Below are 115343 nucleotides of genomic sequence, written 5' to 3' on the forward strand. Positions count from 1 at the left end.
GCGTCTGTTATCAGGTAGCGATCTTCTCTGTTTACTTTCATGATTTCCCCGTCTAAAGTGTCGGGGCGTTTATCTTATGCTGATGTATGTCCACATAGTAACGTTGAGAAACAGTTTATAAATCATTCGGTTGCGAAGGTCGTAGGTGAAGACCCGAACACAAGATTTATCGCTGTGTTTCACTCCTATTATCGGCACCATCCCCCTTTCAACCAATCCGCTTAGCAAAACAGATCGCATCATCGCGCCCCACATACACCCCGTAATTGGGAATCTTTTGATATCCCTGTTTTAAGTAAAAATCTACCGCCCGGGTATTCACGACACGGGTTTCTAAGCAGAGCTCCTGATACCCGAGCTCGCGCGCGGCCTGCTCCAGCCAGGTCAGAATGGCTGTGCCAATACCGGGTTGTGTTCTGCTCGAAAACATTCTTTTTAGTTCGGCAGTGGTAGCCGACACCGGACGAAACGCGCCGCAGCCGACTGGCGTTTGGCTGGCATCTCTGGCGATAACCCACCGTGCCCCCGGCGCCATGACATCGTCCAGCTTGAAATTGCTTACCCCGCTGGAGCCCGTAATGCGGGATAACTCAGCCGATAGATATTCAGTAAGTCGCTGCGAGTCAGCACTGCGTGGGTCGGATTCTTCAATCGTGATCATGTCGAGCCTTGTGTTGCATGGGCATTATAAGGTTGTCTATGCACAATATGATAACGATGTTATTTATACAAATATGAAATATTAATCATTTCTGAAAAGGAAATCTCTCTGTTGAATTAAGTTTAAGCTGCCTATAGCCTGGTCCATTATGACTTTAGCTTAAGATGAGTATATGGCGCTGCAAGGAAGTTTGATTCTTAATGGCGCTGATTATGCGCCTTTCAATTTATTTGGTGTCGGTGTTTTTATGGCTTTTTCAGGTCAAGGGTTTTGTCGAAATAATCTCTCATGTATGGCAAATGCAGGAGATGGCCCTATTCCTTCAGGAAAGTACTGGATCGTTGACAGGCAAGAAGGCAACTGGTTATCTCAAAAACGCGTTGAACTCAAAGACTCGGCTAATAAAATACTTGGGCGACGTGAATTCGGCAAATCCGATTGGTTTGCGCTCTATAGAGATGACTGGGGGATTGATGATGGAACCTGGGTCGAAGATGTTTATCGGGGATTGTTTCGTTTGCATCCTGGGCGAGTTTCAAAAGGTTGTATCACCATCGCCCATGATTCAGACTTTGCAATAATCAGACAAGCACTATTAAATACTCAGCTTGTTCAGGTTCCCTGTATGCGCTCACTTAAGGCTCGTGGGTGGGTCGAGGTTCAGGCTAGTGGTTAATAAACATTTCCTATACTATGCTTGCCACATACCATTGTTTTTAATAGTTATGATGGCTGTGGGTCGAGTCTTGCCAGGCCCCGAAAGTTATATCGACGGTAGTCTGGCAACAATGTTTTGTCGATTTCTTTATAGCGATGTCAATTGCGAAACTCTATACGATACGCTGTTTTATATAGATATGTTTGTCATCCTCTCATTAGCAGTGCTTATTTATTTAGCATTTTTAAACTTAATCAATAGATACAGGTAGAGATAACATGCCAATTCCACCCTATATGTGGCTTAAAGATGATGGTGGTGCAGATATTAAAGGATCTGTTGATATTAGATATCGCGAAGGCAGTATAGAGATCATTGGCCTCGGCCATGGTATAAATTTACCGGTAGACAATTTAACAGGTAAGATTACAGGTAGTCGACAACATTCATCAATGATGATTGAAAAAGAGGTGGACAGTTCTACACCCTATTTATATAAAGCCGCCGCGACTGGACAATCAATGAAAAGTGCGGAAATTAAGTTTTATAAAATAAATGATGCCGGTCAGGAGGTGTGTTACTACACGGTTTTGATGGAAAAAGTAAAGGTTACAGGCGTTAATTGTAGCGTACCTAATATAAAGTTAGCAGGAAACAGTAAAATCAATCACGTTGAAAGCGTCAGCCTTCAATATGAAAAAATAACCTGGAGAATCGAAGACGGTAATATCCAGTTTACCGACGCCTGGAATGAGCGAAATACGGCATAAAATTGTCTGAGGAAGAGGTAAATTGTGATCATGTAATCACGTCCATTGAATACGGCTATGCAAACTTAGTTTCGCGGCTGTAGGAATAGTGAAAAAGGGCTGTATGAATCATTATGCTTAAATATTGATTAATCATGCTATTTGTTCGTGGATAACTTCTTATCAACAATGTTAAGGTATGGAACCCACCCTCTGGAGGTCACCATGCTGGATATTACGCATTTTGGACTGTTTGCTCTGTCTGTTCTTCTTCTTTCCATCACGCCGGGGCCAGATATCGCCTACGTTGTCGGGCAGAGCGTGGCCAATGGGCGCCGGGCCGGGGTGATCTCTGCGGCGGGGGTGGCGTTAGGAAGTTGTACCCATGCGGTTGCCAGCGCGGTAGGTCTCACCGCGTTAATCGCCGCCTCTCCGCTGATGTTCACCGTGATTAAATATTTAGGTGCAGCCTATCTGATGTATCTGGGCAGCAAGATGATCCTCGGCACGCTAAGCAAGAAGAAGGCCGAGGATACAGCGCGGCCGACCATTAAGCCGCTACTGCATCCTTACAGTTTGCTGTCGAAAGGCTTTATTACTACCCTCACCAATCCGAAGGTACTGCTGTTTTTCATCTCCTTCTTCCCGCAATTTGTCTCCCCGGGCGGCGAGCATCAGGCGGTCTCATTCCTGCTGCTGGGGCTGGTTTATGCGCTCATTGCGTTTCTCACCGATGTGACTTTTGCCGTTCTGGCGGGAAGCGCCGCAGGAGCGGTATCGCAAAATAAAACGCTGCAAACGCTGTTGGATCGCGTTGTTGGCGCGACCTTTATCACCCTGGGTATTCGCCTGGCGCTGACCCGTCGATAATCAAACGATTCAGAAAGGGCATCCCCTCAATATTCAGGATTGCCCCTTTGATGGCTTAACGTTAACCTCTGCGTTTTCGGAGCTCCTGAATGACTGTTACCGATGCCCTGCTGGCCTTTACTCTCGCTGCCACGCTACTGACACTGACTCCCGGCCTTGATACCGCCCTGATCCTACGCACCGCCACTGCGGAAGGTGGCAAAAAAGCCTTTCATGCAGCACTGGGGATAGATGTGGGCTGTTTTATCTGGGGAGCAATGGTGGCTTTTGGGCTGGGGGCGCTGCTGGCAGTGTCTGAATTCGCCTATACGCTACTGAAATGGTGTGGGGCAGCCTACCTTTGCTGGTTAGGCATTCAACTCTTACTGCGCCCGCGTCAGCAATTTACCCTTAATCAGGCTGCAACCCATGCATCGGGTAACTGGTTTGTTCGCGGGATGCTGGGCAACGTGCTTAACCCAAAAATGGGCGTGTTTTACGTCTCGTTTTTACCGCAATTTATCCCGAACGGTCACTCGCCGCTGCTCTGGACGTTTTTGTTGGTGGGTATCCACGTGCTGATTGGCACCCTCTGGTCGCTGACCTTGATTGTGGCGACGCGCTACGCCGCCGGAGTGCTAAAAAAGCCCGCCGTGGTGAAATGGATGGATCGCACAACGGGCTGCGTCTTTTTGCTGTTTGCCGCCAAACTGGCCATCAGTAAGCGCTAGCATTACGCTGGCCGCTTCGCATGCACCCGGGTAAGAGAAGCGGGGAATTTCTCAAGTTTGTTGGCCGGGCGAATCGGCCGTCTCACCAGTTCGCCTCCGCAATTTGGGCAGCGATTGTCCAGCGCGTGTTCAGCGCACTCTGCGCAATAGGTGCATTCAAAAGAGCAGATTCTTGCCGCCGTTGATTCAGGCGGCAAATCTACATCGCACCATTCACAGTTGGGACGTAATTCCAGCATTGCGTGCTCCTGTAAGCGAAAAAACAGACAGCGTTATCGGCCCTGACTTTTTTAGCGCGGGTCGTTAACCCGCCTCCAGCATGCCAAAACTGACAATCCGCGAACGGCCCAGCTCCTTCGCACGGTATAGCGCTACGTCGGCCGCGCGCAGCAGGGTATCGCTCTGAGCATGTTCCGGGTAGCTGGCGATGCCGATAGAGACGTCAACCGGGCCGAGTTCAGCCAGGCCATAGCGCAGCGACAATCCCCGTACCCCGTCATAAATTTCCGTTGCGCAGGCGTGGGCGGCAGCTTCATCTGCCCCGGCGAGCAGCACCAGAAACTCCTCGCCGCCATAGCGGAAAGCCAGGCCGGATTCATGCACGGCGCGCTGCACAATCGTCGCCACGCTTTTAATGACCAGATCGCCCGCCTCGTGACCAAAACGGTCATTAATGCTCTTGAAGTGATCAATGTCGATCATCAGACAGCTCACCGGCTCCTTATTACGTACGGCCTGCGCCATTTGGGTTCGCAGAGTATCTTCCAGATGATGGCGGTTGCGCAGGCCGGTCAGCGGATCGAACAGGGCTTTTTCCAGCAAGGCATCGCGCAATCTCTGGTTAGCCAGCGCCAGGCCCAGCGCCTCTGCCATTAACTCCAGATAAGCACGCGACGGAGCGTTTTCAGGGGTAAGGTTCTGGAAAGAGAGCAGCCCAATGGCTTCTCCCTGGGCGATAAGGGGCACGCATAAGGATTGATGTGCGCAGGATGCTGGCAAGTGATAGCAGGTGATATCCGGCTCACCGCTCCTCGGAGGGTGGCTCTGCCCGCGCCGTACCGCCCAGCACGCATCCGGATGGAACGCCGTTTTGTCCCCCTCTGGTGCCAGCCATTCCGCGGCGCAGCGCATCTCCCAGAGTTCGCGATCGAGAATATATAAGCGCCCGGAAACGCCAGGCGCGATATTGGGGGCAAACAGCTTCGCCACGTTAATGACATCCGCAAAGTTCTCGCATCCCTGCAGGCGCTGCGTCATCCGTGCCAGCAGTTCGCGGATGGCCCAGTCGGCATCGCGCTCTTTTTCCAGCCGCTGTCGGGCCAGGCCGTTTTCACGGAAGATACGGATGGCCTGCGCCATATCGCCAATTTCATCGATCTGATTGAAGTTCGGCGTTTCAACGGCGTAATCCTGTGAAGCCAGCCGGTGCACCACGTCGCTCAGGCGCACCACCGGGTGCAGGACGCGGCGTTTAAGAATAAAGCCCAGCACGAACAAGAAGAGCAGGGCAGTGAGGCCCACCATCACTTCCGAAGCGGTGCGCAACGTTTTTGATTTGTTGGTGGCGGCGTGAACGTCGGCGATGATTCGTTTGTCCAGCATCTGGCGAAAATGGTCAATTTGTCGCTGGGCGCGTTCAAGCTCTTGTTCATAAGGTGAGCCATAAAGCAGGTCCAAGGCCTGTTGCTCTTCCCCCCTGGCCATATCCGCCAGTGCCGCCTGCTGTTCGTCCTGCAACTCATCGATAATTTGTAATCCGTCACGCAGCAGGGAGAGCTCTTCAATAGAGGCGCCATTATCCTTCAGCTGCGTCAGCCGGACTTCCACGTTCTTCAGTTCGCGGGCCTCCTGCCGGTACGCTTCCAGTGCGGAGGGATCTTTTTTGATGACAAACAGGCGGGCTAAGTCAGACAGCCTCCAGGCATCTGTTTCGATCTCTTCGCTGAATTGATCAAACATCTGCCGCTGTTTCACGGCCTGACGCTCAACGTTGTCAGCATGAGAAGCCATTAGCATCACAATGCCTGAGGCGATAGTCAGACAGACGGTGGCGCCGTAGGCCCAGTTGGTAATCGTAGCGATTCGCACCTGTTGGATCCTTTTACGACGAAAGTGGGGTGGCGTTCTTTCAAATTATAGAAAATGTTTGATTTCAGCTAATAAAAAAGGCGGCACAGTGCCGCCTGGTTTATCGTTTACCGATGCCCCTTCACAAATCGGGCGGGGTTTTCCCCTCTTCAAGGAAATCGGCATCCAGCTCTTCGGTGTTGCCAGCATGGTCACGTCCGGAGAAGAGATTCCAGCAGGCGATAAACAGCGCCGCAATCAGCGGGCCAATCACAAAGCCGTTGATCCCGTACAACTCCATGCCGCCGAGGGTGGAGATAAGGATCAGATAGTCTGGCATTTTGGTGTCCTTGCCCACCAGCAATGGACGCAGAATGTTATCCACCAGCCCAACGATAATCACAAAGAAGCCGACAATAAACAGCCCTTGCCACAGCTGGTGCGTGGCGAAAAGGAAGATGGCGGCAGGCACCCAGACGATAGCCGAGCCGACGGCCGGGACGAGCGAGAGGAACGCCATCAGCGCGCCCCACAATATGCTGCCGTCGATGCCGACAATCGCGAATGCAATCCCGCCAAGCGTGCCCTGAACGACCGCCACTACCGCCGTACCTTTCACCGTTGCCCGTGAGACGCCGACGAATTTGGCAAACAGGTGCTCTTTCGCAAAGTTGCTCAACGGCAGCGAATCCAGGATCTGGCGTACCAGGTAAGGCCCATCCTTCAGCAGGAAGAAGAGCAGATAGAGCATAATGCCAAAGCTGATGGCGAAGCCAAATGTGCCTTTGCCGATCAGGAATGCGCTGCCAGCCAGGTACTGCCCACCCCGCAGCGCGGCTTCAGAGAGTTTTTTCTGGATCTCCGCCGCGTTCGCCAGGTTGTGATCGGCAAGAAAGCCGCTCGCCCAGCCGGGCAGGCGGTTAAGGATACCGGCCACCACTTCCGGGAACTGAGTGTTGTTTTGCTGAAGCTTGGTGTACACCACGTTCAGCTCAATGGCGAGCGACGAGAGGATCACCATCAACGGAATAAAGACGATCAGGCAGATAATGCACAGGGTCAAAAACGACGCCAGACCGTTGCGCTCGCCCAGCAGGGTGCGCAGCTTGTTTTTCACCGGGTTGAAAATGATGGTCAGGATGGCCGCCCACAAAATGGCAGAGAAGTAGGGGGAGAGCACATCAAAAAAAGCCCAGGTGACAAGGGCAAGAATAAAGATGAAGAAACCTTTGGTCAGTCCGTTAAATCGCATAGTGAGTCCTGATAACTAAGTAACTGTGACGACTATAGAACCCTTTAACGGATTTACCAATAATTGCGCGCGTGCTTCATCAGATAAGCGGGCGGGCGGGGCCCTGGTCCAATGATGGCCTCTAAAGACTGCGTAAGGCATACAAAGGTTTAGCAAACAGAAAACAGATACCACTTTCGCCTGACCGAGAAAGTTTGCCCCCCGCGCCATGCTGTAAGTATCTTCTTGCGGAGGACATTATGGCCTGGCGACCAATACTCTACGTGATCCTCACAGCTCACCCCAGACTCAGCGCACGACGTGCCCGGCTGCGGCTGGTTGGCTAGCTTTTTGTTAACAATCGCGGTATAACACACCTTCTTTGGATGTTTAGATGTCCATACGTTTAGAAGGTAATATGCAAACAGAACACGAAAATGGGCAGCTAAAGCGCACCATGAAAACACGCCACCTGATTATGCTCTCGCTGGGTGGGGTCATTGGCACAGGGTTATTCTTCAATACCGGATACATTATTTCGACGACCGGCGCGGCGGGCACGCTGCTGGCGTACCTGATTGGCGCACTGGTTGTGTGGCTGGTGATGCAGTGTCTGGGCGAACTTTCCGTCGCGATGCCGGAGACCGGCGCATTCCACGTCTATGCCGCCCGCTATCTGGGCCCGGCGACCGGGTACACCGTCGCCTGGCTTTACTGGCTCACCTGGACGGTCGCGCTCGGGTCGAGTTTTACCGCCGCCGGATTCTGCATGCAGTACTGGTTCCCGCAGGTGCCCGTCTGGGTGTGGTGCGTGGTGTTCTGCGTCGTGATTTTTGCCCTTAACGTCATCTCTACCCGGTTTTTTGCCGAAGGGGAGTTCTGGTTCTCGCTGGTGAAAGTTATCACCATCATTGCCTTTATCATTCTCGGCGGCGCGGCGATCTTTGGGTTTATCCCGATGCAGGACGGCTCTCCCGCGCCGGGCCTGAGCAATATCACCGCTGAAGGCTGGTTCCCGCACGGTGGCCTGCCGATCCTGATGACCATGGTGGCGGTGAACTTCGCCTTCTCGGGAACGGAGCTGATCGGCATTGCGGCGGGGGAGACCGAAAACCCGCACAAAGTGATTCCGGTAGCGATCCGTACCACCATTGCCCGGCTGATCATTTTCTTTATCGGCACCGTCTTTGTGCTGGCGGCCCTGATCCCTATGCAGCAGGCCGGGGTAGAGAAAAGCCCGTTCGTGCTGGTCTTTGAGAAAGTGGGTATTCCTTACGCGGCGGATATCTTTAACTTTGTGATTCTGACGGCAATCCTTTCGGCGGCGAACTCGGGGTTATATGCCTCTGGCCGGATGCTGTGGTCGCTCTCGAACGAGAAAACGTTGCCGCGCTGCTTTGCCCGGGTTAACAAAAATGGCGTGCCGCTGACGGCGCTGTCGGTATCGATGCTGGGCGGCGTACTGGCGCTGTTCTCAAGCGTGGTGGCCCCGGATACGGTATTCGTCGCGCTCTCTGCCATTTCCGGTTTCGCGGTGGTGGCGGTGTGGATCAGCATTTGCGCTTCGCACTTTGTCTTCCGCCGCCGTCATGTGCAGGCTGGCCTGCCGCTCTCTGACCTGCACTATCGGGCGCCGTGGTATCCGTTAGTGCCGGTGCTCGGTTTTATCCTCTGCGTAGTGGCCTGCGTCGGCCTGTGGTTTGACCCCAGCCAGCGCATTGCCCTTTATTGCGGACTCCCCTTCGTCGCCCTGTGTTATGGTGCGTACTACCTGACCCGAAATCTGACAACGCAGGAGCATCAACATGTCGCAGAATAATCCGCTTACCGCCATCCTCGAAAAACAACCCTTTGTGGTGCTGGATGGCGCGATGGCAACGGAGCTGGAAGCGCGCGGCTGTAATCTTGCAGACGGCCTCTGGTCTGCCAAAGTGCTGGTGGAAAACCCGGATCTTATCCGTGAAGTGCATCTTGATTACTATCGTGCTGGCGCGCAGGTGGCGATCACCGCCAGCTATCAGGCCACGCCTGCAGGCTTTGCGGCACGCGGGCTGGACGAAGCGCAATCCCGGGCGCTGATTGGTAAAAGCGTGGAGCTGGCGCGCAAAGCGCGCGAGGCATATCTGGCCGAGAACGCCCAGGCGGGCACGCTGCTGGTGGCGGGCTCCGTCGGGCCCTATGGTGCTTACCTGGCGGATGGCTCCGAATACCGCGGCGACTACGTGCGCAGCGCGGAAGAATTTACCGCGTTCCACCGCCCACGGGTAGAGGCGCTGCTGGACGCGGGGGCCGATCTGCTGGCCTGCGAAACCCTGCCGTCATTCCCTGAAATTAAAGCGCTGGCCGCGTTGCTGACAGAATACCCCCGCGCCCGGGCATGGTTCTCGTTTACCCTGCGCGACAGCGAGCACCTGAGCGACGGCACGCCGCTGCGTGAAGTCATTGCTGTGCTGGATAACTTCCCACAGATTGTGGCGTTGGGTATCAACTGTATCTCCCTGGAGAACACCACGGCGGCGCTGCAACATCTGCAAGGCCTGACGGCATTGCCGCTGGTGGTCTACCCGAACTCGGGCGAGCACTATGATGCGGTGAGCAAGACCTGGCATCATCACGGTGAAGCGTGCGAGACGCTGGCGGGGTATTTGCCGCAATGGCAGTCGGCCGGAGCGAAGTTAATTGGCGGGTGTTGTCGGACGACGCCGAAGGATATTGCTGAGTTATATGCGCTGCGCTGAGTTTTGTGCAGCCTGATGCCCTCACCCCGGCCCTCTCCCACAGGGAGAGGGAGAAAATCGGGAAAAGACGAAAACCGAATGCTCCCCTCTCCCACAGGGAGAGGGAGAAAATCGCGAAAAGACGAAAACTGAACGGTCCCCTCTCCCACAGGAAGAGGGAGAAAACCGCGAAAAGACGAAAACCGAACGGTCCCCTCTCCCTTGAGGGAGAGGGTTAGGGTGAGGGGGAGACGCGCGCGCAACCTCACGCCACGTCTGCCAGCACAAACATCCCGTACGGATGAATCTCCAGGTAATACGACTCCCCCAGGTCCGGCTGTAGCCGCGTGGCATTCACCTGCAACAAAATTTCCTGCCCGTGCCACTCCACAATCACTTCATACTGCGGTCCCATATAGGCCACGTGGCGAATCACGCAGCGCTGGCTTGCCTCGCCGTGCTGACTCAAGGTGATGGCCTCCGGGCGTACCCCAACGGTGCCTGTTCCCTGCGCGGCGAAATGCAGCGGACGGGGCAGCCGGTAGCCGTGGATTTCCACCGCCTCTTCACTGAAGTTCGCCGGAAAGAGGTTGGCATCCCCCATAAAGCTCGCCATAAAGCGCGACGCGGGCTGACGGTAGAGATCCTGCGGGGAGCCAATCTGCATAATATTGCCCTTGTTCATCACCAGTACGGTGTCAGAGACCGCAAACGCCTCGCTCTGATCGTGGGTCACATACAGCGAGGTGATGTTGAACTGCTTCTGCAGCTCGCGAATTTTATCGCGCATGCTGCGTCTGAGGTTGGCGTCGAGGTTACTCAGCGGCTCATCAAAGAGCAGAACTTTGGGTTTGAGGATCAGCGCACGGGCCAGCGCCACGCGCTGCTGCTGCCCGCCGGAGATCTGATCCACATAGCGATCTTCAAATCCCTCCAGGTCCACCATCGCCAGCGCCTCCTGGACGCGGGTTTTAATCTCCGCGCGCGAGACGCCCAGCATCTTCAGGCCGTAGCCGACGTTTTCCCCCAGCGACATATGCGGGAAGAGGGCGTAGGACTGGAACACCATACAGATATCACGCTGCTGAATGGAGCGGTGTGTCACATCTTCACCGTCGATATAAATCTGCCCTTCGGTCGGCTTCTCCAGTCCGGCCACCAGACGCAGGACGGTCGTTTTGCCGCAGCCAGATGGGCCGAGCAGCGTCACCATTTGTCCTTGCGGAATCGCCAGGTTGATATTCTCAATCACCGTGTTAGCGCCAAAGCGCTTGGTCACGTTACGCAGTTCAACAAAATGTTTCTGAGTCATAGTGTTACGCCTGGTTTTTGGCTTTTGAACGGGAGATACGTGCCTCACCGATCAGCCAGTCAAAGAGGAAAATGATCGCCAGCATGACCACAATCAGGATCGAGCCGTAGGCAATCGCCACGCCATATTCGCCGTCTTCCACGCGGTTCAGAATGTAGGCCGTTGCCACGCGGGTATCCGGCGTGACGAGGAACACAATGGCGCTGACGGTGGTAATAGCGCGCACAAAGCTGTAGATCAGCGCCGACAAAATGGCGGGGCGCAGCAGTGGCAGCAGGATGTGGGTAATGGTTCGCAAGCTCCCGGCACGCAGACTGAGCGAGGCTTCATCCAGCGACTTGTCGATCTGACCCAGCCCGGCGATCCCGGCGCGAATGCCCACCGGCACGTTACGCATTACCATGGAAATAATGACGATGGCGGCGGTGCCGGTCAGGTACACCGGCGCGCTGTTAAAGGCCAGAATATAGGAGACGCCAGCCACGGTGCCCGGTACGGCGAAGCAGAGCATGGTGGTGAACTCGATAGTCTTTTTCCCTTTAAACTGCTGGCGCACAACCACCCAGGCAATCAGCAGACCGAAGGCGGCGGTGATCGGCGCGGCAATCCCGGCGTAGAGCAGTGTGTCGAGCAGCGAAGGCCATGCGCCGTCGCTCATGCCCTGGCCGAACAATTTGATAAAGTTATCCAGCGTCAGGGTGTAATCCACCCCCCAGTTGACGGTGAAGCTGCCGTAGAAGATGCTGCCGTAAAGCAGGGCGTTGAAGGCGATCCACACCGCCAGCAGCGCGATGACGCTCCACACCAGCGTCACCGGTAGCGGCTGCACATCACCGCGGTAGGATTTACCGGAGACGGTCACGTAGGAGCGTTTGCCAATCCACATGTACTGGACACAGAACACCAGCAGCGAGAAGAGCAGCAGGAAGGCACCCAGCGTACTGGCCGCCTGATAGTCCAGCTGCGAACCGGTGATATAGAAGTAGATTTGCGTCGCAAGCACGTCGAAGTTGCCGCCCAGCACCAGCGGGTTACTGAAGTCCGCCAGCGACTGGACAATGACAATTAAAAAGGCGTTGGCCAGCGCCGGTTTCAGCAGCGGCACGAAGACGCCGTTAAAGGTCTGCCAGCGGCTGGCGCGCAGCGTATAGGAGGCCTCTTCCAGCGACGGATGAATGGTTTTGATGGCCCCGTCGAGGATCATAAAGGCCATCGGCGTAAAGGCCAGCACCTGCGCCAGCCAGATGCCGGTAAAGCCGTACAGCCAGTTGGTATTGGTTAAACCGAACCACTCCACCATAAATTCGGTCACATAGCCGGAGCGCCCCATCATCAGCGTTACGCCTAAGCCCACCACAAACGGCGGGGTCACAATGGGCAGAATGGAGAAGATGCGGCCGATGATCGCGCTGCGTTTGGCGATACGGGTGGTGTAAATGGCCAGCACCAGCCCGAAGAAGGTGCAGCCGATACCGACGGCAATCGACAACAGAATGGAGTTAATGATCACCTGAATGATGTGCGCCTGCGAGAGCACATTCATAAATGCCAGCGGAGCAAACTCGCCGGCATCGTTGGTAAACATCGGAATAAAGATGGCGATGCTGGGCCAGACGATAAAAATGCCGATCAGGGCAACAATGGTGATAAGGGATCCAATGACAAAGCGGTCACCGCCCAGCCACTCCAGGCGGGTAAGGGCCAGGGTCATGATGGCACCCAGCGCCACGAACAGCACGATGGTGGCATAGCCTAAACCGCGCCCTTCCAGGGTAGCGCTTATGACCACAAACGCCATGCACAGTAGCGCCCAGCCGGCGTCCAGATAATGGCGGCTGCGCTGTTCGCGTTTCGCTTCGTTAAACGGACGCACCAGCAGCAGGCTTGGCAGCACGTACCACAGCCAGCTGATATTAACCTGCGACCAGCTGTAGGCGTCGAGGATCTCGTCGCGGGTGGACTCCAGCAGGCCGTAGTCAAGGCTCCAGCTCGGCAGCAGCGCAAAGGCCAGCCAGCCGAGTAAAACCCAAAGGAATACCGCATCCCGTTTTTTGACGGGATGGAGAGCGAGTGTGTGTGACATAAGTTTTCCAGGTGTTGGAGACCCGGCGGCAAAATGGCGCCGGGTGATAACCACTGTTTGCGGGCTTATTTACCCATCTTCACGTCGCTGACCCATTTGTTGATCAACGCTTTTCGCACATCCGTGGAGCCATACTTATCCATGTCGTAACTGATCAACTTCAGATCGTCGAGCTTGAGGGAGTTCGGCGAAGTTTCCGCCGTGGTGTTGGTCAGGATCTGATAGGATTTGCCTTTCTTCCATGCCAGCTCCTGAGCCTCTTTCGACAATACCCAGTCGACGAACAGCTTCGCATTCTCTTCGTTACGCGCCCCTTTCAGAATGCTCACGCCGCCAATTTCATACCCGGTGCCTTCGCACGGGGAGATCAGCTCCAGCGGCGCCCCTTGCTCTTTTTCCAGGGAGTAGTCGTGCAGGAACCCGATGCCGATGGCCGTTTCGCCGCGGGCGGCGTTACGCGCCGGGGCGATACCGGATTTGGTGTACTGAGAGACGTTACCGTTAAGCTGCTTCAGGTAGTCGAAGGCCTGATCTTCACCCCACAGCTGGACAAAAGTTGCCAGCGCGGTGTAGGCGGTGCCGGAACTTTGCGGATCGGCAATCTGGATCTCACCTTTGTATTCCGGTTTGGTCAGATCTTTCCAGCACTGAGGCACCGGCAGGTTCTTCTCTTTCAGACGCTGGGTATTCACACCAAAGCCGAGGATCCCGACGTAGACCGCCGAAGAGAGGTTGCCCTTCACTTTGGCCGGATCGCGGAATTTCTCCATGATCTGCTCAAGGTTCTTCGATTTGTACGGCTGCAGCAGCCCCATTTCGCCCGCCTGAGACTGCGGATCCAGGGTGCCGCCATACCAGACGTCGGCCTGCGGGTTTTTCTTCTCGGCATCCACCTTCGCCAGCGTGCTGCCGGAACCGTTGCGGATAAACGAGGTTTTGACGTCGTACTTATCGCCGAACGCTTTGGTCTCGGCTTCGCACATTTCGTTGGTTGCGCTGCAGTAAACCACCAGGCGGCCTTTAGCCTGTGCGGCACCCGTTAAGGTAGCCAGCGCGATCCCGGAAGCAATGAGGGTAGAGAGAAGTGTCGTTTTCATTATTCAGCCTTTTATGACGTTATGTGACTGCGAGAAGCGGTGATGCCCGCCATCAGCAATGGCATCAGTAACAAACCCATCAGCACGGCGGCGATCGAGAGCAAACTGAACATTCCCGACCAGCCGTAGCGTTCGATAACCTGCGACAGCGGCCACCCGGCTAGCGCGGCCCCCAGATAAGCGAACACGCCAAGAAAACCGGTAATCGACCCTGCAGCCTGTTTATGTCCGCACTCTACGGCGGCAAGGCCAATGAGCATCTGCGGACCAAAGACAAAAAATCCCACCGTAAAAAAACACATCGCCAGCAGGGCGTAATGGTGGACCGGCGCCAGCCACAGGGCGGCCACCGACACCATCAACCCCAGCGTGAACAGCAAAATCATCGGCGCACGCTGACCACTGAACAGCAGATCCGATCCCCACCCGGCAAAGAGCGCCCCCAGCAGTCCGCCCACTTCAAAGAGCATCACCGTAGCGTTAGCGCTCAACAGGTTTACCCCGTGGCTCTCTGCCAGCCAGATATTCCCCCAGTCGTTCAGGGCGATGCGGATGAGATACACCAGCACATACGACGCCCCGAGCAGCCAGATCATCGGGTTTTGCAGCATGGTGCTGCGTAACATCTGCCACAAACCCATCGGCGGGCTCTGCTGTTGCTGGCGTAACTCGAGCGGATCGTTACGCCATTCGCCGACCGTCGGCAGACCCTCTTCCTGCGGTGTGCCCCGCAGTTGTGTGGTCAGCCACAGGCCAAGCACGATGCTGATTATCCCCGGTGTCAGCATCGCCGCCTGCCAGCCCCACCAGTGGGCGGCAGCGGCACAAATCAGTGGAATAATTGCACCACCAATATTGATGGAGGTATTCCAGCATCCCCACCAGAAGCCGCGCTCATTGCGCGAGTACCAGTGGGTCAACAATCTGGCGCAGGGCGGCCATCCCCATCCCTGGAAGAAGCCGTTCAACGTCCAGATAAACAGCAGCAGCGGGAAGGCATCGCTAAAGGTGAACAACACGTTCAACACCCCTGTCGCCAGCAGCCCGATGCCCATAAATGCCCGCTGGCCGTGGCTGTCGTGCCAGAGTCCGGCGGCAAATTTCGACAGCCCGTAGCTCAGGTAGAAGAGCGAGCCAATCAGCCCGATATCACTCTTACTCAGCCCCAAATCCATCTGCAGCGCGGGTAACACATAGTTAAGGCTTTTACGCGTCAGGTAGAACGCGGCGTAACCAATCACCATACACAGCAGCAGCCTGGGGCGAAGCGCCCGATAACGTTGTGAAACCTGTTCGGCAGACAGTACGTGCATGATCTTCTCCGTTTGAGCTGACTCTAGTTAAGCGCGACTGAAATGGGATGAGAGAAAGTCTGGAGTGACTAAGACTTTTTCCTGGTTAATGCGGTGTTTGTTGCAAATTTGTGGGCAGGTTAACAATTACGCGCGTCCCCGCGTGGGATTCCAGCGTCAAATCGCCACCCAGGGCAGAGACGCGTTCACGCATCCCCTGAATACCAAACCCTGCTGGCTGCTGTGAACCCATCCCGCTGCCGTTATCACGCACCTCAAGATGCAGCTGATCATGGCGCTGACAGAGCAGGATCGTCACCTCGCTGGCATCGGCGTGCTTGCTTACGTTATTCAGCAACTCTTGCAGCAGGCGGTAGAGGGTGAAAATGACGGTTTCACTCTGCGGCGGGGCGGGGAGCTGGTAGTCAAACCGGCAGGTGATGCCGCGCTCGGTAAAGGCAAACTCATTCACCAGATGATGTAGCGCCTCCTTCAGGGAGAGTTCATCCAGCACCGGTGGGCGAAGCTGGCGCAGTAGCTGGCGGGTGGAGTGATGAATACGACGTGCCAGTTCGTTAATCTGACCGGCGGCTTCCACGGCCAGCGGCGTATCGCCCGCCCGTTTCACCAGCTGAGACTGGATCTGGATAGCGGTGATGTTCTGGCCAATCTCATCATGCAGTTCGCGCGCAAGGTGCTTGCGGGTGTCTTCCTCGGTATGGATCAGCTTTTCTGTCAGCTCTCGCCGGGCCTGTAACTCCGCTTCCAGCCGGCGGCGGTAGCGGTCAAGGTTCATCGCCAGATGCTGCTGGCGGCTGATGGCGATCCCCAGACCCATCCCCAGCAGAGACTGGGTGGCGAGGAAAATCTCCAGCTCCAGCAGATCGCTAAATCCGATCCCGACCTGGCGGGCTATGGTGATCATCATGCTGCCGAGTAACCCAGAGAGTACGCCGCCCTGCCAGCCAAATTTCCACGCCATCACCACGTTGGGCAGGAATACCACAATTAGCAGTAACCGCTCCAGCGATGGTGAGAGCACCATCTGGGTGCCGATGCCGATAATGAAAAAGAGGCTGCACCAGATAATAAGGGACGTCCGCAGCGGCGGGTTGCTGGTATCCAGCCCCAGCAGATGATAGCGATGCTGCTGGCGCAAAAATTCAAACACCAGATAGACAAACGGAGTAAGCAACACCCCACCGGTAAACGAGGCCAGTAATAGCAGGGTAGCGGGGCTTTCCAGAAACGGTGACAACAGCAGGGTTTGCAGCAGGGCATTAACCGTTACGGCCGCAATCAGCATCGAGAGACGTTGCCAGTAGAGGGGAAACGAGTGCCAGTAGCGCTGGGCTAACCAGGCGCTGAGCAGGCCGGTTAGCGGCACCGCGAGCATGACGTGGTGGGTAAGTAATTGCTCCTCGTGCAGCCACAACAGCGCCGCCAGCACGGGCAGGATCAGCGCCGGCCAGTAGCGGCGTGCGAGCAGAATCAGCAGGGCCAGATAAACGCCCTGTGGCAGAAAAAGCGCCGCCTGCTGGCCATTGTGGGTGAGGTAAAAACTGAGCGTCCATAGCATCAGCCAGCCGGTGCCCCAGGCCAGCATAATAAACAACGAAAGAATAAGATGTCGCAGGGGGCGCCGCATCAGTGGCCCGTGAGTAACTGGTTGTCGAGGGCAAAATGCACCAGCTCAATGGTGCTATTGCACTGTAATTTGCCAAGCACGTTGGCGCGATGGACGTGTACGGTTTTGTGGCTCAGGGCCAGTTTAAAGGCAATCTCTTTGACGCTCTCGCCTTTGACCAGCAGCTCAAACACCTCCCGTTCGCGTGGGGTGAGCACGTTGAGCACGCTGGACGTCGGCTCGCCGCCGCGCAGCGCTTTTACCGCATCGGCACATAAATAGTGGCCACCCATGCCGACGGAACGTACCGCCTGTACCAGCTCTTCCGGGCCGCAGCGTTTGGTCAAATAGCCGCTGGCGCCCGCATCAAGCGCGCTTTGAACAAACGCCGGCGTGTCATAGATGCTCAGAATAATGGCGCGAAACTGAGGGCGTAGCTGACGCAGTCGCTTAAGCAGGCTCAGTCCGTTCTCATCGGGCATGGCGACATCCATCACGGCGACGTCAATCGCGTCCCGTGAGAGGGCTGGCCAGGCCTCAGCGGCGCTGCTGTACTGGCCTTCGACCACCAGATCATCTTCCAGATTTAATAGCTGGGCGAACCCGGAACGGACCACCACGTGATCGTCTACCAGCACGACTTTGATCATTTCAGCACCCATTGCACAAGAGTAACTCTATGATGCCCGTTGCCGCCGGGCTGGCAATGCTGTGGCTGCGGTTATGTAACGGATGTAACAGAATTGCAATAAAGCGTTCTGTCAGTTTTTAACTATCTTTTGCCGCTTTTTTTCTAAAAACGAATCGGAATGAGCGATGCGATTTTGTTCCTTTATGAAAATGATCTCGCCGGAAATACTGCTCCCATAACAACAAGGGGGACAGAGACTATGGCGATTTCATCGAGAATGACGTTACTCGGCGCGTTGGCGCTGTGGGCATTTCAGGCGCAGGCGGTGGATGTCACCGTCGCGTACCAAACCTCTGCCGAGCCGGCGAAATTGGCCCAGGCGGATAACACCTTTGCCAGGGCGAGCGGCGCCAACGTGGACTGGCGCAAATTCGACAGCGGGGCTGCTATCGTGCGGGCGCTGGCTTCCGGCGATGTACAGATTGGTAACCTCGGCTCCAGCCCGCTGGCGGTGGCGGCCAGTCAGCAGGTGCCAATTGAAGTTTTCCTGCTGGCGTCCCAGCTTGGCCAGTCTGAAGCGCTGGTCGTAAAGAAAAGCATCACGAAGCCCGCCGATCTTATCGGCAAGCGCATCGCCGTTCCCTTTATCTCCACCACCCATTACAGCCTGCTGGCAGCGCTCAAACACTGGGGCATCAAGCCGGGGCAGGTCCAAATTCTTAACCTGCAACCCCCGGCAATTATTGCCGCCTGGCAGCGCGGCGATATCGATGGCGCCTACGTCTGGGCACCTGCCGTGAATGAGCTGGAAAAAGAGGGTACCGTGCTCACCGACTCCGAAAAAGTAGGGCAGTGGGGGGCGCCAACGCTCGACGTATGGGTTGTGCGCAAAGACTTTGCTGAAAAACATCCCGGGGTCGTCAAAGCCTTTGCCAAAAGCGCCATCGACGCCCAGCAGCCCTACATTGCCAATCCGGATGAATGGCTGAAACAACCCGATAATCTGGAAAAACTCTCTCGTCTGAGCGGCGTACCGAAGGCGGACGTGCCGGGGCTGGTGAAGGGCAACACCTACCTGACCCCTGCCCAGCAGGCTCAGCAGCTGGCCGGGCCGGTGAATAAAGCGATTGTGGATACCGCAGGCTTCCTGAAAGAACAAGGCAAAGTGCCGGCGGTAGCGGCAGATTACAGCCAGTACGTTACCGACCGCTTTGTCAAATAAGGTTGCCCGCGATGCTGAATATTACCCATCTGTCTGCGGATTACGCTGGAAAGCCCGCACTGGAAGAGATCAATCTGACGCTCGACCGCGGTGAGCTGCTGGTCGTGTTGGGGCCGTCTGGCTGCGGTAAAACCACGCTGTTGAATCTGATTGCCGGGTTTCTTCCTTATCAGCATGGCAGCATCCAGCTGGAGGGAAAAAAGGTCGAAGGGCCAGGCGCGGAACGTGGCGTGGTGTTTCAGAACGAGGGGCTGTTGCCCTGGCGTAACGTGCAGGAGAACGTGGCCTTTGGCCTGCAGCTGGCGGGCCTTGGGCGTGAGCAGCGCCTGACCGTTGCCCGGGAGATGCTAAAAAAAGTGGGGCTCGAAGGGGCGGAAAAACGCTATATCTGGCAGCTTTCTGGAGGCCAGCGCCAGCGGGTGGGGATTGCCCGCGCGCTGGCGGCGAATCCGCAGCTTCTGCTGCTGGATGAGCCCTTTGGGGCGCTCGACGCCTTCACCCGTGAACAGATGCAAACCCTGCTGCTGCGTCTGTGGCATGAGACCGGAAAACAGGTGCTGTTGATTACGCACGATATTGAAGAAGCGATATTTATGGCCACGGAACTGGTGTTGTTATTGCCCGGGCCTGGACGCGTGCAGGAGCGCTTGTCGCTCAACTTTGCCCGTCGCTACGTGGCGGGTGAGCCGGTGCGCAGTATCAAATCCGATCCGCAGTTTATCGAGCAGCGCGAATATGTGCTGAGTCGCGTGTTTGAACAACGGGAGGCATTCTCGTGAGCATTGTCTTCGGTGAAAAAACGCGGCGCTCGCGCCTCGCATTACGCTGGCCCTTCTCCCGTCAAATAACGTTGAGCGTGAGTACGCTGGTGGCGCTGCTGGCCGTGTGGTGGGCTGTTGCGGCCCAGCAGTGGATCAGCCCGCTCTTTCTCCCCCCGCCGGGTCAGGTGCTGGAGAAACTGATCAGCATCGCTGGCCCACAGGGCTTTATGGACGCCACGCTCTGGCAGCACTTAGGGGCCAGCCTGGCGCGTATTCTGGTGGCGCTGCTGGCGGCAGTGGTCGTCGGCATCCCGGTGGGGATCGCGATGGGGTTAAGCCCAACGCTGCGCGGCATTCTGGATCCGCTGATAGAGCTTTACCGGCCGGTGCCGCCGCTGGCCTATCTACCGCTGATGGTTATCTGGTTTGGGATCGGTGAAACCTCAAAAATCTTGCTGATCTATCTGGCAATTTTTGCTCCTGTGGCGATGTCGGCCCTGGCGGGGGTGAAAAGTGCTCAGCAGGTGCGGATTCGTGCCGCGCAGTCGCTTGGCGCCAGCCGCGTGCAGGTGCTGCTTTTTGTGATTTTGCCCGGTGCTTTGCCGGAAATTTTAACCGGGCTGCGTATTGGTCTTGGCGTGGGCTGGTCGACGCTGGTGGCGGCCGAGCTTATCGCCGCCACGCGTGGGTTGGGGTTTATGGTGCAGTCGGCTGGAGAGTTTCTGGCGACTGACGTGGTGCTGGCAGGTATTGCGGTGATTGCCGTGATTGCCTTCGGATTAGAACTGGGGTTGCGCGCGTTACAGCGTCGTCTGACGCCCTGGCATGGAGAGATTCAATGAGTGAACGTCTGACCATTACCCCGCTGGGGCCGTACATTGGCGCTCAGGTCTCGGGCCTGGATGTCAGCCGCCCGCTGAGCGATAACCAGTTTGAGCAGCTGTATCATGCGGTGCTGCGCCATCAGGTGGTCTTCCTGCGCGAGCAGGCCATCACGCCACAGCAGCAGCGCGCGCTAGCACTGCGTTTTGGCGATCTGCATATCCACCCCGTCTATCCCCATGCGGAAGGGGTGGAGGAGATAATTGTGCTGGATACCCATAACAATAACCCGCCGGATAATGACAACTGGCACACCGATGTGACCTTTATTGATACGCCACCTGCCGGGGCGATTCTGGCGGCGAAACTGTTACCCGAAACGGGTGGAGACACGCTGTGGGCCAGCGGTATTGCAGCCTTTGAGGCGTTATCGGCACCCTTCCAGACGCTACTGAGCGGACTGCGAGCGGAGCACGATTTTAAGAAATCGTTCCAGGAGTATAAGTACCGTAAGACCGAAGAGGAGCACCAGCGCTGGCAAGAGGCGGTGGCGAAGCATCCTCCGCTGCTGCATCCGGTGGTGCGTACCCATCCGGTGACGGGCAAACAGGCGCTGTTTGTGAACGAAGGGTTTACCACCCGTATTGTGGACGTCACCGAAAAAGAGAGCGAGGCGCTGTTACACTTCCTCTTCGCGCATATCACCAAACCGGAGTTTCAGGTGCGCTGGCGCTGGCAGGAGAACGATCTGGCGATCTGGGATAACCGCGTGACGCAGCACTATGCCAACGCGGATTACCTGCCGCAGCGCCGGATTATGCAGCGAGCGACAATTTTGGGGGATAAGCCGTTTTATCGTGCGAGCTGATTCCCTTTACCATCTCCTCGCCCCTTTGGGGCGAGGAGATGGGGTAGTACGGTGTTCAGCTTTTCCCTTTTAGGGTGAGGGAGGTAAATGCGCCTCAATATACCGCTGATAGCGGTTCGCCTTCAGATAACACAAATCCACCAGCACCAGCCCATCGACGCAGTTGTTGAAGGCCGGATCGCTGCCAAAATCGATAAATTGCACGCCGCCGGGTTCGCACAGTTCAGAGTACTGTTTATAGAGCGGCGGAATGCCGCAGCCCATATTACCCAGCAGTGATTTCAGCCGGGTCAGGTCATCAACGTAGTCTACCCCACCAAACTGCGCCAGCACGTCAGGCAGTGATGCCGGATAAGGCTGGCGAGAGGCCGCCAACGGGTGGCTCGCCGGGAACCAGAGGCGGTAAAAGGCCACCAGTAAATCCCGGGCGTCGGGCGGTAGTCCCCCTGAAATTGAGACCGGGCCAAACAGATAACGATACTGCGGATAGCGAGCCAGCCAGGCGCCAATGCCAGACCAGAGATAATCCAGCCCGCGACGCCCCCAGTAGCGTGGCTGAATGAAGCTGCGTCCCAGCTCAATGCCATGCGCCAGCACCTCTTCCATTTTGTCGTCGTACTGGAACAAGCTGTAGCTATACAGCCCCTCCACGCCACGTTTTTCGACCTGAGCGGCCGTGGGCATAAAGCGGTAGGCACCAACGATCTCCAGCTCCTCTTCATCCCACAGGATCAGGTGCAGGTAGTCATCGTCATAGCTGTCGGTATCGCGTCGTCTGCCGCTGCCTTCGCCCACGGCCCGGAACGAAATTTCCCGTAAACGCCCCAGTTCGCGCAGAAGCGGGGCCTCTTCCTGCCCGTTGCGTTGCCATAAATAGATGATTTTCCCGTCGCCGGTTTTCCCGAGACACTCCGCCAGCGCCAGCTCTCGTTTGAGCAGCGCCCGATCTTCGGGGCGGGCAATCGCAGAGACAGTTTTAAAGATACCGGGCAGTCCTCTCCCCAGACGTACTACGTGCCGGCGGCACTGCTCTGCCATCTCACGGGGCGATAAGGTGGGGCTAAACCAGCTGTGCCAGGTAATCTGCTCGCCGATCTTAATCGGCAGCGTACTGTGGCGACGGCGGAACATTTGCTGCATCAATAACAGCAGGGGAAGGGTAGGGGAGATCAGCGTGGTGGCATAAAACAGCAGGCTGTTACGTGCCTGAATGTGTACCGGCAGCAAAGGGGCCCGAAGTTTACCGGCGAGTTTGATAAAGCCGGAATGCCACTTTTTATCGCGGATCCCTTTGCGGGTAGGGCGCGAGACCTCGCCCGCCGGGAAGAAAATAAGTACACCGGCGTTTTGCAGATGCTGTTCCATCTGTATCAACGACGTTTTCGCCGTTTTACCACCCAGGTTATCCACCGGGATAAACAGCGAACTTAACGGCTCAAGGTGCGTCAGCATACGATTGGTTACCACTTTGACATCGCGGCGAACGCGCGAGACGGCGTACATGAGCGCCAGCCCGTCGAGAGTACCTGTGGGGTGATTTGCCATGATGACCAGCGGGCCGTGTTCGGGGATTTGTTGGAGATCGCGGGCGGAGACGGTGCAATGAATATCCAGGTGCTCCAGAACCTGCTCCACCATATCGAGTCCTTTCAGGTGGCGGTGAGTAGCGGCGAACTGCTGAAACTCTTCTTCATAAAATAGCTTTTTTAACAGGCTTTTTTGCCAGGGCGCAGGCCTCGCCTGAGGCCAAAGGTCATCGAGAACGCTGTCGAGACTAAACATGGTGGCTTCTCCTCCTGTCCTGCCGAGACAGTAGTAGGGCCAGATGTCGTTTCTATTGCAGATTAGTGAAGATTCGTGCGGGGAGGTTCAGGCCGGGCAGGGCAAAGCCGCTACCCGGTCGAGTGGGGGATTAGCGCAGAATTTTCTTCTCAGCCAGATCCAGCGCGAAGTAGCTGAAGATCAGATCCGCGCCCGCGCGTTTGATCGCGCCCAGGCTCTCCAGGATCACTTTCTCTTCGTCGATGGCGCCCGCCTGTGCCGCGAATTTGATCATCGCGTATTCACCGCTCACCTGATAAGCACCCAATGGCAGCTCGGTACGCTCGCGGATGTCGCGCAGAATATCCAGATAGGCCCCCGCCGGCTTCACCATCAGGCAGTCGGCACCCTGAGCTTCGTCGAGAAGGGATTCACGGATCGCTTCGCGGCGGTTCAGCGGGTTCATTTGATACGTTTTGCGGTCGCCTTTCAGCGCAGTTCCTGCGGCTTCACGGAACGGGCCGTAGAAAGAGGAGGCAAACTTAGTGGAGTAGGACATGATGGCGGTGTCGGTAAAACCCGCTGCATCCAGCGCCTGGCGAATCGCCTGCACCTGGCCATCCATTGCCGCCGATGGCGCGATGAAATCAGCCCCTGCGGCAGCGGCGACAACCGCCTGTTTGCCGAGATTAAGCAGAGTGGCGTCATTGTCTACGCCGTGATCGCACAACACGCCGCAGTGGCCGTGAGAGGTGTATTCGCAGAAGCAGGTATCGGACATGACGATCATCTCCGGCACGGCCTCTTTGCAGATACGGGACATACGGGCGACGAGGCCATCCTCTTTCCACGCATCGCTGCCGGTGGCATCAGTGTGATGAGAGATACCAAAGGTCATCACCGAGCGGATCCCGGCGTTGGCGATACGCTCGATCTCACGTGCCAGATGCTTTTCCGGAATGCGCATCACGCCCGGCATGGCATCAATGGCTTTGTAGTCATCGATCTCTTCTTCAACAAAAATCGGCAACACCAGATCGTTTAAGCTCAGTGTTGTCTCTTCAAACATAGCGCGCAGTGCGGGTGACTTGCGCAGGCGACGGGGACGTGCAATTAAATCGGTCATGGTATGCCTGACGTTTGCGAAAATAAGGAGCACCAGTTTACCTGAACTGCTGCCGGACTGTTTTACTAAAGTTGTCGTTTAGCCTTAAGCCCCGGATCGGTACGGTACCCGCGGGTTTATGAACCTGATTAATGCCAGGAAATAAGTAGGGCAATAATATTGTCATCCTCAAAAAGTGTTTTCTTGATGTTATTTCTTATCTAACGCCTTGTGATTAACGGGCAATTTATCTTTCATGTTTCATTTTAATATTCATGATAATTGTTTGTTTCGCTTTGTTGATTTATTTTTCTGATCTTTCGTTTTTTGCGCTGTATCTTTTGTTTTAATATAAGCTATTGTTTTTAAGTTATTTTTTAATTTATTTTTGTCGATTAAAAAGTGTTTATTAATTCTGTCTGTTTTCGGACATAATTCATCGATTCATTGAACCATTTTGTTTTGAGGCGGCATAATTCATTGCGCAATTTATTTGCTGTGTATTTATGGACAAACTTGCTTACGTCCCTGAGGAGGGATGACCCAATGCAAAAATGGAAAAAGAAACTTGTTGTATCTCAAATTGCATTAGCCTGCACGATGGCTATCGCTTCTCAGGCAAATGCAAAAGATATTTCTGGTACAACCTATAATACCTTTGGCTACGATGGTACCGCCGCCTCTACGCTGTATAACGGTTACACTGACTGGCGCAATGCCAGTGCCACGGTTGATGGCGATATCTATCCGGTTATCAACAAATCCGTCGTAAACGGGGTGATCTCTGGTTACTACCTTGATGATGCAGTCGGCGGTAAAAGCAACTCGCTCTCCATCAGCAACAGTACCATTAATGGTATGGTCACCTCTGAATGTATCACCACGGAGTGTGCGGGCGGCGTGAATCGCGACGGTTCTACCCACTACCAGTATGACCGCTTCGCATTGACGGTGAATAACACCACCATTAACGACACCTATGAGCATTACGCTTACGACGTGGTAACAGGCGGCACCACCACCACCAACTACTGGGATACCTACGCGCTCGGCAATGCGATCAGTCTGGATGTTGAGTCTGATATCGTTATCGAAAACAACTCCCGCATCGCGGGTATAACCCTGACTCAGGGTTATAACTACCCGGACAATACCCCTTACGACAGCACCGTTGGCATCGAAAACAGCGCGCATGTCTTCAATAACACCCTCAAAGTGACCGACTCTGCTGTCACATCCGGTGCCTACAGCGACCTGGGAACCACCGGTTTTTATGGTCAGTCAGCGAAGCCGAGCGACTACGGCAATCCGGGTGCCACCTCACAGGATGATGCTGCGCTCATCGTTGCGGCTGGCGCAGCAGATAACGCCATGCAGACGGTGGCAAGCTTTGACCACTCGACCCTGACAGGCGATGTGTTGTTCTCCAGCACCTTTGATAATAACTTCTTTGTCAATGGTGACCCGGCGACCGATACCACTGCCGACGGCGTTTACAACCCAACCACCAACGGCTGGGACGGTACCGATAAACTGGATCTGACCTTAACCAATGGCAGCAAGTGGGTCGGTGCGGCGACCTCCAGCGTGGAAATGATCGCCCCGTCTCAGATGTATGGTCTGGGGTATAGCAGCGTTGATCTGACTACCCTGTTACCAAACAGCATCTGGCCTGATTCAACCTTCAACAGTAACAACCATCTGGTGGGTACCCAGGTTTATCAGAGTGGTATTTTCAACGTTACACTGGATAACGGTTCAGAGTGGGACACGCGTAAAGAGTCGAACATCGATGCGTTGACCGTGAAGAACCATTCTCAGGTTAATGTCGAAAACTCCGGCCTGCTGGCCGATAGCATTACGCTGACTAACGCCTCTACCCTGAATATCGGTGATGCCGGTAGTGTGGCAACCAACAGCTTGTACCTCGACAGCAGCAGCCAGGTAACCCTGACTCAGGAGCTTGCCGATCTGTACGCGAACACCATCACCGTTGATAACCGTTCTGAGCTGGCGCTGGGTCTGGGCCAGGTTGATACCCATAAACTGGTGCTGACCGACGGCGGCGTGCTGAACGTTGCCAGCCGCGATTATGTGTTCAATTCCGATCTGAACAACGCGCGTTATATCACTAATGACAGCACGAAGAGTGGGTACGATTACGGTGTGATTGCCATCAACGCTGATGGTCATCTGGCCGTTAATGGTGAAACCTCAGGTAACTACAAAGTGCGTCTTGATAACGCGACCGGTAAAGGCGGCGTTGCAGATTATCGCAACAAAGAGCTTATCCGTGTTTATGATAACAACGCTGATACCCGCGTCTCCTTCACGGCGGCTAACCGCGCCGATCTGGGTGCATATACCTACCAGGCACAGCAGAAGGGCGATACTGTTGTTCTGAATCAGGAACGCTTAACGGATTACGCCAATATGGCGCTGAGCATTCCTTCTGCGAATACCAATATCTGGAATCTGCAGCAGGATACCGTAGGCACCCGCCTGACCAATGGGCGTCATGGCCTGACGGATCAGGGCGGCGCCTGGGTTAGCTTTTTTGGCGGTAACGTCGATGGCGACAACGATGTCATCAAGTACGATCAGGACGTGAGCGGCATCATGGTGGGTGTAGATACCCAGATTGATGGCAACAGCGCGAAATGGACCGTCGGTGCAGCTGCAGCCTTCGCTAAAGGCGACATGAATGACCGTTCAGGTCAGGTGGATCAGGATAGCCAGACGGCGATGATCTACTCCGCTGCTAAATTTGCCAACGATATGTTCCTCGATGGCAGCATGAGCTATACCCGCTTCAACAATGATCTGAGCGCGACCATGAGCAACGGCGAGTACGTTGATGGCAGCACAAATACCGATGCCTGGGGCTTTGGCCTGAAGCTTGGTTACGACTGGATGCCGAACGACGCAGGCTACTTAACGCCATATGCCGCGGTTTCTGGCCTGTTCCAGTCGGGTGATGACTATCGTCTAAGCAATGACCTGCAGGTGGGTTCGCAGTCTTATAACAGCATGCGTTATGAACTCGGTTTAGATGCGGGTTACACCTTCGGTTACGGTGACGATCAGGCGTTAACGCCATACTTCAAACTGGCTTATGTCTATGACGATGCCAGCGAGAATGCTGATGTTAACGGCGATAGCATTGATAACGGCGTGAAAGGCTCTGCGGTACGTGCAGGTCTGGGAACGCAGTTCAGCTTCACCAAAAACTTCAGCGCTTATACTGACGCCACCTACCTGGGCGGCGGCGACGTTGAGCAGAACTGGGGTGCTAACCTGGGTGTGAAATACACCTGGTAGTCGTTGTAAAATGGGGAGGCTTTGCCTCCCCATTGTATTTTCAAGGATGATTTGAGGTCTGCATGAACCGTTACGCAAAGCCGGTTCCTGAATTCTCCCGGCTTGAAAAGTGCCTTTTTGACCATAGCAAAACGTTCAAACTGGCAGGACAACACTCTGTATTTGGGGAAGTCTTCGAAGAGGAGCAGTTTGCGTTATTGCTGCAAACCGGCACGCTGGCAATTCATCGGCAGCAAGATGACTTGTTGATGGAAATAGTGACCGCACCCTATATCTTTGGCATTAATGCCGGAATGATGGGCTGTAGTACCGAATACAAACTTATCACCCATTCACCCTGCACGGGTTTTTACCTTCCTGCGGCCACGGCCCGCACCCTCATACAACAAGCCGGCCTGTGGCGGGAGGCCTTTTGCTGGCTCTCCTGGCATCATCGGGTCATGGAAATACGCGATAAACAGCTAGTAGGGAACAACTCCTATAGCCAGATCCGCTCGACACTGCTGGATATGGCCCAGTGGGATGAGACGCTGCGTATGCGCGTGGGGGTAATGAATTACATCCAGCGACGCACGCGGATTTCGCGCTCTGTGGTAGCCGAGGTGCTGGCCGCGTTGCGTCAGGGGAATTACATCAATATGGTTCGGGGTAAACTGGTCAGTATCAACCGTTTACCCGCAGAGTATTAACGCGATCAGGAAGCAGGAACAACCTGAGCTTTGTTGTCACTGAGTTCCGTGACCAGTTTATTAATACCATCGCTCATGTTGACGAAACGGGTATTGGGGGAGCGAGTGACCACCACAAAGGCGCCAACGTTCGATTGTGGGATCATCGCCATATAGGTAATAAAACCGCCACCGCCGCCTGTTTTCTGAATAATTCCCGGATGCCCGTTCTTTGGCGCCATATACACCCAGCCCAGACCCAGCGCGTCCGCTTTGCCCGGTACATCCATGCCAATGACGCGCTGGAACTGGCTGCGCTGATATATCAGCGTCTGCATCCGGTCAGCCTGAGTGCTGCGCGAATAGAAATCGGAAGAGAGGAACTGCTGCATCCAGCGCATCATATCGCCGGGTGTGGAATAGACACCGCCGCTGCCAATGGCTGCCAGCGTGTTGTTACATGGGCTGGCCCCTTTCTCTGCCACCATCAGGCGTTTGCACTGATCCGGTGAGGGGGTAAAGGTGGTGTCTTTCATGCCCAACGGGCGCGTAATCTGCTCTTCAAACAGCTGGGTATAAGGTTTACCCGAGGCGGTAGCCAGAGCATCGGCCAGTAAATCGAATGCCAGGTTAGAGTAGGCTGCCTGGGAGCCCGGCGTGGTTTTCAGGTTCGCGGTGCTCAGATAGTTCCAGCGCTGTTCGCGGGTTGGCCAGACGAAGACCGGCCGATGCGCCGCACCGCCCGGTTGTTCACGCGGCAGGGCGCTGGTGTGCGTCGCCAGATTAACCAGGGTGATAGGGGTGCCCTGATAGGTTGGCACCCGTGCACCCGGTGGCGCATATTTGCTCAGCGGGTCGTTAAGCTTCACGACCCCCTGATCGAGTAATTTCACCAGCATCTCGCTGGTCATTAATTTGGTTAAGGACGCAATACGAACCACGGAGTCCAGCTGCGGATGAATATTATTGCCTGGACGCGTTTCGCCAAAGCTCCGAAACACGCGCTGATTACCATCAATAACAACCAGTGCCATACCGGTTGCGCCGCTGCCGTAATAGATCAGGTTTGCGTAACGGTCGGCAATATCAGAGGCAAGTGCCGGGGTGGTCAGCGGTTGGGCAGCCTGAACCGTCGAAAGGCTCACCGCACACAGCGCGGCAATAGATAGCAGACAAGATTTCAACGAAAAGCATCCATAAGAGAAATGAAGATAATTAAGCGTATTTATACTACTAACGTGCCCGGTGCAATGGGCTGAATAGCCTAACGATAGCGGGAAAAACGTAACCGCGAGTAAATAAAAACAATTTCATTACGTGCCATCTCCCATTTTGTGACATCGGGCTTATGATAGACCCCTATGTAGCTCAGCGACCCGGAGAAGGTGATGTCAGAAAAGCGTGTGGTGATGGTTGTCGATATGCAGCAAGGTGTTTTTGCGACCCCTCGTATTCAGCGCGAACAATGTGTTTCACGTATCAATCAGTTAACCCAGGCCGCCGATACGGTCATTTTTATCCAGCATACCGAAGCCGGTGGGCTGGAAGAGGGGAGCGAGGGGTTTGCGTTGTTACCTGAACTGCACCAGCCGGAAGGGGCGCACTACGTGACCAAAACGGCGTGCGATGCGTTTTACCGCACCTCGCTCGCCGCGTTATTAAGCGAGCTGGATATTCATCATTTTGTGCTTTGCGGCTGTGCTACCGACTACTGCGTGGATACCACCCTTAAAAATGGCGTTAGCCGGGGATACTATATTACTGTCGCCGGTGATGCGCACACCACCGCCCACCGTCCTGCCGCCCGGGCAGAAACGCTGATAAACCACTATAACGATGTCTGGCGCGATCTGATTGCTCCCGGCAATCCGCCGGGTGTGAAACTCACCGAAACAATTCTCGCCCACTGGAAAGCGAACTAATAATTACCCGTCAGGTCTGATTTTTTTGCACCGGCCGGAGACCGGCTGGTGGATGCAATGTCGTGTGGTGATGTGTTGAACACAGCAACAGCCATAATTACAAGAAGGAAGTTTTATGTTTAAGTCATTTTTCCCAAAGCCGGGGCCCTTTTTCCTCTCGGCATTTATATGGGGCCTTATCGCCGTTATTTTCTGGCAGGCCGGGGGCGGCGCCTGGCTTGAGCGCCTTATTGGTGCCTCCGGCGACGTACCCCTTAGTGCCGCACGTTTCTGGGCGCGTAGCTATCTGTTGTTCTACGCCTATTACGCCCTCTGCGTTGGGCTGTTTGCCCTTTTTTGGTTTACCTTTTCACCCCATCGCTGGCAGTACTGGTCCGTGCTGGGAACGGCATTAATTATTTTTGTCACCTGGTTTTTAGTGGAAGTCGGGGTCGCGGTCAACGCCTGGTATGCCCCCTTTTATGATCTGATCCAGAAGGCTCTCAGTTCCCCGCACAAGGTCTCCATCGACCAGTTTTATCATGAAGTGGGGGTCTTCCTCGGCATCGCGCTGATCGCCGTGATCATTGGCGTGATGAATAACTTCTTTGTCAGCCACTATGTGTTCCGCTGGCGTACCGCCATGAACGAGCACTATATGGCCCATTGGCAGCAGTTACGTCATATCGAAGGTGCCGCCCAGCGTGTGCAAGAAGACACGATGCGTTTCGCCTCTACGCTGGAGGATATGGGGGTGAGCTTTCTCAACGCCATCATGACGCTGATCGCTTTCCTGCCGGTGCTGGTTACCCTGTCGGCTCACGTGCCGGATCTGCCCATTATCGGCCATGTCCCGTACGGTCTGGTTATCGCCGCGATTATCTGGTCGCTGATGGGCACCGGTTTACTGGCGGTGGTGGGGATCAAACTGCCAGGGCTGGAGTTCAAAAACCAGCGCGTTGAAGCCGCCTACCGTAAAGAGCTGGTTTACGGTGAAGATGACGCTAACCGGGCCTCGCCGCCTACTGTGCGTCAGCTGTTCAGCGCGGTACGTCAAAACTATTTCCGTCTCTATTTCCACTACATGTACTTCAACATTGCGCGCATTCTCTATCTGCAGGTCGATAACGTATTCGGCTTATTCCTGCTGTTCCCGTCGATCGTTGCCGGTACCATTACCCTCGGTCTAATGACTCAGATCACCAACGTCTTCGGCCAGGTTAGGGGCTCGTTCCAGTATCTCATCAGCTCCTGGACTACGCTGGTAGAGTTGATGTCTATCTATAAACGTTTACGCAGCTTTGAACGCGAGCTGGATAACCAGCCACTGCAGGAAGTGACCAACACGTTAAGCTAATACAGGGAGTCGTTATGCCTTTTGCCGTATCACGCGCCTTACCGTTATCACTCCTTGCTGCCCTGGTGCTGGCAGGCTGTGCTGAGCAAGGTGCAGCCCCGCTTAAAAAGGGCGAGAAACCCGTCGATGTCGCGAGCGTGGTGCGGCAGAAAATGCCCGCCAGCGTGAAAGATCGCGACCAGTGGGCCAGCGCGCTGGCAAAGACCTTCGATAGCCAGAAGATAGCCCCGACCGAAGAGAATATCTGTTCGGTACTGGCGGTAGCGCAGCAGGAGTCAATGTATCAATCCGACCCTAAGGTGCCCGGGCTGAACAAGATCGCCTGGAAGGAGATCGACCGACGGGCAGAATCGATGCATATACCGGCGTTTCTGGTCCATACCGCCCTCAAAATCACCTCTCCTGATGGCAAGAGTTATAGCGAGCGGCTGGACACGGTGAAAACCGAGAAGCAATTGAGTGAAATCTTCGACGATATGATCAGCATGGTACCGATGGGGCAAAAGCTCTTCGGCTCGCTTAACCCGGTGCATACCGGCGGGCCGATGCAGGTTAGTATCGCCTTTGCCGAGAAACACACCGACGGTTACCCATGGAAGTATGACGGTACCGTGCGTCAGGAGGTCTTTTCCCTGCGCGGAGGCTTGTGGTTTGGGACTTATCATCTGCTCAATTACCCTGCCAGCTACAGCGCGCCGCTGTACCGCTTTGCTGACTTCAATGCAGGCTGGTACGCGAGCCGTAACGCGGCATTTCAGAATGCCGTCAGCCGCGCCAGCGGTGTGAAGCTGGCGCTGGATGGCGATTTAATTGCGTATGGTAGCCGCACGGCGGGCAAAACCGAGATGGCGGTTCGCAAGCTGGCCGGGAAGCTGGATATGAGCGAGAGCGAGATTCGACACCAGCTGGAGAAGAGCGATAGCCAGAGCTTCGAGAAAACGAAACTTTATCAGCAAGTTTATGCGTTAGCGGAGCAGAAGAGTGGAAAGACGTTGCCGCGAGAGATGTTGCCAGGCATTCAGCTTGAGAGCCCGAAGATCACGCGCAACCTGACCACAGCCTGGTTTGCGAAGCGTGTCGACGAGCGTCGGGCTCGCTGTATGGCAATGAATTAGTGGTAGCGACGCCAGCGGTTAACTAGCGCGACAACACCCAGGATGACGCAGCCCACCAGGAAGGGAATCAGTCCAAAGATGGTTCCCACGCCCAGTCCGATTTCAACGCGCGGGCGGCCGCTGTCCTCTACCTGCATCAAATGTTCATAGACGCCAGGTGCATGCACCAACATGTTCAAAAACTGCGAACCCGCCCAGAAGCAGAACAGTACAAACAGGGCATAGGCGATATTACCTGACGTGGAGGTTTTCGGGTGTTTACCATTAAAGATCGGCTTCGACATAGTAAAGTCTGCCATAAAGACCTCCGTATAGTTCGTTCTGGCCATACACCAGTGATATAAGCGAAGTTTGACAGGTCATCGCATTTGTCAATATCGGAATCGTGGTAATTTGCAGCATGGATTTCTCCTGGATCGCCGATTTCTGCACCAACTCACAATTTCGCAACCTTAAGTTAAATTCATTAACATTTAAGAATTTCCGTATTGGACACAGACCTGACGCGGAAACTATGCGAGGATGTTTTTTTTATTCAGGAGCGACCATGAAACTGCCTGCCAAAATTCGCCGTGACTGGCATTACTACGCCTTTGCCATTGGGCTGATCTTTATTCTTAATGGGGTTGTGGGGTTACTGGGATTTGAAGCGAAGGGTTGGCAAACCTATGCGGTAGGTCTGGTGACATGGGTCATTAGCTTCTGGCTGGCAGGATTGATTATTCGCCGTCGCCCGGAAGAGCCGACGGCGAATAATGTCGATTAACCGTTTACCGTAATATTAAGCGCGCTATCGGCGGCATGCTGCTCCAGCGCCAGCTCAATCAGGCGGGTAATCAGCTCTGGATAGCTGATGCCGCTCGCCTGCCACAATTTCGGGTACATGCTGATATTGGTAAAGCCAGGCAAGGTGTTAATTTCATTGATGATGACGTCATTTTCAGTGGTTAAAAAGACATCTACGCGGGCCATCCCGCGACAGCCCAGCGCCTGATAAGCCTCAATCGCGATGGCCCGGATGCGGTCGTTTACCGCCGAGTCCAGGGCTGCCGGCACGACGACCTGTGCGCCTTTGTCATCAATGTATTTGGTGTCATACGAGTAGAAATCGCTGTTCAGTACCACTTCGCCACAGGTACTGGCCTGGGGGAAGTCATTGCCCAGCACCGCACACTCGATTTCACGTCCTTTGATACCCTGTTCAACCACCACTTTATGGTCAAAGGTAAATGCCAGACGTACGGCCTCGTTGAATTGCGCCTCGCTGCTGACTTTACTCACGCCAACGGACGACCCCTGATTTGCCGGCTTCACAAAGAGCGGCAGGCCAAGCTCTGCCTGTAGAGCGCTAAAGCTGTGTTTGTCGCGATTGGCGCGGGTGAGGGTAACGAAAGGCGCTACGTTCAGACCGGCGTCGCGCAACAGACGTTTGGTGACATCTTTATCCATGCAGGCGGCGGAACCCAGTACGTCGGAGCCGACAAACGGCAGGTTTGCCATGCGCAGCATGCCCTGCAGCGACCCATCTTCGCCCAGCGTACCGTGCAAGATCGGGAAGATGACGTCGAGTTGCAGAAGGGCCTGTGCGTTGCTGGCGTTAATCAGTTGATTCTGTGCCACGCCCGGCACAACCGCGACGCTCATGTCAGAAGGATTCAGGGCGATGTGTGCCGGATCGTCAGCATTAAGCAGGTAACTATTGGCGTCATTAACATGCCACTGTCCCTGCTTATCGATACCCAACAGCACAACGTCGAACCGGCTCTTATCAATCGCATTGACGATGTTTTTGGCCGATTGCAGCGACACTTCGTGTTCTGCTGATTTTCCCCCAAATACAATACCCACACGCAGCTTTGCCATTACTCTCACTCATCCAGTCTGACTCAAAACCCATACCTTACCACGATGCCCGGCGGGATTCGCCGCCTTCTGCCATAATGTTTTAGCAAGCAACGGAGGGGGGAAAGTGCGAGGAAAAGGTCTAATTATCTGTCTTGTTATTATCGGCGCGGCAGCGGTGGGATATCGCTGGTTGCCGTCTTACTACAACCCTTTTGCGCCTCTCTCGCTTGACGATCCCCCCGGAAAAATCACCCAGTTTAAACTGCGGCGACTCACGCCCGAGCACTGCGAAACCTTGCTCAGCCAGGCGAACGATTCAAAGCTGATCCGTACCCAGACGGTTGCCGACAGTGGGGGGGAGTGTCCCCTGGTGGATGTGGTGCGGGTGCGTGACTTTGGCCGCGTAGGGCTGAGCAGCAGTTTCCTGGCCAGTTGTCCCCTTGCGCTCAGTGCGGCGCTCTATATTCACCAGCAGGCGCAACCGCTGACACAGCGCATGATGGGGAGCCGCCTGACTCGCGTTGACCATTTTGGCAGCTTTGCTTGCCGAAATATCTATCATCGACAGGATGCGCGACGCAGCGAGCATGCCAGCGCCCAGGCGCTCGATATTAGCGGCTTTCAGCTGGCAGACGGGCAGAAAATTACGGTGCTGCAAGGCTGGAAAAACGCCCGAACGCAGCCCTGGTTAAAGGCGATGCTTAGCGCCAGCTGCGGCTATTTTGGCAATGGGCTTGGGCCAGAGTACAACAGGGCGCATGCTAACCATTTTCATCTGGGTATGCGGGGATATGGTTACTGCCCGTAAGCATAAACCCCCCGCTAAAAGAGGATAGAGTGTGATTTGTTTCACATTTTTGATGACTGGGAAGATAAAACACTAAACTTCATCCCGACAGCATCAGCTGCGCTTTGTGATGAGGCGTAACTTGCTAATCTATGAGCGAATTCGCTCAAAAAAATGAATGTGTCGCGCTATAGAATCCTGGAAGGTTAACCTTATATCGGTCTGGTTCGGTTGTTTCTTCACCGGGCTTGCCATCAGTCAGATCTTACCTTTTCTGCCGCTGTATGTGTCTCAGCTGGGGGTCTCCTCCCACGAGGCGCTTTCGATGTGGTCCGGGCTTACCTTCAGCGTGACGTTTCTGGTCTCTGCCATCGTCTCGCCTATGTGGGGAAGCCTTGCCGATCGCAAAGGGCGGAAGCTTATGCTGCTGCGTGCCTCCCTGGGAATGGCCATTGCTATTCTGTTGCAGGCCTTCGCCTCCAACGTCTGGCAGCTTTTTCTGCTACGAGCGCTGATGGGGCTGACCTCCGGTTATATTCCTAACGCCATGGCGCTGGTGGCGTCGCAGGTACCACGCGAACGCAGCGGCTGGGCGTTGAGTACGCTCTCAACGGCGCAAATTAGCGGCGTAATTGGCGGGCCACTGATGGGCGGTTTCCTGGCCGATCACGTAGGGCTGCGGGCGGTCTTTATTATTACCGCTATCCTGCTGATGGTCAGTTTTCTGGTCACGCTGTTTCTTATTAAAGAGGGGGCGCGTCCCACCGTTAGTAAAGCGCAGCGCCTGAGCGGGAAAGCGGTCTTTGCCTCACTGCCTTATCCGGGGCTGATGATCGCTCTCTTCGTCACCACGATGGTGATCCAGCTCTGTAACGGCTCGGTGGGGCCTATTCTGGCGCTGTTTATCAAATCGATGGAGCCAGACAGCAACAATATCGCTTTTCTGAGCGGCATGATTGCCGCCGTACCGGGTGTTTCTGCCCTTATCGCTGCACCGCGACTGGGCAAGCTGGGAGACCGTATCGGCACCGCACGCATTTTAATGGCGACGCTGGTGGTGGCCGTGGTGCTCTTCTTCGCAATGTCGTTTGTCACCACCCCATTCCAGCTTGGTGTGTTGCGCTTTTTACTGGGCTTTGCCGACGGCGCGATGTTGCCAGCCGTACAGACCCTGCTGGTTAAATACTCCAGCGACCAGGTGACCGGACGCATCTTCGGCTATAACCAGTCGTTCATGTATCTCGGTAACGTTGCCGGGCCGCTGATTGGGGCGTCGGTTTCGGCTATGGCAGGATTTCGTTGGGTCTTTGCCGCCACGGCGGTAGTGGTGTTGCTGAATATTCTGTACCTGGCGGTGGTATTACGCCGTCGCCGTCAGCAGGAGGCTAATAGAAGCGTCGGTAACAGAAGATAACGGTGCTGTATTATATATTCTTATACTTAAACCTGACGGTAATAACTAAAATGGCTTTCTGTTTTTTTAATGACGCAAAGCAATTCAAGCTCTGGCGCTAATATAAAAACGTTTCGCTGAACCTGGATCGCATTTATTTAAAATAATGGATTTTATTTGTCTGAAGATAATACTTTTCCCTCTTTGCAACCCCCATCCTTAGTGCTAAGTTCAGAGCAAATCTGATAAGGAAATAGCACGATGAAAAATCTCATTGCTGAGTTGTTAGTGAAGCTCGCCCAAAAGGAAGAAGAGTCAAAAGAACTGGTAGCCCAGGTTGAAGCGCTGGAAATTGTCGTCACCGCGTTATTACGCCAGATGGCTCAGTCCGATCAGCAGGCGTTGATCCGAAGCGTTGAAGGGGCGCTGGATGCGGTACGGCCAGATTCACTGGTGCCGGAGCAGGATAGCGAAATGCTACAACAATACGTAAAGAAGCTGTTGCGGCACCCGCGGAGCTGATTGGTTTGCGTATCTAAAACGCTGTCATCGATCTGTCACGTCGGTTGCCTATAGTCGCTCTGTTTTATTTTTTATGTATTTTTACATGGAGAAAATAAGTGAAACAGAGCGCTCTTGCTATTGCATTACTTCCCCTGATGTTGACTCCTACAATTTATGCAGAAACGGTAACATCATTCCCCGTTCTTGAAAATCGTGCAGCTCAGGGTGATATCACCCAGCCCGGCGGTGCGCGTCGCTTGTCGGAAGACCAGACCGCCGCATTGCGCGCCTCCTTAAATGATAAGCCAGCAAAGAATATTATCCTGCTGATTGGCGATGGAATGGGTGATTCAGAAATTACTGCTGCACGAAATTATGCTGAAGGCGCGGGCGGATATTTTAAAGGGATTGATTCGCTGCCGCTTACCGGCCAGTACACCCACTATGCGCTGGATAAAAAAACCGGTAAGCCGGATTACGTCACGGATTCCGCCGCGTCTGCCACGGCCTGGTCAACCGGCGTAAAAACCTATAACGGCGCGCTGGGCGTGGATATTCACGAAAAAGATCACCAAACTATTCTCGAAATGGCAAAAGCGGCAGGCCTGATGACAGGTAACGTCTCGACGGCGGAATTGCAGGACGCGACCCCGGCGGCGCTGGTGGCGCATGTGACGTCACGTAAATGCTACGGCCCGAGCGTCACCAGCGAAAAATGCGCCACCAATGCGCTGGAAAAAGGCGGTAAAGGCTCTATTACGGAGCAGCTGTTAAACGCCCGTGCCGACGTCACGCTTGGCGGTGGCGCCAAAACCTTTATGGAGACCGCCACCAGCGGTGAATGGCAGGGCAAAACTCTGCGCGAGCAGGCCCAGGCGCGCGGCTATCAGCTGGTTAACGATGCGGCCTCACTGGCGGCCATTACCGAAGCCAGCCAGGATAAACCGCTGCTGGGCCTCTTCTCCGAGGGCAATATGCCTGTGCGCTGGGAAGGGCCAAAAGCCAGCTATCACGGTAATCTCGATAAGCCTGCCGTCACCTGTGCGCCTAACCCGAAACGCAATGAAAGCGTACCGACACTGGCAGCGATGACCGAAAAAGCGATCGCGCTTCTGGATAAGAGCGAAAAAGGGTTCTTCCTGCAGGTTGAAGGTGCATCCATCGACAAGCAGGATCACGCCGCTAACCCTTGCGGCCAGATTGGCGAAACCGTCGATCTGGATGAAGCCGTGCAGAAAGCGATGGCCTTCGCGAAGAAAGATGGCAATACGCTGGTGATCGTGACGGCTGACCACGCTCACTCCAGCCAGATTGTGGCGCCGGATACCAAAGCTCCGGGTCTGACCCAGGCGCTGAACACCAAAGATGGCGCTGTGATGGCCATTAGCTATGGCAACTCCGAAGAGGAGTCGATGGAACATACCGGTAGCCAGCTGCGCATTGCTGCCTATGGTCCACATGCCGCAAACGTGGTGGGGCTGACAGATCAGACCGATCTCTTCTACACCATGAAAGCGGCTCTGGGTATGAAGTAAAACGAAGGCCCGGCGGGAATCTTCTCTGCCGGGTGGTTTTTTTACCGCAAACGACCAGACTTAATGTGATCATTCACAGAAGGATAGTGCTATGAAAATCACATTACTTGTTACTTTGATCTTCGGCCTGTTTTTCATCGCCACGGTGGGTGCGCAAGAGAAGACCCTCACGCCGCAACAGCAACGTATGACCACCTGCAACCAGCAGGCGACGGCTGATGCGTTGAAAGGCGATGCGCGAAAAACTTACATGAGCGACTGCCTCAAAAATGGAGCCTCGAAACCGGGCGAAAAGAGCCTGACGCCACAGCAGCAAAAGATGCGTGAATGTAACGTTAAGGCGACAGAGCAGTCTCTTAAAGGCGATGACCGTAATAAGTTTATGAGTGCCTGTCTGAAGAAAGCTGTCTAGTGCTAATGGGTGAGCGGGCTTCCCGGCTCACCCAAAATCTCATACTCCCCCGTCGGACCCCCTCTCTATAATTTGGGAAATTGTTTCAGAATGTTCCCAAAAGATAATGAATGACGAAAACTTTTACCAGAAAGGGCTGACGCGCGAAGAGTGGGATTATCCTTTTCCCTCGGATGACCATCATCGTTCCGGCATACGCTTCGCCCGGCGGGTTCGCCTGCCGCGGATGGCTGGCCTTGCGACGATGTTTTTCCCCATTGCTGGCGTTCTGGTGACGCAACCTGTGGCCGGCGGCTGGTGGCTGCTGCTGGTTGGCTGGGCGTTCGTCTGGCCACATCTCGCCTGGCAGTTGGCGTCACGCTCTGCCGATCCCCGCAGCAATGAATTCTATAACCTGAAAGCTGATGCCATTATTGCCGGGATCTGGATTGGCCTGATGGGCGTTAATGCGTTTCCTACCGCTGCGCTATTGATGATGACCAGCATGAACATGATGGGGGCTGGCGGGCTACGGCTGTTTACTGCTGGCACGCTGCTGACGACCCTTGCCGCCCTGGCGACACTGCAGATGGCCAGCATTCCCCCCCTCTTTGTGAGCTCAGCGCTGCAGGGGTGGCTCACGCTGCCGGTGTTCATTTTCTACCCGGTGCTCTTTGCCTGGGTCAGTTACCAGACCGCAATCCGGCTGGCGGAACACAAGCGACGGCTGGAATTAATGAGTACCCGCGACGGCATGACGGGCGTCTTTAACCGGCGGCACTGGGAAGACCTGCTGCGCAATGAGTTTGATAGCTGCCGCCGTCATCACCGTGACGCCACCATGCTCCTTATCGATATCGACCATTTCAAAACCATCAACGACACCTGGGGGCATGATATTGGCGATGAAGCCATTATTGCCATTACGCACCAGCTACAACTCACGCTGCGCGGAAGCGATATCATCGGCCGGTTTGGCGGGGACGAATTTGCGGTGATCATGAGTAACACCGCGGCGGACAGCGCTATCGCCGCGATGTCGCGAGTCCATGAGCGGCTGGCGCAGCTAAGCCTGCCGGGCGCACCGCTGGTGAAGCTCTGTATTAGCGTTGGGGTGGCACCGCTCACGCCGCCGATGGGGCACTATCGTGAGTGGCTAAAGGCGGCAGATGTTGCCTTGTACAAAGCGAAGAACGCCGGACGAAACCGCACCGAAGTGGCGGCCTGACGCCCGGCATGCGATCAGGACTTACTCAGCTGTTCTGATTTTTCCATACACTTATTCATGGCTTCAATAACCGCCGAGCGGAACCCTCGCTCTTCCAGCACCCGTACAGCTTCAATGGTCGTCCCGCCTGGCGAGCAGACCATATCTTTCAGTTCACCCGGATGCTTACCGGTTTCCAGCACCATTTTGGCCGAGCCCATCACCGCCTGAGCTGCAAATTTATATGCCTGCGCCCTTGGCATTCCACCCAGCACGGCGGCATCCGCCATCGCTTCGATGAACATAAAGACATATGCAGGCGCCGAGCCGCTCACGCCCACTACCGGATGGATCATCGCTTCCGCAATCACTTCCGCTTCGCCGAAGCAGCGGAAGATATTCACCACGTCGGCCACATCTTCCGTGGTGACCAGCGCATTAGGGGTGATGGAGGTCATGCCTGCGTTGACCAGCGAAGGGGTGTTTGGCATCGCGCGCACGATTTTGCGATCGTGGCCCATGGCACGAGCCAGCTGATCCAGAGTGACGCCTGCAGCAATCGATACGACAACGGTATCCTTGTTCAGGCTTGAGGTGACGTCGCTCAGCACTTTGACCATGATATTAGGCTTTACGGCACCGAAGAGGATATCCGCTACCTGGGCCACTTCCTGGGCGCTCTGCGCCGCATTGATACCATACTGATCGTGCAGGGCAGCGACTTTATCTGGCGACGGGGTATAGACCCAAATCTGGCCAGGCTGCACCTGGCCGCTGGCAATCAGGCCGCCCAGGATGGCTTTACCCATGTTACCGCAGCCGATAAAACCGATTTTCTTCTCCATCACGTCTCCCTCTTTTATGCCTTGTTATGTGTATGGAAGGCTAGCTTAGCGCGGATTGTTACGCAGCGCTAAAGCTTCCGCCTCATCCGCTGCTTTGCCTGAGAAGAAAAGCAGGCGACAATGGGGCAGTTATCGAAAGGAGAGAATATGGCGATTTGGGTGGATGCCGATGCGTGTCCAAATGTGATTAAAGAGATTCTGTTTCGCGCCGCCGAGCGCGTGCAAATGCCCCTGACGCTGGTGGCTAACCAGAACCTGCGAGTCCCACCGTCACGGTTTATTCGCGCCATGCGCGTACCGGCCGGCTTTGACGTAGCGGATAACGAAATAGTGCGTCTGTGCAGCGCGGAGGATCTGGTTATCACCGCCGATATTCCGCTGGCGGCTGAAGTGCTGGAAAAGGGCGCCGCCGCGCTAAATCCAAGAGGTGAGCGTTACTCTCCGGCCACCATCCGTGAAAAACTGACGATGCGTGATTTTATGGACACCCTGCGCGCCAGCGGCGTACAAACCGGGGGGCCGGATAGTTTATCTCAGCGCGACCGACAGCTCTTTGCTGCTGAGCTGGATAAATGGCTTCTCGAGGTGAAACGTCGTCAGGGATGAGCCCAGCATTGTCGTCGGATTGTGCTCCCGTTATGCCACTGGGGTTGTCAGCCCCTGCCGCAATCAGGTATGGTGTGCGGCATCAGGTATGCAATCATTTCTTTACAGTCGCTATCCCTAACTATCAGGGGATAAATCTACATTTGTAAAAATAAATTTACACTGACTTCTGTACTAGTTAAATGGTATCATTGGCCACTTTTCGACGTTACGCTCCGCATCTTTGCGGCCTTAAGGGGAACACCAGGTTATGACCCAGCCTATATTCTTGATCGGCCCCCGCGGCTGCGGCAAAACAACGGTGGGGCATGAGCTGGCGCGTCTGTGCGGCTGTGAGTGCATCGATACCGATCGCTGGCTGCAAACCCACGCGCAAAAAAGTATTGCTGAAATTGTTGAGCAGGAAGGGTGGGAAAGCTTTCGCGCTCGCGAGACCGCAGCCCTGGAAGCGGTGACGGCGGTCTCAGGCGTCATTGCCACCGGCGGCGGTATTATTCTGGCTCCTTATAACCGGCAGTTTATGCGCGAGAAAGGCACTGTTATTTATCTCTCTGCGCCCGTGCCGGTGCTGGTTGAGCGCCTTGTGGCATTTCCAGAAGAGGGTCAACGCCCTACGCTTACCGGCAAACCGATCAGCGAAGAGGTGAGCGAAGTACTGGCAGAACGCGACGCCCTCTATCGCGAAGCGGCTCACCATGTGGTTGATGCCTCGCTCTCCCCGTCAGAAGTGGTACAAAATATTGCTACTGCGCTGCGTCTGGCTTGTGTTAGCTAACTGATGTCTATACTGATAGTTCACCCCAGATAAAGATAAAAAGGATGAACTATGCCAACAAGACCTCCCTATCCGCGTGAAGCCCGTGTCGTTGCCGTTGAGAAAGGCGCTACGGGCCAGACCGTCACCTGGTATCAGCTGCGTGCCGACCATCCAAAACCCGATTCGCTCATTAGCGAGCATGAAACGGAGCAGGAAGCGCTCGACGCCAAGGTCCGCTACGAAGATCCCGATAAGACTTAAAAAAAATCTGAAAGCGGGAAATACCACGCCTAAATCACATTTATCACTCATTGAATAAGTTAAGCAGAGGTTAATATCTAGTTATTACAGATACCTTCTGCCAGGCGTCCGGATCTTTACATTCCGGCAGGCACATACGCTGCTACGCTATTGTGCTGTTCATATCAGAACAGCGAGCCGCGCAGCGTTGTGAGCCTGTGCCTGTTTTACGTAGTGGTAGTGGAGAAAGGCGAGAAAGATGAAGGCCACCTTGGCGATCCTCACGATTGGGGTAGTCCCAGTAAGCGAAGTGTTACCGCTCTTGACCGAGCATATTTCGGAACAGCAGATCACCCATCATAGCTTGCTGGGTAGTCTAAGCCGTGAGGCGGTCATGGAGACCTACGGCGTTGCGTCGGGAGATGATTCCCTGCCGACACTGTTAAGCGACGGTAAAATGGCGACGGTATCCCGGCAAAAGATCGAACGCGATCTGCAGGCCGTTATTGAAGTGCTTGATAATCAGGGTTATGACGTCATCCTGCTGATGAGTACCGCCCCGGTATCCGGGCTGGTGGCCCGTAATGCGATCCTGCTTGAGCCGATGCGGATCATCCCGCCGCTGGTGGCCTCGATTGTGGATGGTCATCAGGTGGGGGTGATCGTGCCGATCCCCGAATTGATGCAAAACCAGTCCCGAAAATGGCAGGCGTTAGAACGTCCGCCGCTCTACTCGCTGGCGAACCCTATCTGGGATAGCGAGGCCAAATTGATCGAGGCCGGGCGCGATCTGCTGGCGCAGGGAGCTGATGTATTGATGCTGGATTGCCTCGGTTTTCATCAGCGTCATCGCGATCTATTACAAAAAGCGCTCGATGTGCCCGTTTTGTTATCAAACGTACTGGTGGCGCGGCTTGCCTCGGAGCTGCTGGGGTAATGATTTTGCGTGACAGGCAGTGAGTGTGCCCCCTATATTGGATTGACATCCAACAACAAAAAGGGCCAGTTCATGCTTCAAAGTAATGAGTACTTTTCCGGTAAAGTGAAGTCCATCGGTTTTACCAGCAGCATCACTGGCAATGCCAGTGTCGGCGTGATGGCTGAAGGGGAATATACTTTTGGTACCGCTCAGCCTGAAGAGATGACCGTCGTCAGTGGCTCTCTGAAGGTATTGTTACCGGGTGAGACGGAGTGGAAATTGTTTACTGCGGGTCAGATCTTTAACGTTCCGGGCCATAGCGAGTTCCACCTGCAGGTGGCTGAGCCGGCCTCTTATCTCTGCCGTTATCTGTAATTTTTTTTACCCTCTCCCGGTTGGGAGAGGGTGAACAGCATGGCCGATTAGCGCTGTGCTTCTCCGCCGAGACCCTCTACCAGGCTTTGAATCAGTGCGGCTAACTCGCCCGTCATCAGAATAAAGTCGGCATCAAAACGCTGCGCCGGATCGTCACGGTCGATGTCGTCGTTCTGATCGCGCAGTTCGTCAGAGAACTTCAGCCGTTTTACGGAGCCATCGTCGCAGATCATGAACTGGATCCGTTGCTGCCAGTCGAGCGCCAGCTTGGTTACCAGTTTGCCCGCTTCAATGTGTACGGCAATTTCATCGCTCACCAGATCCTGTTTTTTCGCGCGGATCACACCGCCATCTTCCAGGATCGCCTTCAGTTCTGCTTCATCCAGCAGCTGGAAGCCCTGCGGTACGGTACCGCCGCGAACCCATTCGGTGAGCGTCAGCTCAATGGGGTTTTCCATGGTCAGCGGCACGACCGGAAGGGAGCCCAGGCTCTTACGCAGCAGCGCCAGGGTATCTTCCGCTTTTTTAGCGCTGGCACAGTCGACAATAATCAGGCCGTTAACGGTGTCGATCCACATCATCGTCTGGCTGAAGCGGCTAAAGGCGCGCGGCAGCAGCGAGTGCAGTACTTCATCTTTCAGCGAGTCTTTCTCGGTTTTTTTCAGCTTGCGGCCCTGTTCTGCCTCCAGCTTGAAGATCTTCGCTTCCAGCGCCTGTTTCACGACCGGCGCGGGCAGAATTTTCTCTTCTTTGCGGGCGCAAATGATGATTTGACCATTGGTGGTGTGGGTCAGCGCATCGCTCTGAGAGCCCATCGGTGGAACCCAACCGGTTTTGGCCATATCCTGGCTGCCGCAAGGGCTAAACGTATAAAGGGCTAACTGTTTTTCCATCTCGTCAGCGCGCAGCGGGACATCGCGGCTGAGACGGTAAACCATCAAATTTTTGAACCACAGCATGATAATTTCCACGGCCTTGTCGTTAAATGCAGCGGGCATGATAACGAATTGTCGCATCGCTTGCATTGCTAATCGGGATGCCGACTTCTACTCTGTTGATAATCAAAAAAATGAGGAACGTCCTGTGCGAATTGGTATCGATTTAGGCGGCACGAAAACCGAAGTGATTGCGCTGAGTGAGCAGGGGGAGCAGCTGTTTCGCCACCGTCTGCCCACCCCTCGTGATGATTATCAGCAAACCATAGAAACCATTGCCACGCTGGTGGAGATGGCGGAGCAGGCCACAGGCCAGAGTGGTAGCGTGGGTATGGGGATCCCGGGTTCGATTTCGCCCTATACCGGCGTGGTGAAAAACGCTAACTCAACCTGGCTCAATGGCCAGCCGTTTGACAAAGATCTGAGCCAGCGCCTGAATCGTGAAGTGCGGCTGGCAAACGATGCCAACTGCCTGGCGGTATCCGAGGCTATCGATGGGGCGGCGGCGGGGGCACAGACCGTTTTTGCGGTCATAATCGGCACCGGTTGCGGCGCGGGCGTGGCCTTTGGCGGTCGCTCTCATATCGGCGGCAACGGCACGGCGGGCGAGTGGGGGCACAACCCTTTGCCGTGGATGGACGAAGATGAGCTGAAATACCGCGCAGAAGTGCCCTGCTATTGTGGCAAGCAGGGGTGTATTGAAACCTTTATCTCCGGCACGGGCTTTGCCACCGATTACCACCGACTGAGCGGCAAGCCGCTGAAGGGGAATGAGATCATCCGTCTGGTTGATGCGCAGGATCCCCTTGCTGAACTGGCCCTCAGCCGCTACGAAACGCGACTGGCGAAATCTCTGGCGCACGTGATCAATATTCTGGATCCGGATGTGATCGTGCTGGGGGGCGGCATGAGCAATGTGGATCGTCTTTATGCCACCGTGCCTCAGCTGGTGAAGCAGTGGGTGTTCGGCGGCGAATGCGAGACCCCGATTCGCAAAGCGGTGCACGGGGACTCCAGCGGGGTGCGCGGCGCCGCCTGGCTCTGGCCGCAGTGACGATGTCGCCCTCTTGCAGCGCAAGAGGGCGCAGTCTTATTCGACCGCAAACGCGCGGTCTAGCTTGCTGAAGCCCAGCCCGTTGATCTTCTTAACCTTAATCTGCACCGGAATGCGCTCCTTCATCGCCTCGACGTGACTGATCACCCCGATGGTCTTGCCGCTGGCGTTCAGGGCATCCAGCGCATCCAGGGCTGTGTCCAGCGTCTCGCTATCCAGGGTGCCAAAACCTTCATCGAGGAACAGCGAGTCGATACGCGTTTTATGACTCACCAGGTCGGAAAGCGCCAGCGCCAGCGCCAGGCTCACCAGGAAACTCTCACCGCCTGAAAGGGTGCGGGTATCGCGTACGGCATCGGCCTGCCAGGTATCGACCACCTCCAGCTCCAGCGCGTCGCTGACTTTCCGTTGCAGGAGATAGCGGCCGTGCAGGCGGATTAGCTGCTGGTTTGCCAGCCAGACCAGGTTATCCAGGGTCAGCCCCTGCGCAAATTTACGGAAGCGGTCGCCCTCTTTTGAGCCAATCAGCGCATTCAAATATCCCCAGTCCTCCGCCAGACGTGCGGCCTCTTCAATTTGCTGCATCAGCACCTGCTGGTGCTGGCGATTGTCGGCGTCCTGTTTTAGCTGCTGGCGTATTTCGCCCTGACGGGTAGTGTTTTCACGCAGTTTCAGCGCCAGGTGGTGTAACTGCTCCTGCAGGGTCTGCATCGCGACCTCATCAGGAAGATCTGCAGGGCGTTGTGCCGCATGCGCTTTACACTGCTGCTCTGCCTGGTGAGCCAGGGCGCGTGATTGCTGGATCTGCTGCTCCAGCGTCTGTTTCAACTGCTCCAGCTTGCTCACGCTCTCATCGTCCAGCACGGCGGCCAGGAAGGCCTGCTGATCGGTAAAACAGCTGGCGGCCAGGGCTACCGCAAACTGCTCTTGTAATTCCGCCAGCCTGTCGGCGTCCACTTTCTCTTGCGCCTGCAGCGTATTCAGTTGGCTCTGCAGCGAGATGCACTCGGTGTGGATCGCCTGCCAGTTTTCAGGCACCGGCTCTTCTTCTTCCTGCTCTGAAGGCGGTAGGGTATCAAGCAGGGGTTTCAGGGCCTGGATACGCTCCTGGATGGCCGCAAGCTGTGTCTGTTGCGCTTGCCAGCTATTCACCTCGGCTTCACGCTCGGCGAGCCAGGCCGCAGCTTCGCCCTCGGCGGGGGCGGTGAGTGCCAGCGCCTCTAGCGCGCTCTGCAGCGACTGTTGCTGGGCGTCGAGTTGTTGTTTGCTCTGCTGTCGCTGCTGTTCCAGGTCGTTTAACTGTACCTGTAGAGCGTGAAGCTGGCTTAGCTGGTAAAGCTGCTGCTCGTACTGCTCCTGCTCGTTCAACCAGTGTGTAATGTCGTCCTGAATCGAGTGGGTGATGGCTAGCTGGGCGCAACTCTCCTGCCACGCTTTAGTAAGTGCTTGCTCATCTTCTGAGAGCGTCTGGATCAGCTTCGCCTCGCGTTGCAACTGCTCAACACGTGCGTTCAGTTGCCCGCGCAGCAGCAGACCCTCTTCCTCAAGCTGCTTAACCGCACGCTCAAGTTCATCACGACGTCGCTGATTTTCCGTTAACTCCAGCGCCTGGTATTGTGATACCGCAGGATGGTGGGTCGAGCCGCAGAGCGGGCAGGCTTTGCCGGCCTCCAGCGTGGCGCGATAACTTTCCAGCGCTTTAATCTGTTCTTCCTGCGCGCAGAGCGTTTTGACATCCAGGTAGTGTTGATGCTTCTCTTTATACTGCAGGCGGCGCGCCGTCAGGGTCTCTTCCAGACGGGTTTTCTCTGCTTCTCCTTTCTGCTGACCGTCGCGATTTTCAGCCAGTTGTTTTTGCAGCGGCTGGTAGCGAGCCTGCAGGGTGGCGAGGCGCTGGCGCACCGGGCGCAGTTGCACCTGTCGCTCAATGGCGGCGGCGGTCTCCTCTGGCGACAGCGCCAGAGCAGGCTGCGGCAACGCAGCGCGTTTTTGCTTAAACTCCGCAAGCCGTTTGTTGAGGCCATCATACTGCTGTTTATCGCGTTGCTGCTGGCTGAAAAGGGCCCGCCAACCGGCAATGTGCGAACTCCAGAGGCCAAACTGACGATGCGCTTCCATCCAGTGGGTCATCTGCTTTTGTTGCGCCTCAAGCTGCGCCATGCTGCGGGCTGCACCGTTACGGACGCGCCCCCGCTGTGCCATCCGGTCACGTAAGCGAGCATTCACTTCTGAAATTTGCTGGCGGGTACGGGTGAGAGAGGCACTCTGCTCTTGCTCGCGCGTCCATAGCGGGCGCAGCGCCTGTGCGGGAAGGGCTAGCTGCAGCCTCGCCAGTTGCGGCTGGGCATCCGTTTGCGCGTGAAGCGCTTGCTGATGTGCAGCCTGCGCCTGTTGCTGGGCGCGGGCCAGCTCATCACTGCGCACCCACCACTGATGCCAGCGCTGCTGGCGCTGCTGTTCGGCCAGCAGTGAGGTTTCTTCGTCAGTAAGTGCCTGCAAACCTTGAACTAACTGCTGCTGTTGTTCTTCGCTTAACAGCACCACCCCGGCGGCTTGCGCTTCGCGCATTTCAAGCTGTTGGCGAGCGGCTTTGTGTTTTTCAAATACCTTCGCCGAAATCTGGCCGTAGATCTCCGTTCCCGTCAGCTCCTCTAACAGCTCCGCACGCTCTTTCGATTTTGCATTGAGAAAGGCGGCAAACTGACCCTGCGAGAGCAACATTGAGCGGGTAAACCGGTCGTAATCCAGCCCGGTCAGGGAGGCGGTCAGTTCCAGTTTATCTTTCACTTTGTCGGCGAGGATTTTGCCATCTTCACAGCGGGCCAGCTCAACGCGCGGCGCCTGCAGATTGCCGTCAGGCTGGTTGCGGGCGCGGTTCTGGCTCCAGAAGGCGCGATAGGCCACCTCTTTGACCTCAAATTCCACTTCAGCAAGACACTCGGCGGTGTCCCGGGTCATGAGATCGTTTTGTGACTGTGAGAGCGTGTTCAGGCGCGGTGTTTCGTGGTACAGCGCGAGGCAGATGGCGTCCAGCAGGGTGGTTTTCCCCGCACCGGTCGGCCCGGTAATGGCAAACAGACCGTTGCTGAGAAAGGGCTCGGCAGTGAAGTCGATTTTCCACTCACCCTTTAATGAATTGAGGTTCTTCAGGCGCAGACTCAAAATTTTCATGGGTGCGACTCCTCGTCATTCAGGGAATTCAGCGCATCGTTAAACAGCTCATTCAGCCGCGCGCGCCGTGTCTCATCCAGCTCTTCCTGGGCCAGTCGCCGTTCGAAGACCTCTTCCACCTTCAGTTCACTCAATGTTTCGCGCTGGGCGGCGAGCAGACTTTTCTGGCGCTGTTCCCGGCTGCGGCGCACCAGTAACACTTCTACTGGCAGATCCTCGGTGAGCGCCTGAATTTTACGCTGCATATTGTGCAGGTATTCGTCGGTAGTGATCTCAATATCGAGCCACACCGGCGGGGTTTGCGCGACGCCGCGCCACTGTTCAAGCTGCTGGGTAATTGACGCCAGGTCGCCTTTCAGGACGGCCAGTTGCTGGGTTACTGGCACCTCCAGCGTCTCGACGGCGCTCAGCTTGCCGTCGTGGAAGCTGACCAGATGCACGCTTTTGTTTTTCCCCGTCTCGTCAAAGCTAAGGGCGATAGGGGAGCCGCAGTAGCGGATATGCTCACAGCCGCCGATGACCTGCGCCCGATGAATATGGCCCAGCGCGATATAGTCCGCCGCCGGGAAGTTCTGCGCCGGGAACGCGTCCAGCGTGCCGATATAGATATCGCGCACCGCGTCGCTTTTACTGGCGCCCACGGTCGTCAGATGGCCCGTGGCGATCACCGGCAGGGCGCTATCGCTCCGCAGGGCACAGGCGTCGGCATATTGTCTGGCGTAATAATCGGTAATGGCCTGCAGGAGATGCTGCTGCTTCTCTGCACCGGACATCCCCGCCTGGCTCTGCACCACATCGCGAGGGCGTAAAAACGGTACCGGGCAGAGTATGGCACCCGGGGTGCCGTCGCGTTTTTTTAACACCTGCGGTGGGTGTCCGGTGCTGGGGATGACGGTCGTATTCAGAAACGCCAGCAGATCGCGGGATTCGTTCAGGGTCGCCACGGAATCATGATTGCCTGCGACAATCACCAGATGGCAGCCGGTCTGCTGCAGGTTCACCACAAAACGGTTATAAAGCTCACGCGCATAGCTGGGGGGCGATCCGGTATCGAAGATGTCTCCGGCGACGACGATGGCATCTACCTGCTGCGCTTGCGCTACCTCCAGCAGCCAGTTGAGGAAGGCTTCATGTTCATTGGCGCGGCTCTTACTGTAAAAATTCTGACCCAGGTGCCAGTCTGAGGTGTGAAGTATGCGCATAACAGATCCGTGGCAAAAAGAGGGGAAGGGGATTATAAACGTCTAAGGGCAGGAAAATCACGGCTGCCAGAAAACAACAGCTTGCCATCTGAGCCGGAACAGTTTTTCATAAATCTGTCACAAATCTGACGCATAATGACGCCGCATTACAATCATGTAACCTAATTAAGACAGGGCAATGTATGGCGAGACGTATTCTGGTCGTAGAAGATGAAGCACCTATCCGTGAAATGGTCTGTTTCGTGCTTGAGCAAAATGGCTTTCAGCCCGTTGAAGCCGAGGATTATGACAGTGCGGTGAACCAGCTCAACGAACCCTGGCCCGATCTTATTTTGCTGGACTGGATGCTGCCTGGCGGCTCGGGTCTGCAATTTATCAAACACATTAAACGTGAAGCCCTGACCCGGGATATCCCGGTGGTGATGCTGACCGCGCGTGGTGAAGAGGAGGATCGTGTCCGCGGTCTGGAAACCGGCGCGGATGATTACATCACCAAGCCCTTCTCGCCAAAAGAGCTGGTGGCGCGTATCAAAGCCGTGATGCGCCGCATCTCGCCGATGGCGGTGGAAGAGGTGATTGAGATGCAGGGACTTAGCCTGGATCCTACCTCACATCGCGTCATGACCGGCGAAAACCCACTCGATATGGGCCCCACCGAATTCAAATTATTGCACTTCTTTATGACCCACCCGGAGCGTGTCTACAGCCGCGAACAGTTGCTCAACAATGTCTGGGGAACTAACGTCTATGTCGAAGACCGGACGGTGGATGTCCATATCAGGCGCCTTCGCAAAGCGCTGGAACTCAGCGGGCACGATCGCATGGTGCAGACGGTCCGCGGCACGGGTTATCGATTCTCGACCCGTTACTGAACAATGACAGGAGTGTGACGCGTGCTGGAACGTCTGTCATGGAAAAGGCTTTTATTTGAACTGATCTTATGCTGCATTCCGGCCCTGATTCTGGGGGCCGTGTTGGGTTATCTTCCGTGGTTTTTACTTGCGGCAGTGACCGGCCTGCTTATCTGGCACTTCTGGAATTTATTGCGTCTCTCCTGGTGGCTATGGGTAGACAGAAGCATGACCCCGCCGCCGGGTAGCGGCAGTTGGGAGCCGCTCCTGTATGGCCTGCACCAGATGCAGATGCGTAATAAAAAGCGTCGACGCGAGCTGGGTAGCCTGATTAAGCGCTTTCGCAGCGGCGCCGAATCGTTGCCGGACGCGGTGGTGTTGACCACCGAAGAGGGGGCGATCTTCTGGTGTAATGGCCTGGCGCAGCAGCTTCTTGGCCTGCGCTGGCCGGACGATAACGGCCAGAATATCCTTAACTTGCTGCGTTATCCGGAATTCGCCCGTTACCTGAAAGCGCGCGATTTTACCCGCCCGCACAATCTGGTACTGAACAATAGCCGTCATCTTGAGATCCGCGTCATGCCTTACAGCGATCAACAGTGGTTGATGGTGGCGCGTGACGTGACCCAGATGCACCAGCTGGAAGGGGCGCGTAGAAACTTCTTTGCTAACGTCAGCCATGAGTTGCGTACGCCGTTAACGGTGTTGCAGGGCTATCTGGAGATGATGCAGGAGCAGACGCTGGAGGGGGCACCGCGCGAAAAAGCGTTGCACACCATGCGTGAACAGACCCACCGGATGGAGGGGCTGGTTCGCCAGTTATTGACGCTTTCGCGTATCGAAGCCGCACCAACGCTGGCGCTGAACGATACCATTGATGTGCCGATGATGCTGCGCCTGCTCGAACGTGAAGCCCAGACCTTAAGCCACGGTAGACACCAGCTGAGCTTCGACGTGGACAACACGCTAAAAGTGCGCGGCAGTGAAGATGAACTGCGCAGCGCCATCTCGAACCTGGTCTATAACGCGGTGAATCACACCCCTGAGGGCACCTCGATTAAGGTGCGCTGGCAGCGTGTCGCTTCCGGCGCGGAGTTTAGCGTTGATGATGATGGACCCGGGGTGGCACCAGAACACATTCCGCGTTTGACTGAACGCTTCTACCGGGTGGATAAAGCCCGATCCCGGCAGACCGGGGGCAGTGGCCTGGGGCTGGCGATTGTGAAACATGCCATTAATCACCATGAAAGCCGGCTCGATATCTCCAGCCAGCCCGGCGTAAGCACGCGTTTCAGCTTCGTTATTCCGGAACGTTTGCTTGCCAGTTGAAAGGGCTGAGAGGAGTGCTGTAATCGGAAGTTGCCACAGGCCAGCGAAAGCTGGCCTGTTTACTTTGCAGTCAGGCGAAGCGAGCATGATTTTCATACTGCTGTTGCTTTTTTGTTCGCATGATTAGCCATGAGTTTTTCTTATACATGGTTCATTGTTCCAATCACTCTTTTCATTCCGGCATAATGTTCTGGTTTTGAGATCCTATATTGCCTTTAAACGTTATAAGCGTTTAAATTGCGCCCCAGATATCGTCATACCGACTATATTTGCGTGGTAAATCGAAAAACTATTCTTCTCCACGCCAGTACGGGAGTATATCCCACTGAAATTGAGTATTTTTTCCGCTGTTTTGTCCCGGCAGGGATGGCGAAAAATTCATCGTTTTCAACACCACATCCACAGGCAGTAAGGTTTTATGACCCATCATCTGAAATCGCGCGACATCGTTGCGCTGGGCTTTATGACATTTGCGCTGTTCGTTGGCGCAGGCAACATCATCTTTCCTCCCATGGTTGGCTTGCAGGCGGGTGAACACGTCTGGACGGCAGCCATTGGCTTCCTGATCACTGCCGTGGGTCTGCCGGTGCTAACCGTTATCGCGCTGGCGAAAGTGGGCGGCGGCGTGGACAGCCTCAGCACCCCGATTGGTAAAGTGGCTGGCATTCTGCTGGCGACCGTCTGTTATCTGGCCGTGGGCCCGCTGTTTGCCACGCCACGTACCGCGACCGTCTCATTCGAAGTGGGGATCGCGCCCCTGACGGGCGACGGCGCGATGCCGCTGTTTATCTACAGCCTGGTCTACTTCGCGCTTGTGATTCTGGTTTCTCTCTATCCGGGCAAACTGCTGGATACGGTAGGTAACTTCCTGGCTCCGCTGAAAATCGTGGCGCTGATCGTTCTGGCCCTGGCCGCCGTGATGTGGCCTGCTGGCCCCATCAGCGATGCGATGGATGCCTATACAAACGCTGCCTTCTCTAACGGCTTCGTGAATGGCTATCTGACGATGGATACGCTGGGCGCCATGGTATTTGGTATCGTTATTGTCAACGCTGCGCGTTCCCGTGGCGTAACGGAAGCGCGTCTGCTGACCCGTTACACCATCTGGGCGGGTCTGATGGCCGGCGTGGGCCTGACGCTGCTCTATCTGGCATTGTTCCGTCTGGGTTCCGATAGCGCCACGCTGGTGGATCAGAGCGCTAACGGTGCGGCGATCCTGCATGCTTACGTGCAGCATACCTTTGGTGGTGCAGGTAGCTTCCTGCTGGCGGTATTGATCTTCCTGGCCTGTCTGGTGACGGCGGTAGGGCTGACCTGCGCCTGTGCAGAGTTCTTTGCGCAGTATCTGCCGCTCTCTTACCGCACGCTGGTGTTTATCCTCGGCATCTTCTCAATGGCGGTCTCGAATCTGGGACTGAGCCACCTGATTCAGGTGTCCATTCCGGTACTGACGGCCATTTACCCGCCGTGTATTGTACTGGTTGTGCTGAGCTTTACCCGCCCGTGGTGGCATAACTCCTCACGAATTATTGCCCCGGCCATGTTTATCAGCCTGATTTTTGGTATCCTTGACGGGATTAAAGCATCCGCTATTGGCGACGTACTGCCTGCCTGGACACAGCGTCTGCCGCTGTCTGAGCAGGGGCTGGCCTGGCTGATGCCTACCGTTGTTGCACTGGTATTGGCTGTTATCTGGGATCGTGCTGCAGGACGCCAGGTTACATCGAACGCGCATTAATCAACGGCAGAATGTACAACCACGGGGCTTATGGCCCCGTGGTTTTTTGTTTTTTTGTGTTGAATGGCAAGACATAAATGGAAAGCTCTAACAAACTCAAGCGGGGTCTCACCGCCCGTCACATTCGCTTTATGGCACTGGGTTCTGCAATAGGCACGGGCCTTTTTTATGGCTCGGCAGATGCCATAAAAATGGCCGGTCCCAGCGTATTGCTGGCCTATATTATTGGCGGCGCCGCGGCCTATATCATCATGCGTGCCCTTGGGGAGATGTCGGTTCATAACCCCTCAGCCAGCTCGTTCTCACGCTATGCCCAGGAAAACCTCGGGCCACTGGCCGGGTATATCACCGGCTGGACTTACTGCTTTGAAATTCTGATTGTGGCCATCGCCGATGTGACCGCGTTCGGAATTTATATGGGCGTCTGGTTCCCCACGGTGCCGCACTGGATCTGGGTCTTAAGCGTCGTGATGATCATCTGCGCCGTTAACCTGATGAGCGTAAAAGTGTTCGGTGAACTGGAGTTCTGGTTCTCGTTCTTTAAAGTCGCCACCATCATTGTGATGATTGCTGCCGGCTTTGGCATCATTATTTGGGGCATTGGCAACGGCGGCGAAGCGACCGGAATTCATAATCTCTGGAGCAACGGCGGCTTCTTCAGCAACGGCTGGATTGGAATGGTGATGTCGCTGCAGATGGTGATGTTTGCCTACGGCGGGATCGAAATCATCGGTATTACCGCGGGCGAAGCGAAAGATCCTGAAAAATCTATTCCTCGTGCGATTAACTCAGTGCCAATGCGTATCCTGGTCTTCTATGTAGGCACGCTGTTCGTCATTATGTCCATCTACCCGTGGAATCAGGTCGGCACCAACGGCAGCCCATTTGTCCTTACCTTCCAGCATTTGGGGATTGCCTTTGCCGCCAGCATTCTTAACTTTGTGGTGCTGACCGCTTCGCTCTCGGCCATTAACGCCGACGTATTTGGCGTGGGTCGTATGCTGCACGGCATGGCCGAGCAGGGCAGTGCGCCGAAGATCTTCGCCAAAACCTCCCGTCGTGGTACGCCGTGGGTGACGGTGATGGTAATGACAGTCGCGCTGCTGCTGTCGGTCTACCTGAACTACATCATGCCGGAGCGCGTCTTCCTGGTGATTGCTTCGCTGGCTACCTTCGCCACCGTATGGGTGTGGATTATGATCCTGTTGTCGCAGATCGCCTTCCGCCGCCGTCTGGGGCCAGAAGCCTCGAAAGCGCTGAAGTTTAAAGTGCCGGGCGGGGTAGCGACGACGATCGTTGGGCTGATCTTCCTGGTCTTTATTATCGCGCTGATCGGTTACCACCCGGATACCCGCATTTCGTTGTACGTAGGCTTCGCGTGGATCGCTCTGCTGCTGGTGGGCTGGCTCTTCAAACGCCGCCACGAACGTCGGATCGCCCAGGTACAGTAATCAGAATGCCCGGCACCTGCCGGGCATTTTTTCTCCTCCCCCGATCTCCTCCCCTAATAATTGTCTCCGCGATGAGTGAACATCCTCTACCCTATGGCAAGGTGGCCTCAATTCTGGGAAAGGGGATACGAAATGTTGAAGGCATGGCACCTCGCGGTTGCCCCATTTGTTAAGCAAAACAAAGACAAGCTCGTGATTACGCTCTGGCTGGCAGGCGACAACCAGCCTGAGCGGGTGACGCTTCGCGCCGAAGTGGACAATGAAGAGACGACGCTGAAAATGCACAAACAGCGTAGCCAGCCGCAGCCGGGGATCACGGCATGGCGGGCCACGATCGATCTGAACAGCGGCCAGCCGCGTCGACGCTACAGTTTTAAACTGCTCTGGCACGACCGCCAGCTGTGGTTTACCCCCCAGGGCTTCAGCCGTTTTCCACCGGCTCGTCTGGAGCAATTTGCCGTCGATTATCCCGATAATGGCCCTCAGTGGGTGGTGGAGCAGGTCTTCTACCAAATCTTCCCGGATCGCTTCGCCCGCAGCCAGCAGCGTACGGCATTGCAGGATCAACGCTATTATCACCACGCCGCCGGGCAGGAGGTTATCTTCCGCCAGTGGGATGAGCCCGTCACCGCGCAGGCGGGCGGCTCCACTTTCTATGGCGGGGATCTGGACGGTATCAGCGAAAAGTTACCCTATCTGAAAAAACTCGGCGTCACGGCGCTCTACCTGAATCCGGTCTTTGCCGCGCCCAGCGTGCACAAATACGATACCGAGGATTATCGCCGGGTAGATGAGCAGTTCGGTGGCGATGGAGCATTGCTGCGCCTGCGTGAAAATACTCACCGTGAGGGGATGCGCCTGATTCTGGACGGCGTCTTTAACCACAGCGGCGACTCTCATGCCTGGTTTGATCGCCACAACCAGACAATGGGCGGCGCCTGTCATAATCCGCAATCGGCCCAGCGTGACTGGTATAGCTTCAACGACGAGGGCTACGCGCTTGACTGGCTGGGTTACCCCAGCCTGCCGAAGCTGGACTATGCCTCGGATGCGCTGGTGCAGGAGATTTATGGCGGCGAGGAGAGTATTGTCCGCCACTGGCTGAAAGCCCCCTGGAACATGGACGGCTGGCGGCTGGATGTCGTGCATATGCTTGGCGAAGCGGGCGGCGCGCGGAATAATTTGCAGCACGTCGCCGGTATCACCCGTTCGGCGAAAGCCGCCCGGCCAGATGCCTTTGTCTTTGGCGAGCATTTCGGTGATGCCCGTCAGTGGCTGCAGGCCGATGCGGAAGATTCGGCGATGAACTATCGCGGTTTTACTTTCCCGCTCTGGGGCTTTTTGGCGAATACGGATATCTCTTACGATCCGCAGCGTATCGACGCTGAAACCTGCATGGCGTGGATGGATAACTACCGCGCCAGCCTGTCGCATCAGCAGCAGCTCCGGATGTTCAACCAGCTGGATAGCCACGATACCGCACGCTTTAAAACGCTGCTGGGCAAAGATGTGGCGCGGTTGCCGCTGGCGGTCATCTGGCTCTTTAGCTGGCCGGGCGTGCCGTGCATCTATTATGGCGATGAAGTCGGGCTGGATGGCAATAATGACCCCTTCTGCCGCAAAACCTTCCCGTGGGAGCCAGAGAAGCAGGATAAACACCTGCTGGCGCTCTATCAGCGGATGACGAAGCTGCGCAAACAGAGCCAGGCCCTGCGCTACGGCGGTTGTCAGGTGATCTATGCGCACGATAACGTGGTGGTGTTTATACGCGTCTATAACCAGCAGCGGGTGCTGGTAGCGATAAATCGCGGTGAGGCCTGCGAAGTAGTACTGGACGACACGCCGTTATTAAGCGTGAAGACGTGGCTTCTGAAAGAGGGGAAAGGCAGCGTGCAGGATGGCGTGCTCTCTCTGCCGGCGATATCGGCCACCGTCTGGGTAGGCAAACATTAATAACAAAAAGGCCCGCATGCGCGGGCCTTTTGCGTAAACCTTGCCAGTTACAGGCTGGATACGTTCTCGGACAGGTATTTTGCTACGCCGTCTGGAGAGGCGTTCATACCTTCTTTACCTTTTTCCCACTGAGCCGGGCACACTTCACCGTGCTCTTCGTGGAACTGCAGCGCGTCAACCATGCGCAGCATTTCGTCGATGTTACGACCCAGCGGCAGATCGTTCACAACCTGGTGACGAACGATGCCGTTTGCGTCGATCAGGAAAGAACCACGCAGCGCAACGCCCGCGTCCGGATGTTCGATACCGTAAGCCTGCTGAATTTCACGTTTGATGTCCGCAACCATCGCGTATTTCACCGGACCGATGCCGCCGTTGTCGACAGGGGTGTTACGCCATGCGTTGTGTACAAACTCAGAGTCGAAGGAGACGCCAACCACTTCCACGCCACGCTTCTGGAATTCTTCATAACGTTTGTCGAACGCGATCAGCTCAGACGGGCAAACGAAGGTGAAATCCATCGGCCAGAAGAACAGAACGGTCGCTTTACCGTTGGTGTGCTGTTTGAAGTTGAAGTTCTCAACGATTTCACCGTTACCCAGTACAGCTGCTGCTGTAAAATCCGGAGCCGGACGAGTTACCAGAACCATATGATTCTCCTGTATTTACTAAGGTTATTTGGAACGCAACGCCGGCCAGTATAGAGAGTGTGGCGCCTTAACTCAAAGAGGCCCTAACAATCGTTCGATGAGCTTTTGCCTATCAATGACGCACCGGTTACAGCTGTCTGCTTTTTGCCTGCGCCATCATGCGTGGATAGAACTGCCAGAAACGGGTTTCGAGTGCGTCATAATGGTCGTCCAGATCTTGCCAGGAGTCGCGCAGGGCATCCAGACGCGGGCGGCGGCTGGCCATGCCATTAAGCACGTTCTGAATAAAATCCATATCGCGATAACGTTCCATCCAGCGCTCTGACCATAAGTAATGATTCAGATTCACAAAGCGTGGGGGAGAGTCGGGCAGGATGGTTGCTATCTGCGTCTGGGCATAGCGAACAAATTCTGACAGCGGCATCTCGGGTGAGAGCTGTGCCCAGTGCCGAGAGAGAAAGTGATCCCACATGACGTCCAGGGTAATCGGCGCGACGCGGCGGGTGTGAGGACGGAACCAGCCTTTCGCTTCGGTCACTTCGGGCAGGTTATCGGTCAACACGTCGATGCGCCGATGCATAAAAATACCCTCTACAACCTCAGGAGGGTACTCTTCTGCCGGGTTGCCGCGGACGAAATCGGCCAGCAAATTACCAGAAAGCGAGCTATCGGCCAGGTGAGCCAGGTGCAGGTGAGCGAGAAAATTCATGCGATTCGGTATCCGGAGTCGGCTAGTTGTTGCAGCAAAGTGGTGTGAGCACTAGACTAAGCCGCCTGTTTTTAAGTCACGAGTATAAGTCATGCGCGTCGCCGATTTCTCCTTTGAATTACCTGATTCCCTGATCGCCCACTATCCAATGCCTGAGCGCAGTAGCTGTCGCTTACTCTCTCTGGACGGGCCAACGGGCGCGCTGACGCACGGTACTTTCACCGATCTGCTCGATAAGCTCAACGCGGGCGATCTGCTGGTCTTTAACAATACCCGTGTGATCCCGGCCCGCCTGTTTGGTCGTAAAGCCAGCGGCGGAAAGATTGAAGTGCTGGTTGAGCGCATGCTGGATGATAAACGTATTCTGGCACATATTCGCGCATCCAAGGCGCCAAAACCGGGCGCGGAACTGCTGCTGGGCGATGACGAGAGCATCAACGCAACCATGGTTGCGCGCCATGATGCCCTGTTTGAAGTGCAGTTCAACGACGAACGTCCGGTGCTGGATATTCTGAATGCCATTGGCCATATGCCGCTACCGCCCTATATTGAGCGCCCGGACGAAGAGGCCGACCGCGAGCTGTACCAGACCGTCTATAGCCAGAAGCCAGGCGCAGTTGCTGCGCCGACGGCGGGCCTGCACTTTGACGAACCCCTGCTGGCAAAACTGCGCGACAAAGGTGTTGAGATGGCCTTTGTAACGCTGCACGTCGGCGCGGGCACCTTCCAGCCCGTGCGCGTGGACTCTATCGAAGACCACATCATGCACTCGGAATACGCAGAGGTCCCGCAAGAGGTTGTGGATGCGGTAATGGCGACCAAAGCGCGTGGCAACCGCGTTATCGCGGTGGGGACCACCTCTGTACGCTCGCTTGAGAGCGCGGCGCAGGCGGCGAAGAGCGAATTGATTGAACCCTTCTTTGGCGACACGCAAATCTTTATCTACCCGGGCTATCAGTACAAAGTGATTGATGCGCTGGTGACCAATTTCCACCTGCCTGAATCGACGCTGATTATGTTGGTTTCCGCCTTTGCGGGTTATCAGCATACGATGAATGCCTATAAGGCTGCGGTAGAACAAAATTATCGCTTTTTTAGCTACGGGGACGCGATGTTTATCACGTACAATCCGCAGGCTTTGAATGAGCGTGTCGGGGAATAAGTCCGCGGCACCGGAATAATGTGTTGGACTGTTTTTCTGACACAGAGGAAAAAAAATGAAATTTGAACTCGATACCACCGACGGTCGCGCACGCCGCGGTCGCCTGGTGTTTGATCGCGGCGTGGTAGAAACCCCCGCGTTTATGCCTGTGGGCACCTACGGCACCGTAAAAGGGATGACGCCGGAAGAAGTTGAAGCCACTGGCGCACAAATCATCCTCGGTAACACCTTCCACCTCTGGCTGCGTCCTGGCCAGGAGATCATGAAGCTGCACGGCGATCTGCACGACTTCATGCAGTGGAAAGGCCCCATTCTTACCGATTCCGGCGGTTTCCAGGTCTTCAGCCTCGGCGATATCCGCAAAATCACCGAAAAGGGTGTGCACTTCCGTAACCCAATCAACGGCGACCCGATCTTCCTGGATCCTGAAAAATCGATGGAAATCCAGTACGATCTCGGCTCCGATATCGTGATGATCTTCGATGAATGTACGCCATACCCGGCAGACTGGGATTACGCGAAGCGTTCCATGGAGATGTCACTGCGCTGGGCGCAGCGTAGCCGCGACCGTTTTGACTCGCTCGGCAACAAAAATGCGCTGTTCGGCATTATCCAGGGCAGTGTTTACGAAGATTTACGTGATATCTCGGTTAAAGGTCTGGTAGAGATAGGTTTTGATGGCTACGCTGTCGGCGGTTTGGCTGTGGGTGAGCCGAAGGAAGACATGCACCGTATCCTGGAGCACGTCTGCCCGCAAATCCCGGCTGATAAACCGCGATACCTGATGGGTGTGGGTAAACCAGAAGATCTGGTTGAAGGCGTTCGTCGCGGTATTGATATGTTTGACTGCGTGATGCCAACCCGCAATGCCCGTAATGGTCACCTGTTCGTGACCGATGGCGTGGTAAAAATTCGTAATGCGAAGCATAAAAGCGACACCAGCCCACTCGACGCCGAGTGCGATTGCTATACCTGTCGCAATTATTCTCGCGCGTACCTGCATCATCTTGATCGTTGCAACGAGATTCTGGGCGCGCGTCTCAATACCATTCACAATCTTCGTTATTATCAGCGCTTAATGGCTGGTTTACGTAAGGCCATTGAAGAGGGTAAATTAGAGAGCTTCGTGACCGATTTCTACCAACGTCAGGGCCGTGCTGTACCACCTTTGAACGTTGATTAATTTTAATAATGAGGGAATTTAAATGAGCTTTTTTATTTCTGATGCGGTAGCAGCAACTGGCGCTCCGGCGCAGGGCAGCCCAATGTCTCTGATCCTGATGCTGGTTGTGTTCGGTCTGATCTTCTACTTCATGATCCTGCGTCCACAGCAGAAACGCACCAAAGAGCACAAAAACCTGATGAACTCCATTGCGAAAGGCGATGAAGTGCTGACCAACGGTGGCCTGGTGGGTCGCGTGACCAAAGTAGCGGAAAACGGCTACATTGCTATCGCCCTGAACGACACCACTGAAGTGGTTATCAAACGTGACTTCGTAGCTGCCGTTCTGCCGAAAGGCACCATGAAGGCGCTGTAATCCAACCATTTCCCAAAGGGAACTGCCGTGTTAAACCGTTATCCTTTGTGGAAGTACATCATGCTGGTCGTCGTGATTATCGTCGGCCTGCTGTACGCGCTTCCCAACCTGTATGGTGAGGATCCGGCTGTTCAAATCACTGGCGCGCGCGGTGTCGCCGCCAGTGAGCAAACGCTGATCCAGGTCCAGAAAACGTTACAAGAAGAAAAAATTACCGCTAAGTCTGTGGCACTGGAAGAGGGCGCTATTCTTGCTCGCTTCGACTCCACCGATACGCAGCTCCGCGCTCGTGAAGCGCTGATGGGCGTGATGGGTGATAAATATGTCGTGGCGCTGAACCTTGCTCCTGCAACTCCGCGTTGGCTGGCTGCGCTAAACGCAGAGCCAATGAAACTCGGTCTCGACCTGCGTGGCGGTGTGCACTTCCTGATGGAAGTGGATATGGATACCGCGCTGGGCAAGCTGCAGGAACAGAACATCGACAGCCTGCGCAGCGATCTGCGTGATAAAGGCATCCCTTACACCACCGTGCGTAAGGAAGAGAACTACGGCATGAGCATCGCGTTCCGCGACGGCTCTGCACGCGACCAGGCGGTCACTTACCTGACGTCGCGTCACCGCGATCTGGTGATCACCTCGCAGGGCAGCAACCAGCTGCGCGCCGTGATGACGGATGCCCGTCTGAGCGAAGCGCGTGAATACGCCGTTCAGCAGAACATCAACATTCTGCGTAACCGTGTAAACCAGCTGGGGGTAGCCGAGCCGCTGGTACAGCGTCAGGGTGCTGACCGTATCGTGGTTGAACTGCCTGGTATTCAGGATACCGCGCGTGCGAAGGAGATTCTGGGCGCGACCGCGACCCTGGAGTTCCGTCTGGTAAACACCAACGTTGACCAGTCCGCAGCCGCCTCTGGCCGCGTACCGGGCGACTCTGAAGTGAAGCAGACCCGTGAAGGTCAGCCGGTGGTGATGTACAAACGTGTGATCCTGACCGGTGACCACATTACCGACTCCACTTCCAGCCAGGATGAATACAACCAGCCGCAGGTGAACATCTCGCTTGATAGCGCAGGTGGCAACATCATGTCTAACTTCACTAAGGACAACATCGGTAAACCGATGGCAACCCTGTTCGTGGAGTATAAAGACAGCGGTAAGAAAGATGCGAACGGTCGCTCAGTGCTGGTGAAAGAGGAAGAGGTGATTAACATCGCCAATATCCAGTCCCGACTGGGTAACAGCTTCCGTATCACCGGTATCAACAACCCGAACGAAGCACGTCAGCTGTCGCTGCTGCTGCGTGCCGGTGCGCTGATTGCGCCAATCCAGATTGTTGAAGAGCGTACCATTGGTCCAACCCTGGGTATGCAGAACATCAAACAGGGTCTGGAAGCCTGTCTGGCCGGTCTGGTGGTCTCCATCATCTTCATGATCTTCTTCTATAAGAAGTTTGGTCTGATCGCGACAAGCGCGCTGGTGGCGAACCTGGTCCTGATTATCGGCATCATGTCTCTGCTTCCGGGGGCGACGCTGACCATGCCGGGTATTGCGGGTATCGTTCTTACCCTTGCGGTGGCGGTCGACGCCAACGTACTGATAAACGAACGTATCAAAGAAGAGCTAAGCAACGGTCGTTCTGTGCAGCAGGCGATTGAAGAGGGCTACAAAGGGGCGTTCAGCTCCATCTTCGATGCGAACGTAACAACACTGATTAAGGTTCTTATCCTGTATGCAGTGGGTACTGGCGCTATCAAAGGCTTTGCGATTACTACCGGTATCGGTGTAGCAACGTCAATGTTTACCGCTATTGTCGGCACCCGTGCCATCGTGAACCTGCTGTACGGCGGCAAGCGCGTTAAAAAGCTGTCTATCTGAGGAGTGCGTTGTGGCACAGGAATATACTGTTGAACAATTAAACCACGGCCGTAAAGTCTGGGACTTTATGCGCTGGGACTACTGGGCCTTCGGCATATCAGGTTTTCTGCTGATTCTGTCCATCGTCATTATGGGCGTGAAAGGCTTCAACTGGGGTCTGGACTTCACCGGTGGTACGGTGATTGAAATCACCCTGGAAAAACCGGTCGATATGGACCAGATGCGCGAATCGCTGCAGAAAGCGGGCTTTGAAGAGCCGCTGCTGCAGAACTTCGGCAGCAGCCGCGACATCATGGTGCGTATGCCACCGGTACACGATGCCAACGGCAGCCAGGAGCTGGGCAGCAAGGTCGTTCAGGTTATCAATGAATCGACCAGCCAGAATGCAACGGTTAAGCGTATTGAGTTTGTTGGCCCGAGCGTGGGTGCAGACCTGGCCCAGACCGGTGCCATGGCGCTGCTGGTGGCGCTGATCTCCATCCTCGTTTACGTTGGCTTCCGCTTCGAGTGGCGCCTGGCGGCCGGGGTGGTTATTGCTCTGGCGCACGACGTGGTGATCACCATGGGCGTATTGTCGCTGTTCCACATTGAGATTGACCTGACGATTGTGGCATCCCTGATGTCCGTTATCGGTTACTCACTGAACGACAGTATCGTGGTATCTGACCGTATCCGTGAAAACTTCCGTAAGATCCGTCGCGGTACGCCGTACGAAATCTTTAACGTGTCGTTGACCCAGACGCTGCACCGTACCTTGATCACCTCCGGGACCACCTTGATGGTGATCCTGATGCTGTATCTTTTCGGTGGCCCGGTACTGGAAGGCTTCTCGCTGACCATGCTGATTGGTGTCTCTATCGGTACGGCGTCGTCCATTTACGTGGCGTCCGCACTGGCACTGAAACTCGGCATGAAGCGTGAGCACCTGATCCAGCAGAAGGTCGAAAAAGAAGGGGCGGATCAGCCGTCCATTCTGCCGTAAAGGCAACAGCGCGTTAAAACAGAATCCCGGTCGCAAGGCCGGGATTTTTTTTGGTACAGCGCGTACGGATTTGGGTACTCTCCAGTGTGAATGCGAAATGACATGGAGCAATACCGATGGCCGTCATCACCCTCTCATCTGTTCCCCAACCGACCCTCTGGCACGATGTGCCATCTGTAACGCTAAGCGATGAAACGCTGCAGCAGCGCAAGGCGAAAGTCCTTAGCCGCATGGTACAGCAGGGGCTGGATACGCTGGTTATCTATGCCGACAAAGAGCACGGCGGCAATTTTGAATATCTCACCGGGTTTATCCCGCGCTTTGAAGAGGCGCTCCTGATACTGCAACAGACGGGGGAGGCGGCCCTGGTGCTGGGTAATGAAAACCTTAAGCTGGCGGCGCATGCCCGACTGGCGAACCGCGTTATCCATGCGCCGTGGTTTTCACTGCCAAACCAGCCGATGGATAATCAGCACTCCTTCCCGGAGTTGCTTCGTGAGGCGGGGCTCTCAGGCGCGAACACCGTTGGGCTGGCGGGCTGGAAGCTATTTACTGGCGCGCGCGACGACAGTTTGCAGATGTTCGATCTCCCCGCGTTTATTGTCGATGCCCTGCGTCTGGCGGCACCTCAGGCGCGGTTATGCAATGCAACGGGGATCTTTATCTCGCCCGAGAGTGGCGCCCGCATCACCAATAATGCAAACGAACTGGCGCACTACGAATACGGTGCCAATCTCGCCTCCACGGCAATTCTCACGGCGCTGAATGCCATCGCGCCCGGTAAAACCGAGAAGCAGATCGGCGCGCTGCTGGCGGCAGAGGGGCAGGCTAATAACGTGGTGATGATTGCCGCCACTGGCGAGCGCTTTGCTGATGCCAGGCTCTATCCGGGGGACAAAATTATTCAGCGCGGAGATAAATTCTCGCTGACGACCGGTTATAAAGGCGGCTTAAGCAGCCGTGCGGCTTATGTGGTGGCAGATGAAAATGAGCTAACACCGGCGGTAGCAGACTACCTCGAGGTGGTCGCCAAACCCTATTTCAATGCGGTGGTCTGTTGGCTGCAGCATCTGCGTATTGGCCTGCGTGGCGGTGAGATGTATGACCTGGTCGAACGGGTGTTGCCGAAAGCAGACTACCACTGGCATCTTAATCCGGGACATCTGGTGGCGGATGAGGAGTGGCTCTGTTCCCCCATTGGCCCGAATTCAGCCGCGACGTTACAAAGCGGTATGATCCTGCAGATCGATATCATTCCCTCCCGCGCGGGGTACGCCGGCGCCAGCATTGAAGATACCGTGGCGCTGGCGGATGAAGCGCTTCGCCACGAGATTCAGACCGCCTGGCCTGCGCTCTGGCAGCGTATTTGTACGCGCCGGGCCTATATTCAGACGCAGCTGGGCATCAGGCTGCCCGAGCAGGTTTTACCGCTCTCTAATACCGTCGGTTATCTGCGCCCGTGGCTGCTAAATCAATCACTTGCCCTTATTTTTACTGAGTGAGCCACTCTGCTGACAGTATGCTGTCAGGAGGCCAGGCGTACACTCCTTCTGAACTTACTCAACAGGCAGGAGGATGTATGAATAACGTCATTAACTGGTTTGAGATTGCGGTTACGGATATGGAGCGGGCCATTGCCTTTTATGAGCCGGTGATGCAGGTCTCGCTAAAACGTGAGGCGATGGACTGCGCGGAACTGGCCGTGTTCCCGCACGATGATCCGGCCGTCGGCGGTGCGCTGGCTAAATTTGACGGCATTGCGCCGTCGCAGCAAGGGGCGATTATCTATCTTCATACCTCAAACCTTGCGGCAACGCTCGATCGCGTGGCCTCAGCCGGGGGAGAATGTGTTTTCGGCCCGCTGGTCCTGCCGCGCGGCATTGGCACTATTGCGCTGTTTACGGACAGCGAAGGCAACCGGGTAGGGCTCCATCAGCCCGCCTGATAACAAGTGAAGGTGAAAATCGATGACCCGACGCGCTGACCGCCTGTTTCAGATCGTACAGATTCTGCGGGGCAGACGGCTGACCACCGCCGCGCTGCTCGCTGAACGACTGGGCGTGTCGGCGCGCACGGTGTATCGCGATATCCGCGATCTGTCGCTGTCGGGCGTGCCGATAGAGGGCGAAGCCGGAAGTGGTTATCGACTGCTGTCGGGCTTTGATTTGCCGCCGTTGATGTTGACTAACCGCGAGTCCGAAGCGCTGATCGTTGCCATTCGCCTGCTCAAAACCTGGGGAGGTGAGTCGCTCTCAAAAGAACTGGAGTCGGCGCAGGAGAAAGTGCTCGCTATTTTGCCCGAAGAGAGCCGTCGCAAGGCCGAGCAGACCCGCATTTACGCGCCGGATATTGCCCTGCAACCCCATTCGAGAAGCGGCTTTGATGTCATTCATCAGGCGATATCTTCCCAGCAGGTGCTCGCGTTACATTATCGGGATGAGGCCGGGCAGCTCTCCTGGCGGGAGGTGCAGCCGTTAGGGCTGTTTTTCTGGGGAGAGCACTGGCTACTCGCAGCCTGGTGTGAGCGACGCAATGACTACCGCTGTTTTCGCCTCGACCGTTGCCTGACCATCACCCTGACTGGGCGACGCTTCAGCGAAAGTGCAGAACGTTCTCTGGCCGACTTTTTGCGTAAAGTGAAGCAATAAAAAAGCCAGCCCGGAGGCTGGCTTTCATACATTGAAGCGATGCTTAGAAGTTGTAACCGACAACCAGATAACCACCCCAGCCGGTAGTACGTGTGTTGAAGTTGCCATTGCCAAAGTTCAGCTCAGCATCGTCGTTCCACTGACCACCGTTGTGCCAGTAACGCGCAACAACAGAGTAATGCCAGTGATCGTAGTTCAGCGCCAGAATGTGGCTGGAGGCGATAGAGTCGTTGGTACGGGATTTATTGCCGTTCAGATCGGTGGCGCTGTCATCGCCTAAATCGGAACCCCAGTCAAAGTTGGTGAAGCCGATGTAGCTCAGGTTACCGCCCCACAGCTGGGTAATCGGCACGAAGTATTTCACTTTGAAACGGTAGCCATCCCACTCGTTTTCGTTCGCAGCACCGTAGTTCTGCCACTGGTATTTCGCGTACACGTTCAGGGAGAGGCTCATCGGCAGACCGGTATCGATGTCGGTACCCAGACCCATATACCAGGTGCTCTGGCGGCCATCTTTATTGCGACCCATGTCGTAGATGTAGTTGTTCGCGATGTACCACTCTTTGAATGGACCAAAGCTCAGGTCGGTGCCGGTCAGCTTATCGATAGAGAAACGCGGCTCGATCTCCATGAACAGCGGAGAGCCGTGGTTCCAGATACCTTTCGCATCAGTGTTACCACCGAAGAATACCGGCGCATCCAGGTAACCATAGAAATCAAACCAGTCTTTCTTGGCAAACGCTTCGTATTCAAGGTAGGTATCGTTACGGATCTGAGGTCCGAAGCGGGTGTGGTAGCTACCGACCACGTTCACGCTCTGGTGCCACCAGTCGGAGACATATTCAGGTTTATCGTTTTCCGCTGCGTTAACAGAGAAAGTGGTTGAGAGCGCCAGAACTGCGCCAGCTGCCAGTAATGTTTTTTTCATAATGATGCCACTGATTTGAAATCCCTTACGGGAGTGAAAAATGCGCGAATAGCGTTTCTAAATATTTCGTGTTTCTGCGAGCCTATTATAGGAATCCGTGCTCACAAAAATATGTGTTGTTTCACATATCTCTCACATACGTAATCGATTGCGTTCACGTTTGCGTACTTTAAACGGAGCGGATTGTACTGGCAAACATTTATGTTGCCAATCTTTGCGGAATTTAAATGAAAGCGGAACGTGGTTACGTTCCGCTGAAGAGATTACTGCGCGACGGGCTGGATATCGTGGATGCGGACAAAACTGAGCTGTTCTGGGGTAACGCCATTCAACTGCAGTGGGATATCCACATCGCTCGGGGCGAGTACGCTGGCCGGCGCATTAATCAGCTGGCTTTGCACATTCACCTCCTGGAAATTATCTGTGGTGCCCTGGATCTGGCCCCACTCCACGGTGCCGCTAAAAGCGGGTAAGGGATCGTTAGACTCGCCCTGAATGCGCAGCGTGGCACGGGTACCGTCAGCATTGGGCGCCACGTCTACCAACGACATTCGCAGCGTGCCGATCTGGCTTTTCAGCCGCGCCGGAGTGTTAGCGCCCGGTAGCAGATAAACACCGCTGGTCGATTTCACATTCAGCGCGTTCTGCTGAGTGATCTTTACGGTTTCCTGGTTGAGCTCGCTCATGGTCTGGTTTAGCGCGCTCACGCTCTGGTTCATCTGGCGAACTTCGCTTTGCTGTGCACAGGCGCTAAGGCTAAAGAGGCTCCCCACCAGGAGAATTTTCAGGTAACGTCTTGTCATTGCGTTTAATTCCTTGAAATAACGGATGGTGATAATCGTAGCCAACGAAGCAAGGCAGGGTATAGATCCATTATCTCAAAAACGCTCTTCCTTTGTTGTCAGCCCAGTTCAGGGTAAAATGGAACTCAGTTAACCCGAAAGTCAGGACACCGTATGCATTGCCCATTCTGTCTCGCCGTGGATACCAAAGTAATCGACTCCCGTCTGGTGGGGGAAGGCTCCTCCGTACGCCGCCGCCGGCAATGCCTGGTATGCAACGAACGTTTTACTACCTTTGAAGTGGCAGAGCTGGTTATGCCGCGGGTAGTGAAAAGCAACGATATTCGCGAACCCTTCAATGAAGAGAAGCTGCGAAGTGGAATGCTGAAAGCGCTGGAAAAACGCCCCGTCAGCGCAGATGACGTCGAAACGGCACTTAACCACATCAAATCCCATCTGCGCGGTACCGGTGAGCGCGAAGTGCCGAGCAAGATGATCGGCAACCTGGTGATGGAGCAGCTGAAAAAGCTCGATAAAGTGGCCTATATCCGCTTCGCTTCTGTCTACCGCAGCTTCGAAGATATTAAAGAATTTGGCGAAGAGATCGCCCGCCTACAGGATTAAGCCCATGCAGGATGAAATGTACATGGCGCGAGCCTTAAAGCTGGCGCAGCGCGGACGTTTTACTACCCATCCCAATCCCAACGTTGGCTGTGTAATTGTGAAAGAGGGCGAAATCGTCGGAGAAGGTTTTCACTTTCGCGCCGGCGAGCCGCATGCCGAAGTACACGCCCTGCGGATGGCCGGCGAGAAGGCGCGTGGGGCGACGGCTTACGTGACGCTTGAGCCTTGCAGCCATCATGGGCGCACGCCACCCTGCTGTGAAGCGCTGATTAACGCAGGGGTGACGCGTGTGGTGGCAGCGATGCAGGATCCTAATCCGCAGGTAGCCGGCCGTGGATTGTTCCGCCTGCAGCAGGAAGGGATTGAGGTGAGTCATGGCCTGATGATGCAGGACGCCGAAGCCATTAATAAAGGTTTCCTGAAGCGCATGCGGACGGGCTTTCCCTTTATTCAGTTAAAGCTCGGCGCCTCTCTTGATGGCCGTACGGCGATGGCCAACGGCGAGAGCCAGTGGATCACTTCTGCGCAATCAAGGCGAGATGTGCAACGTCTGCGCGCGCAAAGCCATGCTATTCTCACCACCAGTGACACCGTGCTGGCGGATAACCCGTCAATGACCGTGCGCTGGGACGAACTTTCTGCCGATACGCAGTCCTGCTATTCCCAGGATGACCTGCGTCAGCCGCTTCGCATCGTGCTGGACCGCCAAAACCGCGTCACGCCAGAGCATCGTATTGTCCAGCAGCCAGGTGAAACGCTTTTTGTCCGCACCGGGGAAGATAGCCGCGCATGGCCGGAGGGCGTTCGAACGCTGATTGTACCCGAGCATAATGGCCACCTCGATCTGGTAGTACTTATGATGCAGCTCGGCAGGCAGCAGGTGAACAGCATCTGGGTTGAAGCAGGGCCGACCCTTGCCGGGGCGCTACTGCAGGCGGGGCTGGTGGATGAACTCATTGTTTACGTTGCCCCTAAACTGTTAGGCAACGACGCGCGTGGTCTGTTTGTCCTGCCGGGCCTTGAAAAACTGGCCGATGCACCGCAGCTTAAGTTCAGCGAGATACGCCCGATTGGACCCGATATTTGCCTGCATTTAATTCCCGCGTAAGGCTTACTGAAATAGGGAAGCAGTACGCAAATTATTATGATAAAATCCGCCCCCCTGCGGGGCCAAATGAACCCGTTAAGGAAGAGTATGAACATTATTGAAGCCGCTGTTGCTACCCCGGACGCTCGCGTCGCCATCACCATTGCGCGTTTTAACAACTTCATCAACGACAGCCTGCTGGAAGGTGCGGTAGACGCCCTGAAACGTATCGGTCAGGTGAAAGACGAAAATATTACCGTTGTCTGGGTTCCAGGCGCTTATGAACTGCCGCTGGCAGCAGGCGCGCTGGCGAAAACCGGCAAGTATGATGCGGTAATTGCGCTGGGTACGGTTATTCGTGGCGGTACCGCGCACTTTGAATATGTAGCAGGCGGTGCCAGCAATGGTCTGCTGCACGTTGCGCAGGATGCTGAAATTCCTGTCGCGTTTGGCGTGCTCACCACTGAAAGTATTGAACAAGCTATCGAACGCGCTGGCACCAAAGCCGGTAACAAAGGTGCAGAAGCTGCACTGACCGCGCTTGAAATGATTAATGTATTGAAAGCCATCAAGGCCTGATTTTTGTAAGGGGAATTCCGTGAAACCTGCTGCTCGTCGCCGCGCCCGTGAATGTGCCGTCCAGGCACTTTACTCCTGGCAGTTGTCCCAGAACGACATCGCTGATGTTGAATACCAGTTCCTGGCGGAACAAGACGTCAAAGGCGTTGATGTCCTGTACTTCCGTGAACTGCTGTCGGGAGTGGCGACTAATAGCGCGTATCTCGACGGACTGATGAAGCCATACCTGTCCCGTCTGCTCGAAGAGCTGGGCCAGGTTGAGAAAGCCGTACTGCGTATCGCCCTGTTCGAACTGTCCAAACGTGACGATGTGCCGTACAAAGTGGCCATCAACGAAGCGATCGAACTGGCGAAAACCTTCGGTGCTGAAGACAGCCATAAATTCGTCAATGGCGTGCTGGATAAAGCCGCTCCTGCGATCCGTCCCCACAAAAAGTGATCCGCAAACCGGAGTACTGTGCTGCCTTCGTGCGGTGTAGTCTCCGGTTTTTTCTTTTCTTAGCGAGGCATAACGTATGGCATGCGGCGAATTCTCCCTGATTGCCCGTTATTTTGACCGCGTCAGATCTTCTCGTCGTGATGTTGAAACCGGCATCGGTGACGACTGCGCACTGCTCAATATTCCGGAAAAACAGACGCTGGCCATCAGCACCGATACGCTGGTGTGTGGCAACCATTTTCTGGCGGACATCGATCCTGCCGATCTGGCGTACAAAGCGCTGGCGGTGAACGTCAGCGATCTGGCGGCGATGGGGGCCGACCCGGCGTGGTTAACGTTGGCGCTCACCCTGCCGAAGGTAGATGAAGCGTGGCTGGAAGCGTTCAGCGATGCCCTTTTCGAGCAGCTTAACTACTACGATATGCAGCTGATTGGCGGCGATACCACAGCGGGCCCGCTGTCGATGACGCTGGCGATCCACGGCTATGTCCCGGCTGGACGGGCTCTGAAGCGCTCAGGCGCGAAGCCGGGAGACTGGATCTATGTGACCGGAACCCCTGGCGACAGTGCGGCCGGGCTGGCGATTTTACAAGACCGTCTGGTGGTCGAAGAGGCTGCTGATGCCGACTACCTGATAAAACGTCATCTGCGTCCGACGCCACGCATTCTTCATGGGCAGGCGCTACGGGATCGTGCCAGTGCGGCAATCGATCTCTCTGATGGCTTGATTTCCGATCTTGGCCACATACTTAAGGCCAGCGGCGTTGGAGCGCGTGTCGATCTCGATACCTTCCCGCTTTCGGCGCCGCTGCGCCGCCATGCTGAGCCTGAACAGGCTCTACGCTGGGCGCTCTCGGGTGGTGAAGACTACGAGCTGTGTTTCACCGTGCCTGAACTGAATCGCGGTACGCTGGATGTGGCCCTTGGCCATCTGGGCGTTCCCTTTACCTGTATCGGCCAGATCCTGCCGGAAAGCGAAGGGATGCAGTTTGTGCGTGACGGAGAGCCTGTCACGCTGGACTGGAAAGGCTACGATCACTTCGCACAGTGAATAGTGTGTCCCCTCTCCTTGCGGGAGAGGGGATTCGGGGTTATTTAAACCCCACGACCGGATGCTGCTGATAGGGCGTCTCGAGTTCGGCGATCTGCTCCGGCGTAAGTGTTAGCTCAACCGCACGCAGCAACTCATCCAGCTGATCCTCGCGTGAAGCACCAATAATCGGTGCCGCGACCCCACGTTTACTCAGCAACCATGCCAGCGCCACCTGCGCGCGGGTTGCATGGGTCTCTTCTGCAATGGCGGCCAGACGTTCGGCGATCTGCGCATCGTTGGCGTCACTTTCTAAATAGAGGGTTTTGCCAAACTCGTCCGAAACCGAGCGGGCCGTCGTCTCGCCCCAGGGACGGGTTAACCTGCCGCGCGCCAGCGGGCTCCAGGGGATCACCGCAACGCCTTCCTGATAGCAGAGCGGCAGCATCTCGCGCTCCTCTTCCCGATAGATGAGGTTATAGTGATTCTGCATTGTCACGAAGCGCGCCCAGCCATGTTGTGCCTGTAAATCCAGCGCCTGGGCAAACTGCGCAGCGTGCATGGAGGATGCGCCGATAAAACGTGCTTTCCCGACTTTAACCACGTCGTTCAGCGCTTCGAGCGTCTCTTCGATAGGGGTGTTGTAATCCCAGCGATGGATTTGCAGCAGATCCACATAATCCATATTCAGCCGACGCAGGCTATCGTCAATCGATCGCAGAATCTGTGCGCGGGAGAGCCCTTCCGGCAGGTCGCCTACCTGATGGTAAACCTTAGTGGCGACAACCACCTCGTCCCGACGTGCAAAGTCGCGCAGGGCGCGACCGACAATCTCTTCGCTGCTGCCGTCGGAATAGCTGTTTGCGGTATCAAAAAAGGTAATGCCGCCATCAAGGGCGTGCTTGATGAGCAGGCGACTGCTCTCTTCCGGCAGCGTCCAGGCGTGTTTACCCCGATCCGGCTCGCCAAATGTCATACAGCCCAGACAAAGACGGGAAACCTTAAGGTCTGTTTTTCCTAATGTTGTATATTGCACGGTTCCACTCCTGCTGTTTTAAACATGAGGTTTAAGCATAGCAGGAGCGGAAAGGGGAGAGGTGGGGTCAGGCCAGCCAGCTGCGAATTCTGGCTTCGATACCGGCAGCATCAAGACCAATTTCTGCGCGGGCTTCATCCTGGGTGCCCTGGGCAATGAAGTGATCCGGCAGACCAAGGTTCAACACCGGTACTGGCTTGCGGTTCGCCATCAGCACTTCGTTCACGCCGCTGCCCGCGCCGCCCATAATCGCGTTCTCTTCCAGCGTGACCAGCATCTCGTGACTGGCGGCCATTTCAAGGATAAGCGCCTCGTCGAGCGGTTTCACAAAGCGCATATCAACCAGAGTCGCGTTTAGCGCGTCGGCGGCCTGAGCGGCTTCCGGCATCAGCGTGCCGAAGTTCAGGATCGCGACCTTTTCACCGCGACGCCTGATGACGCCTTTGCCAATCGCCATTTTTTGCAGAGGTTCAAGCTCAACGCCCAGCGCGTTACCGCGCGGGTAGCGAACCGCACTTGGACCGTCCTGATAGTGATAGCCGGTAAACAGCATCTGACGACATTCGTTTTCATCAGACGGGGTCATGATCACCATGTCAGGAATACAGCGCAGGAACGACAGATCGAATGCGCCCTGATGGGTCTGGCCGTCGGCACCGACAATGCCTGCGCGGTCGATAGCAAACAGCACCGGAAGCTTCTGGATAGCCACGTCGTGGATCACCTGATCGTAGGCGCGCTGCAGGAAGGTAGAGTAGATCGCCACGATCGGGTTATAGCCGCCAATCGCCAGACCAGCCGCGAAGGTCACCGCGTGTTGCTCGGCGATCGCCACGTCAAAATATTGATCCGGATATTTTTTAGAGAACTCAACCATGCCGGAGCCTTCGCGCATGGCGGGCGTAACGGCCATCAGCTTGTTATCTTTCGCTGCGGTTTCACACAGCCAGTCACCAAAGATTTTGGAGTAGCTCGGCATGCCGCCGCTGCTTTTCGGCAGACAGCCGCTAGTCGGGTCAAACTTCGGTACCGCGTGGAAAGTGATCGGATCTTTTTCCGCCGGTTCGTATCCGCGACCTTTTTTGGTCATGATATGCAGGAACTGCGGGCCTTTGAGGTCTCGCATGTTCTTGAGCGTAGTGACCAGCCCCAGCACATCGTGGCCATCGACCGGACCGATATAGTTAAAGCCCAGCTCTTCAAACAGCGTGCCTGGCACGACCATGCCTTTGATATGTTCTTCCGTACGCTTGAGCAGCTCTTTGATCGGCGGTACACCGGAGAAGACTTTTTTACCGCCTTCACGCAGGGTGGAATAGAGCTTACCGGAGAGCAGTTGCGCCAGATGATTATTGAGCGCGCCGACATTCTCGGAGATCGACATTTCGTTGTCGTTCAGCACCACCAGCATATCCGGTTTGATATCGCCCGCATGGTTCATTGCCTCGAAGGCCATACCCGCGGTGATCGCCCCGTCACCAATTACGCAGACGGTACGGCGCTGCTTGTTCTCTTTCTCTGCCGCGACGGCAATGCCGATACCGGCGGAAATCGAGGTGGAGGAGTGACCGACGCTTAAGACGTCGTATTCGCTCTCACCGCGCCAGGGGAACGGATGCAGCCCCCCTTTCTGGCGAATGGTGCCAATTTTATCGCGACGGCCAGTAAGAATTTTATGCGGATAAGCCTGATGGCCAACATCCCAAATCAGCTGATCGAAGGGGGTATTGTAGACGTAGTGCAGCGCTACGGTGAGCTCCACCGTGCCAAGCCCGGAGGCGAAGTGGCCGCTGGAACGACTTACGCTGTCGAGCAGATAGCGACGTAACTCATCGCACAGCTTCGGCAGGCTCTCTTTCGGCAACAGACGCAACTCCTGGGTGGAGTCAACCAACGCCAGTGTCGGGTATTTGGCAATATCAAAACTCATCAAAGGCTCATCGAGATATATAGTTTATTTATCACGCTGGATTATGTAGTCCGCTAGCGCTTCCAGTGCCGAGGTGTCCAGTGACTGCGCGGCCAGTTCATTTAGCGACTGGCGGGCATCATCAATCAGATCCCGGGCTTTACGTTGGGCTTGCTCAAGACCCAACAGGGCGGGGTAGGTACTTTTGCCAAGCTGCTGATCGGCACCCTGACGTTTACCCAATATTGCAGTATCGCCCACGACATCCAGAATGTCATCCTGAACCTGGAAAGCCAGACCGATACTTTCTGCGTAGCGATCCAGGATCGGCAGGGCGTTACGCCCTTGTTCGCCCGCGCTCAATGCTCCCAGACGAACGGCGGCGCGAATCAGTGCCCCGGTCTTGTGGCGATGAATGCGCTCCAGCTGTTCCAGCGTCACCTGGCGCCCTTCGGCTTCCAGATCCAGTGCCTGACCGCCGCACATACCCGCCACGCCGCTGGCCTGCGCCAGTTCGGAGATCATGGCCAGGCGGTCACGATCGGCCACCTCTGCCATCGGCGCATCACTCAGGATAGCAAACGCCAGGGTTTGTAGCGCATCGCCCGCCAGAATGGCATTCGCTTCGCCAAACTTAATGTGGCAGGTTGGCTGACCGCGGCGCAGATCGTCATCATCCATCGCCGGTAAATCGTCGTGCATTAATGAGTAAGCATGAATACACTCAACGGCGGCCGCGGGGGCGTCCAGCGTTCCGGTGCTGATACCAAACATGTTGCCGGTGGCATAGACCAGGAACGGGCGCAGACGTTTGCCGCCCAACAGTGCGCCATAGTGCATGGCGCCGACCAGCGGAGTGTTCTGAAAAGGCTGTGGCTCAATGAAACGGCGAAGCGCGTCGTTAGCACGCTCGACGCACGTCTGAAGCTGATTCGCAAAATCCATTTACTCAGCGTCCGGTGTAAAAGGGGTGGGGGCAGCATCTTCGCTATTAGAAAGCAGGATCTGCACGCGCTGTTCAGCTTGCTGCAGCTTAACTTGACCCTGACGCGCCAGCTGCACGCCGCGCTCGAACTCATTCAGCGCCTCTTCCAGCGGCAGGTCGCCACTTTCCAGACGGGTAACGATTTGCTCTAGTTCACCCAGCGCAGTTTCGAAACTGGCGGGTGCGTCATTTTTCTTTGGCATAGTGAATTGACTCTACTGTTTTTGCCTGTTCATGGTAACGGACTCAGGCTGATAAGCAAATAACGCGCAATATGCACAGGAGCCGCGCGATGGTGGTATACTTGCGCGCCTGGATGCAGTCTTCGGTATAGGGGCTGCTGTACTTTTCCATCACAAGCCTCTCAGGGCTTGCCAAAGAACCATTGCCGCCATGAAGTTTATCATTAAATTGTTCCCTGAAATCACCATCAAAAGCCAATCTGTGCGTTTGCGCTTTATTAAAATTCTGACCGGGAACATTCGTAACGTATTAAAGCACTATGACGAAACCCTCGCTGTGGTTCGCCACTGGGACCACGTTGAAGTGCGCGCCAAAGATGAAAATAAGCGTATTGATATTCGCGATGCGCTCACCCGTATTCCGGGCATCCACCATATTCTGGAAGTCGAGGACGTGCCGTTCACGTCTCTGCATGACATCTTCGAGAAAGCGCTGGCGCAGTACCGCGACCAGATCGAAGGCAAAACCTTCTGCGTTCGCGTAAAGCGTCGCGGTAAACATGAATTTAGCTCAATTGAAGCTGAACGCTATGTGGGCGGCGGGCTGAATCAGCACGTTGAATCGGCGCGCGTGAAGCTGACCGACCCGGATGTGACCGTTCACCTTGAGATCGAAAACGATCGCCTGTTGCTGGTGAAAGGGCGCTACGAAGGGATTGGCGGTTTCCCCATCGGTACCCAGGAAGATGTGCTGTCGCTTATCTCCGGTGGGTTCGACTCCGGCGTATCCAGCTATATGCTTATGCGTCGCGGTTGTCGTGTGCACTACTGTTTCTTTAATCTGGGTGGCGCCGCGCATGAAATCGGCGTTCGTCAGGTTGCGCACTATCTGTGGAACCGCTTTGGTAGCTCCCACCGCGTGCGTTTTGTGGCGATAAACTTCGAACCCGTGGTCGGCGAGATCCTCGAGAAAGTGGAAGATGGCCAGATGGGGGTGATACTGAAGCGCATGATGGTGCGTGCGGCCTCCCAGGTTGCTGAGCGCTACGGCGTGCAGGCGCTGGTCACTGGCGAAGCGCTGGGACAGGTTTCCAGCCAGACGCTGACCAACCTGCGCCTGATCGACAACGTCTCTGATACTCTGATTCTCCGCCCGCTGATCTCTCACGATAAAGAGCATATCATCGACCTGGCGCGTGAAATCGGTACCGCCGACTTCGCCCGCACCATGCCGGAATATTGCGGCGTGATTTCAAAAAGCCCGACAGTGAAAGCGGTGAAGGGAAAAATCGAAGCGGAAGAAGAGAACTTCGACTTCAGTATCCTGGATAAAGTGGTCGCCGAAGCGTCCAATATCGATATTCGCGAGATTGCTCAGCAGACCGAGCAGGACGTCGTGGAAGTGGAAACCGTGAAAGGTTTTAGCGCTAACGATGCGATTCTGGATATCCGCTCTATTGATGAACAGGATGACAAACCACTGCAGGTTGAGGGTGTGGAGGTAGTTTCACTGCCATTCTACAAACTGAGCACGAAGTTTGGTGACCTCGACCAGAACAAAACGTATTTGCTGTGGTGTGAGCGTGGGGTGATGAGCCGCCTGCAGGCGCTCTATCTCCGCGAGCAGGGCTTTGCCAACGTGAAGGTGTATCGCCCGTAATACGATAACGGCAACCCCAGGGTTGCCGTTTTTTTATTCGTAGTAATTATAAATGCCCGCCGCCATAACCAGTTGAGATGCCACTTCATGGGCTTTCTCGCGTCCAGCCAGTAGCTGAATAATCTTCAGCGCAAAATCAATCGATGTACCCGGCCCCTGGCTGGTTAACAGATTGACGCGCGGATCCCAGACCACGCGTTTATCCACCCATTGCTCTTCGGGGATACGATCTTTAAGCGTCGGGAAACCCGTCATGTTGCCGACAGGAAACAGGTTATGAGGCACAAGCACCGTGCCCGCTGCGGCGCAAATGGCCGCGACGATACGCCCGGAAAGATGGAACTGACGTACGGTCTCTACCAGCAGGGGGCTGTCCCGAAAACACTCTGCCCCCTTCAGGCCACCCGGTAACACGATGATGTCGTAATCACCATCCGCCACCTCTACCAGCGGGGCATCGGCCAGGAGCTTCACGCCGCGTGAACAGACAATTGCCAGGTTACCATCGCTGGCTACGCTGGCGGTGGTAACGTTAATGCCGCCGCGCACCAGTAAATCAATGGTCGTGACTGCTTCGGTCTCTTCGCTACCAGGGGCGAGGCATACCAGTGCCGACGCGCTCATACTCACTCTCCTTACGTTTAACCATGTCATACAGACGGGCGTTTTCCGGCACGCTAATGCCGTGGGCTCGCGCCCGTTTAAGTAAATACCCGGTAATATAATCGATCTCAGTGTGACGCTGGGCACGCACGTCCTGCAGCATTGAAGAGATATTTTCTGCTGTACTTTCAATAACCTGATCGACGTAATAACGGAGATCGTCAGCGGAGGTGTGTAAGCCTTCCCGCTCCACCACCGACGCGACCTCCGCGCAGAGCGTGGCCACCAGTTGCTGATGATTTTTTAATTCGCCGTTTGGACAATTCCAGAGCGCCGTCAGGGGATTGATCACGCAGTTTACCGCCAGCTTACGCCAGAGCTGTGGACGAATATGATTATGCCAGGCCACATCGGGTAAAACGTCCTGCAGCGTATCGGCCAGATAGCTGTAATCCCCATCCTGCGCCCGGGCCGGGCCAATATGGGTGACGCCGCCAGCTACGTGAACAATGATATTGCCATCGCGCCGCGCCGCGTGCGTGGTGGTGGCCATCAAAAGCGGCTGGTGGATACTTTTTAGCTCATCAATGGTGCCCATACCGTTATGCAGCAACAACACAGGGGATGAGGCGGGTAGCGTGGCGGCCAGCGCTTTAACGGCATCGGAAACTTGCCAGGCCTTCAGGGTCACCAGCAGCATATCGCTCTGGGCGAGAAAATCGGGATCGTTGGCGGTAAGCGATTCATTAAAAATCGTCCCGTCCTCTTCAATCAGGTTCACACTGCAATAAGGCTGGGGCACGCGCAACCAACCCTGAACATCGTGACCATGCTTACGCAGCGCAGTAAGCCAAAGCTGGCCCAGGGCTCCGCATCCAAGCACAGTAATTTTCATTGTTCCTCCTCACCTGCAACTGCGCCAGGTGTTACGGCCTAAGTATAGCGCCGTCAGCTAAGCTTCTGTTGAGTTATGCCTCGTAGCGGGTATTATGCAACGCAACAAATATGAAGGGAGAAGAAAAGATGCCATCTTTCGATATTGTTTCTGAAGTGGACATTCAGGAAGTGCGTAACGGCGTGGATAACGCTAGCCGTGAAGTCGAGTCACGTTTCGATTTTCGGGGCGTTGAGGCCACTTTCGAGCTGAATGACGCAAATAAGACCATTAAGGTGCTCAGCGAGTCCGATTTCCAGGTAAACCAGTTGCTGGATATTCTGCGTGCCAAGCTGCTGAAACGCGGCATTGAAGGTACCTCACTGGATGTTCCGGAAGAGTTCGTCCACAGCGGTAAAACCTGGTTTGTTGAAGCCAAGCTGAAGCAGGGCATCGAGAGCGCGGTGCAGAAGAAAATCGTTAAGCTCATCAAAGACAGCAAGCTGAAAGTTCAGGCGCAAATCCAGGGTGAAGAAATTCGCGTAACCGGTAAATCCCGTGACGATCTGCAGTCTGTGATGGCGCTGGTGCGGGGCGGCGATCTGGGACAGCCGTTCCAGTTTAAAAACTTCCGTGATTAAAAAAAAAGCCCGGTCAGACCGGGCTTTTTTTTAGGCTTTCACTGCCTGTTCCACTTCGAAACGGTTAGTCACCTTGCTGTCTATTTTGACGTAGGCACTGCGCTCTTCCGCGGCAATAAGGACTTCACTTACGCCTTCAGTGGATTCAAGACGCTGTTTCAGCGCCTCATTTATCTCAACGCCATCAGGAATTTCGATCCGCAGGCTGCTTACGTAACGGGGCTCTTTCATGGTGGTGGCAACAAACAGCCAGACCATGGCCAGCAGTGCGCCCGCGAGGAAGACCGTCTGTGAATCAAACAGACCATCTACCCAGCCGCCAAGCGAGCCGCCAATGGCCACCCCAAGAAACTGGCTGGTGGAGTAAATGCCCATCGCCGTCCCTTTATAACCGGCCGGAGACTCTTTACTGATCAGCGACGGCAGCAGCGCTTCCATCAGGTTAAAGGCGAGGAAGAAGAGTTGTACGCCAGCTACCAGCTCCCAAAAGTGCGGGCCGGAACCCCAAAGCACGATCTCGGCAATGAGCAATATCGCCACGCAACCGATAAAGACGCGCTTCATCTTACGCTTCACTTCGGCATAGATAATAAATGGCACCACCGAGACGAACGAAATCAGCATCGTCACGAGGTAAATCTTCCAGTGCTCTGCCGCCGGAAAACCTGCCGCTGCAAGCTGTCCTGGCAGGGCGACAAAGGTCGACATCAGCAGAATATGCAGGCACATAATGCCGAAGTTAAGCTTGAGCAGGCGCGGCTCCATGAGCACTTTGCTGAAGCAGCCTTTCACCATCCCCGACTCACGGTTGAGGACATGATTTTTACTGTCCGGCACTACCCACAGCGTTAAGGCAATACCGATAGTCGCCAGTATGGCGATCATCCAGAACAGGGCATGCAGACCCAGCTTGTGCGTAATAACCGGGCCGAGCACCATCGCTATGGCAAAGGTCACCCCGAAACTCACGCCAATAAAGGCCATTGCTTTGGTGCGATTTTGTTCGCGCGTTAAGTCTGACAACAGTGCCATCACGGCGGCGGCTATCGCCCCGGAACCTTGCAGCGCGCGGCCAAGAATAATGCCCCAGATAGAGTGGGAGAGGGCGGCGATAACGCTACCCAGCACGAAGACCAGCAATCCGCCCACAATTAACGGCTTGCGACCTACGCGATCAGAGAGCAGACCGAAGGGGATCTGAAAGATGGCCTGGGCCAGGCCATAGATGCCAATCGCCAGACCAATCAGTGCTTCGCTGGCACCCTGCAGCGCCATACCATACGTAGTCAGAACGGGCAGGACCATAAACATGCCGAGCATACGCAGTGAGAAAACAGTCCCTAAACCCCAGGTGGCGCGCAACTCGCCCGGCGTCATTTTATAATCGTTCATTACCACCTCAACCTAAAAGCAGGCCATAGTTTAGGTGGGGTGATAAGTACGGTAAATAGATGTTTGTTAAAATATATTAAGTAAACGTTAATGTTAGCGTTTTTCAGCCAGATAAATGTGGGCATTGAGGCACGAAATGCAAAATTGTAACGTTAGCAGAGTCAAGAAAGGCTTCTGTCTTGTTAACCTTTATCTCTCTTGATGTGTTTGAATCAAATCTCTTCCAACCGAATGCGGTTTTGTTCAGGCATTATCTTGTTCGCCCAAAAGTTCATAACAATAATAAGTTTGGCTACCTGCGTCGTAAATGAAGGGGTTTAATGATTTCTTTACCCGTTATAAGTTATTTAAAAGTTTATGGCGGCTATCTGCTACCAACGCAAAGTCATGAGCATAGTGATGCTGTCATGCAGGTGATCGCACTGACAATCCGCATTGACTGGAATGCAATATATTTATCCAATTTATAAGTCTGATGCTATCATTTTCATTCCGAATGTATTCTTTTGGCCTGCTTTTATAGAGTGGGTTGAATATAAGCAGGGTATTTAAACTACAAAACTATTGAAATTATTTAATGGTATCTTGCATTGTATTTATCGGTAACTGTTAAAAGGATATTCATTTTGGGTTTGCAAGGGTGGGGCTCCGAAACAGTTTTGACGCTAAAGCAACGATTTTAATGAGTAACTTTTTAAAATAACAAAATGTATTGATGGTTCGAAAAGCAGACTAATCGAATATAAACATGATATGAATCATAGTGGTTTTGTCTCTTCAGTATGTGAAATGGGTATGAATATACGGCGATGAAAGTTTTAGATAAAGCATGATTTACTTCATTAATGGTTCATTGTGGTTGAATGTTACTGAAAAACATAGATTTATTTTGCATTTGCCCATTACTAAAAAGTTGCGAATAAATTCACTCTCATTTTTTTATATAATTCATTAAGAAAAGTGTTGATTCACGTTTTTGTCACAGAATTCAGGGCTTATTCACTATTGTATTAAGCTCGTTACGATTAAAATTCTGCTGTCAAAGAGGTTGGGTGACTTTATTTAGATGTTCGATTTGAACATCTAATAAAGAAGATCTGCAACGAAATTTTGCTCAGTAACTATACGTATCCTGAACAGGGAGGCGTGAGTTCCTAGGCATATTTACTTTGTGGTGAAGCTATTGGGTGGTGTTAACTATTGCGCCATGAAATTAGTTTCATTAAAGGCAGGTTTAAATTCATTATTTTTCCTGATCTTTTGAGTTAATGAGGTCGGCATGGCATGACCTTGTAGCATAGTTTATTAACACATAATTGAATGTACCTGCGGCATTAAATGGCCAAAAGGGAGACGCTTTTGAATTAAAGTTCAGTGTTCGGGTTTCCTTTGGTCTGGGTATTAACAACATAATCTTTACTTGATAGGTTTATATGAAAAATAGCGAAAACAAATGTAAGGCAATCAGATTAAATCCTATTGCTGCTTCACTGTTAATGCTGATGCCGGTAATGGCGCAGGCGGCCGATATTACAATGGTTGATGGCAATGTAACCAGAGCAGCTAACGGTACAACTATTGTCAATATCAAAGCGCCAAACAGCAAAGGCATTTCTCATAACATTTATCAGACTCTGAATGTCAATAAAGAGGGGCTGATCTTAAATAACGCCGGTAACACCACAACGTCGCAACCCTCTCCGGGCTCAATATCTATCTTTGAAAAGTTGGGTCTTTCTCCGGCGACCAGTAATCCTGGAACGACGGTAGCGGGAAAAGTCACAACGACTCTGGGTGGGCAGATCGATAGCAACCCGAACCTGGCGGGAGGAAGTACTGCACGCGTGATTTTGAACGAGGTCACCTCCCGTAAACCGAGTGCACTGAATGGCATGATAGAGGTCGCAGGCGATGCTGCTCATGTGATTATCGCTAACCCTAACGGTATTACGACCAAGGACAGCGGTTTCATCAACGCCTCAAAAGCAACCCTAACCACCGGGACGCCAGAGATTAAAGATGGCGAGCTGAAAGGCTACATCGTGAGTGACGGTCTTATCACGGTTGGAGGTTTGCAGAGCACATCTCCAACGGAGATCCTGGCGCGTCACGCTAAAATAACAGGGACCATCCAGACGGGTGAACTGACGGTTATTGCGGGCACCAACAAAATTAACACGCAAGGTGTCGTGACGGCGACGTCAGTGCCGCGCACAAAAATATCGGGCTTTAGTGTGGATGTCTCCCGCTTAGGCGGCATGTACGCAAACAAAATCAGCCTGATAAGCACAGAAACAGGTACCGGCGTGCGTAACGAAGGCACCATTGGCGGCGGCGCGGGCGGAGTCAAGATTACAAATACCGGCAAGCTGGTTAATAGTCGTGGAACACTCACGTCCAACGGCAATATCGAAATAGCGAATAACGGTAAAATTGACAATACCGCTGGTAGCATCCTGGGTGACAGAATGATTTCGATCGACTCCCATGGACAAGCCTTCACGAACATTCGCGGTGGACGCGTTTATGGCGTCTCAAATGTCAATATCAGCAGCGGTGCACTCGATAACTCCAACGGTAAGTTAGCTTCGGGCGCGACCTTAGCTGTCAATACCAATGATAAGAACCTGACTAACACCGGCAAAGGCCCTACTGCGGGTATTGAGGGTGCAGTTGTTGCGCTTGAGACAGGCTACATGAGCAATATCAATGGTCAAATTAGCGGCGGCTCGGTGAGGGCAAAAAACTCCTCCGTTAACAACTATACAGGGACGATATCGTCGACTAATGATATTACGCTGGAAAGCAAAAATGTTCTTGATAACCAGCGTGGTATGATTCGTTCCACCGCAGGCAATGTGGTTATGAAAGCTACCAACATGAACAGCGTAGGGTCATACATCGAGGGTAAAAATGTCACCATTGAGTCCGCTGTAGATATAGACAGTAAGTATTCTCTGATCGCTGCTACCGAAAGGTTGAATCTGAAAGCAGGTGGAACTATCGATTCAAGTTCTGCAGATAAGTTTAATGATAATGCTGGAAAGCAATTTAACCTCGAAAAACAAAAAGGCGGTTTAGTAGGCGGCCAGGGCGTCACAATCACTTCTCGTAAATTGAATGTCGATGACAGCCGCATCCTTGCCCAGAGAGGGGATGTTAATATTACGACCAGTAATGCGCTGCTTAGCAGTCGTGCACAGATTGCCGCAAATGCTGGCAGCATGCTGATTAATTCAGAACGTGTATATGCCGATTATTCAACACTCTATAGCTCAGGCGACCTGCGCATCAATACGACGGGCCTGTCTTTAAATGGGGCAGGTAGCGTTGAGAGCAATAATAGAACAGGCATGATAAGTTCTGATCGTAATGTTTTATTGAGTGTTAATGGTAATTTCAGTAATTCCGGATGGATTAGCGGTAAAGAGGGCGTTACTTTAACAAGTACAGGTTATATGACCAACCATGGCACTATCAACTCCGAAAAAGATATTGCTATTACGGCTAAGTCATTAACTAATAACAAAGATATTACGGCGGGAAGAACGCTTAATATCAATACTACTTATGATGTGACAAACAATGCCGATAGTAGAATTTCGGGTTTGACCACACGGGTTAGCGCTGAAAATATTTCTAATCGGGGCAAGTTAGAAGCGGGTTCACGCCTGAATGTTACAGCTAATAAAAATGTGTATAACTACGACAGTATGTTTACTGCAGGGAATGCGGTTATTCATGCTCAAACTATCTTTAACTCTGGTTCATCGGCTGTCATGGGGGGCACCAGTGGTCTGGACGTCACCCCTGCTACAATCGGTGGTGAAGGCGGTAGAGTAGTTGGTCTGTAGTTAATTAATAGATGGAAGCAGAGTTCTTTTCTGCTTCCATCCTCTTAAGGATGAGAATGGATACTCGCTCGTTTATTGGTCTTGCCGCAGTGTTTTTTCTGGTTAGTGTTGAGTCCGTAGCTGAAGTGCAGTTGGGGCGGCTTGTCAAAGAACAGCAAAGTCAGGATAACGCGGTTCAGCAAGAAAATAAGGTTGAAAAGAACGACGTCTTTGCCAAAGCGCCACAACAATCTTTCGAAGTGAGTGATTTTCCGTATGAAGCTCAATGTTTTCAGATTGATGAGCTGATACTGGAAAATGATTTTCTTAAGAAGCGTGGTTTAAACCAAATTAAAGAAAAAATAGCAGGGAAATGCTTAGGTATAAAAGGTATCGAGAAAGCGGCTATCCTTGTTCAAGATTATTATATCAATGCAGGTTTTGTTACAACGCGCGTTGAGACACCTTCACAAGATCTTGCCACTAAAAAACTTATTTTAAAAATTACTCCTGGCTTGATTGAAGAGGTCATTGTTATCAATGATGATGTCATTAAGTCACTTCTTCCTTTCGGTAAAGGCGACGTGCTCAATCTGCGCGATATTGAGCAAGGTTTAGAGAATATACAACGCACACCTGGCGTCGATGTTAAAATACAAATTCTACCAGGTGACCAAAATGGGATGAGCAAAGTTCTTATCGATCCCCAGCGGAGTTCACGCTGGAATATTCGAACGTCTTATAGCAATTTTGGCGATGAAAGCACAGGTCGACAGCTTCTGGGGATGACGGGCTATTTGTATAATATAGCCAGAATAAGTGATCTCTTTTATTTGGCTGGGACAAGTAGCCAGACTGGGGGATATAAAAACCTCAGTACTTACTATAGCTTCCCTGTGGGTTACACCGAGCTTAGCGCCTATTATAGTACCAGTAAATCTCGTCAAGGCATTGGTTTGGCAGGCTACGTTTTCGACTATATAGGCAAGACTGAATATCTCAACCTTAAAGGGTATCGGATGTTACGTCGTGATGCAGATTCTAAACTGGCTGCAACGGCTGAAATCATACGGCGTAAATACAACTATACGCTGGCAGATACGGAGCTTGAGCTGCAAAAGCGCAACATGACGAACTTGCGTTTAGGGGTGAACTATAAGCAAAACTTCACCGGTGCAACCCTGGATACCACATTAACATGGCAGCGATTCGTCCCCTGGTTGGGAGGAGAGAAAACCCCCGATATGCGCTATGGTGACGTCAGTTCCCGTAGTCAGATAGTGAATTTCAACGCCAGCTACGTTAAATCAATGACTTTCTTACCTGTGGCCGCGTACTACGAGCTCAATGTGGGCGGACAGTACTCACCTGATAACCTGACCTTGCAGGATAGACTTACTATCGGCGATCGCTGGAGCGTTCGCGGTTTTGAGAACAGTGGCGGAATTGATGGTAACAGAGGCTTCTGGTTACAGAACACGCTAAATATGTTTACGGGCTTTAAAGATAGCGTTGCGTATATAGGCACGGATTATGGACAGATCGTCAGTAGCGACTCAACGCAGGACGCTGGAGGTAAAAAAATGATGGGGGGCGTTGTCGGTATCAAGGGGGATATCAAATCTCTTCAATATGATTTCTCAATGACCAGCCCATTCCTTTATTCTAAGAACCTGGATGTGGATAAATATACCGTTAATATGAATTTAAGTTACCAGCTATAATCCCGGTACCTGAGTATTAAAACGGCATTATTGCATGGCCGCTCTTATCCACGGCGGTCATGTAGTGATATAAAACTCTGCTTATAACAGGTGAGGGGCAGTATGCTACATTCCCCGGCGTCTCGTAGGTGCAGGTTATGATACCGGGCTTGCCAGCAATGCCAGAGTAGTCTGGCTAAGATAACATCTTAGGTTTCACTTATGATGCGTTAGTTCAGAGCGTAGAGTGAATGAAACCGCTAATTTTTTCTGGCAGGCAATTTTACCTGCCAGAAATTTCACTCTGCGTTAGGCAGAGGCAGCATCAATAAATTTATTCCAGTCATTTCCGGCATTGCTGACGAAGTTAGACCAACTGTCTCCAGCGGTACTGGTAAAGTTATTCCAGTTACTCGAGCCAGTCGAAACGACAGATGTCCAGCTGGACTGGCCAATCACATACTTACCGAACTCCAGTGCGCTATCGGCGACAAAATGCGTAAATGCAGTACCAGACGTCCAGACAAACGAGGCAAAACCGATGCCTGAATTAAAGACAAAGCTGGAAAACCCGGTGACGGCGCCAAAGAGGTCGAAGCCCCCTGAGACATATTCCATTTCAATTATAGATAATTCTTTCATGTTTATTCCCTTAATAAATAATCCTGAATACATCAGTTATGTATCCATTTCGGGAGGCTAACACTGTCGATAGCGTTAAGCTATAGCGTCTTCAAAACTAAGAATTAGTAAATATACAGGGGTCACCTTGCATACTCTTAGCCTGGCATATGACCGTGACATCCTTCTCAGAACCTTACGCAAAAAAAAGCCCCGGGCGCAGGCCCGAGGCTTTTTTAACAGCATCCTGAACTTACCAGACGTAAGTGAGCAGGCTGTGTGAATCCGGTACCATAAAATCGACGGACATCATCACGCTCAATGCGGTAATAGCAATGATAGAGAAACCGAACAGCTTACGCGCCCAGACCTTATCATCTTCCACTTTATAACCGCGCAGTGCCATGCCCAGCCACCAAACGCTCACGACGGCAGCGACAACCAGATATTTATATCCAGCGTAACCGCCCAAAGAGAGCATCAGCGTCGCGATAGCGAAGGCAATGATATAAAGCGTGATATGGTTTTTGGCGACCGAAATGCCTTTCACGACCGGCAGAACCGGGATGTTCGCAGCCTGATAATCCTTAAAGCGGAAAATCGCAATGGCATAGGAGTGCGGCATCTGCCACAGGCTAAAGATAGCCAGCAGGATGAGCGCACCGCTGTCGAACTCGTTAGTGACCGCGCAGTAGCCAATCACCGGCGGCGCAGCGCCGGAGAGTGAACCAATCAGCGTACCGTAGACGGAGTGACGTTTCATATACAGGCTGTAAACGCCCACATAAACCACGAAACCCATCACCCCAAGCCAGCAGGCCAGAGGATTAGCACCGAACCACAGCAGCATAAAGCCAGCAATACCCAGCAAGGTGGCGTACACCAGCGAGACGGAAGGGGACATCAGGCCTTTTACCAGCACCCGGTTCTTAGTCCTTTCCATCTTCCTGTCGATATCCATGTCGATGTAGTTATTAAATACACAACCGGACGCAACCACCAGCGACACCCCAACCAGCGTATTGATAAAGAGGGTGTAATCAATGCTGCCCTTAGAGGCCAGCAGGAACCCTCCGATCACGGAGATCAGGTTGCCAAAGATGATGCCTGGTTTCGTAACTTGCAGGTATTGCTTAAACATACTCGCCGCTCTTAGTGAACCATCATGTTGTAGTTGAGGTTCCACATGATCCAGATGGAGCCGACTACCAGGATTGCGATGATAATCACAGTAAAGACGAAGGCCGTCATGTTCCAGCCTTCATCAGACTTGGTGTTCATGTGCAGGAAGCAAACCAGATGCACCAGAATCTGAATCACCGCGGTCACCAGGATTGCGCCCAGAATAACCGGCTTAGAAGCAGAACCGCTCATCACCATCCAGAAGGGGATAACCGTCAGGATGATCGACAGGATGAAACCTGTCATATAGGTTTTTACGCTGCCATGGGAAGCGCCATGATCGTTAGAATGACTCATTACATCGCCCCCATCAGATACACAACAGAGAACACACAGATCCAAACCACATCCAGGAAGTGCCAGAACAGGCTCAGGCACATAATACGGGTGCGGTTGGTGCTCGTCAGGCCACGACGGGATACCTGGAACATCAGTACCGCCATCCAGATCAGGCCTGAGGTTACGTGCAGACCGTGGGTACCCACCAGCGCGAAGAACGCGGACAGGAAGCCGCTACGATCCGGGCCGAAACCTTCAGCAATCAGGTGATGGAATTCATAGATTTCCATCCCGATAAAGCCCGCACCAAACAACCAGGTCAACGCCAGCCAGGAGACAACCTGGCTCTTGTTGTTTTTATACATGGCAATAGCGGCCATGCCGTAGGTGATGGAGCTGAACAGCAGCAGTGCGGTTTCAACCAGAACGAACGGCAGTTCAAAGATGTCCTTACCGGTCGGGCCGCCCGCTGTGCCGTTCACCAGAACGGCATAGGTTGCGAACAGACAGCAGAACAGAATGCAGTCGCTCATCAGGTAGATCCAGAAACCGAAAACTTTCATCGGTCCTGTATCGTGGTGCGCGTGTTCATGCGCATGGGCAGTTGAGTGCGCCAGAGTATCAGTTGCCATTTTTCAGCCCCGCTTTAGCAATCTCGTCGAAATGCTGGTTTTCCAGTTTTTCAACTTCACGGACTGGTACGTAGTAGTCCACGTCCTCGTCAAAGCTCTTCACAATCCAGCTAATTACGATGCCAGCAAAGCCAACAATCGCCAGCCACCAGATGTGCCAGATCATTGCGAAACCAAATACCGTAGCGAAGGCGGCAATCACAATGCCCGCACCGCTGTTTTTCGGCATGTGGATCTCTTCGTAATGTGCTGGTTGCTTGTACGCTTCACCTTTTTCTTTCATTTCCCAGAATGCGTCGCGCTCATGAATCTGCGGCACAATGGCGAAGTTATAGAACGGAGGTGGAGAAGAGGTTGCCCACTCCAGCGTACGGCCACCCCATGGGTCACCGGTCAGGTCACGGTTCTGGTCGCGGTCGCGAATAGAGACGTAGAACTGAATCAGCTGAGAAGCAATACCACAGGCAATCAGTACCGCACCGCCTGCTGCAATCATCAGCATTGGGTGGAACTGTGGATCAATCTGCTGGCTAAGACGACGGGTCATACCCATGAAGCCCAGCACGTACAGCGGCATAAATGCAACGAAGAAGCCGATGATCCAGAACCAGAAGGCGCGTTTACCCCATTTTTCGTTCAGGGTGAAACCGAACGCTTTTGGCCACCAGTAAGTCACACCTGCGAAGCAACCGAAGACCACACCGCCGATGATTACGTTATGGAAGTGGGCAATCAGGAACAGACTGTTGTGCAGTACGAAGTCTGCACCCGGTACCGCCAGCAGTACGCCGGTCATCCCACCAACGGAGAAGGTCACGATGAAGCCGATAGTCCACAGCATCGCTGAGTGGAACTGGATACGGCCCTGGTACATGGTGAACAACCAGTTGAAGATCTTCACCCCGGTCGGGATGGCGATAATCATTGTGGTAATACCGAAGAAGGCGTTTACGTTCGCGCCCGCACCCATGGTGAAGAAGTGGTGCAGCCAAACGATGAACGACAGAACGGTAATACACACGGTTGCCCACACCAGCGAGGTGTAACCAAACAGGCGTTTACGAGAGAAGGTTGCTGCGATTTCGGAGAAGACACCGAACACTGGCAGAACCAGGATGTACACTTCCGGGTGACCCCAGGCCCAAATCAGGTTGATGTACATCATCATGTTGCCACCCATATCGTTCGTGAAGAAATGGGTGCCCAGATAACGATCCAGGGTCAGCAGCGCGACGGTGACAGTCAGAATTGGGAAGGAGGCAATAATCAGGATGTTGGCGCACAGAGATGCCCAGGTAAATACCGGCATCTTGAACATGGTCATGCCAGGGGCACGCATCTTGATAATCGTCACAAAGAAGTTAATACCGGTCAGGGTCGTACCGACACCGGAGAGCTGAAGCGCCCAAATCCAGTAATCAACACCGACACCAGGACTGTACTCAATTCCCGAAAGCGGCGGGTAGGCCAGCCAGCCGGTCTGCGCGAATTCGCCCACACCCAGTGACAGGTTTACCAGGATTACGCCAACAACGGTGAACCAGAAGCTCAGGTTGTTCAGGAACGGGTAAGCAACGTCGCGCGCACCGATTTGCAGCGGTACTACAACGTTCATCAGACCGATTACCAGCGGCATCGCCACGAAGAAGATCATGATAACGCCGTGAGCGGTAAAGATCTGATCGTAGTGGTGCGGTGGCAGGAAGCCAGCTTCACCAGCAGAGGCGAGCGCCTGCTGGCTACGCATCATGATCGCATCCGCAAAGCCACGAATTAACATGACGATACCGACGATGCAGTACATGATACCGAGTTTTTTGTGGTCAACCGAAGTCAGCCACTCATTCCACAGGTAGCTCCACTTACCGAAGTAAGTGATCAGGCCAACTAAAGCCGCACCACCAATGATAATTGCAGCAATCGTAACCATGATAATGGGTTCATGGTACGGCACTGCATCCAGTGTCAATTTTCCGAACATTTTCTTCCTCGGCCCCTTAGTGAGCGGTTTCCGCGTGGCTCATGTCCATGCCTTCCATCCCTTCGTGCGAGCTATGCTCACCTTCAGGCTGGGTCACGTCCATGCTCTTGCCATGATCCATAAATTTGCCAATCACATCTTTGAACAAATTCGGTTTCACGTCAGAGAAGTACTCCACCTTGTTATATTCGCTAGGTGTTGCCACTTTTTCGAATGCCGCCATGTCAGACATGGTGTTCGTAGACTGCTTCGCTTTTTCAACCCACTGGTCGAAGGCGGCGCGGTCAGGAGTGGCAATGGCTTTGAACTTCATACCAGAGAAGCCTGGGCCACTGTAGCTGGCGGAGATACCATCGTAGGTGCCTGCTTCATTCGCGATCAGATGCAGGTTAGTCTGCATACCGGCCATCGCGTAAATCTGGCTACCCAGACGCGGAATAAAGAAGGAGTTCATCACGGAGTTCGAGGTCACTTTGAATTCCACCGGAGTGTTCGCCGGGAAGGCGATTTCATTCACGGTAGCAATGCCCTGTTCCGGGTAGATGAAGAACCATTTCCAGTCCATGGAGACCACTTCAATGGTAATAGGTTTCTCATCGTGAACCAGCGGTTTGCTTGGCTCGAGTGCGTGAGTGGTTTTCCATGTCAGCACAGCGAGGAACAGGATGATCAGAATAGGAACCGTCCAGACCACAGCTTCAACTTTGTTGGAGTGTGACCAGTTAGGGCTATACTTCGCATCTTTATTGCTCGCACGGTACTTCCAGGCGAAACCAACTGCCATCAAAATGGCAGGAATAACGACGATCATCATCAGGCCGAAAGCCGTCAGAATCAGGGAACGTTGTTCCAGTCCAATCTGTCCTTTGGGGTCTAGAAGTGCAGAATCACAGCCACTGAGTAAAACAGTGCCTGCAATTAACGACAACCATCCCAAACCTTTATTGTATTTCCTAAGTGTCATTTAACGACCTCAATTCCACGGGGACCTGGTGGCGTTTAAAGTGTGGGGGCATTTTACGGGAAGGTTACATTACTGTAAACATCATTAGCCCTGTGTCAGGAAGGTGTTACCGGGTTCTGCCGCACATGTCACATGTGTTGCAAAACGTGTCTAATTTTAAGACAAAAGTCGCGTGTTATGGGCTTTATAACGAAACAGTTTCTGAAACCGGTGCCAGGCGGGGAATTGGTATAACCATTGCAAAAAACACACAAATAATTAACAAATGATTATCAATAAAAGGACATTTAAAAAACGATAAATTAAACTTTCATCAGCTGAATCGTTTAATGGAAAATAGAGTTTATTATCGCTTCCAGTAATTTCCAAATTTCTATTGCGCACGAAACAACAAATATATTTTTTCATTCACCAGGGTTATTTGCCGTTATAATTTCACACTGTTATTACAACGGCAAATAACCTTTTCTTCTGGATTAGGCCATCTGATGTCTGCACAGCGCCAGGTAATCCAGCACCGCACCGATAAGGATACCCGTCACCGCCAGTAGGGCACCTACGTCGAGCAGAAGATCGGCCATCGGCAAGGCGAGCGTGGTGAGTGCATTGACGATCAGCACCAGCAGCCAAACGCCGAGTAACGCACAGCCGGCCATCAGCATGCGCAGAGCAAAACGGTACGCGGAAGGGAAGTCACTTCTCGGCATGAATTGCTCCGTTTGCTGGGTATATTCCAGTGAACGGCGGCAAATTAGCAAAAGGATCAACCCGGGAACGGCGGCGATAACTGAGAACAGATAGAACTGAGGCCAGCCGTGCGCTTCAACGAACCAGCCTGCCAGCGGGCCGACGTATACCCGGCCAACCGCCGAAAGGGCAGAGAGCAGGGCAAACTGGGTGGCTGAAAAGGATTTGTTGCACAGCGTCATCAGCAGGGCCACAAAGGCAGCTGTGCCCATACCGCCGCACAGATTTTCAAAGAAGACCGCGGCTGCCATGCTCATCATCTGCTTATCGGTCACTGACAGTAGCCAGTAACCCGCATTGGAGATGCCCTGCAGAATGCCAAAGATCAGCAGTGCACGGAATAGCGTTAAACGCTGCATCAAAACTCCGCCGTACAGCGCACCCACAATCGTGGCGATCAGCCCCAGGGTTTTATTCACCACGCCTACTTCGCCGGCATCAAAACCGACGCCACGAATAAGAAAGGTGGTGGTGAGGCTCATGGCAAACGCATCGCCCAGTTTGTAGAGCACAATCAACAGCAGGATCAGCCAGGCGTTATTACGGGCAAAGAAGTCACGTAGCGGCTCGGCCACGGCCTGCTCGAGCGTGCGTGGCACTGGAATAATATCGTCTGGTTCGGGCGCGAGTAGGGTGGCGATCATGCAGGGGATGATTAACGCGGCCATAAGCCAATACATGCCGTGCCAGCCGAGATAACGGTCAGCCAGCCAGAGCGCCAGTCCGCCAGATACCAACATTCCCAGCCGATAGCCCAGAACGCTGATCGCCGCGCCTGCCCCGCGCTCTTCTGCAGGCAGCACGTCGGTTTTCCAGGCATCAAAGACAATATCTTGCGACGCCGAGCAGAAGGCGATGACCACCGCCAGCGCCGCCATCCAGCGTAGCTGTGAAGAGGGATCAAGAAAACCCATCCCGGCGATGGCCAGTAAGAGCAGCGCCTGCGTTATCAACAGCCAGCCCCGGCGACGACCGAGCAACGGCGGCGTGTAGCGGTCCATCACTGGCGACCAGAGGAATTTAAAGACGTAAGCCTGGCCGACCAGAGAGAAGAAGGCGATAGTCTTAAGATCGATATTCTCAACCGTCATCCAGGCTTGCAGGGTGCCGGAGGTCAATGCGAGGGGCAAACCGGAGGCGAAGCCGAGGATCAGCAAAATTGCTGATTTAGGTTGCTGGAAAATGCGTAAGTATTGGCTGGACATGTATGCAATGAGAACTGACCCGGCGAAGTGCCGGGTCAGTGAACAGAATTAACGCGCGTTCTGTTTGATGAATTCATGAATGCTGGTGTCCTGCGCCATATCGGCGATGGTGTCAGTCAGCACGCTGTTAACCGCATTGGCAATATTCTTGTTGGTGGCCTGGAAGGCGCCTTCAACGGAATAGCTTGCACGGTAGTTTTTGTTCATCTTATTGCCGTTCTTCGCGGTTGCGATGATGGCGATATCTGCTTTGGTGGAGATGTTGTAGCGTACGTTGCCCTGAGAGACATCGGCATACAGATTGTTGACGATAATCTGCAGATCCACCGCACCGCTTGGGCCAATCATGTAGCCGCGAGAGGTCATTTGCTTCTCAAGCACTTCCTGCAGCAAGAAGCGCAGGTCGCGGGATGCGGTCAGGGTAACCAGCTGGTTATCGCGGGTCACTTTCGCCAGAGCCTGGTCGCGGCGCTGGTCAGCACCATTGATGCTTACGGTCACGCCCATCAGGCTTGGATCCTGCTGCGGCAGGGAAATTTTTGGCGAAACGTCAATTGTGGTTGGCGGTGTGGCGCAGCCGGCCAGCATGAAAAGTGCGACAAGCGGGAAAAGGAGTTTTTTTAACATGTTCGGGGTCTCTACGGATCGTAAGCATAAATAGACAAAAATTGCCGCCATCATAACATCGCCAACGGCGAGGGGAAGTGGTCAACGCATGTAAATTCATCGTCTTGACTGAAATCTGACCACCTGAACACAATTCCTTATGCCCCTGGGGCAAAACGCATGAGTCTCTTATAGGACTTCATCCCTTTGAATGAGAAAATCAGACGAAAGCTAAATTTTTGTTGTCTTCTTGTTATGCAAGCGGTAAAAGCGGCTAACATTTAAAGGGATGGGTGACATCTCAGCGTTGTCGGAGGAGTAATTTCATGATGATACGTGAACAGATCGAAGATAAATTAAGGGCAGCGTTCGAACCCGTGTTCCTCGAAGTCGTCGACGAGAGCTATCGTCATAACGTACCGGCAGGCTCCGAAAGCCATTTCAAAGTGGTGCTGGTGAGCGATCGTTTTGCCGGTGAGCGGTTCCTTAATCGCCATCGTATGATCTACGGTACGTTGACGGAGGAGCTTTCATCTACCGTACATGCGCTGGCGCTGCACACTTACACTATTAAGGAGTGGAAGGGCTTGCAGGATACCATCTTCGCGTCGCCACCGTGCCGTGGAGCCGGGACTATCGCGTAGTAAATCCCGTTTGCAACAGCGGGAGCTTTTCCAGTATGTTGCATAAAGATTACGTCAAAACGGCCTGCGGGCCGTTTTGTTTTGTCCGGGTTTTGAACCGGTGACGCGATTTTTAGGCGAAAAATAGCCAGAAATTGTGAAAAAAGCCGCAGCAACATGCGGCAACCGTTCTCGACTCACCTAAGTGATGCCGCTATAATGCCGCGTCTTAATGTATGTCTTCGGGATGATTCTGGCGACAGGGAATGTGAATCTGCACTAAGAGAGCATCCCGGCAAACTGACAGATTCAGAGTTGACCGAGCACTGTGATTTTTTTGAGGTAACAAGATGCAAGTTTCAGTTGAAACCACTCAAGGCCTTGGCCGCCGTGTAACGATTACTATCGCTGCTGACAGCATCGAAAACGCTGTTAAGAGCGAGCTGGTCAACGTCGCGAAAAAAGTCCGTATTGACGGCTTCCGTAAGGGCAAAGTCCCAATGAATGTTGTTGCTCAGCGTTATGGCGCTTCTGTACGTCAGGACGTGCTGGGCGAGCTGATGAGCCGTAACTTTATCGACGCCATCATCAAAGAAAAAATCAATCCAGCTGGCGCACCGAACTATGTTCCGGGCGAATACAAACTGGGCGAAGACTTCACCTACTCTGTAGAGTTCGAAGTTTACCCGGAAGTTGAGCTGAAAGGTCTGGAATCCATCGAAGTTGAAAAACCGGTTGTTGAAGTGACCGATACCGACGTTGACGGCATGCTGGACACCCTGCGTAAGCAGCAGGCAACCTGGAAAGACAAAGACGGCGCTGCTGATGCAGAAGACCGCGTCACCGTAGACTTCAGCGGTTCTGTCGACGGCGAAGAGTTCGAAGGCGGTAAAGCGTCTGACTTCGTACTGGCTATGGGCCAGGGTCGTATGATCCCAGGCTTTGAAGACGGTATCAAAGGCCACAAAGCTGGTGAAGAGTTCACCATCGACGTGACCTTCCCGGAAGAGTACCACGCTGAAAACCTGAAAGGTAAAGCAGCGAAATTCGCGATCAACCTGAAGAAAGTGGAAGAGCGTGAACTGCCAGAGCTGACTGAAGAGTTCATCAAACGTTTCGGCGTTGAAGATGGTTCCGTAGCGGGTCTGCGTGCTGAAGTGCGTAAAAACATGGAGCGCGAGCTGAAAGGCGCCGTGCGTAACCGCGTTAAGTCTCAGGCGATCGACGGTCTGGTTAAAGCGAACGAAATCGATATCCCTGCAGCCCTGATCGACAGCGAAATCGACGTTCTGCGTCGTCAGGCTGCTCAGCGTTTCGGTGGTAACGAGAAACAAGCGCTGGAACTGCCACGTGAACTGTTCGAAGAGCAAGCGAAACGTCGCGTTGTTGTTGGCCTGCTGCTGGGCGAAGTGATTCGTACCCACGAGCTGAAAGCTGACGAAGAGCGCGTAAAAGGCCTGATCGAAGAGATGGCTTCCGCTTACGAAGATCCAGCAGAAGTGGTTGAGTTCTACGGTAAGAACAAAGAGCTGATGGACAACATGCGCAATGTTGCTCTGGAAGAGCAGGCTGTAGAAGCCGTTCTGGCAAAAGCTAAAGTGACTGAAAAAGCCACTTCTTTCAACGAACTGATGAACCAGCAGGCGTAATTCCGCCGCGTTTGTTTAAAGTTTGTACAAAAACCCGTTGCCTTCCGGCGGCGGGTTTTTTTTATCACACTAATAGCCCAGGAAGAGTGCTAAAACGCCCTTTCAGTGTTAGCGTAACAGCAAAAGATTGTTATGCTTGAAATAGGGCGATGCCACCCCCATTTGTGGGAAAGTAGTATTAAAGAGACTGGCTGATAATCCGTCCACAAGGTTACAATCAGTACAGCAGGTATTTTCATTTTTTATCCAGGAGACGGACATGTCATACAGTGGCGAACGAGATAACTTTGCACCCCACATGGCGTTGGTGCCAATGGTTATTGAACAGACATCGCGCGGTGAACGTTCATTTGATATCTATTCCCGTCTGCTGAAAGAACGCGTTATCTTCTTGACCGGCCAGGTGGAAGACCATATGGCTAACCTGATCGTAGCGCAGATGCTGTTTCTGGAAGCGGAAAACCCGGAAAAAGACATTTACCTGTATATTAATTCTCCAGGCGGTGTCATTACTGCTGGCATGTCCATCTATGACACCATGCAGTTCATCAAACCGGACGTCAGCACCATCTGTATGGGCCAGGCGGCATCAATGGGTGCTTTCCTGCTGACGGCTGGCGCTAAAGGCAAGCGCTTCTGCCTGCCGAACTCCCGCGTGATGATTCACCAGCCGCTGGGCGGCTACCAGGGTCAGGCGACGGATATTGAAATCCACGCCCGTGAAATCCTGAAAGTAAAAGGGCGCATGAATGAACTTATGGCGCACCACACGGGTCAATCTTTAGAGCAGATCGAGCGTGATACCGAGCGCGATCGCTTCCTCTCCGCATCAGAGGCAGTTGAGTACGGCTTAGTCGACTCCATTTTGACCCATCGTAATTGATGCCCACGGCGCGCGTGTGCCGCTATACTAAGGTAGGGCGGCATTTTGCTTCATTAGAAGCATGCGTCTCAGAATGGCATTTGCGTCGTCATGTGCGGCACAAAGAACTTAAAAAGAGGTTTTGACTCATGACAGATAAACGCAAAGATGGTTCGGGCAAACTGCTGTACTGCTCTTTTTGCGGCAAAAGCCAGCATGAAGTGCGCAAACTGATTGCCGGGCCGTCCGTGTATATCTGCGATGAATGTGTCGATTTATGTAACGACATCATTCGCGAAGAGATTAAAGAAGTTGCTCCGCATCGTGAACGCAGCGCGTTGCCGACACCGCATGAGATCCGTCATCACCTTGATGACTATGTCATCGGTCAGGAACAGGCCAAGAAAGTCCTGGCTGTGGCGGTGTATAACCACTACAAACGTCTCCGTAATGGCGACACCAGCAATGGTGTTGAACTGGGTAAAAGTAACATTCTGCTGATTGGACCAACGGGTTCCGGTAAAACGTTGCTGGCAGAGACGCTGGCGCGCCTGCTGGATGTTCCGTTCACCATGGCGGACGCCACCACCCTGACCGAAGCTGGTTACGTGGGTGAAGACGTTGAAAATATTATTCAGAAGCTGCTGCAGAAGTGCGATTACGACGTGCAGAAAGCCCAGCGCGGTATCGTTTATATCGATGAGATCGACAAAATCTCGCGTAAATCCGATAACCCGTCCATCACCCGCGATGTGTCCGGTGAAGGGGTTCAGCAGGCTCTGTTGAAACTGATCGAAGGTACCGTGGCTGCGGTTCCGCCGCAGGGTGGCCGTAAACATCCGCAGCAGGAGTTCCTGCAGGTTGATACCTCCAAGATCCTGTTCATCTGTGGCGGTGCGTTTGCCGGTCTGGATAAAGTGATCTCACACCGTGTAGAAACCGGCTCTGGTATTGGTTTTGGCGCCACGGTGAAAGGAAAATCTGAAAAAGCGAACGAAGGTGAGCTGTTAGCGCAGGTTGAGCCAGAAGATCTGATCAAATTTGGTCTGATCCCTGAGTTCATCGGTCGTCTGCCGGTTGTGGCGACACTGAGCGAGCTGAGCGAAGACGCGCTGATTCAGATCCTGAAAGAGCCGAAAAACGCCCTGACGAAACAGTATCAGGCGTTGTTCAACCTTGAAGGGGTTGACCTGGAGTTCCGTGACGAAGCGCTGGATGCGATTGCCAAGAAAGCCATGGCCCGTAAAACCGGTGCCCGTGGTCTGCGTTCAATCGTTGAAGCCGCGCTGCTTGATACCATGTACGACCTTCCTTCTATGGAAGAGGTCGAGAAAGTGGTTATCGATGAGTCCGTGATTGCAGGCCAAACCAAGCCGCTGCTGATTTATGGCAAACCAGAAGCGCAGCAGGCGTCTGGCGAATAATTCACCAACTCATACAATCAGTTAATCAAAAAGGGGGGATTTTATCCCCCCTTTTATTTTTCCGTATTCATGACGTTGAATGTGTGGGAAACATCCCCATATACTGGATTACATGTTAATGGTTGGGTGAAGCACAGTCACGCAGCCTGATTACCTGGCGGACACTAAACTAAGAGAGAGCTCTATGAATCCTGAGCGTTCTGAACGCATTGAAATCCCCGTATTGCCGCTGCGCGATGTGGTGGTTTATCCGCACATGGTCATACCCTTATTTGTAGGGCGGGAAAAATCTATCCGTTGTCTTGAAGCCGCCATGGATCATGATAAAAAAATCATGCTGGTTGCGCAGAAAGAAGCATCAACGGATGAGCCGGGTGTAAATGATCTTTTCACCGTCGGGACCGTGGCCTCTATTTTGCAGATGCTGAAGCTGCCTGACGGCACCGTCAAGGTGCTGGTCGAAGGCCTGCAGCGTGCGCGTATTACCACTTTGTCTGATGATGGCGAACACTTCTCTGCTAAGGCTGAGTATCTTGACTCACCGCAGCTTGACGAGCGTGAGCAGGAGGTGCTGGTACGCACCGCCATTAGCCAGTTCGAAGGCTATATCAAGCTGAACAAAAAAATCCCACCAGAAGTGCTGACGTCGCTGAACAGCATCGACGATCCTGCGCGTCTGGCGGATACCATCGCTGCGCACATGCCGCTGAAGCTGGCTGACAAACAGTCCGTGCTGGAGATGTCCGACGTTAATGAACGTCTGGAATATCTGATGGCGATGATGGAATCCGAGATCGATCTGCTGCAGGTGGAAAAGCGCATTCGCAACCGCGTGAAAAAGCAGATGGAGAAATCTCAGCGTGAGTACTACCTGAATGAGCAGATGAAGGCTATTCAGAAAGAGCTTGGCGAGATGGACGACGCGCCGGACGAAAACGAAGCCCTGAAGCGTAAAATCGACGCCGCGAAAATGCCGAAAGAGGCAAAAGAGAAAGCGGAAGCCGAGCTGCAGAAGCTGAAAATGATGTCTCCAATGTCCGCCGAAGCCACTGTGGTGCGCGGCTACATTGAGTGGATGGTTCAGGTGCCATGGAATACCCGTAGCAAGGTCAAGAAAGATCTGCGCCAGGCGCAAGAAATCCTTGATACCGACCACTATGGCCTCGAACGTGTCAAAGATCGCATCCTTGAATATCTCGCGGTCCAGAGCCGTGTGAATAAAATCAAAGGGCCAATTCTCTGTCTGGTAGGGCCGCCGGGGGTGGGTAAAACCTCTCTGGGCCAGTCCATCGCCCAGGCAACCGGGCGCAAGTATGTGCGAATGGCGCTGGGTGGGGTACGTGATGAAGCGGAAATCCGCGGTCACCGTCGTACCTATATCGGCTCCATGCCAGGCAAACTGATTCAGAAGATGGCAAAAGTGGGGGTGAAAAACCCACTTTTCCTGCTTGATGAGATCGACAAAATGTCTTCGGACATGCGTGGCGATCCGGCGTCCGCTCTGCTGGAAGTGCTTGATCCAGAACAGAACGTGGCCTTCAGCGATCACTATCTGGAAGTGGACTACGACCTGAGCGATGTGATGTTCGTGGCGACCTCCAACTCCATGAACATTCCGGCACCGCTGCTGGATCGTATGGAAGTGATCCGTCTCTCTGGTTATACCGAAGATGAGAAGCTGAACATTGCCAAACGCCACCTGCTGCCGAAGCAGATTGAGCGCAACGCCCTGAAAAAAGGCGAACTGACGGTCGACGATAGCGCCATTATTGGCATCATTCGTTACTATACCCGTGAAGCGGGTGTCCGTAGCCTGGAGCGTGAAATCTCAAAACTGTGCCGTAAAGCGGTCAAACAACTGCTGCTGGATAAAACCGCGAAGCAGATTGAGATTAACGGTGAAAACCTGCATGAGTTTCTCGGCGTTCAGCGCTACGACTACGGTCGCGCGGATAGCGAAAACCGCGTGGGCCAGGTCACCGGTCTGGCGTGGACGGAAGTGGGCGGCGATCTGCTGACCATCGAAACTGCCTGCGTGCCTGGCAAAGGTAAGCTCACTTATACCGGTTCTCTGGGTGAAGTGATGCAGGAATCCATCCAGGCGGCGCTGACCGTGGTGCGCGCGCGCGCGGAAAAACTGGGTATTAATCCGGACTTCTACGAAAAACGCGATATCCACGTTCACGTACCGGAAGGGGCTACGCCGAAAGACGGTCCAAGCGCCGGTATCGCGATGTGTACTGCTCTGGTCTCCTGCCTGACTGGTAACCCGGTACGTGCTGATGTGGCCATGACCGGTGAGATCACTTTGCGTGGCCAGGTTCTGCCGATTGGTGGTTTGAAAGAAAAACTGCTGGCAGCCCACCGCGGTGGTATTAAAACTGTGCTTATTCCTTACGAGAACAAGCGCGATCTGGAAGAAATTCCAGATAACGTTATTGCCGATCTGGATATCCATCCGGTGAAACGCATTGAAGAGGTTCTGACATTAGCACTGCAGAATGAGCCCTCCGGAATGCAGGTTGTAACGGCAAAATAGTGACCTCGCGCAAAGAGCGTCAATAAAAACAAGGCTGGTGAGCCATTTCGGGCTTGCCAGCCTTTTTTTGTATAGCTAATTTAGATTGCTGATTAGGTCAGCCATCAACAACGGGTGTTGTAAGGTTATGGCAGGCCTGATATAACTGCTGCGCGGTCGCGTTGTGAAGGATTCAGGCGCGATATAAATTATAAAGAGAGGAAGAGAAGAGTGAATAAATCTCAACTGATTGACAAAATTGCTGCGGGTGCCGATATCTCTAAAGCTGCGGCTGGACGTGCGTTAGATGCTCTGATTGCTTCTGTTACCGAATCTCTGCAGGCCGGAGACGACGTAGCGCTGGTAGGCTTTGGTACTTTTGCTGTTAAAGAGCGTGCTGCCCGTACTGGCCGCAACCCTCAGACCGGCAAAGAAATCACCATCGCTGCCGCTAAAGTTCCAGGTTTCCGTGCAGGTAAAGCGCTGAAAGACGCAGTAAACTGATTGCTTTTTTGCTTCAGGGAATTCGACATCTCCAAGGGCGCATCATTTGATGTGCCTTTTTTGTTTGTCCAGGACTGTTTTCTGCGAGTTTCTGCGAGTTGTGGGCTGACAATCGCCCTGTTTTCTTGTCACAATACATTTTTACGCGCTGCGGTCAGGATTTCCGCCAGCGTCAGGTCACCAGTCACCTACAGCGGAGTGTGGTCACACCATGATGGACAACTTACGCACGGCTGCTAACAGTCTCGTGCTCAAGATTATTTTCGGTATCATTATTTTGTCGTTCATTTTGACCGGCGTAAGCGGATATCTGATTGGCGGTAGCGCAAACTATGCCGCAAAAGTGAATGACCAGGAAATTAGCCGTGGGCAGTTTGAGAACGCTTTTGCCAATGAACGTAACCGTATGCAGCAGCAACTGGGCGATCAGTTCTCTGAGCTGGCAGCAAACGAAGGTTATATGAAAACGCTGCGTGAGCAGACGCTGAACCGTCTTATCGACGAAGCGCTGCTTGATCAGTACGCCCACAATCTCGGCCTGGGTATCAGCGATGATCAAGTGAAAAAAGTGATTTTCACAACCCCTGCTTTCCAGACCGACGGCAAGTTTGATAACACCCGCTACAACGCCATTATTGGCCAGATGGGCATGTCAGCCGACCAATACGCACAAGCGCTTCGCAATCAGCTGACGACGCAGCAGCTAATCAACGCCATCGTGGGTAGCGATTTCATGCTGAAAGGCGAAACCGACGAGCTGGCGGCACTTGTTGCACAACAGCGAATTGTTCGCGAAGCCACTTTCGACGTTAACGCTCTGGCCGCGAAGCAAAAGGTGAGCGAGCAGGAAGTTAACGCTTACTACGAGCAGAACAAAAATAACTTCACCGCACCTGAGCAGTTCCGCATCAGCTACATTAAGCTGGACGCCGCGGCGATGCAGGAAAATGCGTCGGATGCCGATATTCAGTCTTACTACGATCAGCATCAGGATCAGTTCACTCAGCCTCAGCGTAACCGTTACAGCGTGATCCAGACTAAAACGGAAGCAGATGCGAAAGCCGTGCTGGACGAACTGAACAAAGGCGCAGACTTTGCCGCCATTGCCAAAGAAAAATCCACCGACATCATCTCTGCGAAAAACGGCGGCGATATGGGCTGGCTGGAAGAGGGCACCACCCCAGAAGAGCTGAAAAACGCCGGTCTGAAAGAGAAAGGCCAACTTTCAGGGGTGATCAAATCTTCTGTAGGCTTCCTGGTTGCCCGCCTGGACGACGTTGAGCCTGCTAAAACGAAACCGCTGACCGAAGTGCGTGATGATATCGCCGCCAAAGTGAAGCAAGAAAAAGCGCTGGATGCCTTCTACGCGCTGCAGCAGAAAGTGAGCGATGCCGCAAGCAACGATAACGAGTCGCTGGCGGGCGCGGAGCAGGCTGCCGGTGCCAAAGCGGTGACCACGGGCTGGTTTGGTCGTAACAATCTGCCAGAAGAGCTGAACTTCAAACCTGTATCAGACGCTATCTTCAACGGTGGCCTGGTGGGTGAGAACGGCACGCCGGGCAGCAACTCCGACATCATTACCGTTGACGGCGATCGTGCCTTCGTTTTACGCGTGGCTGAGCATAAACCAGAAGCGATTAAACCGCTGGCGGAAGTGAAAGATCAGATCACGGCAATAGTTCAGCACAACAAAGCAGAGCAGCAGGCCAAACTGGATGCTGAGAAACTGCTGGTTGAGCTGAAAGCAGGGAAAGGCGACGAGGCGCTGAAGGCGGCTGGTCTGAGCTTCGGTGAAGCCAAAACCCTGAGCCGTACCGGTCAGGATCCTGTTAGCCAGGCAGCCTTTGCGCTGAGCCAGCCGGCGAAAGATAAACCGAGCTTTGGTATTGCAAGCGATATGCAGGGCAACGTGGTTATTCTGGCTCTGGATGAAGTGAAGTCTGGCACCCTGCCGGAAGCGCAGAAAAAGGCGATGGTTCAGGGGATCACCCAGAACAATGCCCAGATCACTTTCGAAGCGCTGATGAGCAACCTGCGCAAAGAAGCCAAAATTAAGCTGGGCGATGTCATAACTCAGCAGCAATAATTTCAGCGTTGCTCGCAAATTTACGCAACGCATTGCAACTCTCAAAGGCCGCTTACGCGGCCTTTTCCATTTCTGCCATCTGCTGTTTGTTCGTTTGTTAGCGTCCGGCTATCGTGGCCTGGCTGTTAACAAACAAGGAGAAACAGTATGAAACGTGGAATCAAAGCTCTCTGTATTGCCCTGGCTTTCGCCGGTCTATCCACTAGCGTCTCTCTGCAGGCGGCCCCCGTCGCCTCACCGCAGAGTAAGACTGCACCAGCCGCAGCGGCCCCGGCAAAAGCGACGGAGAGTGCAGATGGACAAGTCAGTATCAATAGCGCCCCAGCTGAAGAGCTGGCCCGGATTCTCAACGGCGTTGGTCTGAAGAAGGCGCAGGCGATTGTAAGCTACCGGGAAGAGTACGGCCCCTTCAAAACCGTCGATGACCTGAAGCAGGTGCCCGGCATGGGAAGCGCGCTGGTTGAGCGTAATCTGGCGAACCTAAAACTCTGAGTTTTTTCTTGCACGGTGGCAAAAGTTTGCCAGGATAAAGAGGTCATACCAGTTATGACCTCTGATCCTATAAATAGACAATAAAGGCTATTGCGCTATGCAGACTCAAATCAAAGTACGTGGTTTTCATCTGGACGTTTATCAGCACGTCAATAACGCCCGCTATCTCGAATTTCTGGAAGAGGCGCGGTGGGATGGGCTGGAAAACAGCGAAAGCTTTCAGTGGCTAACGGCGCACAACATCGCCTTTGTAGTGGTGAATATTAACATCAATTATCGCCGCCCGGCCGTACTGGGCGATCTACTTACCGTAACCAGTCAGGTGCAGCAACTCAACGGCAAAAGCGGAGTCCTGAGCCAGGTCGTGACGCTGGAGCCCGAAGGGCAAAACGTAGCGGATGCGCTGATCACTTTCGTCTGTATCGATTTGAAGACACAAAAAGCGCTGCCGCTGGAAGGGGAGTTGCGGGAAAAACTGGAAAAGCTGATCAAATAAAGTGGAAACCTGCCGGGTGAGGGATTTCACCCGGCGAGTCCGGAACTACTGCAGCCCGGTTTTCGCTTTCAGCGAAGCCATCACGCCGGCTTTGTTCGCCAGGTATTGATTCAGGCCGTTTGCCCGGAGGTTACAGGCCGCGCACTGGCCACAGCCATCGCCCTTAATGCCGTTATAGCAGGTGAGGGTTTCATTGCGCACCATCTCCAGCTTGCCCCAGTGGTCTGCCAGCGCCCAGGTTTCGGCTTTGTCGAGCCACATAAGCGGCGTTTCAAAGCGAATTTCTTTCGCCATGCCCAGGCTCACCGCATGGTTGAGGGCTTTAACAAATTCATCGCGGCAGTCGGGGTAGCCAGAAAAATCGGTTTCACACACGCCGGTAATCACCGCTTCGGCCTGAACCTGATAAGCATAAATCGCGGTCAGGGTCAGAAAGAGAATATTACGCCCCGGGACGAAGGTATTGGGAATGCCACTGGCATCGGGTTCATAGTCTGGCACCGGGATGCTATCGCGCGTGAGGCTACTGACCGCCAGTTCGTTCAGCAAAGTGACGTCCAGCACCTTGTGCGCACGGGCGCCAAGCTTGATGGCCAGTTCACGGGCGACATCGATTTCAGCGCGGTGGCGTTGACCATAATCGAAGGTGACGCAGTGAACTTCATCATATTGCTGTAGCGCCTGAACCAGGCAGGTAGTGGAATCTTGTCCTCCGCTAAAGACGACGACGGCACGTTTCATATCTCTTCCCAACGTTAACGGTGTAAAACGCAATGGTAACGCGGGCAGGCAGCGGCGACCAGCTTCTTCACGTTCCCGGTGCCGGCAGCCAGGCTTCGGTAAATTCAAACCAGCCGCGCGGGTTGAGTCGAATACCGTTTACGCCCGGCGGCGCGCTTACCTGGTAGTGATAATTGAAGAGAGGGGTCAGCACGGCGCTCTCCATCAGACCCGCGAAGACCGCTTTTAGCGCTGAGTGACGAGCGCTGGCGGCGGGCTGCGCCTGTACTGCATCCAGCGTAGCCAGAAGATGGGAATATTGGGCCGGACTCAGTAATTGCGGCCACAGCACATCGCAGCGTAGCCACTGCTCAAGCGTGTATTCTGGTGCCTCGCCAATAAGCCTGTCGCCCATCATGATGTCGGCCTGGGGCAGTACGCCGCAGCCATCCCAGGTTTTGGCATCGTGAAAGATAATGTGCAACTGACAACCCTGCTGTGCCAGATAGCGCCTGAGCTGCTCTGCCATAGTGTGTAACTCCACGGGCAGGTGGTAGGCGAGGGTCAGCGTTTCTGGTAATGCCGTCTGTTGCGCGTCGGGCCACTCGGGAATGGCCCAGCCCGGCAAGAGCTCGTTTGCCGGTGTAATCAAATTTTCTTCCAGCGGTAACGTATGCAAAAGCGCGGTGTGATGAATGATTTGAATAAGACGACGGGCCTGCAGTTCGCTCAGCCGCGAACTCTGGCGCAAGGTCAGATAACAAAATCCCAGGCTAATGCTGTTGCTCACCAGCCGCAGGCTGGCAAGTTCATCGGGTTCGCCAATCGCGATCTGTACGGGATGGCGACAGCTGGTGCCCAGATCCTGCTCAAAGAGTTGCGGGGTAATCCAGTACTCGATCGCTTTCAGCAGAGGGTGGCTAAGATGGTACTGCTCATGGCTTTCAATTCGCACCAGCTCAGGCCCGAAGATCGCCAGTCGAAACGGACCGCAGCCGATGAGCGGCATGTTGGGGTGGGCCAGCCGACTGCAGTAGCTCGCCAGCCGATGCGCCAGCCAGTAATCGGGCTGATGCAGAATAAAGGTCAGGCATTGAGGATGGGTGACCTCAATGCGCGATACGCTGTTAAACAGCTTACGTAGCGCGGGCAGGGCAAGCAGCAGCGCCAGGCGGTTTTGCAGTTGCGCGGTCTCGACCTTATCGCCGTTATGCCAGTGCAGGGTTGAGCGGATGTAAAAATGCCAGCGCAGGCCATCGGGGGCGATCTCCCAGTGGTGTGCCAGATCGCCAACCGGCTCGCTGCTCGTGTCGTCAAACCGGGTGATACCGGAAAAGATCTGTCCCACCAGGTGCTGCTCTGCACGCCCCGGTAAAAAGCCCGGCTGCAGCGGCTCCAGTGGGCGGTAGTAAGGGATACGCAGCGTTGGGGTATCGTTCTGCCACTGACCGCCCATAAAGGGCTGCAGCAGTGTGTGTAGATCCTGCGGCGCCAGCTGCGCCAATTCCAGAGCCGTCTGTTGATGACCACGTTGAAGCGCCTCTTCCATCATCGCGTTGCGTAACGCGTCGGGGGTAACATGGAAGAGCAGATCGCCGCGTTTACCGCGCCCTGGCCGTGCCGTCCAGCTCAACCAGCCCGCCTCCTGCGCCTGTCGCAATAGCGTACGCACATGCCGTTCACTGCAAAAACAGCGGCCGGCCAGCTCAGCCACGCTCACTTGCTGCGGCGCCCCGGCTGAAGGCTGCCAGAGCCGTTGATACTGATTAAGACGGTTAAGAAGGCGCATAGAAAACCCGGAACAATATTATTTAACTATTCAGTATTACTTCCGTATATCTCAGGTGATACTGATCCACAAGTTAAACGCATCACACTTTCGGGAGTACGCATGGCTCGCCTGGCTGCATTCGATATGGACGGTACGCTATTAATGCCGGATCACCGTTTAGGTGAAAAAACCCTGAGCGCACTTAAGCGCCTGCGTGAGCGTGATATTACTCTTACGTTTGCCACAGGCCGCCACGCGCTGGAGATGCGCCATCTGATGGGTAAACTCTCGCTGGATGCGTTTCTGATCACCGGCAACGGGACGCGTATTCACTCGCTGGAAGGGGAGGAACTCCACCGTCAGGATCTTGATCCGCAGGTGGCGGATATCGTTCTGCACAGCACCTGGGATACTCAGGCCAGTATTCACGTCTTTAATGATGATGGCTGGTTTACCAACAGGGAAATCCCCGAACTGCTGCACGCTCATGCTTACAGCGGTTTTCATTATCAGCTAACTGACCTGCGTCGTCTTCCCGCCTATGCCGTGACGAAGATCTGTTTCTGCGGCGATCATGAGGATCTGTGTCGGTTGCGCATTCAGTTGAACGAGGCGTTGGGCGAGAGGGCGCATCTCACCTTCTCCGCAGAATATTGTCTCGAGGTGCTGCCGGTGGGATGTAACAAAGGCTCTGCCCTGGCGGTGCTGAGCGATCACCTGGGCCTTACCCTGCAGGAGTGTATGGCGTTTGGCGATGCCATGAATGACCGCGAGATGCTGGGCAGCGTTGGTCGCGGATTGATTATGGGCAATGCGATGCCGCAGCTGATTGCTGAGCTTTCGCACCTCCCGATTATTGGACACTGCCGCAACGAAGCCGTGTCCCACTATTTAACCCATTGGCTGGACACACCAAATCTTCCTTATTCCCCCGAATAGTGAGACCCTTCCAGCAAGCCAGACGTCCGTCTGGCTTTTTTTATTTCACGAGCCGGGCAATCTCTTGCTGCCAGGCTGAAATATCGCCAATGTTCGCGGCAACCCACTCCGCATTATAATAGGTGTCGAGATAGCGCTCGCCGCTGTCACACAGCAGAGTCACTATGGAACCGGTCTGGCCCGCGTCGCGCATCCGGGCTGCCAGCTGTAACGCTCCCCACATGTTGGTGCCGGTTGAGGCACCGACCTTACGCCCCAGTTGGGATTCCAGCCAATGTGCAGTGGCTACGCTGGCGGCGTCCGGCACGCGCAGCATCTCGTCTACCACATCGGGAATAAAGGAAGGCTCGACGCGCGGGCGGCCAATCCCTTCGATTTTACTGCCCACCGGGCTGCGCAGGCTGCTATCCCGGCTCTGCCAGTAATCAAGGAACACGGAGTTTTGCGGATCCACCACCATCAGGCGGGTGTCATAGCCCTGGCAGCGAATATAGCGACCAATCGTTGCCGAGGTACCGCCGGTACCGGCGCTCATCACGATGTGGGTCGGTACCGGGTTCGGCTCGCACTGCATCTGGCGGAATATACTGTCGGCAATGTTGTTATTACCGCGCCAGTCGGTGGCACGTTCAGCATACGTGAACTGATCCATATAATGGCCGTGCAGCTCGTGGGCCAGCATCTCTGAAGCCGCATAGATTTCGCAGGCGCTCTCAACAAAGTGGCAGCGGCCGCCATAAAATTCGATCTGTTCAATTTTACGCTTTGCGGTACAGGCGGGCATCACGGCGATAAACGGCAGGCCCAGCAGGCGGGCGAAATACGCCTCTGACACGGCGGTAGATCCCGACGAGGACTCAATAATAGGGGTACCCTCTTTTATCCAGCCGTTACACAAGCCATATAAAAACAGCGAGCGGGCGAGGCGATGCTTCAGGCTGCCGGTCGGATGAGTGCTTTCATCTTTCAGGTAGAGCTGAATCCCGGCAAACCCCGGCAGCGGAAGGCGAATGAGATGGGTATCTGCCGAGCGCTGATAGTCGGCGTTGATTTCGCTGATGGCATGTTTAACCCAGGTGCTATTCATCGTAATTATCCGTTTGTCATTTTGTGCCCAGCATAGCGAAAAGCACAGAAAAAATTGTTGCTATCTGGCCTTTAAAATAGAATGTAAGGAGAAAAATTTTCTCTGTGGGGGCGCTATGCTAGATAAAATTGACCGTAAGCTACTCTCATTACTGCAAAGTGACTGCACCCTCTCTTTGCAGGCGCTGGCGGATGCCGTTAATCTGACCACCACGCCCTGCTGGAAGCGCCTTAAACGCCTGGAAGATGAGGGCATTTTGCTGGGCCGCGTAGCACTGCTTGATCCCGAAAAACTGGGGCTTGGTTTAACCGCCTTTGTGCTGATAAAAACGCAGCACCACAGTAGCGACTGGTATTGCCGGTTCGTGAGCGAGGTGACCGGCATGCCGGAAGTGCTCGGTTTCTGGCGCATGGCGGGGGAGTACGACTACCTGATGCGCGTTCAGGTGGCGGACATGAAACGGTATGATGACTTTTACAAACGGCTGGTCAACAGCGTCCCCGGCCTGTCGGATGTCACCTCCAGCTTCGCCATGGAACAGATTAAATACACCACAGCGTTACCCATTGAATAACCTCCCGGCCTGGCCGGAACAATACCTTCAGGAAAAGACCGCGTGCGATTATTTGCTCAGTTAAGCTGGTATTTTCGTCGGGAGTGGCAACGCTACCTCGGCGCAGTTGCCCTGCTTATTATCATTGCCATTCTGCAACTTATTCCGCCTAAGGTGGTGGGGTACGTGGTGGATGGCGTTACGGAACAGCATTACACCACCGCACGGGTGTTGATGTGGATCGGCACGCTGGTGCTGACGGCGGTGGTGGTCTATCTGCTGCGCTATGTCTGGCGTGTCCTGTTATTCGGCGCGTCCTACCAATTAGCAGTGGAACTGCGTGAAGATTTTTATCGTCAGCTTAGCCGTCAGCATCCGGAATTCTATCTGCGTCACCGCACCGGGGATCTGATTGCCCGGGCCACTAACGATGTAGACCGCGTGGTCTTTGCCGCCGGAGAAGGGGTCTTAACCCTGGTTGACTCGCTGGTGATGGGATGCGCGGTGTTGATAGTGATGTCGACCCAGATCAGCTGGCAGTTAACGCTGCTGGCCCTGTTGCCGATGCCCGTCATGGCGCTGGCGATCAAACGTTATGGCGATCAGCTACATGAGCGCTTTAAGCTGGCGCAGGCAGCCTTCTCCTCGCTGAACGATCGCACCCAGGAGAGCCTGACCAGTATTCGAATGATTAAAGCCTTTGGCCTGGAAGACCGGCAATCGTCGCTCTTCGCTGCCGATGCCGCCGATACGGGCGCAAAAAATATGCGGGTAGCCCGCATCGATGCCCGGTTTGATCCCACTATCTATATCGCTATCGGCATGGCGAACATGCTGGCGATTGGTGGCGGAAGCTGGATGGTGGTTCAGGGCTCGTTAACGCTCGGTCAGCTCACCAGCTTTGCCATGTATCTTGGCCTGATGATCTGGCCGATGCTGGCGCTGGCATGGATGTTCAACATTGTTGAGCGCGGTAGCGCGGCCTATAGCCGTATTCGCGACATGCTCGCCGAGGCCCCGGTGGTAAATGACGGGAGCGAGCCGGTGCCGGAAGGGCGTGGCGAGCTGAAGGTCGCCATCCGTTCGTTCAGCTATCCGCACGCCGAACGGGTCTCCCTTGAGAATGTTCATTTCGCCCTGCGTCCTGGACAGATGCTGGGGATTTGCGGCCCGACCGGCGCAGGCAAAAGTACCCTGCTATCGTTGATTCAGCGCCATTTTGATATCGACCAGGGGGATATTCGTTTTCACGACATTCCCCTGACCCGCCTGCAGCTGGATAGCTGGCGCAGCCGGCTGGCCGTGGTGAGCCAGACGCCGTTCCTCTTCTCCGATACGGTTGCCAGCAATATCGCGCTTGGCTGCCCTGAGGCCACCCAGCAGGAGATTGAACATGTCGCCCGTCTGGCGAGCGTGCATGAGGATATTTTACGTCTGCCGCAGGGCTATGAAACCGAGGTGGGCGAGCGGGGCGTGATGCTCTCTGGCGGCCAAAAACAGCGCATTTCGATTGCCCGTGCCCTGTTGTTAAATGCTGAAATCCTGATTCTGGATGATGCGCTATCGGCCGTAGATGGGCGTACCGAGCATCAGATCCTGCACAACCTGCGTCAGTGGGGCGAAGGCCGCACGGTGATCATCAGCGCCCATCGCCTGTCAGCCCTGACTGAAGCGAGTGAGATCCTGGTGATGCAGCATGGGCATATTGCCCAGCGCGGGCAGCACGAGCTGTTGTCAGAACAACCTGGATGGTATCGCGATATGTATCGCTATCAACAGCTAGAAGCCGCGCTGGATGATGCGCCGGAAGTGAATGAGGAGGCCAGCGATGCGTAGTTTTGGACAGTTGTGGCCTATCCTGAAGCGGCTGCTGGCCTACGGCTCGCCGTGGCGAAAACCGCTGTCGCTGGCGGTGGTGATGCTGTGGATCGCCGCGATCGCTGAAGTGAGCGGGCCACTGCTTATCAGCTATTTTATCGACAACATGGTGGCAAAAAGTTACCTGCCGCTGGGCCTGGTGGCCGGGCTGGGGGGGGCTTACGTCGGCCTGCAGCTGTTGGCTGCCGGTCTACACTATGCCCAATCGCTGCTCTTTAACCAGGCCGCCGTGGGCGTGGTCCAGCAACTGCGTACCGACGTCATGGATGCTGCGCTGCGCCAGCCGTTGAGCGAGTTTGATACCCAGCCGGTGGGGCAGATTATCTCTCGCGTAACCAATGATACGGAAGTGATCCGCGATCTCTACGTCACCGTGGTCTCCACGGTGCTGCGCAGCGCGGCGCTGATTGGGGCAATGCTGGTGGCGATGTTCAGCCTTGAATGGCGCATGGCGCTGGTGGCGATCGCGATCTTCCCTGCCGTCTTTATTGTCATGATGATCTACCAGCGTTACAGCACGCCTATCGTCCGTCGTGTGCGTGCCTACCTGGCAGACATTAACGACGGCTTTAACGAAGTCATTAATGGTATGAGTGTGATCCAGCAGTTCCGCCAGCAGGCGCGCTTTGGTGAGCGGATGGGGGAAGCGAGCCGTTCACATTATATGGCGCGCATGCAGACCCTGCGGCTGGATGGCTTCCTGCTGCGCCCGTTGCTGAGCCTCTTTTCGGCCCTGATCCTCTGTGGCTTGCTCCTGCAATTTGGTCTGGGGGCCAACGGCACTATTCAGGTGGGGGTTCTCTACGCCTTCATTAGTTATCTTGGGCGTTTAAACGAACCGCTAATCGAACTCACCACGCAGCAATCAATGCTGCAACAGGCGGTTGTCGCGGGCGAGCGGGTCTTTGAACTGATGGACAGGCCGCGTCAGATGTACGGCCGTGACACCCGGGAGCTGCAAAGCGGCGATATCGCCATTGATAATCTCTCTTTTGCGTATCGCGACGATCGTCTGGTATTGCAGGACATCACTCTTCACGTTCCGTCCCGCAGCTTTGTGGCGCTGGTGGGCCATACCGGGAGCGGTAAAAGTACCTTAGCCAGCCTGCTGATGGGCTACTATCCGCTGACGCAGGGGGAGATCCGTCTTGATGGTCGTCCGCTGGCGACTCTGAGCCACAGCACGCTGCGCAAAGGGGTGGCGATGGTGCAACAAGATCCGGTGGTGCTGGCAGACACCTTCTTCGCCAACGTTACGCTGGGGCGTGATTACAGCGAAGAGCAGGTGTGGGCCGTGCTGGAGCAGGTGCAGCTGGCTGAACTGGCGCGGGGCTTACATGACGGCATCCATACGCGGCTGGGAGAGCAGGGCAATAATTTGTCGGTAGGCCAAAAACAGCTGTTGGCGCTGGCGCGGGTGTTGATTGAGACGCCGCAGGTGCTGATCCTCGATGAAGCCACCGCAAGTATCGACTCCGGCACCGAGCAGGCCATCCAGCAGGCCCTGGCGGCGGTTCGTGAACAGACCACGCTGGTGGTGATCGCTCACCGACTCTCCACCATCGTTGAAGCCGATACCATTCTGGTGCTGCACCGCGGACAGGCCGTAGAGCGGGGTACTCACCGGCAACTGCTTGAGGCGAAAGGCCGTTACTGGCAGATGTATCAGCTGCAGCTGGCGGGCGAGGAGCTGGAAGCCAGCACTCGCGAGGAGTCGCTCAGCGCCTGACGCACCAAAAACAGGCAATGCACTAACAGGTAAAACTGCTGGTGCAAAAATGAAACGCACCCTGCACTGTCATGGTGCGTTTTTTTTCGCGCTACTCACTCTCCCGCCTCGTTACGCCTTACCCTTAGCCAATCCCTCCTGATTACGCGGCGTCGGCCAGCTAATTTTCCTCTTTTAAGAATTCTGGCACAGCGCTTGCAATATCTCTTACGTGTTAGCTGAAGCCACTACCGAATTCTGACTGGAGGGG

The 115343-nt window shown here is 54.3% G+C and carries 105 protein-coding genes (1 of these 105 cut by a window edge); 63 read left to right on the forward strand and 42 right to left on the reverse strand.

The window, feature by feature from the left end; all coding sequences use genetic code 11:
* Both B3511_RS03530 and B3511_RS03535 read right to left on the reverse strand, forming a co-directional pair.
* Positions 1 to 41, reverse strand: the start of a protein-coding gene (locus B3511_RS03530; protein ID WP_286777549.1) for a tyrosine-type recombinase/integrase. It extends 1237 nt beyond the left edge of the window; 41 of the gene's 1278 nt are visible here — the first part of the coding sequence; its start codon is at positions 39 to 41; its stop codon lies beyond the left edge, outside the window.
* A 167-nt stretch (positions 42 to 208) separates the two neighbouring features.
* Positions 209 to 661 (reverse strand): GNAT family N-acetyltransferase, encoded by a 453-nt coding sequence (locus tag B3511_RS03535; RefSeq protein ID WP_286777550.1) that lies wholly within the window; start codon positions 659 to 661, stop codon positions 209 to 211.
* Positions 662 to 833: 172 nt separating this feature from the next.
* Here B3511_RS03535 and B3511_RS03540 point away from each other — a divergent pair, with 172 nt between their 5' ends.
* The 4 genes from B3511_RS03540 to B3511_RS03555 all read left to right on the forward strand — a co-directional run bounded on the left by B3511_RS03540 (position 834) and on the right by B3511_RS03555 (position 3648).
* Positions 834 to 1337 (forward strand): DUF2778 domain-containing protein, encoded by a 504-nt coding sequence (locus tag B3511_RS03540; protein WP_212477095.1) that lies wholly within the window; start codon positions 834 to 836, stop codon positions 1335 to 1337.
* 260 nt (positions 1338 to 1597) lie between these two features.
* Positions 1598 to 2089: an Hcp family type VI secretion system effector gene (locus tag B3511_RS03545; RefSeq protein WP_046886723.1), complete on the forward strand. Its 492-nt coding sequence runs from the start codon at positions 1598 to 1600 to the stop codon at positions 2087 to 2089.
* Positions 2090 to 2293: 204 nt separating this feature from the next.
* Positions 2294 to 2938: a LysE family translocator gene (locus B3511_RS03550; protein ID WP_046886730.1), complete on the forward strand. Its 645-nt coding sequence runs from the start codon at positions 2294 to 2296 to the stop codon at positions 2936 to 2938.
* Positions 2939 to 3027: 89 nt separating this feature from the next.
* Positions 3028 to 3648: a LysE family translocator gene (locus tag B3511_RS03555; RefSeq protein ID WP_212477089.1), complete on the forward strand. Its 621-nt coding sequence runs from the start codon at positions 3028 to 3030 to the stop codon at positions 3646 to 3648.
* 2 nt (positions 3649 to 3650) lie between these two features.
* On the opposite strand, the gene B3511_RS03560 is transcribed toward B3511_RS03555, so the two are convergent.
* The 3 genes from B3511_RS03560 to B3511_RS03570 all read right to left on the reverse strand — a co-directional run bounded on the left by B3511_RS03560 (position 3651) and on the right by B3511_RS03570 (position 6967).
* Positions 3651 to 3887 (reverse strand): DUF1272 domain-containing protein, encoded by a 237-nt coding sequence (locus B3511_RS03560; protein ID WP_072039535.1) that lies wholly within the window; start codon positions 3885 to 3887, stop codon positions 3651 to 3653.
* 64 nt (positions 3888 to 3951) lie between these two features.
* Positions 3952 to 5736 (reverse strand): diguanylate cyclase, encoded by a 1785-nt coding sequence (locus B3511_RS03565; RefSeq protein ID WP_286777551.1) that lies wholly within the window; start codon positions 5734 to 5736, stop codon positions 3952 to 3954.
* Positions 5737 to 5857: 121 nt separating this feature from the next.
* On the reverse strand, positions 5858 to 6967 hold the full coding sequence (locus tag B3511_RS03570; RefSeq protein WP_046886726.1) for an AI-2E family transporter: 1110 nt from the start codon (positions 6965 to 6967) through the stop codon (positions 5858 to 5860).
* Between the two features lie 397 nt (positions 6968 to 7364).
* Between B3511_RS03570 and mmuP the strand changes: the two genes are divergently transcribed.
* The gene (mmuP, locus tag B3511_RS03575) at positions 7365 to 8765 is read left to right on the forward strand and encodes an S-methylmethionine permease (RefSeq protein ID WP_046886727.1); all 1401 of its coding nucleotides are present in this window, start codon (positions 7365 to 7367) and stop codon (positions 8763 to 8765) included.
* Positions 8752 to 9684, forward strand: coding sequence for a homocysteine S-methyltransferase (mmuM, locus tag B3511_RS03580; protein WP_286777552.1), 933 nt, complete (start codon positions 8752 to 8754; stop codon positions 9682 to 9684). The genes mmuP and mmuM overlap by 14 nt, the downstream gene beginning before the upstream one ends.
* Before the next feature lie 244 nt (positions 9685 to 9928).
* Here mmuM and fbpC read toward each other — a convergent pair whose 3' ends face one another.
* The 6 genes from fbpC to B3511_RS03610 all read right to left on the reverse strand — a co-directional run bounded on the left by fbpC (position 9929) and on the right by B3511_RS03610 (position 17724).
* A complete protein-coding gene (gene fbpC, locus B3511_RS03585; protein WP_212477082.1) occupies positions 9929 to 10975 on the reverse strand; it encodes a ferric ABC transporter ATP-binding protein in 1047 nt (348 codons plus the stop codon).
* 4 nt (positions 10976 to 10979) lie between these two features.
* The gene (locus B3511_RS03590) at positions 10980 to 13058 is read right to left on the reverse strand and encodes an ABC transporter permease (protein WP_286777553.1); all 2079 of its coding nucleotides are present in this window, start codon (positions 13056 to 13058) and stop codon (positions 10980 to 10982) included.
* 65 nt (positions 13059 to 13123) lie between these two features.
* On the reverse strand, positions 13124 to 14155 hold the full coding sequence (locus tag B3511_RS03595; RefSeq protein WP_040076991.1) for an ABC transporter substrate-binding protein: 1032 nt from the start codon (positions 14153 to 14155) through the stop codon (positions 13124 to 13126).
* An 11-nt stretch (positions 14156 to 14166) separates the two neighbouring features.
* A complete protein-coding gene (uhpC, locus tag B3511_RS03600) occupies positions 14167 to 15468 on the reverse strand; it encodes an MFS transporter family glucose-6-phosphate receptor UhpC (RefSeq protein WP_040076990.1) in 1302 nt (433 codons plus the stop codon).
* Between the two features lie 85 nt (positions 15469 to 15553).
* On the reverse strand, positions 15554 to 17095 hold the full coding sequence (locus B3511_RS03605; RefSeq protein WP_286777554.1) for an MASE1 domain-containing sensor histidine kinase: 1542 nt from the start codon (positions 17093 to 17095) through the stop codon (positions 15554 to 15556).
* Positions 17095 to 17724: a response regulator transcription factor gene (locus B3511_RS03610; protein WP_040076988.1), complete on the reverse strand. Its 630-nt coding sequence runs from the start codon at positions 17722 to 17724 to the stop codon at positions 17095 to 17097. Before B3511_RS03610 ends, B3511_RS03605 begins: the two co-directional genes overlap by 1 nt.
* Positions 17725 to 17964: 240 nt before the next feature.
* On the opposite strand from B3511_RS03610, the gene tauA reads away from it, so the two are divergent.
* From tauA to tauD, 4 genes are read left to right on the forward strand one after another with little or no spacing between them, the layout of a single operon-like run.
* Positions 17965 to 18927, forward strand: a complete 963-nt coding sequence (gene tauA, locus B3511_RS03615; RefSeq protein WP_286777555.1) for a taurine ABC transporter substrate-binding protein — start codon at positions 17965 to 17967, stop codon at positions 18925 to 18927.
* 11 nt (positions 18928 to 18938) lie between these two features.
* Positions 18939 to 19706 (forward strand): taurine ABC transporter ATP-binding subunit, encoded by a 768-nt coding sequence (tauB, locus tag B3511_RS03620; RefSeq protein WP_286777556.1) that lies wholly within the window; start codon positions 18939 to 18941, stop codon positions 19704 to 19706.
* Positions 19703 to 20530, forward strand: a complete 828-nt coding sequence (tauC, locus tag B3511_RS03625; RefSeq protein ID WP_046884494.1) for a taurine ABC transporter permease TauC — start codon at positions 19703 to 19705, stop codon at positions 20528 to 20530. Before tauB ends, tauC begins: the two co-directional genes overlap by 4 nt.
* Entirely contained in the window at positions 20527 to 21378 is an 852-nt protein-coding gene (gene tauD, locus B3511_RS03630) for a taurine dioxygenase (RefSeq protein ID WP_286777557.1), read from the forward strand. Before tauC ends, tauD begins: the two co-directional genes overlap by 4 nt.
* A gap of 69 nt (positions 21379 to 21447) precedes the next feature.
* On the opposite strand, the gene B3511_RS03635 is transcribed toward tauD, so the two are convergent.
* Positions 21448 to 23160: a lysophospholipid acyltransferase family protein gene (locus B3511_RS03635; RefSeq protein WP_286777558.1), complete on the reverse strand. Its 1713-nt coding sequence runs from the start codon at positions 23158 to 23160 to the stop codon at positions 21448 to 21450.
* A gap of 130 nt (positions 23161 to 23290) precedes the next feature.
* Complete coding sequence (hemB, locus tag B3511_RS03640) at positions 23291 to 24265, reverse strand: porphobilinogen synthase (protein ID WP_207293077.1); 975 nt, start codon at positions 24263 to 24265, stop codon at positions 23291 to 23293.
* 525 nt (positions 24266 to 24790) lie between these two features.
* On the opposite strand from hemB, the gene B3511_RS03645 reads away from it, so the two are divergent.
* The gene (locus B3511_RS03645) at positions 24791 to 27565 is read left to right on the forward strand and encodes an autotransporter outer membrane beta-barrel domain-containing protein (RefSeq protein WP_286777559.1); all 2775 of its coding nucleotides are present in this window, start codon (positions 24791 to 24793) and stop codon (positions 27563 to 27565) included.
* Positions 27566 to 27627: 62 nt separating this feature from the next.
* The gene (locus B3511_RS03650) at positions 27628 to 28254 is read left to right on the forward strand and encodes a helix-turn-helix domain-containing protein (protein WP_040076984.1); all 627 of its coding nucleotides are present in this window, start codon (positions 27628 to 27630) and stop codon (positions 28252 to 28254) included.
* 5 nt (positions 28255 to 28259) lie between these two features.
* On the opposite strand, the gene ampH is transcribed toward B3511_RS03650, so the two are convergent.
* Positions 28260 to 29417 (reverse strand): D-alanyl-D-alanine-carboxypeptidase/endopeptidase AmpH, encoded by a 1158-nt coding sequence (gene ampH / locus B3511_RS03655; RefSeq protein ID WP_040076983.1) that lies wholly within the window; start codon positions 29415 to 29417, stop codon positions 28260 to 28262.
* 204 nt (positions 29418 to 29621) lie between these two features.
* Here ampH and B3511_RS03660 point away from each other — a divergent pair, with 204 nt between their 5' ends.
* From B3511_RS03660 to B3511_RS03670, 3 genes are all read left to right on the forward strand, one after another.
* The gene (locus B3511_RS03660) at positions 29622 to 30155 is read left to right on the forward strand and encodes an isochorismatase family protein (protein ID WP_286777560.1); all 534 of its coding nucleotides are present in this window, start codon (positions 29622 to 29624) and stop codon (positions 30153 to 30155) included.
* A 115-nt stretch (positions 30156 to 30270) separates the two neighbouring features.
* Complete coding sequence (sbmA, locus tag B3511_RS03665) at positions 30271 to 31491, forward strand: peptide antibiotic transporter SbmA (RefSeq protein ID WP_040076981.1); 1221 nt, start codon at positions 30271 to 30273, stop codon at positions 31489 to 31491.
* A 14-nt stretch (positions 31492 to 31505) separates the two neighbouring features.
* Complete coding sequence (locus B3511_RS03670) at positions 31506 to 32606, forward strand: DUF1615 domain-containing protein (protein WP_286777561.1); 1101 nt, start codon at positions 31506 to 31508, stop codon at positions 32604 to 32606.
* On the opposite strand, the gene B3511_RS03675 is transcribed toward B3511_RS03670, so the two are convergent.
* Positions 32603 to 32905: a YaiY family protein gene (locus tag B3511_RS03675; protein WP_040076979.1), complete on the reverse strand. Its 303-nt coding sequence runs from the start codon at positions 32903 to 32905 to the stop codon at positions 32603 to 32605. The genes B3511_RS03670 and B3511_RS03675 overlap by 4 nt on opposite strands.
* 248 nt (positions 32906 to 33153) lie before the next feature.
* On the opposite strand from B3511_RS03675, the gene B3511_RS03680 reads away from it, so the two are divergent.
* The gene (locus B3511_RS03680; RefSeq protein WP_040076978.1) at positions 33154 to 33372 is read left to right on the forward strand and encodes a DUF2754 domain-containing protein; all 219 of its coding nucleotides are present in this window, start codon (positions 33154 to 33156) and stop codon (positions 33370 to 33372) included.
* On the opposite strand, the gene ddlA is transcribed toward B3511_RS03680, so the two are convergent.
* On the reverse strand, positions 33369 to 34469 hold the full coding sequence (gene ddlA, locus B3511_RS03685) for a D-alanine--D-alanine ligase (protein ID WP_286777562.1): 1101 nt from the start codon (positions 34467 to 34469) through the stop codon (positions 33369 to 33371). The two genes, B3511_RS03680 and ddlA, sit on opposite strands and share 4 nt — an antisense overlap.
* A 106-nt stretch (positions 34470 to 34575) precedes the next feature.
* Here ddlA and B3511_RS03690 point away from each other — a divergent pair, with 106 nt between their 5' ends.
* From B3511_RS03690 to adrA, 6 genes are all read left to right on the forward strand, one after another.
* Positions 34576 to 35259, forward strand: a complete 684-nt coding sequence (locus B3511_RS03690) for an extensin family protein (RefSeq protein WP_046884488.1) — start codon at positions 34576 to 34578, stop codon at positions 35257 to 35259.
* Positions 35260 to 35428: 169 nt separating this feature from the next.
* Positions 35429 to 36652, forward strand: a complete 1224-nt coding sequence (locus B3511_RS03695; RefSeq protein ID WP_207293085.1) for a multidrug efflux MFS transporter — start codon at positions 35429 to 35431, stop codon at positions 36650 to 36652.
* 240 nt (positions 36653 to 36892) lie between these two features.
* Positions 36893 to 37153 carry an anti-adapter protein IraP gene (iraP, locus tag B3511_RS03700; RefSeq protein WP_040076973.1) on the forward strand — a complete coding sequence of 87 codons (261 nt, stop codon included), beginning with the start codon at positions 36893 to 36895 and terminating at the stop codon, positions 37151 to 37153.
* A 98-nt stretch (positions 37154 to 37251) separates the two neighbouring features.
* A complete protein-coding gene (phoA, locus tag B3511_RS03705; RefSeq protein WP_286777563.1) occupies positions 37252 to 38670 on the forward strand; it encodes an alkaline phosphatase in 1419 nt (472 codons plus the stop codon).
* A gap of 91 nt (positions 38671 to 38761) precedes the next feature.
* Positions 38762 to 39082 (forward strand): phosphate starvation-inducible protein PsiF, encoded by a 321-nt coding sequence (gene psiF / locus B3511_RS03710; RefSeq protein WP_046884485.1) that lies wholly within the window; start codon positions 38762 to 38764, stop codon positions 39080 to 39082.
* A 106-nt stretch (positions 39083 to 39188) separates the two neighbouring features.
* Positions 39189 to 40289 carry a diguanylate cyclase AdrA gene (gene adrA / locus B3511_RS03715; RefSeq protein WP_286777564.1) on the forward strand — a complete coding sequence of 367 codons (1101 nt, stop codon included), beginning with the start codon at positions 39189 to 39191 and terminating at the stop codon, positions 40287 to 40289.
* A gap of 14 nt (positions 40290 to 40303) precedes the next feature.
* Here adrA and proC read toward each other — a convergent pair whose 3' ends face one another.
* Positions 40304 to 41113, reverse strand: coding sequence for a pyrroline-5-carboxylate reductase (gene proC / locus B3511_RS03720; protein WP_046884483.1), 810 nt, complete (start codon positions 41111 to 41113; stop codon positions 40304 to 40306).
* 147 nt (positions 41114 to 41260) lie between these two features.
* Here proC and B3511_RS03725 point away from each other — a divergent pair, with 147 nt between their 5' ends.
* The 5 genes from B3511_RS03725 (at position 41261) to ppnP (ending at position 44010) form a co-directional block, all read left to right on the forward strand.
* Positions 41261 to 41719: a YaiI/YqxD family protein gene (locus B3511_RS03725; protein ID WP_040076966.1), complete on the forward strand. Its 459-nt coding sequence runs from the start codon at positions 41261 to 41263 to the stop codon at positions 41717 to 41719.
* A 250-nt stretch (positions 41720 to 41969) separates the two neighbouring features.
* The gene (gene aroL, locus B3511_RS03730; RefSeq protein ID WP_207293087.1) at positions 41970 to 42494 is read left to right on the forward strand and encodes a shikimate kinase AroL; all 525 of its coding nucleotides are present in this window, start codon (positions 41970 to 41972) and stop codon (positions 42492 to 42494) included.
* A 51-nt stretch (positions 42495 to 42545) separates the two neighbouring features.
* Positions 42546 to 42737: a protein YaiA gene (gene yaiA / locus B3511_RS03735; RefSeq protein ID WP_040076963.1), complete on the forward strand. Its 192-nt coding sequence runs from the start codon at positions 42546 to 42548 to the stop codon at positions 42735 to 42737.
* A 238-nt stretch (positions 42738 to 42975) separates the two neighbouring features.
* Complete coding sequence (locus B3511_RS03740; RefSeq protein WP_263617180.1) at positions 42976 to 43653, forward strand: AroM family protein; 678 nt, start codon at positions 42976 to 42978, stop codon at positions 43651 to 43653.
* Positions 43654 to 43725: 72 nt separating this feature from the next.
* The gene (gene ppnP / locus B3511_RS03745) at positions 43726 to 44010 is read left to right on the forward strand and encodes a pyrimidine/purine nucleoside phosphorylase (RefSeq protein ID WP_040076960.1); all 285 of its coding nucleotides are present in this window, start codon (positions 43726 to 43728) and stop codon (positions 44008 to 44010) included.
* A gap of 47 nt (positions 44011 to 44057) precedes the next feature.
* On the opposite strand, the gene rdgC is transcribed toward ppnP, so the two are convergent.
* The gene (gene rdgC / locus B3511_RS03750; protein WP_040078583.1) at positions 44058 to 44969 is read right to left on the reverse strand and encodes a recombination-associated protein RdgC; all 912 of its coding nucleotides are present in this window, start codon (positions 44967 to 44969) and stop codon (positions 44058 to 44060) included.
* Positions 44970 to 45093: 124 nt separating this feature from the next.
* Between rdgC and mak the strand changes: the two genes are divergently transcribed.
* Positions 45094 to 45999 (forward strand): fructokinase, encoded by a 906-nt coding sequence (mak, locus tag B3511_RS03755; RefSeq protein ID WP_040076958.1) that lies wholly within the window; start codon positions 45094 to 45096, stop codon positions 45997 to 45999.
* Between the two features lie 36 nt (positions 46000 to 46035).
* Here the strand turns inward: mak and sbcC are convergent, their stop codons facing one another.
* Together sbcC and sbcD are read right to left on the reverse strand one after the other, a co-directional pair.
* A complete protein-coding gene (gene sbcC / locus B3511_RS03760; RefSeq protein ID WP_286777565.1) occupies positions 46036 to 49170 on the reverse strand; it encodes an exonuclease subunit SbcC in 3135 nt (1044 codons plus the stop codon).
* The gene (gene sbcD, locus B3511_RS03765) at positions 49167 to 50372 is read right to left on the reverse strand and encodes an exonuclease subunit SbcD (RefSeq protein ID WP_286777566.1); all 1206 of its coding nucleotides are present in this window, start codon (positions 50370 to 50372) and stop codon (positions 49167 to 49169) included. Before sbcD ends, sbcC begins: the two co-directional genes overlap by 4 nt.
* A 182-nt stretch (positions 50373 to 50554) precedes the next feature.
* Between sbcD and phoB the strand changes: the two genes are divergently transcribed.
* The 5 genes from phoB (at position 50555) to malZ (ending at position 57694) form a co-directional block, all read left to right on the forward strand.
* A complete protein-coding gene (gene phoB / locus B3511_RS03770; protein WP_040076955.1) occupies positions 50555 to 51244 on the forward strand; it encodes a phosphate response regulator transcription factor PhoB in 690 nt (229 codons plus the stop codon).
* Between the two features lie 21 nt (positions 51245 to 51265).
* Positions 51266 to 52552, forward strand: coding sequence for a phosphate regulon sensor histidine kinase PhoR (gene phoR / locus B3511_RS03775; protein WP_046884478.1), 1287 nt, complete (start codon positions 51266 to 51268; stop codon positions 52550 to 52552).
* A gap of 418 nt (positions 52553 to 52970) precedes the next feature.
* Positions 52971 to 54290, forward strand: coding sequence for a branched-chain amino acid transporter carrier protein BrnQ (gene brnQ, locus B3511_RS03780; protein WP_286777567.1), 1320 nt, complete (start codon positions 52971 to 52973; stop codon positions 54288 to 54290).
* A 77-nt stretch (positions 54291 to 54367) separates the two neighbouring features.
* On the forward strand, positions 54368 to 55741 hold the full coding sequence (gene proY / locus B3511_RS03785) for a proline-specific permease ProY (RefSeq protein ID WP_286777568.1): 1374 nt from the start codon (positions 54368 to 54370) through the stop codon (positions 55739 to 55741).
* A gap of 132 nt (positions 55742 to 55873) precedes the next feature.
* A complete protein-coding gene (gene malZ, locus B3511_RS03790; protein WP_286777569.1) occupies positions 55874 to 57694 on the forward strand; it encodes a maltodextrin glucosidase in 1821 nt (606 codons plus the stop codon).
* Between the two features lie 47 nt (positions 57695 to 57741).
* Here the strand turns inward: malZ and B3511_RS03795 are convergent, their stop codons facing one another.
* Positions 57742 to 58344 (reverse strand): peroxiredoxin, encoded by a 603-nt coding sequence (locus tag B3511_RS03795; RefSeq protein ID WP_040076949.1) that lies wholly within the window; start codon positions 58342 to 58344, stop codon positions 57742 to 57744.
* A gap of 127 nt (positions 58345 to 58471) precedes the next feature.
* Positions 58472 to 59053: an ACP phosphodiesterase gene (gene acpH, locus B3511_RS03800; RefSeq protein ID WP_207293093.1), complete on the reverse strand. Its 582-nt coding sequence runs from the start codon at positions 59051 to 59053 to the stop codon at positions 58472 to 58474.
* Positions 59054 to 59144: 91 nt separating this feature from the next.
* Between acpH and queA the strand changes: the two genes are divergently transcribed.
* The 8 genes from queA to B3511_RS03840 all read left to right on the forward strand — a co-directional run bounded on the left by queA (position 59145) and on the right by B3511_RS03840 (position 67258).
* Positions 59145 to 60215, forward strand: a complete 1071-nt coding sequence (gene queA, locus B3511_RS03805; RefSeq protein WP_040076947.1) for a tRNA preQ1(34) S-adenosylmethionine ribosyltransferase-isomerase QueA — start codon at positions 59145 to 59147, stop codon at positions 60213 to 60215.
* Positions 60216 to 60270: 55 nt separating this feature from the next.
* Complete coding sequence (gene tgt / locus B3511_RS03810; protein WP_040076946.1) at positions 60271 to 61398, forward strand: tRNA guanosine(34) transglycosylase Tgt; 1128 nt, start codon at positions 60271 to 60273, stop codon at positions 61396 to 61398.
* A 22-nt stretch (positions 61399 to 61420) separates the two neighbouring features.
* Positions 61421 to 61753, forward strand: coding sequence for a preprotein translocase subunit YajC (gene yajC / locus B3511_RS03815; RefSeq protein WP_003859109.1), 333 nt, complete (start codon positions 61421 to 61423; stop codon positions 61751 to 61753).
* 27 nt (positions 61754 to 61780) lie between these two features.
* Entirely contained in the window at positions 61781 to 63628 is a 1848-nt protein-coding gene (gene secD / locus B3511_RS03820; RefSeq protein WP_046884474.1) for a protein translocase subunit SecD, read from the forward strand.
* A gap of 10 nt (positions 63629 to 63638) precedes the next feature.
* Positions 63639 to 64610 (forward strand): protein translocase subunit SecF, encoded by a 972-nt coding sequence (gene secF, locus B3511_RS03825; protein WP_046884473.1) that lies wholly within the window; start codon positions 63639 to 63641, stop codon positions 64608 to 64610.
* Between the two features lie 116 nt (positions 64611 to 64726).
* Positions 64727 to 66112, forward strand: a complete 1386-nt coding sequence (locus tag B3511_RS03830; protein ID WP_286777570.1) for a M24 family metallopeptidase — start codon at positions 64727 to 64729, stop codon at positions 66110 to 66112.
* A 77-nt stretch (positions 66113 to 66189) separates the two neighbouring features.
* Positions 66190 to 66555: a VOC family protein gene (locus tag B3511_RS03835; RefSeq protein WP_040076942.1), complete on the forward strand. Its 366-nt coding sequence runs from the start codon at positions 66190 to 66192 to the stop codon at positions 66553 to 66555.
* Positions 66556 to 66577: 22 nt separating this feature from the next.
* Positions 66578 to 67258, forward strand: a complete 681-nt coding sequence (locus B3511_RS03840) for a helix-turn-helix transcriptional regulator (RefSeq protein WP_040076941.1) — start codon at positions 66578 to 66580, stop codon at positions 67256 to 67258.
* Positions 67259 to 67301: 43 nt separating this feature from the next.
* Here the strand turns inward: B3511_RS03840 and B3511_RS03845 are convergent, their stop codons facing one another.
* A complete protein-coding gene (locus tag B3511_RS03845; protein ID WP_263616374.1) occupies positions 67302 to 68186 on the reverse strand; it encodes a nucleoside-specific channel-forming protein Tsx in 885 nt (294 codons plus the stop codon).
* A 263-nt stretch (positions 68187 to 68449) separates the two neighbouring features.
* On the reverse strand, positions 68450 to 68989 hold the full coding sequence (locus B3511_RS03850) for a DUF3251 domain-containing protein (protein ID WP_286777571.1): 540 nt from the start codon (positions 68987 to 68989) through the stop codon (positions 68450 to 68452).
* A gap of 153 nt (positions 68990 to 69142) precedes the next feature.
* Between B3511_RS03850 and nrdR the strand changes: the two genes are divergently transcribed.
* From nrdR to thiL, 5 genes are all read left to right on the forward strand, one after another.
* The gene (gene nrdR, locus B3511_RS03855) at positions 69143 to 69592 is read left to right on the forward strand and encodes a transcriptional regulator NrdR (protein WP_040076938.1); all 450 of its coding nucleotides are present in this window, start codon (positions 69143 to 69145) and stop codon (positions 69590 to 69592) included.
* Positions 69593 to 69596: 4 nt separating this feature from the next.
* On the forward strand, positions 69597 to 70700 hold the full coding sequence (ribD, locus tag B3511_RS03860; RefSeq protein WP_286777572.1) for a bifunctional diaminohydroxyphosphoribosylaminopyrimidine deaminase/5-amino-6-(5-phosphoribosylamino)uracil reductase RibD: 1104 nt from the start codon (positions 69597 to 69599) through the stop codon (positions 70698 to 70700).
* 87 nt (positions 70701 to 70787) lie between these two features.
* A complete protein-coding gene (ribE, locus tag B3511_RS03865; RefSeq protein WP_040076935.1) occupies positions 70788 to 71258 on the forward strand; it encodes a 6,7-dimethyl-8-ribityllumazine synthase in 471 nt (156 codons plus the stop codon).
* Between the two features lie 19 nt (positions 71259 to 71277).
* Positions 71278 to 71697 carry a transcription antitermination factor NusB gene (gene nusB, locus B3511_RS03870; protein WP_040076933.1) on the forward strand — a complete coding sequence of 140 codons (420 nt, stop codon included), beginning with the start codon at positions 71278 to 71280 and terminating at the stop codon, positions 71695 to 71697.
* A 76-nt stretch (positions 71698 to 71773) separates the two neighbouring features.
* Positions 71774 to 72748 (forward strand): thiamine-phosphate kinase, encoded by a 975-nt coding sequence (gene thiL, locus B3511_RS03875; RefSeq protein WP_286777573.1) that lies wholly within the window; start codon positions 71774 to 71776, stop codon positions 72746 to 72748.
* A 40-nt stretch (positions 72749 to 72788) separates the two neighbouring features.
* Here the strand turns inward: thiL and B3511_RS03880 are convergent, their stop codons facing one another.
* From B3511_RS03880 to xseB, 4 genes are all read right to left on the reverse strand, one after another.
* The gene (locus B3511_RS03880; RefSeq protein ID WP_286777574.1) at positions 72789 to 73763 is read right to left on the reverse strand and encodes an aldo/keto reductase; all 975 of its coding nucleotides are present in this window, start codon (positions 73761 to 73763) and stop codon (positions 72789 to 72791) included.
* A gap of 67 nt (positions 73764 to 73830) precedes the next feature.
* The gene (gene dxs, locus B3511_RS03885) at positions 73831 to 75693 is read right to left on the reverse strand and encodes a 1-deoxy-D-xylulose-5-phosphate synthase (protein ID WP_286777575.1); all 1863 of its coding nucleotides are present in this window, start codon (positions 75691 to 75693) and stop codon (positions 73831 to 73833) included.
* A gap of 24 nt (positions 75694 to 75717) precedes the next feature.
* Positions 75718 to 76617 (reverse strand): (2E,6E)-farnesyl diphosphate synthase, encoded by a 900-nt coding sequence (gene ispA / locus B3511_RS03890; RefSeq protein WP_046884465.1) that lies wholly within the window; start codon positions 76615 to 76617, stop codon positions 75718 to 75720.
* A complete protein-coding gene (gene xseB, locus B3511_RS03895; protein WP_040076927.1) occupies positions 76618 to 76860 on the reverse strand; it encodes an exodeoxyribonuclease VII small subunit in 243 nt (80 codons plus the stop codon).
* A gap of 190 nt (positions 76861 to 77050) precedes the next feature.
* On the opposite strand from xseB, the gene thiI reads away from it, so the two are divergent.
* A complete protein-coding gene (gene thiI / locus B3511_RS03900) occupies positions 77051 to 78499 on the forward strand; it encodes a tRNA uracil 4-sulfurtransferase ThiI (RefSeq protein WP_040076926.1) in 1449 nt (482 codons plus the stop codon).
* A 33-nt stretch (positions 78500 to 78532) separates the two neighbouring features.
* Here thiI and yajL read toward each other — a convergent pair whose 3' ends face one another.
* The gene (gene yajL / locus B3511_RS03905; protein WP_207293100.1) at positions 78533 to 79123 is read right to left on the reverse strand and encodes a protein deglycase YajL; all 591 of its coding nucleotides are present in this window, start codon (positions 79121 to 79123) and stop codon (positions 78533 to 78535) included.
* A complete protein-coding gene (gene panE / locus B3511_RS03910; RefSeq protein ID WP_212477033.1) occupies positions 79086 to 79997 on the reverse strand; it encodes a 2-dehydropantoate 2-reductase in 912 nt (303 codons plus the stop codon). Before panE ends, yajL begins: the two co-directional genes overlap by 38 nt.
* A gap of 128 nt (positions 79998 to 80125) precedes the next feature.
* On the opposite strand from panE, the gene B3511_RS03915 reads away from it, so the two are divergent.
* Complete coding sequence (locus B3511_RS03915; RefSeq protein ID WP_040076922.1) at positions 80126 to 80617, forward strand: YajQ family cyclic di-GMP-binding protein; 492 nt, start codon at positions 80126 to 80128, stop codon at positions 80615 to 80617.
* Between the two features lie 30 nt (positions 80618 to 80647).
* Here B3511_RS03915 and B3511_RS03920 read toward each other — a convergent pair whose 3' ends face one another.
* Positions 80648 to 82009, reverse strand: coding sequence for an MFS transporter (locus B3511_RS03920; RefSeq protein ID WP_286777576.1), 1362 nt, complete (start codon positions 82007 to 82009; stop codon positions 80648 to 80650).
* Positions 82010 to 83442: 1433 nt separating this feature from the next.
* Here B3511_RS03920 and B3511_RS03925 point away from each other — a divergent pair.
* Complete coding sequence (locus B3511_RS03925) at positions 83443 to 85863, forward strand: filamentous hemagglutinin N-terminal domain-containing protein (RefSeq protein WP_286777577.1); 2421 nt, start codon at positions 83443 to 83445, stop codon at positions 85861 to 85863.
* Between the two features lie 56 nt (positions 85864 to 85919).
* Positions 85920 to 87566 carry a ShlB/FhaC/HecB family hemolysin secretion/activation protein gene (locus B3511_RS03930; protein ID WP_286777578.1) on the forward strand — a complete coding sequence of 549 codons (1647 nt, stop codon included), beginning with the start codon at positions 85920 to 85922 and terminating at the stop codon, positions 87564 to 87566.
* A gap of 288 nt (positions 87567 to 87854) precedes the next feature.
* Here B3511_RS03930 and B3511_RS03935 read toward each other — a convergent pair whose 3' ends face one another.
* From B3511_RS03935 to B3511_RS03970, 8 genes are all read right to left on the reverse strand, one after another.
* Positions 87855 to 88187 carry a hypothetical protein gene (locus B3511_RS03935; protein WP_046884459.1) on the reverse strand — a complete coding sequence of 111 codons (333 nt, stop codon included), beginning with the start codon at positions 88185 to 88187 and terminating at the stop codon, positions 87855 to 87857.
* 232 nt (positions 88188 to 88419) lie between these two features.
* Entirely contained in the window at positions 88420 to 89307 is an 888-nt protein-coding gene (cyoE, locus tag B3511_RS03940; protein WP_286777579.1) for a heme o synthase, read from the reverse strand.
* 11 nt (positions 89308 to 89318) lie between these two features.
* Positions 89319 to 89645 (reverse strand): cytochrome o ubiquinol oxidase subunit IV, encoded by a 327-nt coding sequence (locus B3511_RS03945; RefSeq protein ID WP_040076916.1) that lies wholly within the window; start codon positions 89643 to 89645, stop codon positions 89319 to 89321.
* Positions 89645 to 90259, reverse strand: coding sequence for a cytochrome o ubiquinol oxidase subunit III (locus tag B3511_RS03950; RefSeq protein WP_040076915.1), 615 nt, complete (start codon positions 90257 to 90259; stop codon positions 89645 to 89647). The genes B3511_RS03945 and B3511_RS03950 overlap by 1 nt, the downstream gene beginning before the upstream one ends.
* On the reverse strand, positions 90249 to 92240 hold the full coding sequence (gene cyoB, locus B3511_RS03955; protein WP_046884457.1) for a cytochrome o ubiquinol oxidase subunit I: 1992 nt from the start codon (positions 92238 to 92240) through the stop codon (positions 90249 to 90251). Before cyoB ends, B3511_RS03950 begins: the two co-directional genes overlap by 11 nt.
* 16 nt (positions 92241 to 92256) lie before the next feature.
* Positions 92257 to 93204, reverse strand: coding sequence for a cytochrome o ubiquinol oxidase subunit II (cyoA, locus tag B3511_RS03960; RefSeq protein WP_040076912.1), 948 nt, complete (start codon positions 93202 to 93204; stop codon positions 92257 to 92259).
* A gap of 476 nt (positions 93205 to 93680) precedes the next feature.
* Positions 93681 to 95156, reverse strand: a complete 1476-nt coding sequence (ampG, locus tag B3511_RS03965; RefSeq protein ID WP_286777580.1) for a muropeptide MFS transporter AmpG — start codon at positions 95154 to 95156, stop codon at positions 93681 to 93683.
* A 48-nt stretch (positions 95157 to 95204) separates the two neighbouring features.
* Positions 95205 to 95783 carry a lipoprotein gene (locus tag B3511_RS03970; protein WP_040076910.1) on the reverse strand — a complete coding sequence of 193 codons (579 nt, stop codon included), beginning with the start codon at positions 95781 to 95783 and terminating at the stop codon, positions 95205 to 95207.
* 305 nt (positions 95784 to 96088) lie between these two features.
* Here B3511_RS03970 and bolA point away from each other — a divergent pair, with 305 nt between their 5' ends.
* From bolA to B3511_RS04015, 9 genes are all read left to right on the forward strand, one after another.
* Positions 96089 to 96406, forward strand: a complete 318-nt coding sequence (gene bolA / locus B3511_RS03975) for a transcriptional regulator BolA (protein ID WP_040076908.1) — start codon at positions 96089 to 96091, stop codon at positions 96404 to 96406.
* A gap of 329 nt (positions 96407 to 96735) precedes the next feature.
* Positions 96736 to 98034, forward strand: coding sequence for a trigger factor (gene tig, locus B3511_RS03980; protein WP_046884455.1), 1299 nt, complete (start codon positions 96736 to 96738; stop codon positions 98032 to 98034).
* 259 nt (positions 98035 to 98293) lie between these two features.
* Positions 98294 to 98917, forward strand: a complete 624-nt coding sequence (gene clpP, locus B3511_RS03985) for an ATP-dependent Clp endopeptidase proteolytic subunit ClpP (protein ID WP_003021624.1) — start codon at positions 98294 to 98296, stop codon at positions 98915 to 98917.
* Between the two features lie 128 nt (positions 98918 to 99045).
* A complete protein-coding gene (gene clpX, locus B3511_RS03990) occupies positions 99046 to 100320 on the forward strand; it encodes an ATP-dependent protease ATP-binding subunit ClpX (RefSeq protein ID WP_040076904.1) in 1275 nt (424 codons plus the stop codon).
* Positions 100321 to 100504: 184 nt separating this feature from the next.
* A complete protein-coding gene (gene lon / locus B3511_RS03995) occupies positions 100505 to 102859 on the forward strand; it encodes an endopeptidase La (protein WP_046884454.1) in 2355 nt (784 codons plus the stop codon).
* A 210-nt stretch (positions 102860 to 103069) separates the two neighbouring features.
* A complete protein-coding gene (gene hupB, locus B3511_RS04000) occupies positions 103070 to 103342 on the forward strand; it encodes a nucleoid-associated protein HU-beta (RefSeq protein ID WP_002444653.1) in 273 nt (90 codons plus the stop codon).
* Between the two features lie 211 nt (positions 103343 to 103553).
* Positions 103554 to 105428, forward strand: coding sequence for a peptidylprolyl isomerase (gene ppiD / locus B3511_RS04005; RefSeq protein ID WP_212477022.1), 1875 nt, complete (start codon positions 103554 to 103556; stop codon positions 105426 to 105428).
* A 147-nt stretch (positions 105429 to 105575) separates the two neighbouring features.
* On the forward strand, positions 105576 to 105920 hold the full coding sequence (locus B3511_RS04010; protein ID WP_212477020.1) for a helix-hairpin-helix domain-containing protein: 345 nt from the start codon (positions 105576 to 105578) through the stop codon (positions 105918 to 105920).
* 97 nt (positions 105921 to 106017) lie between these two features.
* Entirely contained in the window at positions 106018 to 106416 is a 399-nt protein-coding gene (locus tag B3511_RS04015) for a YbgC/FadM family acyl-CoA thioesterase (protein WP_040076900.1), read from the forward strand.
* 45 nt (positions 106417 to 106461) lie between these two features.
* On the opposite strand, the gene queC is transcribed toward B3511_RS04015, so the two are convergent.
* Together queC and B3511_RS04025 are read right to left on the reverse strand one after the other, a co-directional pair.
* A complete protein-coding gene (queC, locus tag B3511_RS04020; RefSeq protein ID WP_046884451.1) occupies positions 106462 to 107157 on the reverse strand; it encodes a 7-cyano-7-deazaguanine synthase QueC in 696 nt (231 codons plus the stop codon).
* Positions 107158 to 107224: 67 nt separating this feature from the next.
* A complete protein-coding gene (locus B3511_RS04025; protein ID WP_286777581.1) occupies positions 107225 to 108925 on the reverse strand; it encodes an SgrR family transcriptional regulator in 1701 nt (566 codons plus the stop codon).
* A gap of 102 nt (positions 108926 to 109027) precedes the next feature.
* On the opposite strand from B3511_RS04025, the gene cof reads away from it, so the two are divergent.
* The gene (gene cof, locus B3511_RS04030) at positions 109028 to 109846 is read left to right on the forward strand and encodes an HMP-PP phosphatase (RefSeq protein ID WP_263616385.1); all 819 of its coding nucleotides are present in this window, start codon (positions 109028 to 109030) and stop codon (positions 109844 to 109846) included.
* 40 nt (positions 109847 to 109886) lie between these two features.
* Here cof and B3511_RS04035 read toward each other — a convergent pair whose 3' ends face one another.
* Positions 109887 to 110933, reverse strand: a complete 1047-nt coding sequence (locus tag B3511_RS04035; RefSeq protein WP_040076895.1) for a PLP-dependent cysteine synthase family protein — start codon at positions 110931 to 110933, stop codon at positions 109887 to 109889.
* A gap of 115 nt (positions 110934 to 111048) precedes the next feature.
* Between B3511_RS04035 and B3511_RS04040 the strand changes: the two genes are divergently transcribed.
* Genes B3511_RS04040 through B3511_RS04050 form a run of 3 tightly spaced genes read left to right on the forward strand, consistent with a single transcriptional unit; the run spans position 111049 to position 115093 of the window.
* Positions 111049 to 111507 carry an Lrp/AsnC family transcriptional regulator gene (locus B3511_RS04040; protein WP_040076894.1) on the forward strand — a complete coding sequence of 153 codons (459 nt, stop codon included), beginning with the start codon at positions 111049 to 111051 and terminating at the stop codon, positions 111505 to 111507.
* Between the two features lie 42 nt (positions 111508 to 111549).
* Positions 111550 to 113322 carry a SmdA family multidrug ABC transporter permease/ATP-binding protein gene (locus tag B3511_RS04045; protein WP_046884448.1) on the forward strand — a complete coding sequence of 591 codons (1773 nt, stop codon included), beginning with the start codon at positions 111550 to 111552 and terminating at the stop codon, positions 113320 to 113322.
* Positions 113315 to 115093 (forward strand): SmdB family multidrug efflux ABC transporter permease/ATP-binding protein, encoded by a 1779-nt coding sequence (locus B3511_RS04050; RefSeq protein WP_286777582.1) that lies wholly within the window; start codon positions 113315 to 113317, stop codon positions 115091 to 115093. The genes B3511_RS04045 and B3511_RS04050 overlap by 8 nt, the downstream gene beginning before the upstream one ends.
* Positions 115094 to 115343: the final 250 nt, after the last annotated feature.

Origin of the sequence: Leclercia sp. UBA1284 (assembly GCF_002308415.1) — a bacterium.
Taxonomy (GTDB): Bacteria; Pseudomonadota; Gammaproteobacteria; order Enterobacterales; family Enterobacteriaceae; genus Enterobacter; species Enterobacter pneumoniae.

Excerpts from the sequence above, each read along its gene's own strand:
- B3511_RS03535 (WP_286777550.1), bottom strand. The coding sequence starts at position 661 with ATGATCACGATTGAAGAATCCGACCCACGCAGTGCTGACTCGCAGCGA.
- B3511_RS03540 (WP_212477095.1), top strand. The coding sequence starts at position 834 with ATGGCGCTGCAAGGAAGTTTGATTCTTAATGGCGCTGATTATGCGCCT.
- B3511_RS03545 (WP_046886723.1), top strand. The coding sequence starts at position 1,598 with ATGCCAATTCCACCCTATATGTGGCTTAAAGATGATGGTGGTGCAGAT.
- B3511_RS03550 (WP_046886730.1), top strand. The coding sequence starts at position 2,294 with ATGCTGGATATTACGCATTTTGGACTGTTTGCTCTGTCTGTTCTTCTT.
- B3511_RS03555 (WP_212477089.1), top strand. The coding sequence starts at position 3,028 with ATGACTGTTACCGATGCCCTGCTGGCCTTTACTCTCGCTGCCACGCTA.
- B3511_RS03560 (WP_072039535.1), bottom strand. The coding sequence starts at position 3,887 with ATGCTGGAATTACGTCCCAACTGTGAATGGTGCGATGTAGATTTGCCG.
- B3511_RS03570 (WP_046886726.1), bottom strand. The coding sequence starts at position 6,967 with ATGCGATTTAACGGACTGACCAAAGGTTTCTTCATCTTTATTCTTGCC.
- mmuP (WP_046886727.1), top strand. The coding sequence starts at position 7,365 with ATGCAAACAGAACACGAAAATGGGCAGCTAAAGCGCACCATGAAAACA.
- mmuM (WP_286777552.1), top strand. The coding sequence starts at position 8,752 with ATGTCGCAGAATAATCCGCTTACCGCCATCCTCGAAAAACAACCCTTT.
- fbpC (WP_212477082.1), bottom strand. The coding sequence starts at position 10,975 with ATGACTCAGAAACATTTTGTTGAACTGCGTAACGTGACCAAGCGCTTT.
- B3511_RS03590 (WP_286777553.1), bottom strand. The coding sequence starts at position 13,058 with ATGTCACACACACTCGCTCTCCATCCCGTCAAAAAACGGGATGCGGTA.
- B3511_RS03595 (WP_040076991.1), bottom strand. The coding sequence starts at position 14,155 with ATGAAAACGACACTTCTCTCTACCCTCATTGCTTCCGGGATCGCGCTG.
- uhpC (WP_040076990.1), bottom strand. The coding sequence starts at position 15,468 with ATGCACGTACTGTCTGCCGAACAGGTTTCACAACGTTATCGGGCGCTT.
- B3511_RS03605 (WP_286777554.1), bottom strand. The coding sequence starts at position 17,095 with ATGCGGCGCCCCCTGCGACATCTTATTCTTTCGTTGTTTATTATGCTG.
- B3511_RS03610 (WP_040076988.1), bottom strand. The coding sequence starts at position 17,724 with ATGATCAAAGTCGTGCTGGTAGACGATCACGTGGTGGTCCGTTCCGGG.
- tauA (WP_286777555.1), top strand. The coding sequence starts at position 17,965 with ATGGCGATTTCATCGAGAATGACGTTACTCGGCGCGTTGGCGCTGTGG.
- tauB (WP_286777556.1), top strand. The coding sequence starts at position 18,939 with ATGCTGAATATTACCCATCTGTCTGCGGATTACGCTGGAAAGCCCGCA.
- tauD (WP_286777557.1), top strand. The coding sequence starts at position 20,527 with ATGAGTGAACGTCTGACCATTACCCCGCTGGGGCCGTACATTGGCGCT.
- B3511_RS03635 (WP_286777558.1), bottom strand. The coding sequence starts at position 23,160 with ATGTTTAGTCTCGACAGCGTTCTCGATGACCTTTGGCCTCAGGCGAGG.
- hemB (WP_207293077.1), bottom strand. The coding sequence starts at position 24,265 with ATGACCGATTTAATTGCACGTCCCCGTCGCCTGCGCAAGTCACCCGCA.
- B3511_RS03645 (WP_286777559.1), top strand. The coding sequence starts at position 24,791 with ATGCAAAAATGGAAAAAGAAACTTGTTGTATCTCAAATTGCATTAGCC.
- B3511_RS03650 (WP_040076984.1), top strand. The coding sequence starts at position 27,628 with ATGAACCGTTACGCAAAGCCGGTTCCTGAATTCTCCCGGCTTGAAAAG.
- B3511_RS03660 (WP_286777560.1), top strand. The coding sequence starts at position 29,622 with ATGTCAGAAAAGCGTGTGGTGATGGTTGTCGATATGCAGCAAGGTGTT.
- sbmA (WP_040076981.1), top strand. The coding sequence starts at position 30,271 with ATGTTTAAGTCATTTTTCCCAAAGCCGGGGCCCTTTTTCCTCTCGGCA.
- B3511_RS03670 (WP_286777561.1), top strand. The coding sequence starts at position 31,506 with ATGCCTTTTGCCGTATCACGCGCCTTACCGTTATCACTCCTTGCTGCC.
- B3511_RS03675 (WP_040076979.1), bottom strand. The coding sequence starts at position 32,905 with ATGGCAGACTTTACTATGTCGAAGCCGATCTTTAATGGTAAACACCCG.
- B3511_RS03680 (WP_040076978.1), top strand. The coding sequence starts at position 33,154 with ATGAAACTGCCTGCCAAAATTCGCCGTGACTGGCATTACTACGCCTTT.
- ddlA (WP_286777562.1), bottom strand. The coding sequence starts at position 34,469 with ATGGCAAAGCTGCGTGTGGGTATTGTATTTGGGGGAAAATCAGCAGAA.
- iraP (WP_040076973.1), top strand. The coding sequence starts at position 36,893 with ATGAAAAATCTCATTGCTGAGTTGTTAGTGAAGCTCGCCCAAAAGGAA.
- psiF (WP_046884485.1), top strand. The coding sequence starts at position 38,762 with ATGAAAATCACATTACTTGTTACTTTGATCTTCGGCCTGTTTTTCATC.
- adrA (WP_286777564.1), top strand. The coding sequence starts at position 39,189 with ATGAATGACGAAAACTTTTACCAGAAAGGGCTGACGCGCGAAGAGTGG.
- proC (WP_046884483.1), bottom strand. The coding sequence starts at position 41,113 with ATGGAGAAGAAAATCGGTTTTATCGGCTGCGGTAACATGGGTAAAGCC.
- B3511_RS03725 (WP_040076966.1), top strand. The coding sequence starts at position 41,261 with ATGGCGATTTGGGTGGATGCCGATGCGTGTCCAAATGTGATTAAAGAG.
- aroL (WP_207293087.1), top strand. The coding sequence starts at position 41,970 with ATGACCCAGCCTATATTCTTGATCGGCCCCCGCGGCTGCGGCAAAACA.
- yaiA (WP_040076963.1), top strand. The coding sequence starts at position 42,546 with ATGCCAACAAGACCTCCCTATCCGCGTGAAGCCCGTGTCGTTGCCGTT.
- B3511_RS03740 (WP_263617180.1), top strand. The coding sequence starts at position 42,976 with ATGAAGGCCACCTTGGCGATCCTCACGATTGGGGTAGTCCCAGTAAGC.
- ppnP (WP_040076960.1), top strand. The coding sequence starts at position 43,726 with ATGCTTCAAAGTAATGAGTACTTTTCCGGTAAAGTGAAGTCCATCGGT.
- rdgC (WP_040078583.1), bottom strand. The coding sequence starts at position 44,969 with ATGCTGTGGTTCAAAAATTTGATGGTTTACCGTCTCAGCCGCGATGTC.
- sbcC (WP_286777565.1), bottom strand. The coding sequence starts at position 49,170 with ATGAAAATTTTGAGTCTGCGCCTGAAGAACCTCAATTCATTAAAGGGT.
- sbcD (WP_286777566.1), bottom strand. The coding sequence starts at position 50,372 with ATGCGCATACTTCACACCTCAGACTGGCACCTGGGTCAGAATTTTTAC.
- phoB (WP_040076955.1), top strand. The coding sequence starts at position 50,555 with ATGGCGAGACGTATTCTGGTCGTAGAAGATGAAGCACCTATCCGTGAA.
- brnQ (WP_286777567.1), top strand. The coding sequence starts at position 52,971 with ATGACCCATCATCTGAAATCGCGCGACATCGTTGCGCTGGGCTTTATG.
- proY (WP_286777568.1), top strand. The coding sequence starts at position 54,368 with ATGGAAAGCTCTAACAAACTCAAGCGGGGTCTCACCGCCCGTCACATT.
- malZ (WP_286777569.1), top strand. The coding sequence starts at position 55,874 with ATGTTGAAGGCATGGCACCTCGCGGTTGCCCCATTTGTTAAGCAAAAC.
- B3511_RS03795 (WP_040076949.1), bottom strand. The coding sequence starts at position 58,344 with ATGGTTCTGGTAACTCGTCCGGCTCCGGATTTTACAGCAGCAGCTGTA.
- acpH (WP_207293093.1), bottom strand. The coding sequence starts at position 59,053 with ATGAATTTTCTCGCTCACCTGCACCTGGCTCACCTGGCCGATAGCTCG.
- queA (WP_040076947.1), top strand. The coding sequence starts at position 59,145 with ATGCGCGTCGCCGATTTCTCCTTTGAATTACCTGATTCCCTGATCGCC.
- tgt (WP_040076946.1), top strand. The coding sequence starts at position 60,271 with ATGAAATTTGAACTCGATACCACCGACGGTCGCGCACGCCGCGGTCGC.
- yajC (WP_003859109.1), top strand. The coding sequence starts at position 61,421 with ATGAGCTTTTTTATTTCTGATGCGGTAGCAGCAACTGGCGCTCCGGCG.
- B3511_RS03830 (WP_286777570.1), top strand. The coding sequence starts at position 64,727 with ATGGCCGTCATCACCCTCTCATCTGTTCCCCAACCGACCCTCTGGCAC.
- B3511_RS03835 (WP_040076942.1), top strand. The coding sequence starts at position 66,190 with ATGAATAACGTCATTAACTGGTTTGAGATTGCGGTTACGGATATGGAG.
- B3511_RS03840 (WP_040076941.1), top strand. The coding sequence starts at position 66,578 with ATGACCCGACGCGCTGACCGCCTGTTTCAGATCGTACAGATTCTGCGG.
- B3511_RS03845 (WP_263616374.1), bottom strand. The coding sequence starts at position 68,186 with ATGAAAAAAACATTACTGGCAGCTGGCGCAGTTCTGGCGCTCTCAACC.
- B3511_RS03850 (WP_286777571.1), bottom strand. The coding sequence starts at position 68,989 with ATGACAAGACGTTACCTGAAAATTCTCCTGGTGGGGAGCCTCTTTAGC.
- nrdR (WP_040076938.1), top strand. The coding sequence starts at position 69,143 with ATGCATTGCCCATTCTGTCTCGCCGTGGATACCAAAGTAATCGACTCC.
- ribD (WP_286777572.1), top strand. The coding sequence starts at position 69,597 with ATGCAGGATGAAATGTACATGGCGCGAGCCTTAAAGCTGGCGCAGCGC.
- ribE (WP_040076935.1), top strand. The coding sequence starts at position 70,788 with ATGAACATTATTGAAGCCGCTGTTGCTACCCCGGACGCTCGCGTCGCC.
- thiL (WP_286777573.1), top strand. The coding sequence starts at position 71,774 with ATGGCATGCGGCGAATTCTCCCTGATTGCCCGTTATTTTGACCGCGTC.
- dxs (WP_286777575.1), bottom strand. The coding sequence starts at position 75,693 with ATGAGTTTTGATATTGCCAAATACCCGACACTGGCGTTGGTTGACTCC.
- ispA (WP_046884465.1), bottom strand. The coding sequence starts at position 76,617 with ATGGATTTTGCGAATCAGCTTCAGACGTGCGTCGAGCGTGCTAACGAC.
- xseB (WP_040076927.1), bottom strand. The coding sequence starts at position 76,860 with ATGCCAAAGAAAAATGACGCACCCGCCAGTTTCGAAACTGCGCTGGGT.
- thiI (WP_040076926.1), top strand. The coding sequence starts at position 77,051 with ATGAAGTTTATCATTAAATTGTTCCCTGAAATCACCATCAAAAGCCAA.
- yajL (WP_207293100.1), bottom strand. The coding sequence starts at position 79,123 with ATGAGCGCGTCGGCACTGGTATGCCTCGCCCCTGGTAGCGAAGAGACC.
- panE (WP_212477033.1), bottom strand. The coding sequence starts at position 79,997 with ATGAAAATTACTGTGCTTGGATGCGGAGCCCTGGGCCAGCTTTGGCTT.
- B3511_RS03915 (WP_040076922.1), top strand. The coding sequence starts at position 80,126 with ATGCCATCTTTCGATATTGTTTCTGAAGTGGACATTCAGGAAGTGCGT.
- B3511_RS03920 (WP_286777576.1), bottom strand. The coding sequence starts at position 82,009 with ATGAACGATTATAAAATGACGCCGGGCGAGTTGCGCGCCACCTGGGGT.
- B3511_RS03925 (WP_286777577.1), top strand. The coding sequence starts at position 83,443 with ATGAAAAATAGCGAAAACAAATGTAAGGCAATCAGATTAAATCCTATT.
- B3511_RS03930 (WP_286777578.1), top strand. The coding sequence starts at position 85,920 with ATGGATACTCGCTCGTTTATTGGTCTTGCCGCAGTGTTTTTTCTGGTT.
- B3511_RS03935 (WP_046884459.1), bottom strand. The coding sequence starts at position 88,187 with ATGAAAGAATTATCTATAATTGAAATGGAATATGTCTCAGGGGGCTTC.
- cyoE (WP_286777579.1), bottom strand. The coding sequence starts at position 89,307 with ATGTTTAAGCAATACCTGCAAGTTACGAAACCAGGCATCATCTTTGGC.
- B3511_RS03945 (WP_040076916.1), bottom strand. The coding sequence starts at position 89,645 with ATGAGTCATTCTAACGATCATGGCGCTTCCCATGGCAGCGTAAAAACC.
- B3511_RS03950 (WP_040076915.1), bottom strand. The coding sequence starts at position 90,259 with ATGGCAACTGATACTCTGGCGCACTCAACTGCCCATGCGCATGAACAC.
- cyoB (WP_046884457.1), bottom strand. The coding sequence starts at position 92,240 with ATGTTCGGAAAATTGACACTGGATGCAGTGCCGTACCATGAACCCATT.
- cyoA (WP_040076912.1), bottom strand. The coding sequence starts at position 93,204 with ATGACACTTAGGAAATACAATAAAGGTTTGGGATGGTTGTCGTTAATT.
- ampG (WP_286777580.1), bottom strand. The coding sequence starts at position 95,156 with ATGTCCAGCCAATACTTACGCATTTTCCAGCAACCTAAATCAGCAATT.
- B3511_RS03970 (WP_040076910.1), bottom strand. The coding sequence starts at position 95,783 with ATGTTAAAAAAACTCCTTTTCCCGCTTGTCGCACTTTTCATGCTGGCC.
- bolA (WP_040076908.1), top strand. The coding sequence starts at position 96,089 with ATGATGATACGTGAACAGATCGAAGATAAATTAAGGGCAGCGTTCGAA.
- tig (WP_046884455.1), top strand. The coding sequence starts at position 96,736 with ATGCAAGTTTCAGTTGAAACCACTCAAGGCCTTGGCCGCCGTGTAACG.
- clpP (WP_003021624.1), top strand. The coding sequence starts at position 98,294 with ATGTCATACAGTGGCGAACGAGATAACTTTGCACCCCACATGGCGTTG.
- clpX (WP_040076904.1), top strand. The coding sequence starts at position 99,046 with ATGACAGATAAACGCAAAGATGGTTCGGGCAAACTGCTGTACTGCTCT.
- lon (WP_046884454.1), top strand. The coding sequence starts at position 100,505 with ATGAATCCTGAGCGTTCTGAACGCATTGAAATCCCCGTATTGCCGCTG.
- ppiD (WP_212477022.1), top strand. The coding sequence starts at position 103,554 with ATGATGGACAACTTACGCACGGCTGCTAACAGTCTCGTGCTCAAGATT.
- B3511_RS04010 (WP_212477020.1), top strand. The coding sequence starts at position 105,576 with ATGAAACGTGGAATCAAAGCTCTCTGTATTGCCCTGGCTTTCGCCGGT.
- B3511_RS04015 (WP_040076900.1), top strand. The coding sequence starts at position 106,018 with ATGCAGACTCAAATCAAAGTACGTGGTTTTCATCTGGACGTTTATCAG.
- queC (WP_046884451.1), bottom strand. The coding sequence starts at position 107,157 with ATGAAACGTGCCGTCGTCGTCTTTAGCGGAGGACAAGATTCCACTACC.
- B3511_RS04025 (WP_286777581.1), bottom strand. The coding sequence starts at position 108,925 with ATGCGCCTTCTTAACCGTCTTAATCAGTATCAACGGCTCTGGCAGCCT.
- cof (WP_263616385.1), top strand. The coding sequence starts at position 109,028 with ATGGCTCGCCTGGCTGCATTCGATATGGACGGTACGCTATTAATGCCG.
- B3511_RS04035 (WP_040076895.1), bottom strand. The coding sequence starts at position 110,933 with ATGAATAGCACCTGGGTTAAACATGCCATCAGCGAAATCAACGCCGAC.
- B3511_RS04040 (WP_040076894.1), top strand. The coding sequence starts at position 111,049 with ATGCTAGATAAAATTGACCGTAAGCTACTCTCATTACTGCAAAGTGAC.
- B3511_RS04050 (WP_286777582.1), top strand. The coding sequence starts at position 113,315 with ATGCGTAGTTTTGGACAGTTGTGGCCTATCCTGAAGCGGCTGCTGGCC.